The organism is Oceanibaculum nanhaiense (assembly GCF_002148795.1).
Lineage (GTDB): Bacteria > Pseudomonadota > Alphaproteobacteria > Oceanibaculales > Oceanibaculaceae > Oceanibaculum > Oceanibaculum nanhaiense.
On sequence record NZ_MPOB01000006.1, the window covers coordinates 115034 to 229938 of the forward strand.

General features: G+C 65.4%; 102 protein-coding genes, 1 tRNA gene and 1 riboswitch (2 of these 104 running past the window's edge). Of the genes, 58 read left to right on the forward strand and 45 right to left on the reverse strand.

The annotated features are described in order from the left end of the window. On the reverse strand, positions 1–1382 hold the 5' portion of the coding sequence (gatA, locus tag BKM74_RS12015; RefSeq protein WP_086465962.1) for an Asp-tRNA(Asn)/Glu-tRNA(Gln) amidotransferase subunit GatA. 97 nt of this gene lie to the left of the window's left edge; only the first 1382 of its 1479 coding nucleotides appear in the window; the start codon lies at positions 1380–1382; the stop codon falls past the left edge of the window. Continuing rightward, the gene (gene gatC, locus BKM74_RS12020) at positions 1382–1669 is read right to left on the reverse strand and encodes an Asp-tRNA(Asn)/Glu-tRNA(Gln) amidotransferase subunit GatC (RefSeq protein ID WP_086465963.1); all 288 of its coding nucleotides are present in this window, start codon (positions 1667–1669) and stop codon (positions 1382–1384) included. Before gatC ends, gatA begins: the two co-directional genes overlap by 1 nt. An 81-nt stretch (positions 1670–1750) precedes the next feature. On the opposite strand from gatC, the gene ruvX reads away from it, so the two are divergent. From ruvX to BKM74_RS12040, 4 genes are all read left to right on the forward strand, one after another. Then, complete coding sequence (gene ruvX / locus BKM74_RS12025; protein WP_086465964.1) at positions 1751–2263, forward strand: Holliday junction resolvase RuvX; 513 nt, start codon at positions 1751–1753, stop codon at positions 2261–2263. Between the two features lie 10 nt (positions 2264–2273). Further along, positions 2274–3200, forward strand: a complete 927-nt coding sequence (locus BKM74_RS12030) for an AEC family transporter (protein ID WP_086465965.1) — start codon at positions 2274–2276, stop codon at positions 3198–3200. Between the two features lie 70 nt (positions 3201–3270). Beyond that, positions 3271–4509, forward strand: coding sequence for a CaiB/BaiF CoA transferase family protein (locus BKM74_RS12035; protein WP_086465966.1), 1239 nt, complete (start codon positions 3271–3273; stop codon positions 4507–4509). Positions 4510–4533: 24 nt separating this feature from the next. Then, entirely contained in the window at positions 4534–4920 is a 387-nt protein-coding gene (locus tag BKM74_RS12040) for a RidA family protein (protein WP_086465967.1), read from the forward strand. 1 nt (position 4921) lies between these two features. Here the strand turns inward: BKM74_RS12040 and BKM74_RS12045 are convergent, their stop codons facing one another. Beyond that, positions 4922–5542: a DUF6445 family protein gene (locus BKM74_RS12045; protein WP_086465968.1), complete on the reverse strand. Its 621-nt coding sequence runs from the start codon at positions 5540–5542 to the stop codon at positions 4922–4924. A gap of 150 nt (positions 5543–5692) precedes the next feature. On the opposite strand from BKM74_RS12045, the gene BKM74_RS12050 reads away from it, so the two are divergent. From BKM74_RS12050 to plsY, 3 genes are read left to right on the forward strand one after another with little or no spacing between them, the layout of a single operon-like run. Next, complete coding sequence (locus BKM74_RS12050) at positions 5693–6706, forward strand: aspartate carbamoyltransferase catalytic subunit (RefSeq protein ID WP_086465969.1); 1014 nt, start codon at positions 5693–5695, stop codon at positions 6704–6706. Then, positions 6703–7986, forward strand: coding sequence for a dihydroorotase (gene pyrC, locus BKM74_RS12055; protein ID WP_086465970.1), 1284 nt, complete (start codon positions 6703–6705; stop codon positions 7984–7986). Before BKM74_RS12050 ends, pyrC begins: the two co-directional genes overlap by 4 nt. 22 nt (positions 7987–8008) lie before the next feature. Next, the gene (gene plsY / locus BKM74_RS12060; protein ID WP_217895478.1) at positions 8009–8617 is read left to right on the forward strand and encodes a glycerol-3-phosphate 1-O-acyltransferase PlsY; all 609 of its coding nucleotides are present in this window, start codon (positions 8009–8011) and stop codon (positions 8615–8617) included. Positions 8618–8690: 73 nt separating this feature from the next. Here the strand turns inward: plsY and BKM74_RS12065 are convergent, their stop codons facing one another. Next, complete coding sequence (locus tag BKM74_RS12065; RefSeq protein WP_086465972.1) at positions 8691–8933, reverse strand: hypothetical protein; 243 nt, start codon at positions 8931–8933, stop codon at positions 8691–8693. Positions 8934–9127: 194 nt separating this feature from the next. On the opposite strand from BKM74_RS12065, the gene BKM74_RS12070 reads away from it, so the two are divergent. After that, positions 9128–10801, forward strand: a complete 1674-nt coding sequence (locus BKM74_RS12070) for a putative bifunctional diguanylate cyclase/phosphodiesterase (protein WP_176342511.1) — start codon at positions 9128–9130, stop codon at positions 10799–10801. 6 nt (positions 10802–10807) lie between these two features. On the opposite strand, the gene BKM74_RS12075 is transcribed toward BKM74_RS12070, so the two are convergent. From BKM74_RS12075 to BKM74_RS12100, 6 genes are all read right to left on the reverse strand, one after another. Next, the gene (locus BKM74_RS12075) at positions 10808–12154 is read right to left on the reverse strand and encodes a flagellar hook protein FlgE (protein ID WP_086465974.1); all 1347 of its coding nucleotides are present in this window, start codon (positions 12152–12154) and stop codon (positions 10808–10810) included. 82 nt (positions 12155–12236) lie between these two features. Then, positions 12237–12917, reverse strand: a complete 681-nt coding sequence (locus BKM74_RS12080; RefSeq protein WP_086465975.1) for a flagellar hook assembly protein FlgD — start codon at positions 12915–12917, stop codon at positions 12237–12239. Between the two features lie 12 nt (positions 12918–12929). Beyond that, the gene (locus tag BKM74_RS12085; protein ID WP_086465976.1) at positions 12930–14843 is read right to left on the reverse strand and encodes a flagellar hook-length control protein FliK; all 1914 of its coding nucleotides are present in this window, start codon (positions 14841–14843) and stop codon (positions 12930–12932) included. A 183-nt stretch (positions 14844–15026) separates the two neighbouring features. After that, positions 15027–16382: a pentapeptide repeat-containing protein gene (locus tag BKM74_RS12090; protein WP_086465977.1), complete on the reverse strand. Its 1356-nt coding sequence runs from the start codon at positions 16380–16382 to the stop codon at positions 15027–15029. Between the two features lie 105 nt (positions 16383–16487). After that, a complete protein-coding gene (locus tag BKM74_RS12095) occupies positions 16488–18014 on the reverse strand; it encodes a protein kinase domain-containing protein (RefSeq protein WP_086465978.1) in 1527 nt (508 codons plus the stop codon). Further along, on the reverse strand, positions 18014–18745 hold the full coding sequence (locus BKM74_RS12100; RefSeq protein ID WP_140056077.1) for a vWA domain-containing protein: 732 nt from the start codon (positions 18743–18745) through the stop codon (positions 18014–18016). Before BKM74_RS12100 ends, BKM74_RS12095 begins: the two co-directional genes overlap by 1 nt. 140 nt (positions 18746–18885) lie before the next feature. On the opposite strand from BKM74_RS12100, the gene dprA reads away from it, so the two are divergent. From dprA to rnr, 3 genes are all read left to right on the forward strand, one after another. After that, positions 18886–20025, forward strand: coding sequence for a DNA-processing protein DprA (gene dprA / locus BKM74_RS12105; RefSeq protein ID WP_086465980.1), 1140 nt, complete (start codon positions 18886–18888; stop codon positions 20023–20025). A 61-nt stretch (positions 20026–20086) separates the two neighbouring features. Then, the gene (topA, locus tag BKM74_RS12110) at positions 20087–22795 is read left to right on the forward strand and encodes a type I DNA topoisomerase (RefSeq protein ID WP_086465981.1); all 2709 of its coding nucleotides are present in this window, start codon (positions 20087–20089) and stop codon (positions 22793–22795) included. Then, on the forward strand, positions 22796–25078 hold the full coding sequence (rnr, locus tag BKM74_RS12115; protein WP_086465982.1) for a ribonuclease R: 2283 nt from the start codon (positions 22796–22798) through the stop codon (positions 25076–25078). Positions 25079–25093: 15 nt separating this feature from the next. On the opposite strand, the gene BKM74_RS12120 is transcribed toward rnr, so the two are convergent. After that, positions 25094–25957 carry a universal stress protein gene (locus BKM74_RS12120; protein WP_086465983.1) on the reverse strand — a complete coding sequence of 288 codons (864 nt, stop codon included), beginning with the start codon at positions 25955–25957 and terminating at the stop codon, positions 25094–25096. A 234-nt stretch (positions 25958–26191) separates the two neighbouring features. On the opposite strand from BKM74_RS12120, the gene BKM74_RS12125 reads away from it, so the two are divergent. Both BKM74_RS12125 and BKM74_RS12130 read left to right on the forward strand, forming a co-directional pair. Further along, on the forward strand, positions 26192–26542 hold the full coding sequence (locus tag BKM74_RS12125) for a RidA family protein (protein ID WP_086465984.1): 351 nt from the start codon (positions 26192–26194) through the stop codon (positions 26540–26542). A 100-nt stretch (positions 26543–26642) separates the two neighbouring features. Continuing rightward, positions 26643–26718, forward strand: a tRNA-Ala gene (locus tag BKM74_RS12130). 18 nt (positions 26719–26736) lie between these two features. On the opposite strand, the gene BKM74_RS12135 is transcribed toward BKM74_RS12130, so the two are convergent. Continuing rightward, entirely contained in the window at positions 26737–27315 is a 579-nt protein-coding gene (locus tag BKM74_RS12135; protein ID WP_086465985.1) for a bactofilin family protein, read from the reverse strand. 439 nt (positions 27316–27754) lie between these two features. Here BKM74_RS12135 and BKM74_RS12140 point away from each other — a divergent pair, with 439 nt between their 5' ends. After that, positions 27755–30520 (forward strand): PAS domain S-box protein, encoded by a 2766-nt coding sequence (locus BKM74_RS12140; RefSeq protein ID WP_176342512.1) that lies wholly within the window; start codon positions 27755–27757, stop codon positions 30518–30520. A 2-nt stretch (positions 30521–30522) separates the two neighbouring features. Here the strand turns inward: BKM74_RS12140 and BKM74_RS12145 are convergent, their stop codons facing one another. The 3 genes from BKM74_RS12145 to BKM74_RS12155 form a co-directional block, all read right to left on the reverse strand. Next, complete coding sequence (locus BKM74_RS12145; protein ID WP_086465987.1) at positions 30523–31449, reverse strand: transglutaminase family protein; 927 nt, start codon at positions 31447–31449, stop codon at positions 30523–30525. A gap of 255 nt (positions 31450–31704) precedes the next feature. After that, positions 31705–34392, reverse strand: coding sequence for an aconitate hydratase AcnA (gene acnA, locus BKM74_RS12150; RefSeq protein ID WP_086465988.1), 2688 nt, complete (start codon positions 34390–34392; stop codon positions 31705–31707). Positions 34393–34652: 260 nt separating this feature from the next. After that, positions 34653–34823, reverse strand: a complete 171-nt coding sequence (locus BKM74_RS12155) for a YdcH family protein (RefSeq protein WP_086465989.1) — start codon at positions 34821–34823, stop codon at positions 34653–34655. 148 nt (positions 34824–34971) lie between these two features. On the opposite strand from BKM74_RS12155, the gene BKM74_RS12160 reads away from it, so the two are divergent. After that, a complete protein-coding gene (locus BKM74_RS12160; RefSeq protein WP_086465990.1) occupies positions 34972–35577 on the forward strand; it encodes a UbiX family flavin prenyltransferase in 606 nt (201 codons plus the stop codon). Positions 35578–35668: 91 nt separating this feature from the next. On the opposite strand, the gene rpmG is transcribed toward BKM74_RS12160, so the two are convergent. From rpmG to BKM74_RS12175, 3 genes are all read right to left on the reverse strand, one after another. Next, positions 35669–35836 carry a 50S ribosomal protein L33 gene (rpmG, locus tag BKM74_RS12165; protein ID WP_008945703.1) on the reverse strand — a complete coding sequence of 56 codons (168 nt, stop codon included), beginning with the start codon at positions 35834–35836 and terminating at the stop codon, positions 35669–35671. Between the two features lie 93 nt (positions 35837–35929). Continuing rightward, positions 35930–37435 (reverse strand): S41 family peptidase, encoded by a 1506-nt coding sequence (locus BKM74_RS12170; protein ID WP_176342513.1) that lies wholly within the window; start codon positions 37433–37435, stop codon positions 35930–35932. 343 nt (positions 37436–37778) lie between these two features. Further along, entirely contained in the window at positions 37779–38393 is a 615-nt protein-coding gene (locus tag BKM74_RS12175) for a regulatory protein RecX (protein WP_322096663.1), read from the reverse strand. 116 nt (positions 38394–38509) lie between these two features. Between BKM74_RS12175 and BKM74_RS12180 the strand changes: the two genes are divergently transcribed. The 5 genes from BKM74_RS12180 (at position 38510) to BKM74_RS12200 (ending at position 43294) form a co-directional block, all read left to right on the forward strand. After that, the gene (locus tag BKM74_RS12180; RefSeq protein ID WP_086465992.1) at positions 38510–39334 is read left to right on the forward strand and encodes an ABC transporter permease; all 825 of its coding nucleotides are present in this window, start codon (positions 38510–38512) and stop codon (positions 39332–39334) included. A 121-nt stretch (positions 39335–39455) separates the two neighbouring features. Then, positions 39456–40628, forward strand: a complete 1173-nt coding sequence (locus BKM74_RS12185; protein WP_086465993.1) for an aspartate aminotransferase family protein — start codon at positions 39456–39458, stop codon at positions 40626–40628. A 10-nt stretch (positions 40629–40638) separates the two neighbouring features. After that, a complete protein-coding gene (argF, locus tag BKM74_RS12190; protein ID WP_086465994.1) occupies positions 40639–41565 on the forward strand; it encodes an ornithine carbamoyltransferase in 927 nt (308 codons plus the stop codon). Then, positions 41565–42566, forward strand: coding sequence for an Hsp33 family molecular chaperone HslO (gene hslO / locus BKM74_RS12195; protein ID WP_176342514.1), 1002 nt, complete (start codon positions 41565–41567; stop codon positions 42564–42566). Before argF ends, hslO begins: the two co-directional genes overlap by 1 nt. Before the next feature lie 116 nt (positions 42567–42682). After that, positions 42683–43294: a hypothetical protein gene (locus tag BKM74_RS12200; RefSeq protein WP_086465995.1), complete on the forward strand. Its 612-nt coding sequence runs from the start codon at positions 42683–42685 to the stop codon at positions 43292–43294. Here BKM74_RS12200 and BKM74_RS12205 read toward each other — a convergent pair. From BKM74_RS12205 to BKM74_RS12220, 4 genes are all read right to left on the reverse strand, one after another. Then, positions 43291–43581 (reverse strand): type II toxin-antitoxin system RelE/ParE family toxin, encoded by a 291-nt coding sequence (locus BKM74_RS12205; RefSeq protein WP_086465996.1) that lies wholly within the window; start codon positions 43579–43581, stop codon positions 43291–43293. The genes BKM74_RS12200 and BKM74_RS12205 overlap by 4 nt on opposite strands. A gap of 28 nt (positions 43582–43609) precedes the next feature. Beyond that, positions 43610–43849 carry a type II toxin-antitoxin system ParD family antitoxin gene (locus tag BKM74_RS12210; protein WP_086465997.1) on the reverse strand — a complete coding sequence of 80 codons (240 nt, stop codon included), beginning with the start codon at positions 43847–43849 and terminating at the stop codon, positions 43610–43612. A 64-nt stretch (positions 43850–43913) separates the two neighbouring features. Continuing rightward, positions 43914–45032, reverse strand: a complete 1119-nt coding sequence (gene ald, locus BKM74_RS12215; protein ID WP_086465998.1) for an alanine dehydrogenase — start codon at positions 45030–45032, stop codon at positions 43914–43916. Positions 45033–45141: 109 nt separating this feature from the next. Beyond that, positions 45142–47550, reverse strand: coding sequence for a transketolase (locus BKM74_RS12220; protein WP_086466174.1), 2409 nt, complete (start codon positions 47548–47550; stop codon positions 45142–45144). 564 nt (positions 47551–48114) lie between these two features. Here BKM74_RS12220 and fliF point away from each other — a divergent pair. From fliF to BKM74_RS18545, 10 genes are all read left to right on the forward strand, one after another. Continuing rightward, the gene (gene fliF / locus BKM74_RS12225; RefSeq protein ID WP_176342515.1) at positions 48115–49809 is read left to right on the forward strand and encodes a flagellar basal-body MS-ring/collar protein FliF; all 1695 of its coding nucleotides are present in this window, start codon (positions 48115–48117) and stop codon (positions 49807–49809) included. A gap of 95 nt (positions 49810–49904) precedes the next feature. Then, the gene (gene fliG, locus BKM74_RS12230) at positions 49905–50921 is read left to right on the forward strand and encodes a flagellar motor switch protein FliG (protein ID WP_086465999.1); all 1017 of its coding nucleotides are present in this window, start codon (positions 49905–49907) and stop codon (positions 50919–50921) included. Between the two features lie 24 nt (positions 50922–50945). After that, positions 50946–51872 carry a FliH/SctL family protein gene (locus BKM74_RS12235; protein ID WP_086466000.1) on the forward strand — a complete coding sequence of 309 codons (927 nt, stop codon included), beginning with the start codon at positions 50946–50948 and terminating at the stop codon, positions 51870–51872. Positions 51873–51874: 2 nt separating this feature from the next. Further along, the gene (fliN, locus tag BKM74_RS12240) at positions 51875–52225 is read left to right on the forward strand and encodes a flagellar motor switch protein FliN (protein ID WP_086466001.1); all 351 of its coding nucleotides are present in this window, start codon (positions 51875–51877) and stop codon (positions 52223–52225) included. 28 nt (positions 52226–52253) lie between these two features. Next, positions 52254–53138, forward strand: coding sequence for a motility protein A (locus tag BKM74_RS12245; protein WP_086466002.1), 885 nt, complete (start codon positions 52254–52256; stop codon positions 53136–53138). 44 nt (positions 53139–53182) lie between these two features. Beyond that, positions 53183–54571 carry a sigma-54-dependent transcriptional regulator FlbD gene (gene flbD, locus BKM74_RS12250; protein WP_086466003.1) on the forward strand — a complete coding sequence of 463 codons (1389 nt, stop codon included), beginning with the start codon at positions 53183–53185 and terminating at the stop codon, positions 54569–54571. 32 nt (positions 54572–54603) lie between these two features. Then, positions 54604–56733, forward strand: a complete 2130-nt coding sequence (gene flhA, locus BKM74_RS12255) for a flagellar biosynthesis protein FlhA (protein ID WP_086466004.1) — start codon at positions 54604–54606, stop codon at positions 56731–56733. Between the two features lie 88 nt (positions 56734–56821). Then, positions 56822–57805, forward strand: a complete 984-nt coding sequence (locus BKM74_RS12260) for a flagellar biosynthesis protein FlhF (RefSeq protein ID WP_086466005.1) — start codon at positions 56822–56824, stop codon at positions 57803–57805. Beyond that, positions 57802–58608, forward strand: coding sequence for a MinD/ParA family protein (locus BKM74_RS12265; RefSeq protein ID WP_245825922.1), 807 nt, complete (start codon positions 57802–57804; stop codon positions 58606–58608). The genes BKM74_RS12260 and BKM74_RS12265 overlap by 4 nt, the downstream gene beginning before the upstream one ends. After that, on the forward strand, positions 58605–60860 hold the full coding sequence (locus BKM74_RS18545) for a hypothetical protein (protein WP_140056078.1): 2256 nt from the start codon (positions 58605–58607) through the stop codon (positions 60858–60860). Before BKM74_RS12265 ends, BKM74_RS18545 begins: the two co-directional genes overlap by 4 nt. Before the next feature lie 7 nt (positions 60861–60867). Here BKM74_RS18545 and BKM74_RS12275 read toward each other — a convergent pair whose 3' ends face one another. The 3 genes from BKM74_RS12275 to BKM74_RS18550 form a co-directional block, all read right to left on the reverse strand. Then, positions 60868–62103: an MFS transporter gene (locus tag BKM74_RS12275; RefSeq protein ID WP_086466007.1), complete on the reverse strand. Its 1236-nt coding sequence runs from the start codon at positions 62101–62103 to the stop codon at positions 60868–60870. 210 nt (positions 62104–62313) lie between these two features. Then, positions 62314–62670, reverse strand: coding sequence for a hypothetical protein (locus BKM74_RS12280; RefSeq protein WP_140056079.1), 357 nt, complete (start codon positions 62668–62670; stop codon positions 62314–62316). A gap of 35 nt (positions 62671–62705) precedes the next feature. Then, the gene (locus BKM74_RS18550) at positions 62706–63638 is read right to left on the reverse strand and encodes a DMT family transporter (protein WP_176342516.1); all 933 of its coding nucleotides are present in this window, start codon (positions 63636–63638) and stop codon (positions 62706–62708) included. A gap of 132 nt (positions 63639–63770) precedes the next feature. Between BKM74_RS18550 and BKM74_RS12295 the strand changes: the two genes are divergently transcribed. After that, complete coding sequence (locus BKM74_RS12295; protein ID WP_086466010.1) at positions 63771–65642, forward strand: ABCB family ABC transporter ATP-binding protein/permease; 1872 nt, start codon at positions 63771–63773, stop codon at positions 65640–65642. On the opposite strand, the gene BKM74_RS12300 is transcribed toward BKM74_RS12295, so the two are convergent. Further along, complete coding sequence (locus BKM74_RS12300) at positions 65639–66064, reverse strand: flagellar export protein FliJ (RefSeq protein WP_086466011.1); 426 nt, start codon at positions 66062–66064, stop codon at positions 65639–65641. The two genes, BKM74_RS12295 and BKM74_RS12300, sit on opposite strands and share 4 nt — an antisense overlap. An 8-nt stretch (positions 66065–66072) precedes the next feature. Continuing rightward, positions 66073–67401 carry a flagellar protein export ATPase FliI gene (fliI, locus tag BKM74_RS12305; protein WP_086466012.1) on the reverse strand — a complete coding sequence of 443 codons (1329 nt, stop codon included), beginning with the start codon at positions 67399–67401 and terminating at the stop codon, positions 66073–66075. Between the two features lie 156 nt (positions 67402–67557). Here fliI and ctrA point away from each other — a divergent pair, with 156 nt between their 5' ends. Beyond that, entirely contained in the window at positions 67558–68310 is a 753-nt protein-coding gene (gene ctrA, locus BKM74_RS12310) for a response regulator transcription factor CtrA (RefSeq protein WP_086466013.1), read from the forward strand. 82 nt (positions 68311–68392) lie between these two features. Here the strand turns inward: ctrA and BKM74_RS12315 are convergent, their stop codons facing one another. The 6 genes from BKM74_RS12315 to BKM74_RS12340 all read right to left on the reverse strand — a co-directional run bounded on the left by BKM74_RS12315 (position 68393) and on the right by BKM74_RS12340 (position 74954). Next, positions 68393–69274, reverse strand: a complete 882-nt coding sequence (locus BKM74_RS12315; RefSeq protein WP_086466014.1) for a CheR family methyltransferase — start codon at positions 69272–69274, stop codon at positions 68393–68395. After that, a complete protein-coding gene (locus BKM74_RS12320; RefSeq protein ID WP_245825923.1) occupies positions 69271–70425 on the reverse strand; it encodes a protein-glutamate methylesterase/protein-glutamine glutaminase in 1155 nt (384 codons plus the stop codon). Before BKM74_RS12320 ends, BKM74_RS12315 begins: the two co-directional genes overlap by 4 nt. Continuing rightward, complete coding sequence (locus BKM74_RS12325; protein ID WP_086466015.1) at positions 70425–70790, reverse strand: response regulator; 366 nt, start codon at positions 70788–70790, stop codon at positions 70425–70427. The genes BKM74_RS12320 and BKM74_RS12325 overlap by 1 nt, the downstream gene beginning before the upstream one ends. Before the next feature lie 94 nt (positions 70791–70884). Then, a complete protein-coding gene (locus tag BKM74_RS12330; protein WP_086466016.1) occupies positions 70885–71376 on the reverse strand; it encodes a chemotaxis protein CheW in 492 nt (163 codons plus the stop codon). Between the two features lie 8 nt (positions 71377–71384). After that, positions 71385–74120, reverse strand: coding sequence for a hybrid sensor histidine kinase/response regulator (locus tag BKM74_RS12335; RefSeq protein ID WP_086466017.1), 2736 nt, complete (start codon positions 74118–74120; stop codon positions 71385–71387). 192 nt (positions 74121–74312) lie between these two features. After that, on the reverse strand, positions 74313–74954 hold the full coding sequence (locus BKM74_RS12340) for a histidine phosphotransferase family protein (RefSeq protein WP_086466018.1): 642 nt from the start codon (positions 74952–74954) through the stop codon (positions 74313–74315). 68 nt (positions 74955–75022) lie between these two features. Between BKM74_RS12340 and BKM74_RS12345 the strand changes: the two genes are divergently transcribed. The 3 genes from BKM74_RS12345 (at position 75023) to fdhF (ending at position 79840) form a co-directional block, all read left to right on the forward strand. Next, positions 75023–75232, forward strand: coding sequence for a DUF3553 domain-containing protein (locus BKM74_RS12345; RefSeq protein WP_086466019.1), 210 nt, complete (start codon positions 75023–75025; stop codon positions 75230–75232). Positions 75233–75380: 148 nt separating this feature from the next. Continuing rightward, positions 75381–77075, forward strand: coding sequence for an NAD(P)H-dependent oxidoreductase subunit E (locus BKM74_RS12350; RefSeq protein WP_086466178.1), 1695 nt, complete (start codon positions 75381–75383; stop codon positions 77073–77075). Next, on the forward strand, positions 77072–79840 hold the full coding sequence (gene fdhF / locus BKM74_RS12355) for a formate dehydrogenase subunit alpha (RefSeq protein ID WP_086466020.1): 2769 nt from the start codon (positions 77072–77074) through the stop codon (positions 79838–79840). The genes BKM74_RS12350 and fdhF overlap by 4 nt, the downstream gene beginning before the upstream one ends. A gap of 3 nt (positions 79841–79843) precedes the next feature. Here fdhF and BKM74_RS12360 read toward each other — a convergent pair whose 3' ends face one another. Beyond that, complete coding sequence (locus tag BKM74_RS12360) at positions 79844–80338, reverse strand: Lrp/AsnC family transcriptional regulator (RefSeq protein WP_086466021.1); 495 nt, start codon at positions 80336–80338, stop codon at positions 79844–79846. Positions 80339–80542: 204 nt separating this feature from the next. Between BKM74_RS12360 and BKM74_RS12365 the strand changes: the two genes are divergently transcribed. The 4 genes from BKM74_RS12365 (at position 80543) to BKM74_RS12380 (ending at position 84686) form a co-directional block, all read left to right on the forward strand. Then, positions 80543–81520, forward strand: coding sequence for a mitochondrial fission ELM1 family protein (locus BKM74_RS12365; protein WP_086466022.1), 978 nt, complete (start codon positions 80543–80545; stop codon positions 81518–81520). A 63-nt stretch (positions 81521–81583) separates the two neighbouring features. After that, the gene (locus BKM74_RS12370; protein ID WP_086466023.1) at positions 81584–82210 is read left to right on the forward strand and encodes a 2OG-Fe(II) oxygenase; all 627 of its coding nucleotides are present in this window, start codon (positions 81584–81586) and stop codon (positions 82208–82210) included. A gap of 47 nt (positions 82211–82257) precedes the next feature. Beyond that, positions 82258–84171: a hypothetical protein gene (locus BKM74_RS12375; RefSeq protein WP_086466024.1), complete on the forward strand. Its 1914-nt coding sequence runs from the start codon at positions 82258–82260 to the stop codon at positions 84169–84171. Between the two features lie 14 nt (positions 84172–84185). After that, entirely contained in the window at positions 84186–84686 is a 501-nt protein-coding gene (locus BKM74_RS12380) for a GNAT family N-acetyltransferase (RefSeq protein WP_086466025.1), read from the forward strand. 74 nt (positions 84687–84760) lie between these two features. On the opposite strand, the gene rpsU is transcribed toward BKM74_RS12380, so the two are convergent. Continuing rightward, a complete protein-coding gene (gene rpsU / locus BKM74_RS12385) occupies positions 84761–84964 on the reverse strand; it encodes a 30S ribosomal protein S21 (protein WP_008945746.1) in 204 nt (67 codons plus the stop codon). A gap of 171 nt (positions 84965–85135) precedes the next feature. Here rpsU and def point away from each other — a divergent pair, with 171 nt between their 5' ends. Both def and BKM74_RS12395 read left to right on the forward strand, forming a co-directional pair. Next, positions 85136–85696 carry a peptide deformylase gene (def, locus tag BKM74_RS12390; RefSeq protein ID WP_086466026.1) on the forward strand — a complete coding sequence of 187 codons (561 nt, stop codon included), beginning with the start codon at positions 85136–85138 and terminating at the stop codon, positions 85694–85696. Positions 85697–85725: 29 nt separating this feature from the next. Further along, complete coding sequence (locus BKM74_RS12395; RefSeq protein ID WP_086466179.1) at positions 85726–86391, forward strand: COQ9 family protein; 666 nt, start codon at positions 85726–85728, stop codon at positions 86389–86391. A gap of 10 nt (positions 86392–86401) precedes the next feature. Here BKM74_RS12395 and BKM74_RS12400 read toward each other — a convergent pair whose 3' ends face one another. From BKM74_RS12400 to BKM74_RS12410, 3 genes are read right to left on the reverse strand one after another with little or no spacing between them, the layout of a single operon-like run. Then, a complete protein-coding gene (locus BKM74_RS12400) occupies positions 86402–87796 on the reverse strand; it encodes a CoA transferase (protein ID WP_086466027.1) in 1395 nt (464 codons plus the stop codon). A 4-nt stretch (positions 87797–87800) separates the two neighbouring features. Next, positions 87801–88100, reverse strand: coding sequence for a cupin domain-containing protein (locus BKM74_RS12405; protein ID WP_086466028.1), 300 nt, complete (start codon positions 88098–88100; stop codon positions 87801–87803). A gap of 49 nt (positions 88101–88149) precedes the next feature. Continuing rightward, a complete protein-coding gene (locus tag BKM74_RS12410; RefSeq protein ID WP_086466029.1) occupies positions 88150–88722 on the reverse strand; it encodes a TMEM165/GDT1 family protein in 573 nt (190 codons plus the stop codon). 91 nt (positions 88723–88813) lie between these two features. Next, positions 88814–88985, reverse strand: a riboswitch (yybP-ykoY riboswitch). A 157-nt stretch (positions 88986–89142) separates the two neighbouring features. Between BKM74_RS12410 and BKM74_RS12415 the strand changes: the two genes are divergently transcribed. Further along, positions 89143–89739 (forward strand): hypothetical protein, encoded by a 597-nt coding sequence (locus BKM74_RS12415; RefSeq protein ID WP_086466030.1) that lies wholly within the window; start codon positions 89143–89145, stop codon positions 89737–89739. On the opposite strand, the gene BKM74_RS18755 is transcribed toward BKM74_RS12415, so the two are convergent. The 3 genes from BKM74_RS18755 to BKM74_RS12425 all read right to left on the reverse strand — a co-directional run bounded on the left by BKM74_RS18755 (position 89736) and on the right by BKM74_RS12425 (position 91156). Then, complete coding sequence (locus BKM74_RS18755) at positions 89736–90053, reverse strand: hypothetical protein (protein WP_176342517.1); 318 nt, start codon at positions 90051–90053, stop codon at positions 89736–89738. The two genes, BKM74_RS12415 and BKM74_RS18755, sit on opposite strands and share 4 nt — an antisense overlap. A 183-nt stretch (positions 90054–90236) precedes the next feature. Then, positions 90237–90776 carry an SRPBCC family protein gene (locus BKM74_RS12420; protein WP_086466031.1) on the reverse strand — a complete coding sequence of 180 codons (540 nt, stop codon included), beginning with the start codon at positions 90774–90776 and terminating at the stop codon, positions 90237–90239. Then, positions 90773–91156 (reverse strand): ArsR/SmtB family transcription factor, encoded by a 384-nt coding sequence (locus BKM74_RS12425; RefSeq protein ID WP_086466032.1) that lies wholly within the window; start codon positions 91154–91156, stop codon positions 90773–90775. Before BKM74_RS12425 ends, BKM74_RS12420 begins: the two co-directional genes overlap by 4 nt. A gap of 115 nt (positions 91157–91271) precedes the next feature. Between BKM74_RS12425 and BKM74_RS12430 the strand changes: the two genes are divergently transcribed. The 8 genes from BKM74_RS12430 to cysS all read left to right on the forward strand — a co-directional run bounded on the left by BKM74_RS12430 (position 91272) and on the right by cysS (position 101025). Beyond that, positions 91272–91619: a DUF3088 domain-containing protein gene (locus BKM74_RS12430; protein WP_086466180.1), complete on the forward strand. Its 348-nt coding sequence runs from the start codon at positions 91272–91274 to the stop codon at positions 91617–91619. A 204-nt stretch (positions 91620–91823) separates the two neighbouring features. Beyond that, a complete protein-coding gene (locus BKM74_RS12435; protein WP_086466181.1) occupies positions 91824–93203 on the forward strand; it encodes a class II 3-deoxy-7-phosphoheptulonate synthase in 1380 nt (459 codons plus the stop codon). A 106-nt stretch (positions 93204–93309) separates the two neighbouring features. Next, entirely contained in the window at positions 93310–94497 is a 1188-nt protein-coding gene (locus tag BKM74_RS12440) for a nicotinate phosphoribosyltransferase (RefSeq protein WP_086466033.1), read from the forward strand. After that, positions 94494–95192 (forward strand): YkgJ family cysteine cluster protein, encoded by a 699-nt coding sequence (locus tag BKM74_RS12445; RefSeq protein WP_086466034.1) that lies wholly within the window; start codon positions 94494–94496, stop codon positions 95190–95192. The genes BKM74_RS12440 and BKM74_RS12445 overlap by 4 nt, the downstream gene beginning before the upstream one ends. A gap of 144 nt (positions 95193–95336) precedes the next feature. Then, positions 95337–96524, forward strand: coding sequence for a CaiB/BaiF CoA transferase family protein (locus BKM74_RS12450; RefSeq protein WP_245825924.1), 1188 nt, complete (start codon positions 95337–95339; stop codon positions 96522–96524). A 46-nt stretch (positions 96525–96570) separates the two neighbouring features. Continuing rightward, positions 96571–98253: an NAD+ synthase gene (locus BKM74_RS12455; RefSeq protein WP_086466036.1), complete on the forward strand. Its 1683-nt coding sequence runs from the start codon at positions 96571–96573 to the stop codon at positions 98251–98253. Positions 98254–98263: 10 nt separating this feature from the next. Beyond that, positions 98264–99586, forward strand: a complete 1323-nt coding sequence (gene gltX / locus BKM74_RS12460; protein WP_086466037.1) for a glutamate--tRNA ligase — start codon at positions 98264–98266, stop codon at positions 99584–99586. A 47-nt stretch (positions 99587–99633) separates the two neighbouring features. Beyond that, positions 99634–101025: a cysteine--tRNA ligase gene (gene cysS / locus BKM74_RS12465; protein ID WP_086466038.1), complete on the forward strand. Its 1392-nt coding sequence runs from the start codon at positions 99634–99636 to the stop codon at positions 101023–101025. On the opposite strand, the gene BKM74_RS12470 is transcribed toward cysS, so the two are convergent. The 4 genes from BKM74_RS12470 to BKM74_RS12485 form a co-directional block, all read right to left on the reverse strand. After that, the gene (locus BKM74_RS12470) at positions 101022–102284 is read right to left on the reverse strand and encodes a glycosyltransferase family 4 protein (protein ID WP_086466039.1); all 1263 of its coding nucleotides are present in this window, start codon (positions 102282–102284) and stop codon (positions 101022–101024) included. The two genes, cysS and BKM74_RS12470, sit on opposite strands and share 4 nt — an antisense overlap. Further along, positions 102281–103993: a glycosyltransferase gene (locus BKM74_RS12475; protein ID WP_086466040.1), complete on the reverse strand. Its 1713-nt coding sequence runs from the start codon at positions 103991–103993 to the stop codon at positions 102281–102283. The genes BKM74_RS12470 and BKM74_RS12475 overlap by 4 nt, the downstream gene beginning before the upstream one ends. Positions 103994–104068: 75 nt before the next feature. Beyond that, a complete protein-coding gene (locus tag BKM74_RS12480; RefSeq protein ID WP_086466041.1) occupies positions 104069–105019 on the reverse strand; it encodes a hypothetical protein in 951 nt (316 codons plus the stop codon). 125 nt (positions 105020–105144) lie between these two features. Beyond that, entirely contained in the window at positions 105145–106068 is a 924-nt protein-coding gene (locus BKM74_RS12485) for a DMT family transporter (RefSeq protein ID WP_086466042.1), read from the reverse strand. A 178-nt stretch (positions 106069–106246) separates the two neighbouring features. Between BKM74_RS12485 and BKM74_RS12490 the strand changes: the two genes are divergently transcribed. The 8 genes from BKM74_RS12490 to BKM74_RS12525 form a co-directional block, all read left to right on the forward strand. Further along, positions 106247–107434 (forward strand): Bcr/CflA family multidrug efflux MFS transporter, encoded by a 1188-nt coding sequence (locus BKM74_RS12490; protein WP_086466043.1) that lies wholly within the window; start codon positions 106247–106249, stop codon positions 107432–107434. A 41-nt stretch (positions 107435–107475) separates the two neighbouring features. Beyond that, complete coding sequence (locus BKM74_RS12495) at positions 107476–107757, forward strand: type II toxin-antitoxin system RelE/ParE family toxin (RefSeq protein ID WP_086466044.1); 282 nt, start codon at positions 107476–107478, stop codon at positions 107755–107757. A 9-nt stretch (positions 107758–107766) separates the two neighbouring features. After that, positions 107767–108084, forward strand: a complete 318-nt coding sequence (locus BKM74_RS12500; protein ID WP_086466045.1) for a HigA family addiction module antitoxin — start codon at positions 107767–107769, stop codon at positions 108082–108084. A 134-nt stretch (positions 108085–108218) separates the two neighbouring features. Next, on the forward strand, positions 108219–108935 hold the full coding sequence (locus tag BKM74_RS12505) for a ribonuclease activity regulator RraA (RefSeq protein ID WP_176342518.1): 717 nt from the start codon (positions 108219–108221) through the stop codon (positions 108933–108935). 37 nt (positions 108936–108972) lie between these two features. Beyond that, complete coding sequence (locus tag BKM74_RS12510; protein ID WP_086466046.1) at positions 108973–110517, forward strand: UxaA family hydrolase; 1545 nt, start codon at positions 108973–108975, stop codon at positions 110515–110517. Positions 110518–110539: 22 nt separating this feature from the next. Next, on the forward strand, positions 110540–113428 hold the full coding sequence (locus BKM74_RS12515; RefSeq protein ID WP_086466047.1) for a molybdopterin oxidoreductase family protein: 2889 nt from the start codon (positions 110540–110542) through the stop codon (positions 113426–113428). 1 nt (position 113429) lies between these two features. Continuing rightward, entirely contained in the window at positions 113430–114176 is a 747-nt protein-coding gene (locus BKM74_RS12520) for a 4Fe-4S dicluster domain-containing protein (RefSeq protein ID WP_086466048.1), read from the forward strand. Positions 114177–114214: 38 nt separating this feature from the next. Then, a protein-coding gene (locus tag BKM74_RS12525; RefSeq protein ID WP_086466049.1) for a dimethyl sulfoxide reductase anchor subunit family protein crosses the window boundary here: on the forward strand, positions 114215–114905 show its 5' portion. Its footprint extends 257 nt past the window's final position; only the first 691 of its 948 coding nucleotides appear in the window; its start codon is at positions 114215–114217; the stop codon falls past the right edge of the window.

A 114905-nucleotide genomic window follows, 5' to 3' on the forward strand; every position in this document is an offset into this window, starting at 1 on the left:
CCCAGCACCTGCAACCCCAGCGGCAACCCGTCGGCGGAAACGCCCGAGGGCACGGAAAGGCCCGGAATACCGGCCAGATTCGCCGGCACGGTGAAGACGTCCTGCATATACATGGCGACCGGATCGTCCATCTTCTCGCCGATGGCGAAGGCCGCGGACGGCGAGGTCGGGGTCAGGATGACGTCGCACTGCTCATAGGCCTTGCGGAAATCCTCGGCGATCAGCGTGCGGATCTTCTGCGCCTTCAGGTAATAGGCGTCATAATAGCCCGCCGACAGCACATAGGTGCCGATCAGCACGCGGCGCTTCACTTCCGCCCCGAAGCCGGCGGCACGGCTGTTCTCGTACAGCCCGTCCAGCGTGTCGCCCTCGACGCGCAGCCCGTAGCGCACACCGTCATAGCGCGCCAGGTTGGACGATGCCTCCGCCGGCGCGATGATGTAGTAGGTCGGCAGCGCATGCTTGGTGTGCGGCAGGCTGACCTCGACCGGCACCATGCCGGCCGCCTTCAGCCAGTCGATGCCCTGCTGCCACTGCTGCTCGATCTCGGCCGGCATGCCCTCGACGCGGTATTCCTTCGGGATACCGACGCGCAGCCCCTTCACCGAGCCTTCCAGCGCGGCGCGGTAATCCGGCACGGCGATATCGACCGAGGTGGAATCCTTCGGATCGAACCCGGCCATAACGCCCAGCATGATCGCCGCGTCGGTGACGCTGCGGGTCATCGGCCCGGCCTGATCCAGCGAGGAGGCGAAGGCGACGATGCCCCAGCGCGAGCAGCGGCCATAGGTCGGCTTCATGCCGACGATGCCGGTGAAGGAGGCCGGCTGGCGGATCGAGCCGCCGGTATCCGTCCCGGTCGCGGCGATGGCGGCATGGGCGGAAACCGCCGCCGCCGACCCGCCCGAGGAACCGCCCGGCACCAGCGGCCGGTTGTCGCCCGGCTTGCGCCAGGGGCTTTCCACATTGCCGAAATGACTGGTGATGTTGGCCGAGCCCATGGCGAATTCGTCCAGGTTCAGCTTGCCCAGCATGACCGCGCCGGCATCCCACAGTTTCTGGGTGACGGTCGATTCATAGGTCGGCGTGAAGCCTTCCAGGATGTGGCTGCCCGCCGTGGTCTGCACGCCCTTGGTGCAGTACAGATCCTTGATGCCCAGCGGCAGCCCGTCCATCGCGCCGGCAGTGCCCTTGGCACGCCGCGCATCGGACGCCTTGGCCATGTCGAGCGCCTGCTCCGGCGTCTCCACGATATAGGCATTCAGATGCCGGGCCTGCTCCACCGCAGCCACATAGGCGCCGGTCAGCTCGGTGCTGGAAAATTCCTTCTTGGCGAGGCCATCCAGGGCCGCCGCCATCGTCAGTCCGGTAAGAGACGCCATTATTCGACCACCTTCGGCACCACGTAATAGCCATGCGCCGCTTCCGGCGCGTTCGCCAGCACATCCTCCTGGATGTTGCCGTCCGTCACCACGTCCTCACGCTCGGGCAGCAGCCGTTCGACGACGCTGCTCATCGGCTCGACGCCGTCGGTATTCACGGCCTGCAATTGCTCGATCCAGTCCAGAATGCCGGACAGCTCGTTGGTATAGAGGTCCAGCTCTTCTTCGTTGAGTTTAATGCGCGCCAGGCGGGCGACATTCGCGACGGTGGCCTTGTCCATCGACATGCTGTAAATCTTCCTCGCGGAAACGGCGGAAAGCCGCAGGATTCAGGGTTTAATGAAACGCGGCGGAAAGTAGCACCGGGCATGACGCACCGCAACCCCGACACCCACGCCAGCCCCCCCGATACGGAAACGCCGGGCGCGGCCATCGCACGGCTGATCGCCGGGCTGAAACCGCGCCAGCGGCTGCTGGGGCTGGATGTCGGCTCCACCACCATCGGCCTGGCGATTTCCGACTTCAGCCAGGCCATCGCCACACCGCTGGAAACCATCGCCCGCACCAAGCTCACCAAGGATATCGAGGCGCTGCGCAAGATCGTCAAGGAACGCGAGGTCGGCGCGCTGGTGATCGGCCTGCCGGTCAGCATGGACGGCACCGAGGGGACGCGCTGTCAATCGACCCGGCAGTTCGCCCGCAATATCGAGCCGCTGGGCCTGCCTTGCGGCTTCTGGGACGAACGGCTGTCCACCGCCGCCGTGACGCGGCTGATGATCGATGCCGACATGACCCGCAAGCGACGCAGCGAGCTGGTGGACAAGATGGCCGCCGCCTACATCCTGCAAGGGGCACTGGACGCGGCGCGGCTGGCGCGTTAAGCCGTCATCCATGTCTGCCGTCCTGCCGGCCCTTGGCCCCATCTTCCTGATTATCCTGCTCGGCGCGCTGCTGAAGCGCGGGCTGATGCCGCATCTCGGCCTCGCCAACGGCTTCTGGGACGCGGCGGAGCGGCTGACTTATTTCGTGCTGTTTCCGGCGATGCTGCTGACCCGCACCGCGACCGCCAGCATCGGCGAGCTGCAGGTGGTGCCGATGGCGGCGGCGCTGACCGCGCCGATCCTGCTGATGATCGGCGGGCTGCTGGTGGTCCGCGAGCGCATCCCGATCGACACGCCGGGCTTCACCTCCGTCCTGCAGGGCACGATCCGCCCGAACATCTATGTCGCACTGGCCGCCGCCGGCGGGCTGTACGGTGCTGCCGGCAACACGCTGGTCGCCATCGCCATCGGCGTTGTCGTGCCGTTCGTGAACGTGCTGTGCGTGGTGCTGCTGACCCGGCTGATCGGCATCGCCGATCCGGGCTGGCGGACACTGGCGAAGGCCCTGGCCAGCAACCCGATCATCCTGTCGGTCTGCGCCGGGCTGGCGCTGAACGCGCTGGGTCTGGGGCTGCCGCCGGTGATCGGCCCGACGCTGGATATCATCGGCCGCGCCGCCCTGCCGCTTGGCCTGCTGTGCGTCGGGGCCGGCCTGCATTTCGGTGCGCTGAAGGCTGGCCGCACCGGCATCGTGCTGGCCTCGGTGCTGAAGCTGCTGGGCCTGCCGCTGCTGGCGTCGCTGGCCTGCCTCTCCTTCGGGGTCGAGGGGGTGACGGCGCAGGTGACGATCCTGTTCAGCGCGGCGCCGGCGGCGGCCTCCTCCTACATCCTCGCCCGCCAGCTCGGCGGCGACCACCAGCTGATGGCCGGCATCCTGACCGTGCAGGTGATCGCCGCCGCCGCAACCCTGCCCCTCATCGTCACGACGCTGCTGTAGGCTTGACGCCCCCGGCGGCTTCGGCCACCGTCGCGGACCTGTAATTGATCCGAACATCCGGCGGCATTTCATGAGCAATCCCACTCCCGGCCCGATCCCTGGTCCTTTGGCCGGCATTCGCGTCTTCGACCTGACCCGTATCCTGGCCGGTCCCAGCGCCATGCAGCTGCTGGGCGACCTCGGCGCGGACATCATCAAGATCGAGCGGCCGGGCCAGGGTGACGACACCCGCAAATGGGGCCCGCCCTACATCAAGGATGCCGAGGGCAACGACACGACGGAGAGTGCCTATTACCTGTGCGCCAACCGCAACAAGCGCTCGGTCACGCTGGATATCTCCCAGCCCGAGGGGCAGGCGCTGGCGAAAAAGCTGATCGCCCAGTGCGACGTGCTGGTGGAGAATTACAAGACCGGCGGCCTCGCCAAATACGGCCTCGACTATGCCAGCCTGAAACAGGAATTCCCGCGCCTGGTCTATTGCTCGGTCACCGGCTTCGGCCAGACCGGCCCCTATGCGGAGCGCGCCGGCTATGATTTCGTGGCGCAAGGGCTGGGCGGCATCATGTCGATCACCGGCGAGGTCGAGGGCGAGCCGGTGAAGGTCGGCGTCGGCATCGCCGATCTGATGTGCGGCATGCACTCCGCCGTCGCCATCCTGGCCGCGCTGCGCCACCGCGACGCCACCGGCGAGGGTCAGCATATCGACGCCTGCCTGCTCGACACCCAGGTCTCCTGGCTGGTGAATGAGGCGACCAATTATCTGGTCTCCGGCCAGGTGCCGGTGCGGCGCGGCAACGCGCATCCGAACATCGTGCCCTACCAGGTGTTCAAGGCGGCCGACGGCTACATCATCCTGGCCTGCGGCAATGACGGGCAGTATCAGCGCTTCTGCGACTTCGCCAATGTCGGGCATCTGGCGACCGACCCGCGTTTCCTGACCAACCCGGACCGCATCCGTAACCGCGAGGAGCTGATCCCGCTGATCCAGGCGGTGACGGTCACCCACCCCCTGGCCTATTGGGTGGACGGGCTGGAGCGCTGTAACGTGCCATGCAGCCCGGTGAACCGCATCGACCAGGTGTTCGAGGACCCGCAGGTGAAGGCGCGCGACCTGACCGTGCAGATGGACCATCCGCTGTCGCCCGATCCGGTGACCATGCTGGCCTATCCGCTGAAGCTGTCGGGCACGCCGGCGACCTACCGGCTGCCGCCGCCACTGCTGGGCCAGCATACCGACGACATTCTGACCGGGATGCTGGAGATGACGCCGGAGGACATTGCCGCCCTGCGCGACAAGGGCGTGGTGTAACCGACAGAGCTAGGGAGACAAGTCATGCTGGTGAAGCACAATCCGAAGAGCGTTCCGGCACCGGTCGGCAATTATGTGCAGATGGTGGAGGTGCGCGACCGTCCGCGCTGGCTGCATATTTCCGGCCAGGTCGGCATGACGCCGGACGGCACCCTGCTGGAAGGCTTCGAGGCACAGTGCGAGCAGGCGCTGAAGAACCTCGTCGCCTGCCTGGAGGCCGCCGGCATGAGCCTGGACGATCTGGTGAAAGTCACCATCCTGATGACACGGCAGGAAGATGTGCCGGTCTATCGCACCGTGCGCAAGCGCGTGCTGGGCGACGCCGAGATCGCCTCCACCCTGATGATCGTGGCCGGCCTCGTCAGTCCCGATTTCCTGATCGAGATCGAGGGCATCGCCGCCGGGGTGTGACCTAACGCGCGGGCGGCGCCTGGAAGAACAGCAGCTGGATCAGCCGGCCATTCTCCGGCGTGGTGCCGAACTCGATGCCGCTGGTGTGCCACAGGAAGGGCCGGAACAGGACGCAGCGGTTGAAGCGCATCGGCAGCGTCAGGATTTTTTCCCATTTCGACAGATCTTTGCCGTCCCGTTCAATGATCGTGTCCACCACGGTCTGGGGCGTTGGCATGCCATAGAGGCGCTGTGCCTCCTCGTCTCTGACCGGCGCGCGCTCGGTGCCGAATTCCTTGTGCCGGTAGAATTCCGTCCCGCCCTGGCAATGGTCCGGCAGGGAGAGATAGACGATGCCGGCCCACACGCAGTTCGGATCGACATGAATTTCCGCCGGGCGGGGGTCGCCGGCCAGCGCGATACGGCAGCGGCCATGCGCCATGCGGCGGTTGCCGACGACCGGCTCGTGCAGGATCTGGCTGAACATCCGGTCGGTTTCCGGCGGCAGCATCGATTCCCGGGAGTTCTTGCCGGGGTAGAACACGCCCGCCTCCGGCTTCGGGTAGGTCATGGAAAGCGCCTGCTCGCGGACCACCAGCGGGTTGGTGTAGAAATCGTCGATGATGATGGTGTTCAGCAGCATGGTGGTACCTGATGCATAACCCTCGGAATCGGGCTGATACAACAGAACGGTTACCGTTTTACGAGGGTTGCGGGCGCCGTGATTTTTTCCCGCTGCGGCATTGAAAGCGCCGCTTGCGGCGGGCCTGTGCTCTGCCTATAGTCCCGGCTCATGACCGCCGACACAGACGCCCCCGCCGAGCCCTGCGCCTTCTACCGCTATCGCCATTTGCTCGGAATCGAAGGGCTCCATCCGCCGGAGATCGCGGGCCTCCTCGATCTCGCCGATTCCTATGTCGAGCAGAGCCGCCGGCCGGAAAAGAAATCCGCCATCCTGCGCGGCCGTACGCTGATCAATCTGTTCTTCGAGAATTCGACGCGCACCCGCACCAGCTTCGAGCTGGCCGGCAAGCGGCTGGGCGGCGACGTCATCAACATGTCGGTCGCCTCCTCCTCGGTGAAGAAGGGCGAGACGCTGATCGACACGGCGATGACGCTGAACGCCATGCATTGCGACGTGCTGGTCATCCGGCACGGCGAATCCGGCGCGGTGAAGCTGCTGTCGGAGAAGGTGAACTGCGCCGTCATCAATGCCGGCGACGGCAGCCATGAGCACCCGACCCAGGCGCTGCTCGACGCGCTGACCATCCGCCGCCGCAAGGGCCGGATCGACGGGCTGCAGGTGGCGATCTGCGGCGATGTCGCGCACAGCCGCGTGGCGCGATCCAACATCTATCTGCTGACCACGATGGGCGCGCGGGTCCGCGTCATCGCGCCGCCGACGCTGCTGCCCAATTCCATCGACCGGCTGGGTGTCGAGGTGTTCCATGACATGCGCGAGGGGCTGGCCGGCTGCGACATCGTGATGATGCTGCGCCTGCAGACCGAGCGGATGAAGAGCGCCTATGTCCCCTCTCAGCGCGAATATTTCCACTTCTTCGGGCTGGATTACGAGAAGCTGGCGCTGGCCAAGCCGGACGCGCTGATCATGCATCCGGGGCCAATGAACCGCGGTGTGGAGATCGACACCGACGTGGCCGACGATATCGACCGCTCGCTGATCCACCAGCAGGTGGAGATGGGCGTGGCGGTGCGCATGGCCTGTCTGGACGTGCTGGCGCAGAACCACGCCGCCTTCCTGGACGCGAAACCGAACGACCCGAAAGCCGGAACGGGCCTGAAATGAGCAAGCGCATCCTGTTCAAGCACGCCCGGCTGCTCGACCCGGCCAGCCGGATGGACCGGCCCGGCGACCTGCTGGTCGAGGGCGAGGCCATCGCGGGCTTCGGCACGCTGGAGGACGCCACCGCCGACCAGGTGATCGAGTGCGGCGGCAAGGCGCTGATGCCGGGACTGGTCGATATGCGGGTGCAGATCCGCGAGCCCGGCGAGGAGCATAAGGAAAATCTGGTCAGTGCCGCGCACGCCGCGGCCGCCGGCGGCATCACCAGCCTGGCCACCCTGCCGAACACCCAGCCGGTGATCGACGACCAGTCGCTGGTCGAGTTCATCGCCCGCGAGGCGCGCAAGATCGGGCTGGTGAAAATCTTCCCCTACGCCGCCGCCACGCGCGGGCTGCAGGGCAAGGAACTGACCGAAATGGGGCTGCTGGCCGGCGTTGGCGCGGTCGGCTTCACCGACGGGGTGAAGGCGATCGCGAACGCGCAGGTCATGCGCCTGGCGCTGTCCTATGCCCGTACCTTCGATCAGCTGATCGTCCAGCATGCGGAAGAACCCAGCCTCGCCAATGAGGCCGGCATGAATGAATGCGAGTGGGCAACGCGGCTGGGCCTGCCCGGCATTCCGGCCGCCGCCGAGGTCATCATGGTGGAGCGCGATCTGCGCCTGCTGGAACTGAGCGGCAGCCGGCTGCATTTCGCCCATGTTTCGACCGCCGAGTCGATCGATGCGATCCGCAAGGCCAAGGCACGCGGCCTGCGCGTCACCTGCGATACCGCCCCACCCTATTTCACGCTGAACGAGACCGCCGTCGGCGACTACCGCACTTTCGCCAAGCTGTCGCCGCCCCTGCGCGGCGAGGCTGACCGGCTGGCGGTGCTGAACGGCATCGCCGATGGCACCATCGATGCCATTGCCAGCGACCACAGCCCGCATGACCAGGATTCCAAGCGCCTGCCCTTCGCCCAGGCGGAATCCGGCGCGGTCGGGCTGGAGACGCTGCTGGCGCTGACGCTCGCCCCGGTGCACCAGAACAAGCTGGACTTGTTGACCGCGCTGGCGGCGCTGACCTGCGGACCTGCCAATATCCTCGGGCTGAAGCTGGGGCAGCTGAAGGAAGGCTGGCCGGCCGATCTGGCGCTGGTCGATATCGACCGGCCCTGGCGCATCGAGGCCAGCAAGTTCAAGTCGAAATCGAAGAACAGCCCGTTCGACACGCTGCCGGTGCAGGGCCGCGCCCTGCGCACAATGGTGAACGGCAAGACGATCTTCGAGCTGGATTCCTGAGAGGGACGCCATGCCGGACCCGATGGGCGATCTCACCTACACCTGGCCGTTCTATGCGGCGGCGCTGTTCGGCTATCTGCTGGGCTCGATCCCGTTCGGGCTGGTGCTGACGAAGCTTGCCGGGCTGGGTGACATCCGCAAGGTCGGTTCCGGCAATATCGGCGCCACCAACGTGCTGCGCACCGGCAGCAAGAAGCTGGCCGCCGTGACCCTGCTGCTGGATGGGGCGAAGGGCGCCGTGGCATTGCTGATCGCCGGTCTGTGGGGCCCGGACATGGCGGTGCTTGCCGCCGCCGGCGCAATGCTGGGGCACTGCTTCCCGGTCTGGCTGAAATTCAATGGCGGCAAGGGCGTGGCAACGGCGCTGGGCATCCTGATCGCCATCGCCTGGCCGGTCGGGCTGCTGGCCTGCGCCACCTGGCTGGCGGTGGCGGCGCTGTTCCGCTACTCCTCGCTGGCCGCGCTGGCCGCGCTGGCGCTGGCGCCGGTCTATGCCTGGTATCTGGCCGATCCGCAGCGCATGCAGCTGGCGCTGTTCATCGCCTTCCTGGTCTGGCTGCGCCACAAGACCAACATCGTCCGCCTGTTGCGCGGCCAGGAAAGCCGGATCAGCTTCAGCAAGAAGAGCTGACCCCCACTTAGCCGCCTTCACGTAACGGCAATTGTCGTTTCAGTCGTTCATTCCGTTTCGATTCCGAAATATCTTAGGCGCCCTGATGCATCATCAGGATGACGGCCAGCACCGCAAGCCCGCCGGCCAGCGCATAGCCGATCAACGGACGGTCGCGAAAATAGGCGCTTTTCAACACGCTGAAACGCAGCAGCACCAGCAGCGCCGCAATCGCCAAAAGCGCGGCGCTATGCCAGTCGGGGCGAAAATCGAACAGGGACACGGCGGGGGCAGGGTCGTTTAAGGTCCCGGCATCCAAGCGCAGCGGCGCCAGCAATGCAACCGCCCCGGCAATGCAACCGCCCTTGCACTGCAACCGCCGATCCCGAAAAATGAGAGCGCTTGCTGGTTGCGCCCTGCTGGAGGACTATATCTGTGATTGCAGTAGTATAGTTTTTCCAACTGCGGGTACGGCTCATGGTGGACACACTGTCGGCACGGACTACGGAGAGAAGAACGTCAGGAGCGCCGGTGGAAAGGCTGAACAACAGTTCCCTGCTCTCCGCGACCGCCATCGTGCTTCTGCTGGCGATGGCGACTCTGGCTGTCTATCTGACGGGCGGCACCCAAAACGCAGCCCCCCATCTTTATTATATCCCGATCATTTCTGCCGCCTTCCTGATCGGTCCTGGCAGCGGAATCGCAACCGCCCTCGCCGCGAGCCTGCTGTGCGGCCCCTGGATGCCGCTCGATGTCGAGTCCGGCACCGCCCAGATTCTCGTCAACTGGATCGCCCGCAGCGGCAGCTTCCTGCTTATCGGCATCGTGGCCGCCCTGTTCCGCCGTAACCTTGACGGGCGAATCGACAAGTTCCGCGACTTCGCGCTGCACAATCCGGTAACCGGCCTGCCGAACCGTGCCGCCCTGGAGGACAGGCTGGCACCGCGCCTCGACAAGCCCCCCGACGATGGCAGGATGATTGCCCTCGTGAAAATACGCATCACCCGGTTCGAGGAAGTCGTCTCCACCCTCGGCTACGAGCAGGGCGAAAAGCTGATGAGGCTGCTTGGCGACCGGCTGCGGGAAAGTCAGACGGAAGACGAGCCGGTGCACAACATCAATCACGGCCGCTTCGCGGTCATCGCCGAGATCGGCACCCCGGAAGAAGCCGTGAAGATCGCCCGCCGTATGCTCGACAGCGTACACAAGCCAATCTTGCTGGACGGTATCCCTGTCACCGTCGGCGCGCATGCCGGCATTGCCCTCCATCCGGAACATGGCGGCACAGCGTCGCAATTGCTGCGCGCTGTCTCGCAGGCCACCGAAATGGCCGTCGAGCGCAATGCCGATTGCGTCATCTTCGATCCGGAGGCGGGCGAACAATACCGGCAAAAGCTGCTATTGCTGTCCGACATACGCGCCGCCCCGCGTACCGGCCAGCTCATGCTGCACTACCAGCCGCAAACCCGGCTTGGCGACGGACACTGCATCGGCGTGGAAGCGCTGTTGCGCTGGTGCCATCCGACACGCGGCATGATCCCGCCCAACCAGTTCATTCCACTGGCGGAAGCCACGGGGCTGATCTCGCCGCTGACCCTGTGGGTGGCCCGCACCGCCATCCGGCAGCTGAAACTCTGGGGAGAAGCGGGTATCGACCTCTCCATCGCCATCAACCTGTCCGCCCGCGACCTCGACAGCAAGACCATCCTGCGCGAGATCGAGGGGCTGCTGGACAGCCACAAGGTGCCCCCCGGCAAGCTGACGCTGGAGGTAACGGAAAGCGCCATCATGCAGTCCTATAAGACCGCCGTGCCCTTGCTTGAGCATATGGCGGAGATCGGCTGCACCATCGCCATCGACGATTTCGGCACCGGTTACTCCTCCCTCGCCTCGCTGCGCCATTTGCCGGCGACGGTCCTGAAGCTGGATGGCAGCTTCTGCATCGATTTGTCCGCCGATGTCCGGCAGCGGCAGATCGTGCGCTCCACCATCGGCATGGCGCACGAGCTGGGGCTGAAGGTTCTGGCGGAAGGCATCGAGACCGCAGAATCGCTGGCGGAGATGCGCGCCCTTGGCTGCGATGAGGGCCAGGGCTATCTGATCTCCCGGCCGATACCGGAATCCGAGTTCCGCAGCTGGCTGAGCGCAAACGGGAAAACCCCCGGCCAGGCGGCCGGGGGTTCCCGAGAAGCAGAGCGTTCCTAGAGGCGGTTACCGCTTCATGCGGATCGCCTCGTCCAGCATTTCGTCGCCGGTGGTGACGATGCGGGTCGCGGCCGAGTAGGCACGCTGGGCGACGATCAGATCGGCGAACTCCTCCGCCGTGTCGGCGGTGGAGCTTTCCAGCGTTTCCGGCCGCAGGGCGCCATGCGCGCCCACGCCCGGCCGGTTCAGCACGACATCGCCGGAGTTCGAGGTGATGGTGAAGGCGTTGCCGTTGTCGCGGTCCAGACGTGCCTGCGCCGGGAAGGTTGCGGTCGGAATCTGGTAGATCGCACGGGTCTGGCCGTTGGCGAACACGCCGGTCACCAGGCCGTTCTCGTCGATGATGACCTGATCCAGGCCGGACGGCGCGCTGCCGTCCTGGTTGGCCAGCTTCAGCTCATACCCGCCAGCGAATTGGGTCAGGCCGTTCGCCTGCCCCGGCGTGCCGAAGTTCAGATTCAGCGGCAGGGCGTTCGGCAGCTCCGCACCAGAGACATTCAGGTCAGCCGCAGGGATCGTAAAGTCCAACGTGCCATCGGCATTCGGCGCACCAAATGCCGCACCCACCGCCGTGAAGGCATTGGCCGCAGCCGGGCCAGCCAGACCGCCATTACCGTCGAACTGCACGGTCGCGGTGGCACCGGCGATGGCATTGAACGTGCCTGTGTCGTCAATGATACCGGCCGTCATGTTCCATTCGTTGGCGTTGGCGGTCTTGTCCCACTGGAAAGTCAGGGTCTGCCGGGCGCCCAGCGAATCGAAGATCGACAGGTTGGTCGATTGATGCGGCGTAACTGCGCCATCATCCTGGCCTGCCGGCAGGTTGGCAGTGATCGCCACGTTCTGTGTCGGCTGGCCGACCGAGGAGAAGCCGGCGACGTTCACCGTCTGCAGGCTGGTCAGCTGGTCCTGGCTGTTGGCGTTGACGACACTGCCATCGGAATTCAGCAGCCAGCCCTGCAGATAATAACCGCCGGAATTGACGAGGTTGCCGTCCTTATCCGCGGTAAAATCGCCAGCGCGGGTGAACAGGAAGCTGTCGGAATTGTTCGCAGCGCTCGCCGCCTTGTTCACCACGAAGAAGCCGTTGCCGGTGATCGAGATGTCGGTCTTGCTGTCCGAGGTCTGCAGCAGGCCCTGCTTCTGCGGGTCATAGAACGGCCGCAGCGTCACGCCACCCGGCGAGAAATTGCGCGACACGCTTTTCGAGGTAACGAAGTTCGAGAAACGGCCCTCGACCTCCTTGTAGCCAATCGTGTTCACGTTAGCGATGTTGTCGGAAATGATGCCGAAATTACGGGACTGGGCGCTCAGCGCCGAGATACCCGAATAGAGACCACCAAGAACGCTCATTTGCTTCTGCTCCTTCTCTCAAGGGACGGTTTTCGGCCGTCCATGCTCATGCTCTGCTCGAAAAATTCTTGCTGCGGCCGCCTCAGACGGCCGTTTCCTTGACCGTAAGTACCTTGTCCAGCAGCATGTTCAGGCTCTCGCCAAGCGACAGGACAGGGCCCAGACCATCCGGGTCCTTCGCGATGCCGGTGACCCGGGCGGTCATGCCGATGGCGGCGCTGACTGCCTTGCCGTCGCGATCCAGGGCGCTGACACGCAGGGTATAGACACCGTCTTCCAGCTGGTTGCCGGCATCGTCCGTGCCATCCCAGACCAGATCATGTCGGCCGGCCTTGAACTCGCCTTCCATCGTGCGCACCACATTGCCCTCGGTATCGACGATCCGCAGCGTGTTGCTGATCGCCCCTTCCGGCAGGACGTAGGCCCAGTTCGCCTCGCCTTCCTGCAGGGCGGTCGTGCCGCCTTCCGCGGTGACATACTTGCCGATATAGGACATCGCCGAGGCCTGCTCGCCGATCACCTGGAGCGCGATCAGCGATTCCAGATTCTGGTTCTGCTTGATCTGCTGTTCGACGCCGCTGAACATCACCAGCTGATTGGTGAATTCATGCGTATCCATCGGGTTCAGCGGATCCTGATTCTTCAACTGCGTCGTCAGCAGCGTCAGGAAAGTGTCGAAATTCGCCGCCAGCCCCGCCTGCGAAACCGAACTGTCGCGGGTCGCACTGGTACCGCTCGTGCCGCTCACACCATCTACAGCCATCTCACTCTCCTCCTAGACGCTGACGTCGATAAGGGCATCCAGGCGGCGAACAATGCCGTCCGCCGGAGCCTCGACCATTTCATCGCCCTGGCCGAGGACGCCACCGCGCCCGCCAGAGCCCTTGCCGCCGCCTTCACCGCCCGATTGGCCTTCGCCCCTCAGGTTGAAGCTCAGCGACTGCTGATCCATTTTCATGCCGGCATCCTGCAACGCGCGCTCCAGGTGGTGCGCATCACGCCGCAGCCAATCCAGTGCTTCGGCCTTGTCGGCGGAGATCACCGCCTGCAGGCGCCCGGCCTGATCGACCTCCATGCTCACCTCGACCTTGCCCATCGCTTCCGGGCGCAGGTGGATCGTCACCTTGCGCACATCGTCCTTGGCGGCGTTGTGCAGCTGGATGGCAACCTGATTGCTGACCGGCATGGGCGGGCGCGGCACCGATGGCGCCGATGACTGTGCGGCGGCGGCAGATGCTGCGGCCTGTGCCCCCGGCGCGCTGGAAGCCCCCGGCGTGACGACGCTACCCTCACCCGGACGGGCGGTGCCGGCAGCCATCGGGGCGGCGCCGCGTGCATCGCCCTGTGCCCTGGCCAGCAGGGAGGTGAAGCTGTCATTTGCCGCAGGCTTGGCCGTGCCCGGCTGATCCGCGCCAGCGGCGGCCTGCTGCGGCTGCTTGGCGGCGGCGTTCTGGCCTGCGTTCTGGCCATTGCCGTCGCCGCCGGCATTGGCCTGCGCACCGCCGGATGACGCGGCACCAGCCGAAGCGGCACCCTGGCCGGAAGCGGCGGGCGCGGCGGGTTCAGCCGCACCGCGGGCGCCACGGCCGGCATCGGCCGCCAGGGATTCGAGCCCCGGTTCCTGCGTACTGTCCATCTGGCCGCCCATCTGGCCACCCGTCAGCGCAGAGGCGGACGCCCCAGCGTTGGCAGAAGCGGCGGTGGCGGCGCCATTCTGCGCCAGGGCCGGCACCCCCTGCTCCGAGGGCTGGGATGGCACCGGCGGCGTTCCGGCAGGGCGCGCATCAACTGACTGCCCCTCTGCCGGCTGCGCTTTTGCCTCGCCCTCCACCGTCGTCGGCACGGCTGCATTCTGCACCGTCTTTTCACTTGTCTGCGCCGCTCCATCGCCAGATGCGGCAGCATCCACAATCGCCGGATTGCCGGCATTGGCAGCCGCCTGAGCGGCCTTGGCCGCGGCATTGGACTGCACTGTCTTTCCTGAAGCCGCGCCAGCCTGTGCGTCCGCACCTGCTGCCTTGGTCTTTTTCTGCCCTGCCATATCGGCGGCAACCGGCTGCGCCGCAACGGCCGGCACAGTAGTTTCGGTCGCGGCCTCTGCGGGCGCGTCGCTCACGGCAACAGGGGCGGGTACGGTTTCCGGCAGATCGGGCTGATCGGCGGCCTTTGTTGCATCCGGCGCGCCTGCATCCTGCTGCGGCGCCGGCGCCGCATCCGCGGTGTCGGTGGCAAGCTTGGTGTCAGCCGCACCATCCTTAACGCTCTCGGCCGGAGCGCTCTCGGCCGGATTATCGGCAGTCTCCACTGGGGCCTGAGGTCGTTCCTGGGCCGGGGCTGCCGCCTTACCGGTTGCCGCCTGCTCCGCAGGCTGCGTTTCATTCACAAATTCGGTGGTTCCGGTTTTCGCTTCGGCCCGGTTATCAGCCCGTGTGTCGGCCCGGCTTTCGGCGCGCCTGGCGGCACGCTCATCCCGGCGGTCTGCCGGCGCCGTATCGTCCCCCCGGCCTGCGGACTGCCGGTCAGCCCGACGCTCGCCCTGGCGCTCATCGGCGCGGCGCGTTTCGGCATCCTTCAGGAAATTCCGAAAGGCCTCGCTTCGCCCTGCATCGTCGCGCGCCATCGTATCGCGCCGGTCGAACAGGGAGGAAGCCGTATTGCTGTAAAGCCGGTCGGTCGTCTGCAGGTCCATCGGATCGCACCTCGTGCATGAAAGTCGGGCTTTCAGCAGCAAGGTACGGGCCAGTTCTAAAACTGCCCGTTTTTCAAACCATTAGTTGGAATAAATCGTTGCCGCGACGCAAGCTGGGCCGGTTTCCCCCGGCATTTTCTGCTCGCCTGACGGTGGCGTTGGGCAAATATTGCCGGGCCGTTCTCAGCCGCGCGGCAGGCCGACCACGCCCCGCACATCGGCGCCATTCAGCTTGGCCCCGCGGATATCGGCATTGGTCATGTTGGCATCCAGCAGTACGGCATCGCTGAGATTGGCGCCGCGCAGATTGGCACCGGTCAGGTCGGCGCCTTCCAGATCGGCGGCGAACAGATCGGCACCGGAGAAATCGCAATTATCCAGCCGCGCATTGTTCAGCTTGGACGGCCAGTAGGCGATGGTCGCCCCCTCGATCGGCACCGGCCCCAGACGCGCGCCCGTCAGATTGGCCCCCGACAGGGTGGCGCGGGACAGGTTCACACCACGCAGATCGGCATGCGACAGGTCGGTTTCGCGCAGATCGGCGAAGGACAGGTCGGCCATCATCAGACCGACCTTCATCAGATTGCCCTTCTTCAGCACGACGAAGGTGAACTTCCCGCCGGCGAGATTGAGGTCGCTGATGTTCTCGCCGGTCATGTCGAGCTCCGAGAAATCGGCCCGCTTGCCCTCCGACCCGCCGCTGTCGATCCAGAGCACATGCTCCTCGACCGCATTCTTCAGGCTGACCGAAGCATTTTCCAGCCGGCGCGCCATACGGGCATTATCGGTCTTGGCGACAGAGAGATCGACAGCATCCAGGATCGCGCCCATCAGGTCGGAATCCTTGAGATTGGTGGACAGCAGCGTCGCCTGGCTCAGGATCGCGCCATGCAGGATGGCCCCTTCCAGATTGGCGTGCGACAGGTCGGCGCCCAGCAGGTTACAGCCGGTCATGTTCGCCTTCGACATGTCGGCGCGGATGAATTTGGCGCCCCGCATGACGGCGTCCGTCAGATCGCTCTGCATGATGAAGGCGTTGGACAGCTTCGATCCGCTGAGGTCCGAATTGCGCGCATTGATCGAGCGGGCATCAGACGCGGTGCCGGTATCCTTTTCCATCGGCGTCAACTCGCCCTTGCTGGACTGGAACAGCATCCCGTCCCGCAGATCGGATTCGATCACCCTGGCGCCGATCAGCTTGGCCTTGCGCATCCGGATGCCGCGCAAATCCGACTTCTTGATGTCGGCGCCGGTGAGGTCGGCCTCCGACAGGTCGGCAGCGAACAGCACCGATCCATGCAGCTTCGTGTTCTTCAGCGTGGCGCCGATCAGCTTCGCACCGGTCAGGTCGGCATCGGACAGGTCGGCATCGGTAAAATCCAGATAGGACAGATCGGCCATCTTCAGATTGGCGCGGATGCCGCCCCGCTTGCGCTCCAGGAAATTCCTGTGCCGTTGGAGAATCGGCACCAGCTCGTCCTGCGTATAGCGTTGCCGCGACATGGCGCCATCGCTCTTCAAGTCGCCGGCACTGGACATGATCGGTTCCTGTCAAACCCTCCGCCGAAGCGAAGGCAGCCGTTAGCGGCCTCTGGGGACCGTTCTTGAATGGTTGGTCCGATTTTACCGCGCTTTGGCGGGAAGTCACGCTTTGCCGCTAAAGGCCGTTTCCGCAAGCAGCGACGCGGCAGCCTCGGCACGCCGCGCATAGGGGCGCAGGAACCGGCTGTCAGCCCCGAAAGCATCCGCCGCCAGCCGGTAGGCAGCGACCAGAGCAGGGGCGCTTTCCGGCGTTGGTGGACCGGCGGCGAAGCTTGCCCGCAACTGCCGCAAGCGGTCCAGCCGCCCTTCGGCCTCGGCGACGGCCTGCGCAATGGGCCGCCCATCCGGCAGGATCAGTGCCCCAACCAGCGGATTGGCCAGCGGATTATCGCCAAGATCCGGCATCCGATGCCAGGCCGCGACCAGCGCCTCGGCATCGTCGGGGGTGCGCTCCAGCACGGTCTTCAGCCGCGTGACCGCCGGCAGGGCCGCCGCCATCCGGCCCAGCCTGTCCGCCTCGCCCGCGAATTCGGCGCGCTGCCACAGCAGCGGATGGTGCGTCCATAAAAAGGCCTGGCGCATCAGGTCACCCGCTTCCAGCGCCTTGCGCAGACCAGCGGCCATCAATTCCCCGGCGGCCTCTGAATCGGCAAAGCTGTCGATGCCGAGATCCGCCCGGCGCGCGCACCACGGGCACGGGCCGGATGACGCCGCCCGGAAATGGCCGGGCTCTTTCGCGCACAGCACCAGATCCTCCAGCGCCGTATCCAGCGCCGCCACCCATTCCGACGGGGCCGGCCGCGCCGCCGGCTGGCGGTGCCCATCGACGAAGCAGCGCCGCACCAACCCGCGAAGCGCCGGGTGCAAGGCGTTTGGCGTCACCGCGAACGGCCCGGGCCGTTGCGGGCTGACGGCAAGGCCGGGATAATGCCCGGCCCGCACCAGCCCATCCAGCGCCGGCGGGTCGCCCGGCCCCTGCCAAAGTCCGGCGAAAGGATGGTGCCCCAGCAGCAGCATGTGGATCAGCACGCCCAGCGCAAAGCGGTCATGGCTCTGGTCGCGGTCGATGGCGGCAAGATCCTTGCCGACCAGTTCCGGCGCAACGAACCCCTCCGCCCCCACCGCACAGCGATGCATCTGGCCGGCCAGCGTGAACTGCACCGAATCGGCGTCGATCAGGGTGATCCGGGCCTTCGCATCGACCAGCAGGTTTTCCGGCTTCAAATCGCCGACGGTGATCTCCGCCGCGTGCAGCCGCCCCACCAGATCGGCCAGCCGGCGCGCGGCGACATGCAGGTGATACCAGGTGAAGCCGGGCGCCTGCGCCAGCCGCAGCCGCGCATTGGCCAGCACGGTGAGCGGCTGCGCATCCTCGATCCGGGGCATCAGGAAGCCGATGGTGCGCCCTGCCTCGTCCCGCAGTGCCGAAACCGGCCAGGCCACGCCCGCGACCGAGCGCGCCGGGTGAAGCAGCAGCGCCGCCAGCTTCACCGCACGTTCCGGCACGGGCCGGTGATAGAGCTTCGCCACCAGCCCCGGCCGGTCAGTGGCACACAGCCGCCCCTCCCCGCCTTCGGCCAGCACCGCCCCCAGCGCGACCGGCTGGCCGGTGGCCGAGTCAACCAGCATCAGACAGCCCAGCCCTCGACCGGCGGCAGGTCGATATCGTCAGGATCGACCCGCGCGGTCGAGAGCCGCCGCATTGAGCTGGACAGCCAGCGGAACAGCGCGCCGAAGCGCACGCCCTTCAGCTTCAGCGGCGGCCGGTCGGACGGCGACAATTCGGCCAGCAGCGCGAAATCGGCGCCCTCGACGCCGACCGCGAAGAAGGCTAGCTTCTTCTCCCGCTCGCCGTGGCGGATCGCCGCCGCCGCCTCGCGCCACACCTCGCCATCGGTCGGCGCGCCGTCGCTCAGCGCGAACAGCCAGGGCCGGTGATAGGGCACGCCGGCCTCCCGATAGAGCCGCTTCCGCGCCTCGATCATGTCCAGCGCCACCAGCAGCGCCCCGCCCAGCGGCGTGTCGCCCGCAGCATTCAGCGCCGGCACGGCGAATGCCTCGGTGCGCGCGAAACCCTTGGCGACGCCAATGCCGCCGCCACAGGTGACGATGGCGAGATCGAGCCGCAGCCTTGTCAGCGGATCGGCCGAGATGTCGGACAGGAAGGCGGCGATGCCGGCATTCAGCTCCGCGATCGGGGCGCCATCCATCGAGGCCGAGCAGTCCAGCACCAGCACGACCGGGCAGCGTGTCTCCAGATTATCGGCGAAATCGCGGACATCGCCGACCAGTTCGACGAACTCCGCGTCGATGGCCTTGTCGATCCGCCAGCCGGAGGCAACCACCATATCTTGCGCCATGGAAGGAGAATACCACAACAGCAATGATAAATTGAAGAAGATATGCCATACACCCTCAATGCGCGTATTTATTGGATGTGCAAAACAAACCAACACAACCTTTGCTTGACGCCGCGACGAAGCACCGCTCATGCTGGCGTATGACCCGCAGCGCCCTGCCTCAGCCACCCACCGCCGAGCAAAGGCTGGACTGGCTGCGCCTGATCCGCACCGAGAATGTCGGCCCGGTCACCTTCCGTCAGCTCATCGGCCGGTTCGGCGATCCGACGGCGGCGCTGGCGGCCCTGCCGGAGCTGGCGCGGCAAGGCGGGCGAACCAAGCCGCTGGCCGTCGGCAGCCGGGCGGCGGCGGAGCGCGAGATGGCGGCGCTGCAAAAGCTGGGCGCGCGCCTGCTGACCCTGGCCGACCCGGACTATCCGCAGACGCTGGCGGCGACACCGGACGCCCCGCCGGTGCTGTCCGTACGCGGCCATGTGCATCTGCTGGAACGCCCCGGCATCGCTATCGTCGGGGCACGCAACGCCTCGGCCAATGGCCGCACGCTGGCCGAACGGCTGGCGCGCGATCTGGGCGAGGCCGGTTATCTCGTCGTCTCGGGGCTGGCGCGCGGCATCGACGCGGCGGCGCATCGCGGCGCCCTGCCCCAGGCCACGGCGGCGGTCGTGGCCGGCGGCATCGACGTGATCTACCCGGAGGAGAATGCCGGCCTTTACGAGGAAATCTGGCAACAGGGGCTGCTGGTCGCCGAATCCCCGCCCGGCACGCAGCCGACGGCGCGGCACTTCCCGCGCCGCAACCGCATCATCTCTGGCCTGTCCTATGGTATCGTCGTGGTCGAGGCGGCGGAAAAGTCCGGCTCCCTCATCACCGCGCGCTTCGCCGGCGAACAGGGGCGCGAGGTGATGGCCGTGCCCGGCTCGCCGCTCGACCCGCGCTGCCGGGGGGCGAACCGGCTGATCCGCCAGGGGGCCACGCTGGTGGAGGGCGCCGCCGACGTGATCGAGGCGCTGGCCCCGATGCTGCGCCAGCCGCTGGGCGAACGCGAGCCCGATCTGTTCGACCGGTCGCCAAACGCCAGCACAGGCGATGAGAACCTCACCGACGCCCGCAAACAAGTCCTTGAACTATTAGGGCCTTCCGCCGTCGCTGTTGACGAACTGATCCGCCAGTGCCAATTGTCAGCATCGATCGTCCTGACGATCCTGCTGGAACTTGACCTCGCGGGACGGTTGGAACGCCACCCGGGCAATCAGGTCTCGTTGCGGTTCACGACCGACTGAAAACGGGATTTGAGCCAATGCCGGCCTGACCCGCAAACCAAAGAGGCTACGCGGCCCTGTCATGAATCTTGTCATTGTCGAATCCCCCGCGAAAGCCAAGACGATCAACAAGTATCTCGGCAGCGACTACAAGGTCGTGGCCAGCTTCGGCCATATCCGCGACCTGCCGCCGAAGGATGGGTCGGTCGATCCCGACCAGGATTTCCTGATGATCTGGGAGGTGGATGGGCGCTCCGAGAAGCATGTGAAGGAAATCATGAAGGAGGTGAAGGGCGCCGAGCGCGTGTTCCTCGCCACCGACCCGGATCGCGAAGGCGAGGCGATTTCCTGGCATGTGCGCGAGGTGCTGGAGCAGCGCAAGGCGCTTAAAGGCGTCGAGGTAAAGCGCGTCACCTTCAACGAGATCACCAAGAATGCCGTGCTGGAGGCGATGGCCAACCCGCGCGAACTGAACCGCGAGATGGTGGATGCCTATCTGGCGCGCCGGGCGCTGGATTATCTGGTGGGCTTCACCCTGTCGCCGGTGCTGTGGCGCAAGCTGCCGGGCAGCCGCTCGGCAGGACGCGTGCAGTCGGTGGCGTTGCGGCTGGTCTGCGAGCGCGAAGCCGAGATCGAAGTCTTCCGGGCGCAGGAATACTGGTCGGTGGTCGCCGAGATGACGACGAAGGCCGGCGACAAGTTCAATGCCAGCCTGACCCAGCTGGACGGCAAGAAGCTCGGCAAGATGGATTTGAAGGACCAGGCCGCCGCCGCGCGCGCCGTGGCCGCCATCGAAGCCGGGCAAGGCCGCTATGCCGTCGCCGAGCTGGAGAAGAAGACGGTCAAGCGGCACCCGCAGCCGCCCTTCACCACCTCTACCCTGCAGCAGGAAGCCTCGCGCAAGCTGGGCTTCTCCGCCAGCCGTACCATGCAGGTCGCCCAGCGGCTGTATGAAGGCGTGGATATCGGCGGCGAGACGCAGGGCCTGATTACCTATATGCGGACCGACGGCGTGCAGATCAGCCGCGAGGCGGTGGGCGCCGCGCGCGGGCTGATTGGCCGCGATTATGGCGACAAATACGTCCCCGAGGTGCCGCGCGCCTATTCGACCAAGGCGAAGAACGCCCAGGAAGCGCATGAGGCCGTGCGCCCGACCGATCTGTTCCGCAGGCCTAAGGATGTCGCCCGGACGCTCGAACCCGACCAGCTGAAACTATACGAGCTGATCTGGAAGCGCACCGTCGCCAGCCAGATGGAAAGCGCCCTGCTGGACCAGACGGCAGCCGACATCACGACGCCCGACCGCACGGTCACGCTGCGCGCCACCGGCTCCATCGTCGCCTTCGATGGCTTCCTGACGCTGTACCAGGAAAGCCGTGACGAACCGGCCGAGGATGATGAAAGCCGCCTGCTGCCGCCGATGGCCAAGGGCGACGCGATGGGTCTCGGCACGGTCACGCCGAACCAGCATTTCACCCAGCCGCCGCCGCGCTATTCCGAGGCCAGCCTGGTGAAGAAGCTGGAGGAGCTGGGCATCGGCCGGCCCTCGACCTATGCCAGCATCCTGCAGGTGCTGCAGGACCGGGACTATGTCCGCCTCGACAAGCGGCGTTTCGTGCCGGAGGATCGCGGCCGGATGGTCACCGCCTTCCTGTCGAACTTCTTCGAGCGCTACGTCCAGTACAATTTCACCGCCGAGCTGGAAAACCAGCTCGACGATATCTCCGGCGGGCGGATCGACTACAAGCAGGTGCTGCGCGATTTCTGGAACCATTTCCACAGCGCCATCGATGGCACCAAGGATCTGACCATCACCCAGGTGCTGGATGCGCTGGACGCCGATCTGGGGCCGCATTTCTTCCCCGAGACGGAAGACGGCCGCAACCCGCGCGCCTGCCCGACCTGCGGCACCGGCCGGCTGGGGCTGAAGCTGGGCCGCAATGGCGGCTTCATCGGCTGCTCGAACTATCCCGAATGCCGCTATACGCGACCGCTGGCAGTCCCGACCGATGGCGACGGCGCCGAGGGCGGCCTGCCCGATGGCGGCACGCGGGAACTGGGGCGCGATCCCGGCACCGGCCTGCCGGTCACCGTGCGCAAGGGCCCCTACGGCTATTATATCCAGCTTGGCGAGGCGGTGAGCAAGGAAGAGAAGCCCAAGCGCGTCTCCCTGCCCAAGGGCGTCTCGCCCGGCGATATCGAGCTGGAGCGCGCGCTGGCGCTGCTGTCGCTGCCGCGCGAGATCGGCAGCGATCCGGAATCGGGCGAGCCGGTCACCGCCGGGATTGGCCGTTTCGGTCCTTATGTGAAGCGCGGCGCGACCTATGTGAACATCCCGAAGGATGAGGATGTGCTGAGCATCGGCATGAACCGGGCGATGGATCTGCTGGCCACCAAGAAGGGCAGCGCCGCCAAGGCGGTCGGGGCGCATCCGAAATCCGGCAAGCCGATCACCCTGCACAAGGGCCGCTTCGGCCCCTATGTGCAGCATGACGGCGTCCGCGCCAACCTGAAGAAGGACATGGATGCCGACTCGGTCAGCATCGAGCAGGCAGTCGAATTGTTGGATGCCAAAGGGCCAGCCAAGGGCAAGAAGACGGCTGCCAAAAAGGCACCGGCGAAGAAAGCCGCCGCCAATGGTGAGAAAAAGACGGCTGTAGCCAAGAAACCCGCCGCTAAGAAAGCGGCGGCGAAAAAGGCCCCGGCCAAAAAGCCGGCGGCCAAGAAGGCCGCCCCGAAAAAGACAGCAGCAGCCGACGACGGACAGTCCCCGCCCTGGAAGGCCGACTAGGTGGCGAAGAAACCGCAAGCGCCCTTCCCGACGCGCGAGCAGATCGCCACCTTCATCCGCGAGAGCCCGGTGCCGGTCGGCAAGCGCGAGGTGGCGCGCGCCTTCAACATCACCGGTAATGACCGGATGCAGCTGAAAAAGGTCCTGCGCGAGCTGGAATCGGACGGCACCGTCGATCGCGGCCGCAAGCGCAAGGTGGCGAAGCCGGGCAGCCTGCCGGAAATCGCCGTGGTCGAGGTGACGGAAATTGATTCCGATGGCGAGCCGGTCGGTGTCCCGGCCGTCTGGAAAGAGCCCGGCAAGCCGCCGCGCATCCTGCTGGCGCCGGACCGGCCGGGCAGCCCGTCCGTCACGACCGGGGAACGGGTGCTGGCAAAGCTGCGCCGTGTCGGCCCGAACCTTTACGAAGGCCGTGTCATCCGCAAGCTGGGCGGGCCGGCCAACCGGGTGCTGGGCGTCTATGATCTTTCCGGCGATGGTGGCGTGCTGCGCCCGACCGATCGCAAGCACCGCCAGGAATACCGCATCGAAAAGCACGATGCCGGCGGGGCGAAACCCGGCGATCTGGTGCTGGCGGAAATCCTCCGCGCGCCGCGCCTGGGGCTGCATAGCGCCCGGGTGATCGAGTTGCTGGGCTCGACCGGCAATCCGCGCTCGATCAGCCTGATCGCGATCTACACCAACGACATTCCGACAGAATTCCCGGCCGCCGCGCTGGAACAGGCAGAAAAAGCGAAGCCGGTGGCGCTGGGCAAGCGCAAGGATCTGCGCGGGATTCCCCTGGTCACCATTGACGGGGCCGACGCCCGCGATTTCGACGATGCGGTGTTCGCCGAGCCCGACCCCGACCCGAACAATCCCGGCGGCTGGCACCTGATGGTCGCCATCGCCGACGTGGCGCATTACGTCCGCCCGGGCGACGCGCTGGACAAGAGCGCCCATGAGCGCGGCAATTCGGTCTATTTCCCCGACCGCGTGGTGCCGATGCTGCCGGAGGCGCTGTCGAACGATCTGTGCTCGCTGCGCCCGCATGAGGACCGCGCCTGCATGGCGGTCCATATGTGGGTCGATGCCAAGGGCCGGAAGCTGAAGCATAATTTCGTGCGCGGGCTGATGCGCTCGGCCGCGCGGCTGACCTATGAGCAGGCCCAGGCCGCCATCGATGGCCGGCCGGACGATACCAGCGGGCCACTGGTGGAAACCGTGCTGAAGCCGCTGTTCAGCGCCTACAAGGCACTGGACGAATCACGGCGCGCACGCGGCACGCTGGAGCTGGACCTCGCCGAACGGCAGGTGGTGCTGGGCGAGGATGGCAGGGTGGCGGCGATCCGCCTGCGCGACCGCTTCGACAGCCACAAGCTGATCGAGGAGTTCATGATCCTCGCCAATGTCTGCGCGGCGGAGACCATCGAGAGCCTGCGCCTGCCCTGCATGTACCGCGTGCATGACGAGCCGGACCCGGAGAAGTTGGAGGGGCTGCGCGAGGTGCTGCACGGCATCGAGCTGAACATGGCCAAGGGCCAGAAGATGACGCCGAAGCAGTTCAACGGCATCCTGCGGCAGGTGCGGGGCGGCCCGAACGAGCAGATGGTGAACCAGCTGGTGCTGCGCTCCCAGGCCCAGGCGGTCTATAGCCCGGACAATCTGGGGCATTTCGGCCTCGCCTTGCAGCGCTATGCGCATTTCACCTCGCCGATCCGGCGCTATTCCGACCTGCTGGTGCACCGCGCGCTGATCCGCGGGCTGAAGCTGGGGCTGGGTGCGCTGAGCGACGAGGAAATGCTGCGCTTCAACGAGATCGGCGAGCATATCTCGGTCACCGAGCGCCGCGCCGCCCATGCCGAGCGCGACGCCATCGACCGGTTCGTCACCGCCTTCATGGCCGACCGTGTGGGCGCCAGCTTCGAGGGCCGCATCAATGGCGTCACCCGCTTCGGCCTGTTCGTCACGCTGGACGAGACCGGGGCCGACGGCCTGATTCCGATCCGGACATTGCCGGCGGATTATTACGATCATGACGAGGCGCATCACCGGCTGGTCGGCCGCGCCCGCGGACTGACGCTGACCATGGGCGACCGGGTCGAGATACGGCTGGCGGAGGCCGATCAGGTGACCGGCGGCCTGCTGTTCGAGCTGCTGAGCGGCGGCACCCAGGGTGCGCCCGGCGGGCCGCTGACCGGCAAGAAATCCTTCCGCAAGATGCAGCGCAGCGGCAAACCGCCCGCCGCCCGCGGCAAGGGCGGCCGGCAGGGCGGCAAAAAGGCACCGAAGCGCGGACGGTAGGGAAAACGCCTGCCCTCAATGGGCCATGAAGACCGGCATCTCGGCGTTCGCCAGAATGTGGCTGGTGGCGCCGCCAAAGATCATCTGGCGCACCCGGCTCTGCGTATAGCCGCCCTTCACCAGCAGGTCGGCGTCCAGCGCCATCGCCTCGCGCAGCATCACCTCGCCGGCCGGCTTGTCGGGGTTCAGGATATCCTTGGGTTCGGCGGCAATGCCCTTGCGCGTGAGGTACTGCGCCAGTTCCGCCCCGGTCGGGCCGGGCACCATGGCGCCCTCGACCGACAACACGACGACCTTCTTCGCGGCCCGCAGGAACGCATCGGCGAAGGCGATGGTGCGCGCCGTCTCGGTGCTGCCGTTCCAGGCGATGACGACGGTCTCGCCCAGCGCCTGCGGCGTCTCCGGCGGGGCAATGAGCAGCGGCCGTCCGCTGTCGAACAGGCCGGCCTCCAGCGTGCTCATGCGCGGCGTGCTGGTGTCGCGCGCCGGTCGTCCGACGACGATCAGGTCGAACAGCCGGCCGCGATTGCCTACCACGGCATCGCCGGGTGCCCCCTGCTCGTTCCAGCTCGCGACGACGCTGTCCATCGCGGTCAGCGGCTCCACCAGCGTGACGCCATGATCGCCCATGAAGCTGACGAACTTGTCCTTGCAGCGCTGCGCGCGGGTCGCCTCGTCACGCTCGAAATCCTCGACCAGATGGGCGGTAGCACCGACGAAACCATCCGGCCCCACGGCCACCACCTCCAGCAGGGCGCGGCGCACCGGCATGCCTTCGATGCTGCCGGAAAACCGCTTCGCCGTCAGGAAGGCGCACTGCAGCATGGAGGGGAGCAGCGCGCTGTCCTCGATCGGTACCAGAATATTGCGGAAGGTCATTTTGCCGCTCCTTTTTCGTTTCGGTCCGTTTTCCGCCCGCTCGCCACATGGGTCACGCGAAGCATATCGCCATTCGCCCGTGGCTTCACCGCAGAATTCACCTGACGCATGCTTCTATACTCCCAACGACGGTTGCATGGCGCGCCCGCCTGACGCACCATGCGGCCCCACATCCTATGGCCTGGTGCCTCCGGCGCCGGCCGTCTTTCCATCAGCAAGCAAGGAATACAGGAAATGAGCATCAAGCGTCTCCAGGGCGGCCCGCGGATGAGCCAGGCCGTGATCCACGGCAACACCGTCTATCTCGCCGGCCAGGTCGCCATCGACGCGCCGGGCAAGTCGGTCACCGAGCAGACCAAGAACATTCTGGACCGCATCGACGCGCTGCTGGCCGAAGCCGGCAGCGACAAGACGAAGGTGCTGTCCGCCACCATCTGGCTGACCGACATGCGCTTCTTCAGTGAGATGAACGCGGTTTGGGATGCCTGGGTTGCACAGGGCAACACCCCGGCGCGCGCTTGCGTCGAATCCAACCTCGCCACCCCGGATTTCTGGGTCGAGATCGGTATCGTCGCCGCCGTCTGACGGCAGTGAAGACGGCGGTGCGGCAGTTCTTTGGAATCTGCCGCACCGCCGCGCTTGACAGGGGCGGACGATCTCTCTTATATCGCCGCTTCCAACCGGCGGGGCCGTAGCTCAGTTGGGAGAGCGCTAGAATCGCACTCTAGAGGTCAGGGGTTCGATTCCCCTCGGCTCCACCATTCCTCCCGCCATCGAACTCAGCCGACACCCGCCCTGGCAGCAGGCTGGGAAGATTCTGCTGCCGACTCCGATGGCTTGGACGGTCCGGCTCCCGGATCGGCTGGCTTTGCCGGCCCGGCACCTGGCTTGTTGGTACTGGGCTTGTCGGCGCTGGATTTTTCCTTGTTGTCGAGCGACAGCACGCCGATCTCGCCGGCGATTTCCCCGCCATCCTCGATCTCCACGCGCCCATACCGGACCTTGCCGGTGATTTTTCCCGTGGAGCGCACCAGCAATCTTCCGCGCGCCGTCAGGGTACCCTCGAAACGGCCGGCAATCTCCGCCGTCTCCACCGTCGCCTCGCCGTCGAACAGGCCCGCTTCGGAAACCTGGATCATCCGGCTGTTCATCGAGGCCTCGACCCGGCCCTCGACGACCAGCGTATCGCAGGCCGTGATCTCCCCCTTCAGCTGGATGTTGCGGCCGACGATCAGCCGGCTGCCTTCCTCCTCGCTCTCCGCAGACGTCCCCCCGAACGGCATCGGAATGGCCGGCGGACGGCGGTCCGGAACCGGCATATAGCCGCCTGTCGGGCTGCTGGGCTTTCTGTTTTCCATGGTCGATGCCTTCTGTTGCAGGGAGGATGGGCCTGTAGGGCTCTGGGGCGGGCTGCCAGGCCGGCCCTCTGGCCTTCCATCGGAATCGTTCTTTTCTTCCGTCTTGCGACGGCGTAGCGCATCCAGCATGTCACTTCCCTCTCTCGCATGATGACGTCATGCCCCCGCCCCGGCCGGAAATCCGGAACAATACCGGCCCATATAACGGCACGAGCGGCGCATGACCTGTCCGGGATAGGCCGCTGGCATGGCAGGGATGTGGGGGTGGCACGGCAAGTTTGTGGCCGGCTGCCGCACGGGCGACACAATGCGCGGTACCCCGATCTTATTGGCTAAGTCTTTGTTAAGAAATCTCCTCTATTCTCTCTTTCATGTATGATTCCGGGCAGAGCCTCGGCTCTACTGGCATGTGCCAAAGATTTGGCGAAAGGGTCGTTGTGTGACGGAGTCGGTGTCGATATACCCGCTGACACATCTGGATGAGTTGGCGAGCCAGAACGCACTGCTGCGCAACCAGTTGCAGGCGGTGGAAAACCGGCTGCGCGACTTCCTGGATATCGCCGCGGACTGGATCTACGAGACCGACGCGGCGCATCGCTTCACGATGATCTCCAGCCGCGGGCTGGAGTTGCTGGGCCTGCCGCCGGAGCAGGTCTATGGCCGTTCCGTCTTCGAGGTGCTGAACGCCGCCTTCGACCTGCCGCTCTGGCAGCGCCAGCTGGCAACAGCCAATGCGCACAAGCCGTTCCGGGATTTCAATTTCCTGTATGTCGATCCGCAGGGCGAACGGCATTTCATCCGGGCCAGCGGCAATCCGCGCTTCGACGCCCAGGGCCGGTTCACCGGCTATCGCGGCGTCTGTACCGACGTAACCGACAGCGCACGCTCGCAGGCCGTGTCGGACCGCAATGCCGCGATGCTGCGCGCGACCTTCGACCATATGGCCGAAGGCATCGCCATCGTCGATGGCGACATGCGCGTCACCAGCTTCAACAGGCGGTTCCTGGAACTGCTGGACCTGTCGCCGGACCGATTCGCCATCGGCGACCCGTTCGAGAAGCTTGTTCGCCTGAATGCCGAGCGCGGCGAGCATGGACCCGGCGACATCGAGAAGATCGTGGCCTCACGCGTGGCCAGCGCCATGCAAGTGAAAGCGCGTACCTTCGCCCGACGGCGGCCGAATGGCACGGTTCTGGAAATCAAGGACACGCCCCTGCCCGGCGGCGGCTTCGTGACCATCTACACCGACATCACGGAGCGCTACCGGATTCAGCAGGAGCTGAAGACAAGCGAGGAACGCTTCCAGGATTTCGCCCAGTGCAGCGCCGACTGGTTCTGGGAAACCGACATGACCCAGACCTATACCTATCTGGAATTCCGCCGGCTGACCGGCCCGTTCGTCGAGCGCGACTGGTCCAAGGAAACGCTGCTGGGCCGCAATCGCCACGATCTGCTGGCCTCAATCGATGCCGACCCCGACTTCACCAGGAAGTTGCAGGCCCATATGGACCGCGGGGAGCCGTTCCAGGATCTCGAATATTCCTTCCTGGGGTCGGACGGGGAGCGCTATTGGGTCCAGGCCTCGGGCGTGCCGATCCGTGATGAGTCCGGCACCATCACCGGCTATCGCGGGGTTGGCCGCGACATTACCGGGCGCAAGCGCGACGAGGCCTTGCGCGACGCGAGCGAACACCGCTACCGGGTGATCTCGGAACTCACCTCCGATATGGTCTATTCCTACCGCATCGACCCGGATGGCACCGCCAATCTGGAATGGAACGCGGGATCGCTGGGCGGCGAGACCTTCATCCCGCTGGCCAACAAGGTGCCTGACGTCTGGTGGGGCCATCATGCCCATCCGGAGGATATCGGCATGCTACGCCAGCGCCGGCAGCGCATCATGGAAGGCCATCCGGCCACCGACGAGTTCCGCATCATTGACCCCATGGGGACGGTGCGCTGGCTGCGCGTCTATGCGCGGCCCGATATCGATCCCGACAGCGGCCGCGTGATCCGGCTGATCGGCGGCGCCACCGACATCACCGAGCGCAAGCTGGCCGAACAGGCCCTGCGGCGCAGCGAGGAACGGCACGCGCTGCTGCTCGCCGGCGCGAATGAAGGTGTCTATGAATGGGTTCAGAGCCAGGGCGACGTGCTGTTCGTCTCCTCGCGCTTCCGGGAGGTGGCGGGCATCCTCGGCGACGAGGCCGTGGTGCCCAGGGCGCACTGGCTGGAACGCGTCCATGAGGAAGATCTGCCGCGCTACCGGCATGCCTGGGAGGCACATCTGGCCGGCGTCAATCAGCGCTTTGCCTGCGAATACCGGATTCATGGCGATGATGGCGTCATCCGCTGGGTCTATGACCGCGGCGCCGGGCTGCGCGGCCCGGAGGGGATATACCGGACCGTCGGCGCCCTGACCAACGTCACCGCGCGCAAGATGACCGAGATCCAGCTCTACGAGGCCAAGGACCGCGCCGAGACCGCCAGCCGCGCCAAGTCCGACTTCCTGGCCAATATGAGCCACGAACTGCGCACCCCGCTGAACGCGGTGATCGGTTTCTCGGAAATCCTGCGCGACGAGCTGTTCGGCCCGCTGGGCGATTCTCGCTACCGCGAATACGCGACCGACATCAATGACAGCGGCAACCATCTGCTGCGCATCATCAACGACATCCTCGACCTCTCCAAGGCCGAGGCCGGCAAGATCGACATGATCGACGAGGTGATCGCCTTGTCGGAGCTGTTCGACTCCAGCACGCGCCTGCTGCAGCCGCGGCTGCAAAGCGCCGAGCTGACGCTGGTGCAGTCCCTGCCCGATACCATCCCCGGCCTGCGCGGCGACCGCCAGCGGCTGCGGCAGATATTGCTGAACCTGCTGTCCAATGCGGTCAAATTCACCGGGCCGGGCGGCACGGTCACGCTGTCCGCTGAATTGGAGGCGGGCGGTATTGCCATCAAGGTCGCCGACACCGGCGTTGGCATGAGCCAGAGCGACCTGCAGAAGGCGATGCTGCCCTTCACCCAGATCGACAGCGGCCTGCACCGCAAATATGCCGGCACCGGGCTGGGCCTGCCGCTGACCAAATCGATGGTCGAACTGCATGGCGGCAGCATGGTTCTGGACAGCACGCCCGGAGTGGGCACCATTGTCACCGTCCGGTTCCCGGCGGAACGGACCTTCGCCGCAACCGCCCAGAGCTGATTTTAGAGCATGGCCACCAGCGGCCGCGATGGCTGGCCGCTGCCCTGGCCGGTTTTGCGGGCGGTGACCTTGACCTTCACATCCATTTCGAGGAAGTCGCTGGCGGCGCCGAAAAACGCCCCCTGCAGCGGTACCGCCTGGGACGGATCGCGGGCCACCGCGACACGGATCAGATTGGCGCCGCCGATCAGCCCGTTGGTCGGGTCGAATTCCACCCAGCCGGCGCCAGGCAGATAGACCTGAACCCAGGCATGGGTATCGCCCGCGCCGACCATGGATTCGGAACCGCCATCCATGACCGGGTCGTAGAGGTAGCCGGAGACGAAACGGGCGGCCAGCCCCAGGCTGCGCACGCCTTCCATCATCAGCAGCGCGAAGTCGCGGCAGCTGCCGCTGCCCTTGCGCAGCGTTTCCAGCGGCGGCTGGGTGCCGAGATCGTAGCGCCTTGCGTAGGAGAAGCGCGCATTGATCGCCGAATTCATCGCGATCAGCATGTCGTAGGTATGGGTCTCGCCCTCGCGGTTGAGGAACTGGCGCGCCCATTCCAGAACTTCATGTTCCGGATCCTCGTAATGCCGTTCCAGCGTGCGGCCCAGATCCGCCATCTCTTCCCCGGAATAGGTGAAGGGGAAAATCCGGGCATAGGGCGCCAGCGTCAGGTCGGGATAATCGCCGCCATAATGTTCCAGCGTGATGGTGCTCACAAACTCCAGCCGGTCCGACATCTCCGAGAAGGAGGCGATCGCGATGGAATTGTTGAAAACATCGTGCAGCCAGCGGATTTCGGCCGGTGGCGTGATCTTGATGCCGGTCGAGATCAGCCGGATATCATGGCTGTCGCGCGGGCGGAACATCAGGCGATGCTCGCCGAACCGCACAGGGCGGGCGTAGCGATAAACGGTACTGTGTTCAACAGTCAGGTGTTGCATGCGGGCGTCGCCGATAAAACAGAGGTAAATGCGTCAGCCGCTATTAATTGTAGGGTTAGCCTATTCGGCCTACTACATAAAGGAAAAACGAAGCCTGACGCTTCCAGCACGGCTCTTCCGCGCGGAACAGGGGGATACTAACCCTCTTCACTTTAAAGAAGTGTAAATCCGGCGGCGCCACTACAAGCTAAAAATAAAAACAAAGGGCGCCAGCATGCTGGCGCCCTTCACCCTGTAATGATGCGAGAACGGCGTTCAGGCCGCCTTCACCATGTTGCGCAGCACATAGTGCAGGATGCCGCCATTGCGGAAATACTCGACCTCGTCCGCAGTATCGATGCGGCACAGCGCGGTGATCTGCTTCGTGCGCCCATCGGCATAGCGGATCGTCACCGGCACATCCATGCGCGGGCTGATGCCCGTGCCGATGCCGGAAATGTCGATCACCTCGTCGCCGGTCAGTTCCAGCGTCTTGCGGGTATCGCCATCCTTGAACTGCAGCGGCAGCACGCCCATGCCGACCAGGTTGGAGCGGTGGATACGCTCGAAGCTTTCCGCCAGCACGGCCTTGATGCCGAGCAGGTTGGTGCCCTTCGCCGCCCAGTCGCGCGAGGAACCGGTGCCGTATTCCTTGCCGGCCACGATGACCAGCGGCGTGCCCTCGGCCTGGTACTTCATCGAGGCGTCGTAGATCGACATGATCTCGCCCGACGGCACATATTTGGCGAAGCCGCCCTGGGTGTTGCCGGCCGCCTCGTTCTTCAGGCGGATGTTGGCGAAGGTGCCGCGCATCATCACCTCATGATTGCCGCGCCGTGCGCCGTAGGAGTTGAACTCCGCCGGCGGTACGCCATGCTCCATGAGGTAGCTGCCGCCCGTGCTGTCCTTCTTGATCGACCCCGCCGGCGAGATGTGGTCGGTGGTGATCGAATCGCCCAGCAGCGCCAGCACGCGGGCGCCGGAGACGTTCGAGAAACCGCCTTCGACAGTCTTCGACATGCCCTGGAAATAGGGCGGGTTCTTCACATAGGTGGAACGGTCGTCCCAGCTGTAGGTCAGGCTTTCCGGCGTGTCGATGGCCTGCCACTGCTCCGGCCCCTCGAAGACGTTGGCGTAGCGGCGCTTGAACATCTCGGCGGTCAGCGACTTCTCCATCGCTTCGCGGATTTCCTGGTTCGACGGCCAGATATCCTTCAGATAGACCGGCTTGCCGTCCGAACCAGTGCCCAGCGGCTCGGTCGTCAGGTCCAGCTTCATCGTGCCGGCCAGCGCGTAAGCGACGACCAGCGGCGGCGAGGCCAGGTAGTTCGCCTTCACCTGCGGATGCACGCGGCCTTCGAAATTGCGGTTGCCCGACAGCACGGAGCAGACCAGCAGGTCGCCCTCATCCACCGCATTGGCAATCGGCTCGGGCAACGGACCGGAATTGCCGATACAGGTTGTGCAGCCATAGCCGACAAGGTTGAAGCCGATTTCGTTCAGGGATTTCTGCAGGCCGGCGGCCTCCAGATAATCGGTCACCACCTGGGAACCCGGCGCCAGCGAGGTCTTCACCCACGGCTTCGAGGTCAGGCCCTTCGCGAGTGCCTTCTGCGCGACCAGACCGGCCGCGATCAGCACGGAGGGGTTGGAGGTGTTGGTGCAGCTGGTGATCGCCGCGATCACCACCTTGCCGTCTTCCAGCTTGTAATCGGCGCCCTTGACCGGCACCTGCTTGCCGCTGGCGCCGATCTCGGCCATCGCCTTGGTGAAGGACGCCGCCGCGTCGGACAGCAGCACACGGTCCTGCGGGCGCTTCGGGCCGGCCAGCGAGGGCTGCACCGTATCGAGGTCAAGCTCCATCGCGTCGGTGAAGACCGGATCGGGCGAGGTCTCGTCGTGCCACATGCCCTGGGCCTTGGCATAGGCCTCGACCAGCTTCACGCGCTTGTCGTCACGGCCGGTGAAGGCGAGATAGCGCAGCGTCTCCTTGTCGATCGGGAAGAACCCGCAGGTCGCGCCATATTCCGGCGCCATGTTGGCGATGGTCGCGCGGTCCGCCAGCGACAGATTGCCGAGGCCGGGACCGAAGAATTCCACGAACTTGCCGACCACGCCCTTGGCGCGCAGCATCTGGGTGATGGTGAGCACCAGATCGGTCGCGGTCATGCCCTCGCGCAGCTTGCCGGTCAGCTTGAAGCCGACAACCTCGGGGATCAGCATGGAAACCGGCTGGCCCAGCATCGCTGCCTCGGCCTCGATGCCGCCCACGCCCCAGCCCAGCACGGCCAGGCCGTTCACCATGGTGGTGTGGCTGTCGGTGCCGACCAGCGTGTCCGGATAGGCCACGGTGCGGTTGCCGTCCTTGCCGGTCCACACGACCTGCGCCAGATATTCCAGGTTCACCTGGTGGCAGATTCCGGTGCCCGGCGGCACCACGCGGAAATTGTCGAACGCCTTCTGGCCCCAGCGCAGGAAGGCATAACGCTCGCCATTGCGCTTGAACTCGTGATCGACGTTCTCCTCGAAGGAGGTCATGGTGCCGAAATTATCCACCATCACCGAATGGTCGATGACAAGATCAACCGGCGAGAGCGGGTTGATGGTGCGCGGGTCACCACCCATCGCGGCCACGGCATCGCGCATCGCGGCCAGATCGACCACGGCCGGCACGCCGGTGAAGTCCTGCATCAGCACGCGGGCCGGGCGGTAGGCGATCTCGCGCTTGGACTGCTTGTCCTTCAGCCACTGGCCCATGGCCATCACATCATCGACCGTCACGGTGCGCCCGTCTTCGTAGCGCAGCAGGTTCTCCAGCAGAACCTTCAGCGACATCGGCAAGCGGGAAACGTCGCCAAGCCCGGCCTTCTGGGCCGCTTCGATGCTGTAATATTCGTACTCGTCGCCATCGACCACCAGGGTACGGCGGGTTTTCAGCGTGTCGGTGCCTGTCACGGTCGCGATTCTCCATGGCTGCGGATCGGGGCGGATAGCGGCATAGAATACCGCTTCCGCGATCCTTTGCGTAGCGTCGGGCGAGACATAAACGGACTGTCCGGCAGTGTCCAGCCGAGCGCGATGGGATTACGCGCTACCGGTACTGTTTCTGCGGCTTTCCCGCAAGTCCGTTATGCGGAAAACGCAGATTCATGCATCACATGGCCTTCCCCGAAAGGACTTATCGCCCTTTCGGGAGCAAGGCCAGGCGGCTTGGAGCCAGATACCTAATGATGTGCCAAACGGTTGATTTCGTCCTTGAGCCTCAGCTTTTCCTTTTTCAGCGAGGCGATGGCGCTGTCGTCCGGGAGGGGGCGGCTGGTTTCGGACTGGAGGGTATTGTCGATCTGCTGGTGCTTGACCTTCAGGGCGTCGATCCGGCTATTGGCTGTTGCCATATCCAACCTCCTTGGTTCAGAAGAACTCTACCAATTCGACGTGGGTATGTTACGCCTCTGTTGCAAGCCTCACAATCGTCCCGCCTTCCGCTGTTTCGGGCAGTTTGCCGCACTGGACCGGAAGGATGAAGCGCGCTAGGTCATAGGCATGGAAAAGCAACGCCTTATCGTCGGCCTGTCAGGCGCGTCCGGTGCGCTCTACGGCATCCGGCTGCTGCAGCTGCTGCGTGACCAGCCGGTCGAGACGCATCTGGTGATTTCCAGATCGGCCGAGATCACGCTGGCGCACGAAACCGACTGGAAGCTGCGCGATGTCCAGGCGCTGGCCGATTACTGGCATCCGCAGGCCGATATCGGGGCGGCGATCTCCAGCGGCTCGTTCCGCACGCTGGGCATGGTGGTGGCCCCCTGCTCCGTGAAGACGCTGGCGGAAATCGCCAGTGGCGTCACCTCCGGCCTGCTGACCCGTGCCGCCGATGTGGTGCTGAAGGAACGCCGCCGGCTGGTGCTGATGGTGCGCGAGACACCGCTGACCGCCGTACATCTGCGCAACATGATGACCGTGACCGAGATGGGCGGCATCGTGGCGCCGCCGGTCCCGGCCTTCTACGCAAAGCCGGACAGCATCGGGGCGATGGTCGATCACAGTGTCGGCCGCGTGCTCGACCTGTTCGGGCTGGAAGTCGGCGCGGTCCGCCGCTGGGGCGAGGCACCGCCGGCAGATCAGCCAAGGCGCCACCGCAAGGGCGTGTAGCGCCCCCCAAAAACGACGCCTAAACGAGACCCCCAAACGACAAAGGCCGCCCGAAAGGCGGCCTTTTACCGAAAGCGCGGATGAAACGCGCTTACTTGATCTTCGATTCGCGGAACACGACGTGCTTGCGCACCTTCGGATCGTATTTCTTCAGTTCCAGCTTGCCCGTCATGGTGCGCGGATTCTTCTTAGCAACGTAGAAGAAGCCCGTGTCGGCGCTGCTGACGAGCTTGATGAGCAGAGTGTTCGACTTCGCCATGACGGCAGATCCCATTTCGCTTGGGTTGCGTGAGAGGCCGAGAACATACAGGCCGGAAACTTCCTGTCAAGCCATAAGCGCCGCTGAAGAGCCTCAATCCGTCTTCAGCGCCACCGCCATGACCGACATGTCCCGCATGCGGCCCAGAAGCTCGCCGTCGCGCAGCAGCAGACGGGCGACATCCATGTCGATCATCTCGTTGTGCGCCGGCTTCGACGGGCAGGCCTCACGCAATTCCTGCTGGCGCTTCGAATCCAGCTCCGAGACCACCCGGCGCGCGACCAGCAGATTGGCGGGCCGTACCGCGCCGCGCCGCAAATCGCTGATCACCTGTGCCGGATCGTCGGTGTAGTTCGCCGTGCAGACCGACGGCAGCACGCCATAACCTGACAAGGCATAGCCGGACGGCGCGAACAGCCTGGCCCAGGTCAGCATCATCTCGCCATCATTGGGCAGGCGGACCACGGTCTGCACCGATCCCTTGCCGAAGGAGCGCGACCCCACCAGCACCGCCCGGCCGCTATCCTGCAAGGCGGCGGCCACCACTTCCGAGGCGGAGGCCGAGGCTCCGTTGATCAGCACCACCAGCGGCAGCCCCTGGGCGATATCGTCGCTGCGCGCGTCATAGCGCTGCAGGCTGTGCGGGTGACGGCCCCGCGTCGAGACGATCTGACCGCTGGCGATGAACAGGTCAGCGACCGACACCGCCTGATCCAGCAACCCGCCCGGATTACCGCGCAGATCGAGAATCACGCCGGACAGGCGCGGCCCGATGCTGCGCCAGGCCTCGGTCATCTCCCGGCTCAGGCTCGACGCGGTATCCTGATTGAAACCGTGCAGCTTGATGATGGCGATGTCATCGACCCGTTCCAGGCTGACGGTTGTCGGCACGATGCGCGCACGGCGCAGCGTGACATGCAGCGTGTCGGTACCCGATTCGGTGCCATGTCCGCGCGACCGCGCCAGCCCAAGATCGACCGGGCTGTGGATGCCGCCGCGCAGGTGCCTGACCACATCATGCACATTCATGCCTTCGGTCAGCACACCGTCGATCCTGGTGATGCGGTCTCCCGCACGCAGCCCGGCCCGCTCGGCCGGGGTATCCTTCATCACATTGGCGATGATGATCTGGCTGTCGTCCGGCAGCAGCGAGATGCCGATCCCGCCGAAACCCTCGCGCTGAGCGCGGTTGTCGAGCGCGGTCGAATAGTCGGCATAGCGCGAGAACCGGTCGAGATCCTTCAGGCTGGCCTCGAACACAGTGCGGTAAAGCCGCTCCGGCTCGGCCGTCGCCAGTATGGGAGAGGACGACCGGCCGGCCAGGATGACGGCGGCGGTCAGCATGCCCCAATGCACCGAATCATTCTGCGGCGGCACCGGAAACTCGCCGATCACCGCACGGCCGACGGTGAGTTGCAGCCGATCCGGCAAGGCCGTCACGGCAAAATTCGGATCAAGCTGGCTCAGCCCCTGCATGCCATGCAGGGCCAGGCTGGGAAGATCGACCGGGTCCAGATAATATTCGCTGATATTGTCATAGCCGGCGGTGAAGATTCGCGCGGCATCGCGGGCCAGGAAATCGCGAGGCGGTTCTGCCATATGCGCCGGTCCGGCGCAGGAATTGGTCAGCATAAGCACGGCCGAAATGACCGCCAGCATCTTCGCACGCTTAAAATATCCGACCATCAAACACAGCCTCGTGGGCATTTAACGATCACCGGCAACCATCCCCGATCACAATCTCCGGCCGGCTGCCCCCCGGATCGGGCCGGCCCGGCCACGCCGTTCACCAAGCAAGAAGCAAGCCAGTTCTGGCGGCAAGACACCGACGAAAAGCACCTTCATGCTGCCTTCTAATATTGTTTGCGCAAACCAGTCCGGAAGGCCAGAGGATTCCAGCATTTCCTGAAGAAAACCATTGGCCCGCACAATTGGACAGCGCCTATTCCGCATCGACGAGGGCGATCAGGGCCGCCTCATCCTCCGCCTCTATGACCCGGCGGGCGATGTCGTAGGAAAATCCTGCCCGGGCCAATGCCGCCAGATCGCGGTCGCGATAGTCGGCGCGCGCCGCGGCCAGACGATAGACCCCCAGCCGCCGCCGCCGGGCGAGCGCAATGGCGGCCTGCAGCTCCACATCACCCTCCACGCGCTCCCCGAGATCCTCCAGCGCCGCCTCGACGGTCGTCGCCGCCACCCCCTTCTGCGCCAGGCTCAGCCTGATCTTGCGCACTGACGCGCCACGCCGGTGCAGGCTGGTCGTGCGCGCCTCGGCATAGACCTTGTCGTCCAGCAGCCCGGTCCGCCGGTAGCGGGCGATCAGATCGTCGATCCACCCCGCCGCCGCCTCGCGGTCGATATCCTCATGATGCCGGGCCGCGCGCTCCACCTTGCGCAGCAGCACGCGGCGCAGATTCTCCGCCGAGCTGGCGAAACGCTCCAGATAATGCAGGGCCGCCCGCTCCAGTGATGCCGGATTGGGCTTGCGGGGGATTTTCCGGGGTGGTCTCGTCGGCTGCTTGTTCGGCTTTGGGGCGCTATTATCCATGCTGGCCATGCTGCCATCTTCCGGCTGCCCCGGCCAGAAGGTGATGGCATGGCGGGTTGTCCCGTGCGGCCGAAGGGACTATCTGTGCGCCTCTACCTGTACCGGATCCGCAATCGAGAGCCAGCATGTCCAAGCTTGCCCCCCCTCCTTTGGCCCCGCGCCCTCTGGCTCCCAGGGCCATCGGCCGCGTCAACTGGCTCGGCCTGTGGACGCTTTACCAGAAGGAGGTGCGGCGCTTCCTGAAGGTCTTCGTGCAGACCGTGGCGGCACCGATGGTGACCTCGCTGCTGTTCCTGCTGGTCTTCACCCTGGCGCTGGGCCGGGGCGACATGGTGATCGGTGGCGTCTCCTACTCCGAATTCCTTGCGCCCGGCCTGATCATGATGGCGATCGCGCAGAACGCCTTCGCCAATACCAGCTCCTCCATCGTCGTCGCCAAGGTACAGGGCAACATCGTCGATACGCTGATGCCGCCGCTGGGGCCGGCGGAGCTGACCGCCGGCTTCGCGCTGGGCGGGGTGACGCGCGGACTGGCCGTCGGCTGCTCGACCCTGCTGGCGATGTGGCTGTTCGTGCCGGTGACCTTCGCGCATCCGGAATTCGTGCTGTTCCATGCGCTGTCCGCCGCCCTGCTGCTGTCGCTGCTCGGCATCATCGGCGGCATCTGGGCCGACAAGTTCGACCATATCGCCGCCGTCACCAATTTCGTGATCGTGCCGCTGACCTTCCTGTCCGGCACCTTCTATTCGACCGAGCGGCTGCCCGGCATCTGGTACGAGCTTGCCCATGTGAACCCGTTCTTCTTCATGATCGACGGCTTCCGCTATGGCTTCATCGGCCATGCCGACGCCCCGCCGCTGGCCGGCATCGCGGTCATGACGGGCTGTAACCTCGCGCTGCTGGCGGTGAGCTACACGATGCTGAAAAGCGGCTACAAGCTGAAAACTTGAGGGGCCGCTAATAAAGCAACGCAACGGTAATTGACATCCTCCGGGCAGGCGCGGATACTCGCGCCCTTTCGCGAAATTCCGTCGCGTTGCAACCCTTTTACCGATGGGAAGGGATAAATCGATGCTTCCTGCCGTCATGCCCACATACAACCGGCTTGACCTGAGCTTTACGCATGGCAAGGGGGCGCATCTGTTCGCGACGGATGGCCGACGATATCTCGATTTCGCCGCCGGCATCGCGGTCAACTCGCTGGGCCATTGCCACCCGCATCTGGTGAAGGCGCTGCAGGCGCAGGCCGAGAAGCTGTGGCATGTCTCCAACCTGTACCGCGTGCCGGAGCAGGAGAAGCTTGCCCAGCGGCTGGTCGATTCGACCTTCGCCGACACCGTGTTCTTCGGCAATTCCGGCGCCGAGGCGATGGAGTGCGCAATCAAGGTCGCGCGCAAATACCATTCCGCCAACGGCCAGCCGGAGCGTACGCGCATCATCGCCGTCGAGGGCGCCTTCCACGGCCGTACCCTGACGACGCTGGCCGCCGCCGGCAACAAGAAGTACCTGGATGGTTTCGGCCCGGTCGCCGGCGGCTTCGACCATGTGCCGTTCGGCAACATGAACGAGCTGCGCAACGCGATCACGCCGGAAACCGGCGCCATCATCGTCGAGCCGGTACAGGGCGAGGGCGGCGTCCGCCCGGCAGCGCTGGACTATCTGCGCCAGCTGCGCGCCGTGGCGGACGAATACGGCCTGCTGCTGATCTTCGACGAGGTGCAGTGCGGCGTCGGCCGGACCGGCAAGCTGTTCGCCCATGAATGGGCTGGCGTGGCGCCGGACATCATGGGCGTCGCCAAGGGCATCGGCGGCGGCTTCCCGATGGGCGCCTGCCTCGCCAACGAGAAGGCGGCCAAGGGCATGACATACGGCACGCACGGCTCCACCTTCGGCGGCAATCCGCTGGCGATGGCGGTCGGCAATGCGGTGATGGATGTCGTGAACGACCCGGCTTTCCTGGCCCAGGTGGATCGTGTCGGCCGTGATTTCTGGACCCGGCTGGAAGGGCTGGTGGCCAGCCACCCCACCGTGTTCGCGCAAGTGCGCGGCGCCGGCCTCATGCTGGGGCTGAAATGCGTGATGCCGAACGGCGATGTGCAGACCGCGTTCCGCGAACAGGGGCTGCTGACCGTCGGCGCGGCGGACAATGTGGTGCGCCTGCTGCCGCCGCTGACCATCGGCGATGCCGAGGTGAGCGAGGCGATGGGCATGATGGAAAAGGCCGCCCGCAAGCTGGCGGGCTGAGGATCGTTCGATGAACAAGCTGTTGAAGCACCCCAAGCACTTCCTCGATCTCGACCTGATCGACACCGGCACCCTGCGGCATATCCTGGATAGCGGCCGCACCATGAAGGAAGCCCTGAAGGCCGGCGACGAGGCCGACAAGCCGCTGGCCGGCAAGACGCTGGCGATGATCTTCGAGAAGCCCTCGACCCGGACCCGCGTCTCCTTCGAGGTCGGCATGAAGCAGCTGGGCGGCGATGTCGTGCTGCTGAACACCGCCGATATCCAGTCCTCGCGCGGCGAGACCATGGCCGATACCGCGCGCGTGCTGTCACGCTATGTCGATGCGATCATGATCCGCACCTTCAGCCCGGCGATCCTGCAGGAGCTGGCGGACAACGCCAGCGTGCCGGTCATCAATGGGCTGACCGACCGCAGCCACCCCTGCCAGATCATGGCCGATGTGATGACCTTCGAGGAACATCGCGGCCCGATCAAGGGCAAGGTCGTGGCCTGGAGCGGCGATGGCAACAATGTCGCCGCCTCCTGGATTCATGCGGCGGCGCGCTTCGATTTCGAGCTGCGCATCGCCTGCCCGGAGATGCTGACCCCCGATCCCGGCCTCATCGAGTGGGCGCGCGCCCAGGGGGCGCGGATTGTCGTCACCCATGATGCCGAGGCGGCCGTGGCCGGCGCCGACTGCGTGGTCACCGACACCTGGGTATCGATGGGCGATGCCGATACCGGCAGCCGCCATAACATGCTGCAGCCCTATCAGGTGAATGCGGAATTGATGCGCCACGCCAAGCCGGAGGCGATCTTCATGCATTGCCTGCCGGCCCATCGCGGCGAGGAAGTCTCCGCCGAGGTCATCGACGGGCCGCAATCCGTGGTCTGGGACGAGGCGGAAAACCGGCTGCACGGCCAGAAAGGCATCCTGCGCTGGTGCCTGACGTGATGGCATCCGCCGGTCCCGGCGCGCATGGCGTCACCGAAGACATGCTGCTGCCCTTCCAGATCGAATCTCTGGGCCTGCGCGGGCGCATGGTGCGGCTTGGCGCGGAAGTCGATGCCGTCCTGACCCGCCATGATTACCCCGAACCGGTCGCCCGCATGCTGGGCGAGGCGCTGGCGCTGGCCGCATTGCTGGCCGGCGCGTTGAAATATGACGGGGTCTTCACGCTGCAGATCCAGAGCGACGGGCCGATCAGCCTGCTGGTTGCCGACGTCACCTCGGACGGGCACCTGCGCGGCTATGCCCAGTTCGACGCCAAGCGCTTCGCCGCGGCGGCGGCGGCGCGCGCCCAGACCGGTGCCGGGATCGACCGCTCGGTGCCCGGGTTGCTGGGCGCGGGGTATCTTGCCTTCACCGTCGATCAGGGCGCGCATACCGAACGGTATCAGGGCGTGGTCGAGCTGACCGGCGCCACCCTATCGGATTGCGCGCATACCTATTTCCGGGATTCCGAGCAGATCGAGACCTGCCTGAAAACCGCCTGCGAGCGTGTTGCCCTGCCGGAAGGCGGCAGCATCTGGCGAGCGGCCGGGCTGATGGTGCAGCGCATGCCCGCCGAGGGCGGCGGCGGCAGCCAGGCCGACCGTATATGGCAGTCGCTGACTGAGGACGAGGCGGAGGATGGCTGGCGCCGCGTTGTCATCCTCACCAGCTCCGCCCGGGATGAGGAAATGCTGTCCCCGGCCCTGCCGCCGCCTGAGCTTCTGTTCCGGCTGTTCCACGAGGATGGTGTGCGGGTGTTCGAGCCGAACATCATGACGGATCGCTGCCGCTGCTCGCGGGAGCGGGTCAGCGCCGTGCTGGCTGCCCAGCCGCGCGCGGAACTGGATGATATGAAGGAACCGGACGGCTGCGTGGTCGTTACCTGTCAGTTCTGTAACCGTGCGTACCGGTACGATGATGCCGATCTGGATGCGCTGGCGGAAGAAACGCCGCGGCAATAGGGCGACAATAGGCCGTCTTGCCAGATGGCTGCCACCGCCGCATTCTTGGTCTCCCGCGCTTCGGACATGCCATCGTACCGCAAGCGCGCTTGCCCGTGACGTTCAAGGAAGCCGCCATGTTCCGCCCGACGACCATCCTTTCACGCTGCCTTGCCCTGTTCTCGCTGGCCCTCTTTTCGCTGGTTCTGGCCGCCTGCGCCACGCCGGACCCGGCGCCGCGCTATGCCGATATCACCTTTCAGGGCAAACCGAAGATCGGGCTGGATGTCGGATCCATCGAAGTGGTGAACGAATATCGCGAGCCGCTGTCGCGCCCGCATGTCGAGCATCTGGTACCGGTCAACCCCGGGCGCACGGTGGAACGCTGGGCGAGCGACCGGCTCACGGCATCCGGCAGCCAGTTCAACCGTGCCGTGCTGCGTGTGAAAGAGGCCAGCATCGTCGAGGAAAAGCTGAAAACCACCACCGGCCTGCGGGGCAGCCTTACCAACGAGCAGTCTGAGCGCTACACCGCGACCGTCGAGGCCGTGCTGGAAATCCTCGATAATCGCGGCGCGCGCATCGGCATGGCGGAAGCACGGGTGCAGCGCAGCCGCACCGTGCCGGAGGACATCACGCTGAACGACCGGGAACGCGCCTGGTACGAGCTGACCGAGACCACCCTGCGCGATCTGGACACGACGCTGACCCGCAACGTCGAAACCCATCTCGGCCGCTTCCTGCGCTAGAGATGGGCGGTGATGTCCATCCGCTGATGCAGGATGCGGACAAGCTGCAGGGGATGATCCGCCGGAACTGTGTAGAAGAGCAGGTGTGAACCGACCCGGCATTTCCAGTAGCCGGGCCGGATTGACGATGCGTCGGCGCCGATCAGCGCCCCTTCCGAAAGACGCAGACAGCACTCGGCGATCTGACGCACATAGGCGTCGGCCCGCTCCTCGCCCCATCGTTCGTTGGAATAACGCCAGATATCAGCCAGATCCCGCCGCGCCCTCGGCGTCAGTACATACATCATTCCGGCGTCATCCCGGCGCCATCCCGGCTTATCGGCCCTGACGTTGCTCGGCTAGGAAGGCCTCGACATCCAATGGCTGCGCGAGGCCGCTTTCCTCGCCTTCGATCAAAGCCGCCTGTAATGCCGCAAGATTGGCCTCCCGCTCTTCAAGCAGGCGCAACCCGGCGCGTATGACGTCGCTCGCAGAGCCATAGCGGCCTTCCTTGACCTTTCGATCAACAAAGCCCGCGAAATGCGTGCCGAGCGAAACCGAGGTGTTACGGGACATGGCGCCACCTTTCTGACGGCAGGCAGGATACCAAAAACTGGTACCCCACTCAACCGAGACTGCCCTACAGCGCCAACGCGTCCTCCGCCGGGGTGTAAGGCAGGTTCAGCGCGTCGGCGACGGCCTTGTAGGTGACCCGGCCGGTATGAACGTTCAGGCCGTTGCGGAGATGGATATCGTCGGCCAGCGCCTTGCGATAGCCCTTGTCGGCCAGCGCCAGGGCGAACGGAAGGGTCGCGTTGTTCAGCGCCACGGTGGAGGTGCGCGCAACCGCGCCCGGCATGTTGGTGACGCAGTAATGCACCACCTCGTCCACCACATAGGTCGGTTCGGCATGGCTGGTCGGGCGCGAGGTCTCGAAGCAGCCGCCCTGATCGATCGAGATATCGACCAGCACGGAGCCGCGCTTCATGCGCTTCACCATGTCGGCGGTCACCAGCTTGGGCGCCGCAGCTCCCGGCACCAGTGCGGCGCCGATAACGAGGTCGCTGGACAGTACATGCTGCTCGATGGCGTCGCGCGTCGCGAAGATGGTGTGCAGTTCGGAGCCGAAACGCTCGTCGAGCTGATAGAGCCGGTCGAGGCTCTTGTCGATGACGACGACATGCGCCTCCAGCCCCATCGCCATGCGCGCCGCATTGGTGCCAGCAACGCCGCCGCCCAGCACGGTCACCTTGGCCGCCGGCACGCCCGGCACGCCGCCCAGCAGAATGCCGGCGCCGCCGCGTTCCTTCTCCAGGCAGTGCGCGCCGACCTGGATCGACATGCGCCCGGCGACCTCGCTCATCGGGGAGAGCAGCGGCAACCCGCCGCGCTGGCTGGTCACCGTCTCATAGGCGATGGCGATGCAGCCCGATTCCATCAGCCCCTTGGTCTGTACGGGATCGGGGGCGAGATGCAGATAGGTGAACAGCAGCTGGCCCTCGCGCAGCAGCTTGTATTCCGCCGGCTGAGGCTCCTTCACCTTCACGATCATGTCGGCTTTCGCGAAAATGTCTTTCGCGCTGCCCGCAATGCTGGCACCGGCAGCCTCGTAATCGGCATCGTCGAAGCCGATGCCGTGGCCGGCCATGGTCTCGACCATTACCTGATGCCCATGCTCGACCAGTTCACGGACCGAGGCCGGCACCAGACCGACCCGGTATTCGTGGATTTTCACCTCTTTCGGCACACCGACAAGCATGGCAGGCAACTCCCTTGATCTGACTTATTTGTAAGTTCTGATTGCAACTTACAGGTAGCATTCCGGCGGCAGAAAGCCAAGGAGGGGCAAGTTCAGAGCGGCGGCACGCTCAGTTCAGACGCCCCCCGATACGCCCCAGACACGCCGTCGCGACCGCGTCGATGATCGCGTCGGCATCCAGGCCATGGACGCGGTAGATGTCTGGCAGGTCGGCGGACTGGCCGAATTTGGTGACGCCGAGCGCATGCACCGGCCGGCCGGCTGCCGCACCGATCCAGGACAGGGCGGCCGGGTGGCTGTCATGCGCCGTCACCAGCGCGGCCGCCGGGGCCTGTGCCAGCAGCCGGTCGAGATGGGTCGGCTGCACCGGCTGGCCCTTGCGGCGTGCCTCGGTCTGCTTGTGCCAGTCGCCATAGAGCCGGTCCGGCGAGGTGACGGCCAGCACGCCCAGGCCCGGCATATCCTCGGCCAGAGCGGCATGCGCCTCCATCACTTCCGGCGCCACCGCGCCGCAATAGACCAGCGCCACTTCTGACTCCGCCGAGGGTTCGACCAGCCAGTAGGCACCGGCCACCACCTGATCGGCGAAATCACCGGCAAGCGGGCGCTGCGGCTGGTCCAGCCCACGTGTCGAGAGGCGCAGATAGAGCGAGCCGCCGTCCGGCGCCTGCATATGGCCGAAGCCCCAGCGCATGATCGCCGCCAGCTCGTCGGCATAGGCCGGCTCGAAATAGGTCAGGCCGGGCTGGCCCATGCCGATCAGCGGGGTGGAGATCGACTGATGCGCCCCGCCTTCCGGCGCCAGGGTGATGCCCGACGGGGTGGAGACCAGCATGAAGCGGGCATCCTGATAGCAGGCGTAATTCAGCGCATCGAGGCCGCGCGCGATGAACGGGTCGTACAGCGTACCGACCGGCAGCAGCTTCTCGCCGAACAGCGGCCCAGCGAGGCCAAGGGCGGCCAGCATGATGAACAGATTGTTCTCGGCGATTCCCAGCTCGATATGCTGGCCGGTCAGCGAGCGCGCCCATTTCTGCGCCGAGACCACCTTTTCCGTGCGGAAGATATCGTCGCGCGCCCGGCGGCTGAAAATGCCGCGCTGGTTCACCCAGGCGCCCAGATTGGTCGAGACCGTAACGTCCGGCGAGGTCGAGACGATGCGCCCGGCCAGATCGCTCTGCCCCTTGCCGAGGGCGTTCAGGATATGGCCGAAGGCGGCCTGGGTCGAAATCCGCTCGGCCTTCACGGTGGGGAAATCGTCCGGCACGGCAACTGCTGCACTCTGCTTGATGCGGCTGCCCGGCTGGTTGAAGGGCGCCTTGGCGATAAAGTCGCGCAGCTTGGCGACCGGCAGGTCGCGGTCGTCCAGCGCATCCCACTCCGCGCCATCGGCAATGCCCATCTGGCTCCTGAAGCTTTCCATCTGCTCCACGCTCATCAGCCCGGCATGATTGTCCTTGTGGCCGGCCTGCGGGGTCTGCGCGCCCTTGATGGTGTAGGCGATGAAGCAGTGCGGCGTGTCGTCCTCGGCCTGGGCGAAGCCTTCCAGCACGGCCGCCATGTCGTTGCCGCCCAGATTGGTCATCAGAAGGTGCAGGCCCTCATCATCATAGTCGGCCAACAGCTGCGGAATGCCGTTATGCCCGGCGAGATCCGCCAGGATGTGGCTGCGCCACACGCTGGGGTCACCGTTCTGCCCCTTGAAGACCAGCGCGGAATAGAGGTCGTTCGGGCAATCGTCGAGCCAGTTGCGCAAGGCCTCGCCGCCCGGCTTCTTGAACGCCTCCTCCTGCAGCTTGCCGTACTTGATCATCACGACCTTCCAGCCGACCGCGGCGAAGAAGCCCTTGATCTTCTGGAACAGCTGGTCGTTCACCACGCCGTCTAGGCTCTGCCGGTTATAGTCGATCACCCACCAGGTATTGCGGATGTCGTATTTCCAGCCTTCCAGCAGCGCCTCGTAGATATTGCCCTCATCCAGCTCGGCATCGCCCATCACGGCGATCATCCGGCCCGGCTTCGAAGCCTTCTCCTTTTCCGGGAAATGCTGGCGCACATAATCCTGGGTGATCGAGCCGAACAGCGTCATCGCCACGCCGAGGCCGACCGAACCGGTGGAGAAATCCACCTCATCCTTGTCCTTGGTACGCGACGGATAGGATTGCGCGCCGCCCAGCGCCCGGAAATTCTCCAGCGCGGCGCGGTCCTGCCGCCCCATCAGATACTGGATGGCGTGGAAGATCGGGCTGGCATGCGGCTTCACCGCGACCCGGTCCTCAGGGCGCAGAATGTCGAAATACAGCGCCGTCATCAGCGTCGCCACCGAGGCGGAGGAAGCCTGATGGCCGCCGACCTTCAGCCCGTCGCGCGATGGGCGCACATGGTTGGCATTATGGATCAGCCAGTGCGACAGCCACAGCACGCGGCGCTCCAGCGCCTTCAGATAGGCCAGCCTGTCCGCCGGCGCATCCTTCTTATCGTCGGAAACCAGCGCCAGTTGCGTCGTCTTGCCCGCCATGCCCATCACTCCCAAGCTTTTGCGCAGCCCTAACCTGAGGGTTAACCGAAATATGGCGCAACCCGTCCGTGAAGGCCAGACACTGCATCCGCCATTCTGTTTAGCGGCGCCTTGCCGAATCCGGTCATCGCAAATTCATGCAATAATCCAGAAACACGCCATAAAGGATTGTTCTTTCACTGATTCATCTGATATATCTGTCCTAGGCAAAAGTTGCCTAGTTGCAACAGTGGGGGTAAAATCGGCTCTGGTCGGCCAGCGCGGCGCGTAAATCACTTCATTGTAATTAAAATTTTAGGTAATTTACTGACTACCGGATTTGCAGCCGCCTGGATGTTCGACATCGCGGCCGGATAACGTGGTCAGTTGCGCAGAATTCAGGACGCACAGGCATCCGCGAGAGCCGGAACGCAAGCCGGGGAAGCAAAGCCGAAGAACCGAAAGCCGGGCCGTTCCGGCGATGACAGGGTCATAGACGACCAGAGCCTCATCTAGAGGCAGGGCCCCACCAGGGACAGGGGCCCCACTCAAAGACAGGGCCATAGCGGCGAGGAAGGGCTAACCGTGAACCCGATTCTGCAATTCTTCCGAAATCTTGGTGCCGTGCGCCTCGCCGTCCTCGGCGGCGTTGCGGTCGCCCTCATCGCCTTCCTGTTCTTCCTGACCAGCCGTCTGGCCTCGCCCAGCATGCAGCTGCTCTATTCGGGCCTGGAGCCGGGAGATTCCCGCGAGGTCGTGAATTACCTGTCGCAAAGCGGCGCGCAATTCGAGCTGCGCGGCCAGAACGGCAGCGAAATCTATGTGCCCGGCGACCAGATCAACACCCTGCGCATGTCATTGGCCCAGCAGGGCCTGCCGACCGAAGGCTCGATGGGCTACGAGATCTTCGACAAATCCGACGGTTTCGGCACCACCAATTTCGTTCTCAACATCAACCAGTTGCGCGCGCTCGAAGGCGAGCTGGCACGCACTGTCGGCTCGATCCGCGGCGTGCGCTCGGCGCGCGTCCATCTGGTGATGCCGCGCCGCGAACTGTTCAGCCGCGAACGCATGGAGCCGAGCGCCTCCATCGCGCTGCGCATGCAGGGCGCACAGCGCCTCGACCGCGAGCAGATCAAGGCGATCCAGTATCTGGTCGGCGCCGCGGTGCCGGGCCTGACCCCGACAAAAGTGTCGATCATCGACGACAAGGGCAGCCTGCTGGCGCGCGGCGTCGATGACCCGAACGATCCGAGCCATCTGTCGGCCACTGCCGAGGAGCGGCGCATCGCCTATGAAAGCCGCACGGCGCGGGCGATCGAGATGCTGCTGGAGCGCACTGTCGGCTTCGGCAAGGTGCGCGCCGAAGTGCATGCCGACCTGGATTTCGACCGCATCGTCACCAACAAGGAGGAGTACGACCCGGACGGCCAGGTCGTGCGCTCCACCCAGAATGTGGACGAAACCCGCGAAAGCACGGAAAACGGCGCCAACCAGGCGGTCACGGTGCAGACCAATCTGCCGGAAGCCCAGCAGGGCCAGCCCGGCGGCGGTTCCAGCAGCCGCGATTCGCGCACCGAGGAAACCGTCAATTACGAGATCACCCGCACCGTCCAGAACACCGTGCGGGAGACCGGCAACGTGCGCCGCCTCACCGTGGCGGTGCTGGTCGATGGCAATTATGTGCGCGGCGACGGCGGCGAAGCCGTCTATGAGGAGCGCAACGCCCAGCAGCTCGAGCAGATCGAATCGCTGGTACGCTCGGCGATCGGCTTCGATGCCAACCGCGGCGACCAGATCGAAGTCGTGAACATGCGCTTCGCGCCGCTGGACGATATCGGCATGGGCGCCGATTCCACCCTGTTCGGCCTGTCCAAGAACGACTTCCTGCAGCTGGCCGAGATCATCGTGCTGGCGGTCGTCGGCCTGCTGGTCATCCTGCTGGTCGTCCGCCCGGTGCTGAGCCGCCTGTTCGAATCGCTGCCGGCTGCCGGCGCGATCCTCAGCGGCCCGGCCGGCATGCTGCGTGACCAGTCCGGCGCTGCCGCCGCCCTGACCGGCCCCGGCATGCCCGGCATGGAGATGTCGCCCGAAGGCATGGGGGCGCTGGCCCTGCCGGAAGAGGAAGAGGACGATATGCTCGATACGATGATCGACATCAGCCGTGTCGAGGGCCGTGTGCGCGCCTCCTCGCTGCGCAAGATCGGCGAGATCGTGGAGAAGCATCCGGATGAGGCCGTCTCGATCATCCGCAACTGGATGTATCAGGAGCAGAGTTGATCCCGCCGGGCCAGGGGGCGGCCATTGGGGGCGGCCATCGGGCGGGCAGACCATGAGGCTGCGGCAGGACAAGCCGCGGCCGGGAGAAAAAGACGATGCGTGTGAGAGAAGATTACCGCTCGCTGGGCGGGCCCGAGAAAGCGGCGATCCTGCTGATGAGCCTCGGCGAGGAACATGCCGCGAAAATCTTCGCCCTCATGGAGGACGAGGAGATCAAGGAAGTCTCGCAGGTGATGGCCAATCTCGGCACCGTCAGCTCCAACATCGTGGAGCGGCTGTTCGTCGAGTTCGCCGAGCAGATTTCCTCGACCGGCTCGCTGGTCGGCAGCTTCGATTCGACGGAACGCCTGCTGAACAAGGTCCTCGACCCCGACCGGGTCGGCGACATCATGGAGGAAATTCGCGGCCCGGCCGGCCGCACCATGTGGGACAAGCTCGGCAATGTGAACGAGCTGGTCCTGGCGAACTATCTGAAGAACGAATATCCGCAGACCGTCGCCGTCGTCATGTCGAAAATCAATCCGGCGCACGCCGCCAAGGTGCTGGCGCTGCTGCCGGAAAACTTCGCCATGGAAGTGGTGATGCGCATGCTGCGCATGGAATCGGTGCAGAAGGACATTCTGAACGACGTCGAGCGCGTGCTGCGCACCGAGTTCATGAGCAACCTCGCCCGCTCCAACCGCCGCGATCCGCACGAAATGATGGCGGAAATCTTCAACAGCCTGGACCGCGCCACCGAGACCCGCTTCGTCACCGCGCTGGAAGAGCGCAACCGTGACGCGGCGGAGAAGATCAAGTCGCTGATGTTCACCTTCGAGGATCTGTCCAGGCTCGATCCAGGCGGCGTACAGACCCTGCTGCGCACGGCGGAGAAGGACAAGCTCGGCCTCGCCCTGAAGGGGTCCACCGAGGATCTGCGCGACCTGTTCTTCTCGAACATGTCGGAACGCGCCGCCAAGCTGATGCGCGAGGATATGGCGGGCATGGGCCCGGTGCGCCTGAAAGAGGTCGAGGAGGCACAGACCTACATGGTGCAGCTGGCGAAAGATCTCGCCAACCGCGGCGAACTCGTCATCGCCGAGGGCAGTGGCGACGATCAGTTGATCTATTAAAGGCCTGGAGCCATAGCGCGCAGCATGAAACCTTTCCTGTTCGAACGTGACTTCGACATCGACCCGGCAGAGCTGAAGCGCCGGCGCGAGGCGGAGCGTACGGCCAAGCGCCAGGCGGAACAGGAAGCCGCCGAGGCCGTGGCCGAACCGCCGCCGCCCAGCTATGGCCAGGAGGAGCTGGACCAGGTCGCCGCCGACAGTTTTCAGCGCGGTGTCGAGCAGGGACGCGCCGAGGCGATGACCGGCATCGAACAGCGACTTGCCGATAGCTGGCAGACCGTCGGCGACCGGTTCCGGCAACTGCAGGGGGCGCATCAGGCAGCACTGGAAACCCTGTCTACGGAAGTGACGGAACTGGCCTACACCATGGTGCGCCAGATTTCGCCGACCGTGGCGAAGACCGGCGGCATGCAGGAAATCGAAGCGATGATCGCCGAGGTCTTCGGCTCGCTGCGCGACGAACCGCGCATCATGGTGCGCGTCCATCCGGATCTGGTCGAACAGGTCCGCGCCAGGATGGCGGAGATCGCGGCGGATAACGCCTTCGAAGGCCAGATCACGGTACGCCCGGAACCGGAATTGTCGGAAGGCGACTGCCGGCTGGAATGGTCGGAAGGCGGCGCCGAACGGCTGCAGTCGGATATCTGGCGGCGCATGGCCGGCGCGCTGGAACGCCTGCTGGGGCACCCGCCCCGCGAACGCACGCCGCCTGAGGTGGGGCCTGAAGTGACGGCGAAGGAAATGCCGGAGGAGATGCCGGAAACCTCCGACGACGAGACCAAGGACGACGAGACCAAGGCTGACCTGCCACCCGATTCGATAACCGATTCGGCGGATGAAGATCGGCAGGATGCCGCGTCACCCGTGGCCGCAGCCACACCGCAGGCGGATTCACCCGAAACGCCCGCCCGAAACGCTCACCCCAAGACGCCACATAGCCAGGGAGAATAGACATGGCTGACGATGACGATCTCGAACTGTCCGAGCTGGAAGGCCAGGAACAGCCCTTCGCCGAAGAGGATGGCGGCAGTCAGGACGACGATATCCAGCGCTCCGCCCGCGATCTGGAGGCTGTCTATGATATTCCGGTGCAGGTCTCGGCGGTGCTCGGCAAGGCGACCATGCAGGTCAGCCAGCTGCTGAAGCTTGGCCGTGGCGCGGTGGTCGAGCTGGACCGCAAGGTCGGCGAAGCCATCGACATCTACGTGAACAACCGGCTCGTCGCGCGCGGCGAGGTTGTCATCGTCGATGAACGGCTGGGCGTCACCATGACGGAAATCATCAAGTCCGACCGGTCGAGCTGACCCGCATCTGACGTAAGGATTTTCGTGCATGTCGGATGTATCCAGCAAAGCGGAAGCCACCGCCGCCGGCAGGGCTGCGCCTGCAGGCGGCACCAAGATGGCCACGAACCGGGCCGATCTGGTGCCGCCGGGGTCGCGCATGACCGTCGATTTCGCGACCATACTGGGGCTGATCGGCGGCTTCGGCATGATCTTCGCGGCGATGAGCATCAGCGGCTCCTCCGCCGCCTTCCTCGACATACCGTCGGTGCTGATCGTGGTTGGCGGTACCTTCGCCGTGACGCTGGTGTGCTATTCGCTGCGCGACATGCTGCGGTCGCGCGAAGTGATCGGCAATGTGCTGCTGCGCCCGGCGCGCAACGCGCAATCGGCGGCTGTCTGGATGCTGCACCTGGCCGAGATTGCCCGCGCCAAGGGCGTGCTGGCGCTGGAAAACGGGCTGGCTGACATGCGGCGCGAACCCTTCCTGCACAAGGCGGTGCAGATGGTGGTCGATGGCTCCCCCGCCGAGGAGGTGGAGCGCATCATGCGCCAGGAAATGGCGGCCACCGCGATGCGCCAGACCCAGACCGCCGGCATGCTGCGCAAGGCGGCCGAGGTGGCGCCGGCGATGGGGCTGATCGGCACGCTGGTAGGCCTGGTGCAGATGCTGGGCCGGCTCAGCGATCCGTCCTCCATCGGGCCGGCCATGGCCGTGGCCTTGCTGACCACCTTCTACGGCGCGGTGCTGGCCTACATGGTGTTCGCGCCGCTGGCCTCCAAGCTGGAGCGCAATATGGGCGAGGATCAGATGGTGTCGCAGATCTACCTGATCGGCGCCGCCTCGATTGCCCGGCAGGAGCACCCGCGCCGGATGGAAATGCAGATCAACACCGTGCTGCCGCCCGCGCAGCGCATCGACTTGTTCGACTGAAGGAAGACTCCCAGTAGGCAACCGGGGTCAATGGAGAGTTAGGTATGCGTTTGCTCATTCTCGGCGCCCTCGAAGGGCATCTGACGGCCGCAAGCCAGATCGCGCTTGCGCGTGGGGCAAAGGTCAGCCACGCCGACACGATCGACAAAGGGTTGCAGGCGCTGCGCTCCGGCCAGGGCGCAGACCTGGTGATGATCGATGTCAGGCTGCCGATCGCCCGGTTCATGGAGAGCCTGAAGGCCGAACGCATCACGATCCCCGTGGTCGCCTGCGGCATCAACACCGATGCCGACACCGCGGTACGGGCGATCAAGGCCGGTGCCAAAGAATATGTGCCGCTGCCGCCGGATGCCGACCTGATCGCCGCCGTACTGGAGGCGGTGGCCGAGGAATCCAACGCCGTCATCTTCAAGGATGTGGCGATGGCGCAGGTCATCAAGCTGGCCGATCAGGTCGCCCCCTCCGACGCTTCCATCCTGATCACCGGCGAATCCGGTACCGGCAAGGAAGTCATGGCGCGCTACCTGCACAGCAAGAGCCGCCGCTCGGACCAGAAATTCGTCGCGCTGAACTGCGCCGCCATCCCTGAGAACCTGCTGGAATCCGAACTGTTCGGCCATGAGAAGGGCGCCTTCACCGGCGCCGTTGCGCGCCGCGTCGGCAAGTTCGAGGAAGCCAATGGCGGCACGCTGCTGCTGGATGAAATCAGCGAGATGGACCCGCGCCTGCAGGCCAAGCTGCTGCGCGTCATCCAGGAACGCGAGATCGACCGCGTCGGCGGCTCCACGCCGGTGAAGGTGAATGTCCGGCTGATCGCCACCTCCAACCGCAATCTGGAGGAGGAGGTGAAGAACGGCAATTTCCGCGAAGATCTCTATTTCCGGCTGAATGTCTTCAACCTGGCGCTGCCGCCGCTGCGCAAACGGCCGCAGGATATCCACGTCCTGGCCGAGCATTTCGTGAAGAAATATTCGGAAGCCAACGGCATCGACATCAAACCGCTGTCGGCCAAGGCGATTACGCGGCTGCAGGGCCATCACTGGAAGGGCAATGTGCGCGAACTGGAAAACACCCTGCACCGCGCCGTGCTGCTGGCCAGCGGCGATGAGATCGGGCCGGAAGCCATTCTGCTGACCGGCGAACAGCAGGGCGCACCGGCCGCCGCCGCCCCCTCGATCCAGGCTGGCGCCGATGGTGCCGACGAGGAAACCCGTTCCACGGTGGAAGCGCTCGGGCTTGGCAAGATGGTTGGCCGCACCGTCGCCGACGTGGAACGCGACCTGATCATCGACACGCTGAAGCACTGCCTCGGCAACCGCACCCATGCGGCCAACATCCTGGGCATCTCGATCCGCACCCTGCGCAACAAGCTGCGGCAATATACTGACGAGGGCGTCCCGGTGCCGATGCCCGGAGAAGCGGAAACGGCATGAGGTCGCACCGCCACTGGATGACGGGCTGAGGCATGGCTGACACCTCGCAACAGGGTTCGCCGGGGGATGGGCCTGGCGGCGCTTCCGTACAGGCGCTGCTAGGCCGTTACGGCGGCATCCTGAACCGGCCGGATATCGCGGTCGCCCTCGGCATGATCGGCATCCTGTCGGTGCTGATCCTGCCGATGCCGACCTGGCTGCTCGATATCGCGCTGGCGCTGTCGATCACCTTCTCGGTGCTCATCCTGATGACGGTGATGTTCATTCACCGGCCGCTGGACTTCAACGCCTTCCCCACGGTGCTGCTGATCGCGACCATGCTGCGGCTGGCGCTGAACCTGGCCTCCACGCGCCTGATTCTCGCCGAAGGGCATACCGGGCCAACGGCGGCGGGGGATGTGATCGCGGCCTTCGGCTCCTTCATGATGGGCGGCAATTTCGTCATCGGCGTCATCGTCTTCGCCATCCTGGTGATCGTGAACTTCATCGTCATCACCAAAGGTGCGGGCCGCATCGCGGAAGTTGGCGCACGCTTCAGCCTGGATGCCATGCCTGGCAAGCAGATGGCGATCGACGCCGATCTGTCCTCCGGCCTCATCAACGAGGACGAGGCGCGCACAAGGCGCAAGGAGCTGGAGGAGGAAAGCGGCTTCTTCGGCGCCATGGACGGTGCGTCGAAATTCGTGCGCGGCGACGCCATTGCCGGCCTGCTGATCACCTTCATCAATGTGATCGGCGGCATGATCATTGGCGTCGCGCAGCAGGGCATGAGCTTCAACGCGGCGGCGCAAACCTACACGCTGCTGACCGTCGGCGACGGTCTGGTGAGCCAGATTCCGGCGCTGATCGTCTCCACCGCCGCCGGCATGCTGGTGTCCAAGTCGGGCGCACCGGGCACGGCCGACAAGCAGCTGATGAAACAGCTGGGCGGCTATCCGACCGCGCTCGGCCTGTCCGCCTTCCTGATGCTGGTGCTGGGCGTGCTGCCCGGCCTGCCCTTCCTGCCTTTCGCGCTGCTGGCGGCGATCACCGGCGGCGCCGCCTTCTTCATCACGCGGCAGAAGAAGTCCGAGACGCTGCGCAAGGCCGCCGCGGTCGCCACCGAAACGGCGGAAATGCCGGTCGCCGAGGAGCCGATCTCGACGGCACTGCATATCGACCTGATCCGCCTTGAGCTGGGCTATGGCCTGCTGCCGCTGATCAACAGCACCGACGGCCAGCGGCTGACCGAGCAGATCAAGGCGCTGCGCCGGCAGCTGGCCAGCGAGATGGGCTTCATCATGCCGTCCGTGCGCATCCAGGATAATCTGCAACTGCCGCCCAACACCTACATGCTCCGGGTGAAGGAGATCGAATCGGGGCGCGGCGACATCCGCCCCAACATGCTGCTGGTGATGGACCCGCGCGGCCAGAAGATCGACCTGCCCGGCGAGAACACCCGCGAACCGACCTTCGGTCTGCCGGCCATGTGGATCAACCCGAGCCACCGCGAGGAAGCGATGTTCCGCGGTTATACCGTGGTCGATCCGCCCACCGTCATCACCACGCACCTGACCGAGATCGTGCGCGACAACATGGCCGATCTCCTGTCCTACACCGAGACCCAGAAGCTGCTGGACGAGCTGTCAGGCCAGCACCAGAAGCTGATCGGCGACATCGTGCCCACGCATATCTCGGTCGGCGGGCTGCAGCGCCTGCTGCAGAATCTGCTGTCCGAGCGGATTTCGATCCGCGACCTGCCGACGATCCTGGAAGGCGTGTCGGAGGCCAGCACCTACACGCGCAACATCACCATGATTACCGAGCATGTCCGCTCCCGCCTCGCCCGGCAGATCAGCGAGCAGTATGTGAACGAGGAAGGCCACATCCCCATCGTGACCCTGTCGCCGGACTGGGAGCAGGCCTTCGCGGAATCGATTGTCGGCCAGGGTGACGACAAGCAGCTTTCCATGCCGCCCAGCCAGTTGCAGCAGTTTATCGGCGCGATCCGGCAGACCTTCGAGCAGCTGGCAGCATTGGGCGAGGCGCCGGTACTGTTGACCAGCCCGGCCATTCGGCCTTATGTGCGGTCGATAATCGAACGGTTCCGGCCTGCGACCGTGATATTGTCGCAGAGCGAAATTCATCCCAAGGCCAAGATCAAGACCCTGGGTCAGATATGAGTTTGGCGCGATCGGACGCAGGAGAGCGTTATCTTGGATAGCGTAACCAGGGGCAGGCAACCGACGCACCGGAGGGCCAGGACGAAGCATGCGCCTTAAGACTTTCAAGGCTCCCTCAATGGCCGAGGCGATGCGGATCATCCGCGACGAACTCGGCGAGGACGCCATCATCGTCTCCACCCAGAAGGGCGAAGAAGGCGGCGTGCGCGTCACTGCCGCCCTCGACATCGTGGAAGATCTGGACCCGCTGGGCGACGACCATCACCACAGCCCGATCACGGCTGACCTTGGCGATCTTCTCTCGGAGGCCATGGAGCAGCATAGCGTGCCGGGCCGCCTCGCCGACCGGCTGCTGCGCGCCGCCACCAGCCTCAACACCGACGATCCGGCGCTGGCGCTGGCCGGTGCGCTGGACAGCCAGTTCCGCTTCGCCCCACTGCCGGAAAGCGATTTCCGCCGCCCCTTCATGCTGATCGGCCCGCCGGGGGCGGGCAAGACCCTGACGGTGGCCAAGCTGGCGACCCGCTCCGTGATGGCGCGCCGGGCGGTACGGGTTATCACCACCGACACTGTAAAGGCCGGCGGCGTGGAGCAACTTTCCGCGCTTACCTCCGTTCTTAAACTGAAGCTGGAGACGGCCAACAACCCGGGCGACCTGAAACGGTTCTGCGCGGAACGCGGCAAATGTCTGCAGATCATCGACAGTGCCGGCATCAATCCGTTCGACCCGGCCGAGCTGAAGGAGTTGAAAACGCTGATCGACGCGGCCGAGGCCGACCCCATCCTGGTGCTGCCCGGCGGCGGCGATGTGCATGAGGCGGCAGAAATTGCCGAGATGTTCAAGACGCTGGGTGCCAGCCGGCTGATCGCCACGCGGCTCGATCTCGCGCGGCGTCTCGGCTTCATGCTGGTGGCCGCGGAAATCGGCCAGTTGAGCTTTTCCCATGTCAGCACTTCGCCACGCGTGGCCGAAGGGCTGGCGCCGCTCAACCCGGTTTCTCTGGCACGTTTGTTGCTTTCTCAGGAAAGGGGGATCAGCACCCCGGCATTTGGTGACAGGGTCTTCGCATGAGCAACGCCATACCTCCCGCTTCCTCCGACCCGATTCGCCTGCCCCGCGCCTTGGGCAAGACGCGCAACATCATCGCCATCGCTTCCGGCAAGGGCGGCGTCGGCAAGACCTGGCTGTCAGTCACCCTGAGCCATGCGCTGGCACTCAGCGGCGAAAGCGTACTGCTGTTCGACGGTGATCTCGGACTTGCCAACATCGATGTCCAGCTTGGGCTGATGGCAAAACGCGACCTGGGTGCCTTCATCGAAGGAAAGGCGACGCTGGGCCAGACTGTCATGCAGCACCCGGATGCCTCCTTCTCGGTGATCGCCGGCCGCTCCGGCTCGGGCAGCCTTGCCGCCCTGCCGGTGCCACGCCTCACCCATCTGGGCGAGGAACTGCAGCAGCTTGCGCTTGGCTATGACCGGGTGGTGCTGGATCTGGGTGCGGGCATCGACCGCACGGTACGCACGCTGGCCAGCTGGGCCGGCACGACCCTGGTGGTCACGACCGCCGACCCGACAGCGCTGACCGACGCCTATGCCTTCATCAAGCTGACCCTGCAGGGTGACCCCGGCGCCGACATCCGGATCATCGTGAACATGGTGGATTCGGTGAGCGAGGGGCAGCGCACCTACCAGACGCTGCTGAAGGCCTGTCAGAGTTTCCTGAAGGCATCGCCGCCGCTGGCCGGTATCATCCGGCGCGACCGCAAGGTCGCCGACGCCATCCGCAACCAGACCTCGATCTTGCTCCGCTCGCCGAACAGCGACGCCGCGCGCGATGTGGAAAACCTGCTGGAAAGCCTACTGGAGCCGCAATGAGCCTCGTTCCGCCGACATCGCCCGTCGGGGTCGCCGGTACGGCGCCGGCGGCGACCGTCGGCACGCTGGTCAATGCTCCGGAATCGCTGAAGGCGGTGGATCCGGGCACCATCGTTAAGGGCACGGTGGAAGGGCGGGACCGGCAGGGCAACATGATCGTGCGCACCGACCATGGCGTCGTCGCGCTCCGCACGGCAGCCAATTTCCGTCCCGGTACGGCCGTCACCATGGAAGTGCGCGTCGTCGGCGACAGCCAGCATGTGGTGGTGCTGTCCGCCGACCGCCGCCCAGTGGCTGCCCAGCAACCTGGCCAGCAACCTCTGCCGCAGCAGCCAGCACAACAGCCCGCCCAGCAGCCTTCCCAGCAACCGGCGCAACAAAACGCACAGCAGCCAGCGCAGCCAGGCACACAGCCCGCGCCGGCGCAAGGCGCGGGACAGGCCACTGGCGGCGCGCCGGCCCCATCGGCACCAGCCCAGCCGGCCCCCACCCAGCCGGCGGTCTCCGTCGCCTCCTCGCCGGTCATCGCCGCCAGCACCCAGCCGCCACAGCCCTTGCAGGCCGGCCAGTCCGTGCAGGCCTTGCTGTTGCAGACGCTCGCCGGACAAGCCCAGGCAAATGCGGGAAACGCCGCAACTGCCGCCGCACAGACGGGCGCAACGCAGGTGGGCGCAACGCAGGCGGGCGCAACGCAGGCGGCCCAGATGCCAGGACAAGCCACACCAGCGCAGGCATCTTCGCCACAAACGCCACCTCCCCCAGGCACAACAGCTCAAGGCAGCGCACCCCAAGCCACTGCCGCGACAAGCAGCCCGGCAACCGCATCCCCTGGCACCGCTGCCCCGAACAACACGGTCCCCACGACCGGCGGACCGGCACCCGCGCCAGCGGCAAATACGCCAGTGTCGCCCCAGACGGCGCCCCAGACAACGCCCCAGACGGCGGGGCCGCAAGCAAGCCCTCCCCAAACTGGCGCATCGCAAACTGGCGCACCGCAAACCGGAACAACCCAGGCGGCAGGCCCGGCCACGCCGGCACCGTCCACCGCAGCTCCAGCGGGTACCGGCCCAGCAGCAGCGCCGACACAAGCTGGCCTGCCTGGGCAGCTCCTGCCGGGGCAGGCCTCTGGGCAACCGGCGCTGCCGCCCTCGCTGCCACCTTCACTGACCGCGCCCGCCGCAAGCGCCAGCATGGCCGCCTTGCCGGCAGGTGCCCCGACGACCCAGATTCTGCAGGCATTGCCCGCCGGCAGCACTCTCGCCGTAACGGTGAACAGCGTCCTGCCACCCGCACCGGGACAGGCCACGGCGCCAACGCCCGGTCTGCAGCCCTTGCCCGGCGGCGGCGCCACGCTCACCGCCACCGTTGTCGGCAGCACGGCCACCGGTCAGCCCTTGCTGCAAACCAGCTTCGGCCTTGTCACCATTCCGGGCGCGCAGGGCCTGCCAACCGGCACCGGTGTCACGCTGGGGCTGTCACCGACCGCGCTGGGCGGTGCGGAGGCGGCCGCACGCGCGGCCCTCGGCCTGTCTTCAGGGGGAGCCGCCGGAACCACGGCAGCAGCCGGACAGCCGGGCGGGCTTGGCCGCAGCTGGCCGGCCCTCACCGAAGCCTTTGTGCAGCTGTCGCAGACCAATCCCGCGCTGGCGCAAACCCTGCTGCAAACCGCCATTCCGCAGCCCGGTCCGCAGATGGCCGGCGCGCTGCTGTTCTTCATGGCGGCGCTGCGCGGCGGCGACGTTCGGGGCTGGATGGGCGATCAGGCGGCCCGTGCGCTGGGCGGGCGCGATGGCCGCAACCCGCTGCTGTCGCGCCTCGGCGACGATATGGGCCAGATGACGCGCACCGGCACCGATGCCGCCGGCAACGAATGGCGCGCTTTCTACATCCCGCTGTTCGACGGGCGCGATCTGCAACAGATCCGGCTGTTCATGCGCGATCCGACGGAGGAAGGCGAAGGCGGCAAGGATGGCGCGTCAGGTCACCGTTTCCTGATCGACCTCGACCTCAGCAAGCTGGGCGCGCTGCAGCTCGACGGGCTGGCCCGCACGGAAAGGCTGGACCTGATCGTGCGCACCCACCGCGCCCTGCCGCGCGACATCAAGGCGGAGATCGTCCGCCTGTTCGAGGAAACCGCCGAGCGGGTCGGCCTGAAAGGCCAGGTCAGCTTTCAGGCGACGCCGCACTTCCCGCCCCTGCCCTTCGTCGAGCACAACGAGATCATCGAGATCCACGGCGAGATCGAAGCCTGATAATGCCTCAGGCCTTGGCGGGCGACAGCCGCGCCAGCGGACGCTCGTCAATCGGCCAGTGCACGATGCCGGCGAAGATGCCGAGCGCGATCGAGCAGTACCAGACCACATTGTAGGATCCGGTGGTGTCGTACAGATAGCCGCCGCCCCAGACGCCGAGGAAGCTGCCGATCTGATGGCTGAAGAACACGATGCCGGTCAGCATCGACATGTATTTCGGCCCGAACACCTGCGCCACGATGCCCGATGTCAGCGGCACCGTGGACAGCCACAGCAGCCCCATCGCAGCAGCGAACATCAGCACCGTCATCTCGGTCATCGGGAAGGAGATGAACAGCACGATGATCGCCGAGCGCAGCACATAGAGCGTGCTCAGCAGGTACTTCTTGCTGTATTTGCCGCCCAGCACGCCAGCGCTGTAGGAACCGATGATGTTGAACAGCCCGACCAGCCCCAGCGCCCAGGCGCCGATGCGCGGATCCAGCCCACGGTCGATGACGAAGGACGGCAGATGCGCGGCGATGAAGGCAACATGGAAGCCGCAGACGAAGAAGCCCGCGGTCAGCAGCAGGAAGCCCTTGTGTCGGCTGGCCTCGCGCAGCGCCTCGCCCAGGCTCTGCGTGCTTGCCGGCCCGCCCAGGCCGCGCTCGCCAACGCCCCGGAAGGCCGCCGCCAGCGGCAGCATGGCCAGCGACGTGAAGCCCAGGATCAGCACCGCGGTCTGCCAGCCATAGGCCGACAGGAAGGACTGGCCCAGCGGCACCATGGCGAACTGGCCGAAGGAGCCCGCCGCCGTGACGATGCCCAGCGCCCAGGAGCGCTTCTCCGGCGCCACCACCTTGCCGACGGCGGCCAGCACGATGGAAAAGCCGGTGCCCGACAGGCCGAAGCCGATCAGAATACCGGTCGAGAGATGGAACAGCAGCGGCGTGGTGGAAACCGACATGATGAACACGCCGGCGGCATAGAGCATGGCGCCGCCCAGAATGACCCGCATCGGACCGTACCGGTCGGCCAGCGCGCCGGCGAAAGGCTGCCCCACGCCCCACAGCAAATTCTGCAGCGCGATCGACAGGGCGAACACCTCGCGGCCCCAGCCCAGCTCTCCGGAGATCGGCACCATGAACAGGCCGAAGGCGGAGCGCACGCCGAAGGACAGCGCCACGATCAGGCTGCCGCACAGCAGGATGACGAACAGCGGCAATTGCCAGCCCCGCCCTGTCACAATTGTCTTCTCCGACATTGCCGGCTCCCGTCGCCAAATAAACCCAGATCGATACTATCGTTCCCGCACCCCGGCACCAGCAGCCAGCCGGCATAGCCGGAATGTGCCCACGACTGTCGTGGTGACAATCCAGACGGTTCGGAACGCGAGCGACTATGCAGTGAAAGCGCCCGGCAAAACAGCACCGGGCGCGACATTATCTATTTCGAAATCGGCGGGTAATCGCCTTCAATAGGCGTCGCAGCGCATCGTCCGGCCATCGCGCTCGACATAGAGCATCACCAGGGCGGCATGCTTCACCGTGCCATTGCAATAGCGCAGGCCGGCGGTCACGTCGGAGACGATGGACATGGCCAGCCGCTTGCCCTTCGCCCGCGCGATGCTGTCGGCGTCGAGCGTGCGCTCGGTGCACAACTCATAGCCCGGCATGATTCGGGCCTCCCAGGCATAGGCCCCGGCGAGCGAGGCGCGCACCGGCTCGGCCAGCTGGTTGCGGATGCACACCGCCTCCGCCGCCCCGCCGAAAGACAGGCCTGCTAACAACACTGCCCCGCCCAGAAGCAGCCGAATCGGCATGGTTTTCACGCGGTTATTCCCCAAAGCCCGTTTATGATTTAATTCTACTCCGTCCGGGGCTTCTGCCGCAAGCGGCCCAGCCTGGTTTCACGGTGCAGGATATAGAGGCCGCTGGCGATCACGATGGCCGATCCGACGAAGACCCAGCGGTCCGGTACTTCGCCGAACAGCCAGTAGCCCAGCATCCCGGCCCACAGGATGCCGGAATATTCCAGCGGCGCGATCAGCGAGGCCGGTGCCTTGCGGAAAGCCTGGGTCAGCAGATATTGCGCCGTACCGCCGATGATCCCCATGCCGACGATCAGCACCCAGTCGAAACCTGCGGGCTGCACCCAGCCGGACAGCAGGAAGGGTGCCGTCGCCAGCGTTCCGGCCAGGGTCATGTAGGTCATCAGCGCGATATTGGTCTCCGTTCGGGTCAGCAATCTGACCTGCAGCATGGCCAGTGCCAGGAACAGGCTGGCGGTCAGCGGCAGGAAGGCGACCGGCTGGAACAGTTCGGTGCCGGGCCGCAGGATGACCAGCACGCCGACAAAGCCGACCACCACCGCCGACCAGCGGCGCGGCCCCACGCGCTCACCCAGCAGCGGCATCGACAAGGCGGTGATGAACAGCGGCGCGGAAAACGCGATGGCCACCACCTCGGCCAGCGGCATCAGCGCGAAGGCGTTGAAGAACAGGATCATCGAGGTCAGGCCCAGCACGGCACGCACCAGATGGCCTTTCCAGTTGCGCGTGCGCAAGGCCGCCAACCGGTCCCTGCGGGCGGCAAGCATCAGCCCGATGGGGATGAAGGCGAAGAAATTGCGGAAGAACACGATATGCATGACCGGATATGTCACGGCCAGCCATTTGATCGTCGCATCCATCACCGAAAAGGCGAGGATCGCCGCCAACATGAACAGCGCCCCCGCCGCGACGGTGCGGTCTTCGGTCTCGGCGGCGGACAAGACGGGGGAGGGTTTGTCGTCGGTCATGGCGCCTTGATGCCACGTCCCGCATGGCAGGGAAAGGCCGCCTCGCGCATGGAAGAGGCGCAGAGCAGAAAACACTATCCAAATCCGCCCCGAAGCCCCAATTAGGGGGAAACCCATCGAACGGATATCCAGATGACACAGGCCCATGGCGCGGCGACCAATACCGCGCGCAGCGGTTCCGACCTGAAGGCGGACGCCAAGGCGATCCGCGCGCTTGCCCCCTATCTCTGGCCGAAAGACGAGCCGGGCATGCGGGGGCGCGTCATCGTCGCCATCATCTTCCTGGTGATCGCCAAGATCGCCACCGTCTATATTCCCTATGTCTACAAGCTGGCGGTCGATGCTCTGACCAACCCCGAGCTTGCCGCCATCGTGGTGCCGGTCGGCCTGCTGGTGCTGTACGGCGTGGTGCGCGTCGCCTCCTCCGGCTTCAACGAGTTGCGCGACTTCGTGTTCGCCCGGGTGGCGCAGCGCGCGATCCGCAATGTCGCGCTGAAAACCTTCCAGCATCTGCACGATCTGGCCCTGCGCTTCCATCTCGACCGGCAGACCGGCGGGCTGTCACGCGTCATCGAGCGCGGCACCAAGGGCATCGAGTTCCTGCTGAACTTCATGCTGTTCAACATCGTGCCGACGATCCTGGAAATCCTGCTGGTCTGCGGCATCCTGTGGGTGCTGTACGATTTCTGGTTCTCGCTGGTCACCTTCGCGACCATCGCCGGCTATATCGCCTTCACCCTGTCGATCACCGAATGGCGCATCAAGTTCCGCCGTGCCATGAACGAGACCGACCAGGAGGCCAACACCAAGGCCATCGACAGCCTGCTCAACTACGAGACAGTGAAGTATTTCGGCAACGAGGCGCACGAGGCGAGGCGCTTCGACGATGCGCTCAGGCGCTATGAATATGCGGCGGTGAAGAGCCGCACCACCCTGTCGCTGCTGAATGTCGGCCAGGGCGCCATCATCGCCATCGGGCTGGTCGCCGTCATGGTGATGGCCGGCCATGGCGTGCAGAACGGCAGCATGACGGTAGGCGATTTCGTGCTGGTGAATGGCTATCTGATCCAGCTCTACATGCCGCTGAACTTCCTGGGCTTCGTCTATCGCGAGATGAAGCAGTCGCTGATCGACATGGAAGCGATGTTCCGCCTGCTGGGCGTCGAGCGTGAGGTCGAGGACCGCCCGGAATCGGTTGATCTCGTCACCGCCAACGCCACCGTGGAATTCCGCGATGTCAGCTTCGGCTATCGCCCGGACCGGCCGATCCTGAAAGATGTCGGCTTCAAGGTGCCGGCGGGCAAGACCGTCGCCATCGTCGGGCCCAGCGGGGCCGGCAAATCGACCATCTCGCGCCTGCTGTTCCGCTTCTACGACGTGGATGGCGGCTCGATCCGCATCGACGGGCAGGATATCCGCGAACTGACCCAAGCCTCCCTGCGCGCCGCCATCGGCATCGTCCCGCAGGACACGGTGCTGTTCAACGACACGATCTACTACAACATCGCCTATGGCCGGCCCGCTGCCACCCCGGCGGAGGTCGAGGAGGCGGCGCGCCTCGCCCAGGTGCATGATTTCGTGCTGACCCTGCCGGATGGCTACAGCACGCGCGTGGGTGAGCGCGGGCTGAAACTGTCGGGCGGCGAAAAGCAGCGCGTGGCAATTGCCCGTACCATCCTGAAGCGGCCGGCGATCCTGCTGTTCGACGAGGCGACCAGTGCGCTCGACACCCATACCGAGCGGGAAATCCAGGGCGCGCTGCGCGAGGTCTCGAAGGGCCGCACCACGCTGGTCATCGCGCACCGGCTGTCCACCGTGGTCGATGCCGACGAGATCATCGTGCTGCAAGCCGGCAAGATCGTGGAGCGCGGCGCGCATCGCGACCTGATCGACCGGGATGGCATCTATGCCGCGATGTGGCGGCGCCAGCAGGAAGGCTTCGACCTCGAGCGCGGCCTGCCGGCCGGGCTGGAGGACATAGCAGCGGCGCCGAAGCTGGACTAGTTGCCTTCGCCGCTGTTGCGGCGGTGCATGGCGAGGCCCATCTCATCCAGCAGATTCTGCTCGATGCGGTTGGCTTCTTCCTGCTCGCGGCGTTCGCGGTTGGCCTTGGTGATCTCGTATTTCTTCAGTTCGGCGAAGGCTTCGGCCACCGCATCGCGGGCCTCGCCGGCCGCTTTTTCGAGCACCACGATGCCGGCGTCGATGGCTTCGCGGCGGCGCTTCGCCGCCTGCAGATAGGCGCCATAGGTATAGACCCCCTCCCCGCCTTCGGCGGCATGGCGCTTTTCCGCCACCAGCTCCTCATCCAGCGCGGTGCGCTGCGCCTTCGCATTGGCCAGCCGCCGCTCCGCCTCGGCCAGCGCGCGGCGCTTGTCGTCAAGCTGATGATTGTGCAGGCGGATCAGCGTGGAGAGTGCCTTCATGGCCTAGCTCATTCCACCGCTTCCAGGATCGTGGCCAGCCGGTCATAGCCTTCAGACAGGCCGGCGCGCTCGTACGGATCCTGGCGCAGGAAGGCCTCCAGCGGCTCATGATAGCGGATCGCCTCGTCCACCGCCGGGTCGGTGCCCTGCCGGTAGGCGCCAAGCCGGATCATCTCAGCCATGTCCTCATAGGTGGACATCAGCCGGCGCGCCTGGCCCAGCAGCTTGTTCTCCTCCGGCGAGTTGCAGTTCGGCAGCGCGCGGGAGACGCTGCGCAGGATGTTGATCGCGGGATAACGGCCGCGCTCGGCGATCTGGCGTTCCAGCACGATATGCCCGTCCAGGATGCCGCGCACCGCGTCGGCGATGGGTTCGTTATGGTCGTCGCCTTCCACCAGCACGGTGAACAGGCCGGTGATGCTGCCCTGGTTCACACCCGGACCGGCGCGCTCCAGCAGCCGCGGCAGTTCGGAGAAGACGGTCGGCGTATAGCCCTTGGAGGCCGGCGGCTCCCCGGTCGAGAGGCCGATCTCGCGCTGCGCCATGGCGAAACGGGTGATCGAATCGATCATGCACAGCACATCCCTGTCGGTGTCGCGGAAATATTCCGCGATGGACAGGGTGATCTGCGCCGCCTGCCGGCGCATCAGCGGCGATTCGTCGGATGTTGCCACCACCACGACCGACCGCGCCAGCCCTTCAACGCCGAGCTGTTCGTGCAGGAATTCACCGACCTCGCGGCCGCGCTCGCCGACCAGCCCGATGACATTCACATCGGCCTGGGTGAAGCGCGCCATCATCGACATCAGGATCGACTTGCCGACGCCGGAGCCGGCGAAGATGCCCATGCGCTGGCCACGGCAGGTGGACAGGAAGGTGTTGATCGCCCGCACGCCGAGATCCATCTTCTCGCCAATCGGCTGGCGGGCATGCGGCGATGGCGGCTTGTTACGCAAGGGGATGGGATGCTTGCCCTGAGGCAGCGGCCCCTTGCCGTCCACCGGTTCGCCCAGCGCATTCACGACACGGCCCAGCCAGCCCTCATGCGGATAGACCATGGGTTCGGCATTCTCCATCTCGGCCTTGCAGCCGATGCCGATGCCATCCAGTGTGCCGAACGGCATGAGGAGCGCGCGCTCGGCCCGGAAACCGACCACCTCGCACGGCACGCGCTGGCCCTGCCGGGTGACCAGCCGGCAGCGGTCGCCAATGGACAGCGAGCGGTGCGCGCCCGCGACCTCGACCATCATGCCCAGCACCGCCGAGACGCTGCCATACAGCGTATAGGGCGGAACCCGTTCCAGCTCTTCGCGCAATTGCCGCAGCGGCGATTCCATCGGCGTGCCTGCTTTCGTCATGCTCGACCCACCTATTGTAGCGCACCGCCAGCCCCTGGCGAATTCGTTAATTCGTTAACGTTCCCTTTAATTTTTCATGTTAACCTTTGTACATCGCCGCGGAGAAAACCGGGGTGACGGGAGAAGGAGATTGCCATGCGCGTACTGTTGGTCGAGGACGATCAGGTCGTAGCCCGCAGCGTCGAGATGATGCTGCAATCGGCGAGTTTCATCGTGGACGTAACCGACCTCGGTGAGGACGGGCTGGAGATCGGCAAGCTTTACGACTACGACATCATTATTCTCGACCTCATGCTGCCCGACATGGACGGTTATGAGGTTCTGCGCCGGCTGCGCCAGGCGAAGGTCGAAACCCCGATCCTGATTCTCTCGGGCCTGAGCGAGATGGACCACAAGATCAAGGGCCTCGGCTTCGGCGCCGACGATTACATCACCAAGCCGTTCGACAAGCGCGAACTGGTCGCCCGCATCAATGCCATCGTGCGCCGCTCCAAGGGCCATGCCCATTCGGTCATGAAGACCGGGCGCATGGTCGTCGATCTGGATTCCCGCACCGTCGAGGTGGAGGGCAAGCCCGTCCATCTGACCACCAAGGAATATGGCATCCTGGAACTGCTGTCGCTGCGCAAAGGCACGACGCTGACCAAGGAAATGTTCCTCAATCACCTCTATGGCGGCATGGACGAGCCGGAGCTGAAGATCATCGACGTGTTCGTCTGCAAGCTGCGCAAGAAGCTGTCCGTCGCGCTGGGCGGCGACAATTACATCGATACGGTATGGGGCCGCGGCTATGTGCTGCGCGACCCGGAAACCCCGCCAGAGGCCGCCGACGCCGCAACCGCGGGCAAGACCCGGAAAGCGAAGGCCGGCGCCAACGCACCGGCATAAAGCCAGATCATCAGAAAATAAAAAAGGCGGCCTTTCTGGCCGCCTTTTTCTTGCCTGTCGGCTCTCGTGCCTATCAGAAGCGTCAGCGTCCGCCGGCAGCGCTGTTGATCGGCGGTGTCGTGGGGGCGGCCGCCGTCTTCGCTGCCGTCACGGCTGCCGTCAGGCCGTACAGCCCACGCTCGCCGGGAATCGGCTGGAACTTGTCGGAAATGCCCAGCACCGTCTCCGCACCGCCCAGATAGAGCACGCCGTCCGGGGCCATGCGCTTGGCGATCGCCTCCAGCACCTTGCCCTTGGTCGGCTGGTCGAAATAGATCAGCACGTTGCGGCAGAACACCACGTCAAACTGACCCAGCGGTGACAGGTCGTGCAGCAGGTTATAGACGCGGAACTGGATGTTCTCGCGCAAGGACGGATCGGCCCGCCACTTGTCGCCTTCCTGCTTGAAATACTTCACCAGCATGGTGATCGGCAGGCCGCGCTGCACCTCGAACTGGGAATAGACGCCTTCCTTGGCCCGGTCGATCATGTTCTGGGCCAGATCGGTTGCCAGCATCTCGATTTTCCAGGCGCCGAAGGTCGCCTTCTCCTCGCGCAGCATCATGGCGATGGAATATGGCTCCTGTCCGCTGGAACAGGCCGCGCTCCAGATCCGGATGCGCTTTGTCGATTGCCGCGTCGCCATCAGCTTCGGCAACACTAGGCGCTTCAGCTGGTCGAACGGTTTCATATCGCGGAAGAACAGCGATTCGTTGGTGGTCATCGCCTCGACGACCGCCGGCACGATGCGGCTGTCCTTCTTCTGGCGGATCGCCTGGGTCAGTTCCTCCAGCGACTTCATCCCGTACTGGCGGGCAACCGGCATCAGCCGGCTTTCCAGCAGATACACCTTGTCCGTCGTCAGGACGAGGCCGGACTGATCCTTCAGCAGCGTGGCGAGCAGCGAGAAATCGTCGGGCTTCATGCTGCGCTCCTCAGAGCACGCTCATAAAGATACGAGCTCATGCGGTCCAGCGGCAGCACGGCACTGCACAATCCGGCCGTGGCAACGGCGCCGGGCATGCCCCAGACGACACTGCTCTCCTCGTCCTGCGCGGCGACGACGCCGCCGGCCTGCACGGCAATCTCCGCGCCGGCCTGTCCATCCTTGCCCATGCCGGTGAGAATCATCACCAGCAGGCGGCTGCCATAGGCCTTGGCCAGGCTGCGCAGCATCGGATCGGCCGACGGGCGGCAGAAATTCTCCGGCGGGTTCTGGTTCAGCCGGATGATCTTCCGGCCACCTTCCACCTCGACGACCATGTGGTAATTGCCCGGCGCCAGATAGATGCGGTTCGGGGCCACCGTCTCGCCATCCTTGCCCTCGCGGCAATCCCAGCCGCTGGCGCGCGACAGATGCTCGGCCAGGATCGGCGTGAAGGTCGCCGGCATGTGCTGGGTGATGAAGATCGGCTGTGGCAGATCCTTGCGCAGATTGCCCAGCACCTTCATCAGGGCCTGCGGGCCACCAGTGGAGGAGCCGATGGCAATCGCCTCCGGCTGCTGGCGATTGGTTTCGGTGCGCAGCACGATCCGGGCGGCTGGCTTCGCCACGGGCGCGGCGGCGGGACGCCGGTCCGCGCTGAAGCGCGCCGGCTGGGCAACCATCGATGCCTTGCCGCCGCTAAGCTTGCGGCGCGCGGCGCCCAGCACCTTGATCTTCTGCACCAGCTCGCGCTTGAAATCCTCGGCGGAGACCAGCGCCCCGGTGGTGCTGGGCTTCGGGATATAGTCCTTTGCGCCGGACTGCATGGCGCGCAGGCTGATATCCGCGTTCTTCAGCGTCAGTGTCGAGGACATGATGATCTGAAGATTCGGATTGATCTTCAGCAGCTTGGGCAGCGCCGTCAGACCATCCATACGCGGCATTTCGATATCCAGCACCGCGACCTCGATATCGTTGCGCTCAAGCGCTCGCAACGCCATCTCGCCATCGCCGACAGAGGCGACGATCTCAATGTCCGGGTCGAGTGAGATAACCTTTGTGTAAAGCCCGCGAATCACTGCCGAATCATCGACCAGCATGATGCGATAGGGGTTGGAGCCCGTGCCCCTGCCTGCGGAACCGGCGGGCATCAGATCAGCCCCACTTGCTCGAACTTCGACTGGATGATCTCGCCGTCGAAGGGCTTCATAATGTATTCGTTGGCGCCGGCCATCAGCGCCTCCTGGATGCGCGACATCTCGTTCTCGGTCGTGCAGAAAACGACGACCGGCTTGTCGCCGCCTTCCATCGCGCGCAGGGCGCGCAGGAATTCGATCCCGTTCATCACCGGCATGTTCCAGTCTAGCAATATCGCGTCCGGCATCTTCTGCTTGCACGCCTCCACGGCCTGCTGGCCGTCTGCCGCTTCGGATGTCGCGAAGGAGAGCTGCTCCAGAATTTTCCGGGCAACCATGCGAACCACGCGGGAATCATCGACTATCAGACAAGATTTCATGGGACCGCTTCTATTGCCGTGACTTGGCGTCTTGATTGCGGAAGCGAAGGGGGTCCGCCCTGGCGGTTACCCCTTCTATCGTCAGACCCGGGCCTCAGGCAGCCTGGGCACGCGAGAAATCGAGCAAGCGATCGATATCGATCAGCACCAGAAGCTTTTTATCGAGACGGGAAATACCGCTCGACACTTCTCGCCAGCGCGGCTCCAGCGTCGGCGGATTATGCTCGAACGCCTGGTTGGAGAGGTTCAGCACCTCACCCACCTGATCCACCATCAAGCTATACAGCTCACCCTGGCTTTCAACCACGATGCTCATCCCCTTGCTCTCCGCCAGCGGCGGCAGGCCAAGGCGGCGGCGCAAATCGACCGCAGTCACGATGCGGCCGCGCAGGTTCAGCGAACCGGCGATCTCCGGCGGGGCCAGCGGGATACGGGTGATCCGCTGCGGGCCCAGAACATCATGCACGAGCAGAACCGGGAAGCCGAACATCTGATCGGCGACGAACACGGTGACATACTGCCGGGTCAGTTCCGCCGCCGGGTCGAAGACCTCAGTGGATTGACGGGTTACAAGATCGTTTGCCATCTTCTACCTCACATGATCCCGATGGTCTGCGACAGGGTTTGCAGCAGAGCGTCACGGTCGTCTTTCGCGACATAATCGTTGAAACCGGCCTCACGACCGCGGTCGAGGTCGCGCGGGCTGGTGTGCGAAGACAGCGCCACCATCGGCACGTCCTCCCAGCGGCTTCCCCGCACCGCCTTGGCGAAATCGAAGCCGTTCATGCCGGGCATCTCGATATCGCTGACGATGACGTCGAAGTCGCGGCCTTCCTCGCAATAAGACAAGGCAACATTGGCGTTCTCCGCAGCCGTGACCTCATAGCCCGCCACGGTCAGCAGCGGCGTCAGCAGGTTGCGGAAGAACGGGCTGTCATCGACCAGCAGCACGCGCTTGCCGGTCATATCCTTCATGTCCTCCGGCGCCGTCGCATCGGCGTCGAACCAGTCGGCGAAGGCCTGCGACAGGTAGTGGCCGGCATCGATGATCTCGGTCGCCTTGCCGCCGATGATGGCACTGCCCATCAGGCCGCGCCGGTCCGTCTTCATGTTGATTTCGATGCGGTCCTCGATGATATCGACGATCTCGTCCACCATCAGGCCCATCGACCGCTCCTTCTCGGCGAACACCAGCACCGGCTGGGTGCCTTCGGTCTTCACCTGATAGCCGTCGAAGATCGGCACCAGCGGCATCAGACGGCCGCGGTACTGCACCACCGGACGGCCATCCGACCATTCGACCTTGGAGCAGTCGATCTCCTCCAGGCGCGCCACCAGGGCCAGCGGCACCGCCTTCGGGCTGTCATCGCCGGCGCGGAACACCAGCAGCGAGGTCCGCGACCGCGAGGCGCTGGAGTCGATGGCCAGGGTCTCGCTGCGCTTTTCGTCCAGCGTCACGCCGATCTCGCCGGTCGCCGCGGCGATGCCGTTGGGATCGAGGATCATGATGACGCTGCCATCGCCCAGGATGGTGTTGCCCGAGAACAGCGAAATCGAGCGCAGGATCGGCGCCACCGGCTTCACCACGATTTCCTCGGTATCGAACACGCGATCGACGATGATGCCGAAGGTGTAGGTGCCGACCTGGGTAACGACGATGAAGCTGTCGCGCTCGCCGTCGGTCTCCACGGAGTCCATGTCGAGCATCTTCGCCAGCGAGACCAGCGGCAGCAGGCGGTCGCGCAGGCGCAGCACCGGCACATTGTTCAGCATCTCGATCTGATGCTCGGAATTGTTCGACGCCCGCACCAGCTCGACCACACTGATCTGCGGAATTGCGAAACGCTCGCCCCGGCATTCGACGACCAGCGCCGAGACGATGGCCAGCGTCAGCGGGATCTTGATCATGAAGGTCGAGCCCTTGCCTTCCTGGCTGTTGAGCTCGATGGTGCCGCCGATCTTCTCGATGTTGGTGCGCACCACATCCATGCCGACGCCGCGCCCGGAGACCGAAGTCACCTGCGCCGCCGTCGAGAAGCCGGCCTTGAAGATGAACTGCTGAATCTGCTGCATGGTCATGCCTTCGAGCTCGGCCTCGGTGGCCAGCCCGTTCTGCAGCACCTTCTGCTTGATCTTCTCGATGTTCAGGCCGCGCCCATCATCGTTGATCTTGATGATGATATGGCCGCCTTCGTGATAGGCGTTCAGCGTGATGACGCCGGTATCCGGCTTGCCGGCCGCCACACGGTCGACAATCGATTCGATGCCGTGATCGGCGGAGTTGCGCACCATGTGGGTGAGCGGATCCTTGATCAGCTCCAGCACCTGACGGTCAAGTTCGGTATCGGCGCCCAGCATGCGCAGATCGATCTTCTTGCCCAGTTCGTGCGACAGGTCACGCACGATGCGCGGCAGCTTCGCCCAGGCATTGCCGATCGGCTGCATGCGGGTCTTCATGACGCCGTCCTGCAGTTCCGATGTCACCTGCGAGAGCCGCTGCAACGGCACGGTGAATTCCGAATCCTTGTAGCGCCGCATGATCTGCAGCAGCTGATTGCGGGTCAGCACCAGCTCGCTGACCATCGTCATCAGGTTTTCCAGCAGTTCGACCGAGACGCGGATATTCTGGTTGGCGACCGAGGAGTCCTTGCTCTCATCGGCGTTCCGCGCGACCTCTGTCGCAGGCTTCTTGGCAGCCGGAACGGCGGCCGGCTTGCTCGGCACGGCGGCAACCACCGGCTCATCTTCCTGCTCGGGCTGCGACGTGGCCATGTCTTCCGGCCCGGGCGTCGCCATGAAAACCGCTTCCAGCTCGTCCAGCGATACTTCACCCGGCCGCGTGCCGATTTCAGCATCGCCGCCGCCCATCGCCACGACCTCTTCCTCAGCGGCCATCACAGGCTCTTCGGCGGCGGTGGCGGTCTCGGCAACGGATTCGATGGTGATGCTGGTCTCGCCCGCCGCCATTGCGTTGAGGGCCGCGATCAGATCATTGTCCTCGCCTTCCGGCTCGGCCTCGGTCTGCTCCAGCGTCTGGATGATCATCTTGATACGGTCGAGCGAGGCCAGGATCAGCGTCACCGCCTGCGGCGTCACTTCCAGCTCGCCATCGCGGAACCGGCCCAGCACGTTCTCCGATGCATGGGCGACGGCTTCAAGCCGCGGCAGCCCCAGGAACCCGCAGGTGCCCTTGATGGTGTGAACGATGCGGAAAATATTGCTGAGCAGTTCCGGATCGTTCGGGTTCTGCTCCAGGCGCACCAGCTCAACATCCAGCGTTCCTAGATTTTCGACCGTCTCCGTCAGGAATTCGTTGAGCAGATCATCCATGCTAGACCGTCCTTAAATCATGTAGCCGCGAGAGCGCCGTCAGCGACGATTTCGCCACGACCATATTAACCAATGACCCCCATACTGAAACAGGACCTTTAAAACTTAGTAAACGAGGGAAAAGATTTTTCGTAAAATCGTACGCAATCGACATTTCGCGCTTTATTGCCGATTCTTGCCGACCGCGCCGGCCTATACAGACAAGGTTATGGCGCCGGCTTCCCTGACAATGTGCACCCGATTTCCGCGCCGGGCCGCGAGCATGCCGGCGAGATAGGCCGGCGCTGCCCGGGCGTCAAGTTCAGCCGGCGCGCCTGAATCGGCCATGCCCGCCTCCAGCGCCCCTTCCGTGGCTGCCTCCAGCTTCGCACCTTCACCTTGCGCAAGGGCACGGAACGCCGCCGGGTCACCCACCGCTCCCCCCATCGGGCCGCCCTCGATGCGCAACAGCCCGCCACGCGGCAGGGATTCGGCGGCTATAATGCCAAGCAGGAGCAGCAGACGGGCGCCACCCGGTTCCGGCGGCAGGCGGTCGAGGCTCCAGTCGAGCCTCACCTTGCCCTCCTGCAGATAGCCGTCGAGCAGGCGGCGGCACTCATCGACGGGGAAATTGTCGCGTTCGCCGGCGCTGCCGAAGGCGACACGGAACAGGCTGAGCTTTGCCGAGAGCTGACGCGCGCTGCGACCGACCAGCGACATCGCCTCGTCAGCCATATCATCCTCGCCGAACTCCTCGACCAGCTCGATGCCATTGACGATGGCGCCGGCCGGGCTGATCAGGTCGTGGCACAGGCGGGAGATCAAAAGATCCATGACCCGCAACTCGATCTGCATTCGCGTCTCCTTTTGCTCTATCCTGCCCGCCTTGAGCGCAATAAACGAGACGAGGCTCAGAAACCGGCATGAATTCCAACCGATATCCCCCCTCACCCCATCGCGGCGTGAACACCCTGGTTCCGGGCGCCCTGGTGCGCCACCCGACAGAAACGGACTGGGGCACAGGGCAGGTTCAATCCGTGATCGGCAACCGCATCACCGTCAATTTCGAGCATGTGGGTAAACAATTGATAAATGGCGACGTGATCGCTTTGGTTCCGCTGGACGAAGCGTGACGGATCGCGCTAGGCCTAGGCTGTAAACGGGTCAGACAACACATAAGACCTGAGAATCATGAGGGAGAAAGCCATGCCGCAGGACGGAGAGAAGCCGTCAGGCGAAGCCGCAGCCATTGCCCCCGTATCCCATCGGCCGGGCCGCCAATTGGGGAAACTTGCAGGCCGCGACGGCGAGGCGGGCCAGCGCCGGGCGCGCGCCTTCGCCAAAGGGCGGCAGGTCGATCCGAAGGCGCTGGCGGAACTCGACTGGCTGCTGGAAGACCGTCCGAAAAGCCGCGACCAGCTGATCGAGCATCTGCACGTCATCCAGGATCATTACGGCCATCTCTCAGCCCGGCATCTGGCGGCGCTCGCCCATCTGATGCGCCTGCCGATGGCGGAAGTGTACGAAGTCGCCACCTTCTACGCCCATTTCGACGTGGTGAAGGAAGGCGAGGAGGCGCCCGGCCTGACGATCCGCATCTGCGACAGCCTGAGCTGCCAGATGAACGGCGCCGAGGCGATCATCGCCGATCTGCAGGCCAACCCGCCCGCCGGCCGCCGCGTCCTGCGCGCACCCTGCATGGGCGCCTGCGACAAGGGCCCCGTCGTCGCCTATGGACGCACCCAGCTGACCGGCTGCACAGCGGAGATGCTGCGTGCCGGCGGCCCCTTCCCGCTGCCGGAGACTGTGCCCTATGACGAGCTGGACGCCTATATCGAGGGCGGCGGCTACGCGCTGCTGCACGATCTGCGCGAGGACCGGCTGACCGCCGATTCCATCATCGAACAGCTGGGTGCCGCCGGACTGCGCGGGCTCGGCGGCGCCGGCTTCCCGACCGACCGGAAATGGGCGATGGTTCGCGCCCAGCCCGGCCCGAAATATCTGGCTATCAACGCCGATGAGGGCGAGCCCGGCACCTTCAAGGACCGCTTCTATATGGAGCGCGATCCGCACCGGCTGTTCGAGGGCATGCTGATCGCGGCGACGGTCACCGGCTGCGACGACATCTATCTCTATCTGCGCGACGAATATCCGCATCTGCGCGCCACCCTCGCCACTGAACTGCACCATCTGCGCGAATCCGGCATCGCCGGTGATATCCGGATTCATCTGCGGCGCGGTGCCGGGGCGTATATCTGCGGCGAGGAATCGGCGATGATCGAATCGATCGAGGGCAAGCGCGGCCTGCCCCGCCACCGCCCGCCCTATGTTGCGGAGAAGGGCCTGTTCGGCCGGCCGACGCTGGTGAACAATGTCGAGACGCTGTTCTGGGTGCGCGACATCCTGCAGGATGGGCCGGACTGGTTCGCCGGGCTGGGCCGGCGTGGCCACAAGGGCATCCGCGCCTTCTCCGTCTCTGGCCGTGTGAAGGAACCAGGCGTGAAGCTGGCGCCGGCCGGCATCACCACGCGCGAGCTGATTGAGGAATATTGCGGCGGCATGGCGGACGGCCACAGATTCAAGGCCTATCTGCCAGGCGGCGCCTCGGGCGGCATATTGCCGGCCAGCCTCGCCGACATCCCGCTCGATTTCGGCACCCTGGCCGAGCATGACAGCTTCGTCGGCAGCCACGCCGTCATCATCCTGTCCGACCGCGACAACACCGCCGATGCCGCCCTGAACCTGATGCGCTTCTTCGCCCATGAGAGCTGCGGCCAGTGCACGCCCTGCCGGCTGGGCACCGAAAAGGCGGCGACCCTGATGGCGGAACCGGAATGGGACGAGGCGCTGCTGGGCGAGCTGGCGCAGGCGATGCGCGACGCCTCGATCTGCGGGCTGGGTCAGGCGGCCCCCAACCCGATGACCAGCGTACTGAAATTCTTCCCCGAAGATATTGCGGCACGGAGGGAGCCATGACGGACGCCATCCGCTTCACCCTGGACGGGCGCGCGGTCGAGGCTGCGCCTGGCGAGACCTTGTGGCAGGCCGCACAGCGTCTGGGCATCGAGATACCGCATCTCTGTCATAAGCCAGCCCCCGGCTACCGGCCCGACGGCAATTGCCGCGCCTGCATGGTGGAGATCGAGGGCGAGCGCACGCTGGCTGCCTCCTGCATCCGCGCACCCGCGCCGGACATGAAGGTGAAGACCGCCTCCGAGCGCGCCAAAGCGTCGCGCCGCACCATCTTCGAGCTGCTGCTGGCCGACCAGCCGGCGCGAGAACAGGCGCATGATCCGGCCAGCGGCTTCTGGCACTGGGCCGAGGCGATGGATATCGCCGACAGCCGCTTCCCGAAGCGCGCCGCGCGCCCGAATCCTGATTCCAGCCACCCCGCCATCGCCGTGAACATGGATGCCTGCATCCAGTGCAACCTGTGCGTTCGCGCCTGCCGCGAGGTACAGGTGAATGACGTGATCGGCATGGCCGGGCGCGGCCACCATGCCGAGATCGTGTTCGATTTCGGCGACCCGATGGGGGACAGCACCTGCGTGGCCTGCGGCGAATGCGTGCAGGCCTGCCCGACCGGCGCGCTGATGCCGGCAAGCCTGCTGAAGAAGGACGGCCTGCCTGCCAAGCAGCCGGAGCGCGAAGTGGACAGCCTATGCCCCTATTGCGGCGTCGGCTGCCAGCTAACCTTCCAAATATCGGATAACCGAATCCTTGCAGTGAAGGGCCGCGACGGGCCAGCCAACCACAACCGGCTGTGCGTGAAGGGGCGCTACGGCTTCGACTATGTGCATTCGCCGGAACGGCTGACCAGGCCGCTGATCCGCCGCGAGGATGCGCCGAAGCAGCGCGCGCTGGAGGTCGATCCCGCCAACCCGCTGACCCATTTCCGCGAGGCAAGCTGGGAGGAGGCGCTGGAAGTCGCAGCATCCGGCCTCGCCCGCATCCGCAACACGAACGGGCCGAACGCGCTGGCCGGCTTCGGCTCGGCCAAGGGCTCGAACGAGGAGGCCTACCTGTTCCAGAAGCTGGTGCGCACCGGCTTCGGCACCAACAATATCGATCACTGCACAAGGCTGTGCCACGCCTCCTCGGTCGCGGCGCTGATGGAGGGTATCGGCTCCGGCGCGGTGACCGCGCCCTTCTATGAGTGCGCAAATTCCGACGTCATCATCGTCATCGGCGCCACGCCGACGGTGAACCATCCGGTCGCCGCCACCTTCATCAAGAACGCCGTGAAGCGCGGCGCGAAGCTGGTGGTCATCGACCCGCGTGGCCAGGGGCTGACGCGCCACGCCCATCTGCATCTGCAATTCCGGGGCGGCACCGATGTCGCGCTGCTGAACGGCATGATCCACACCATCATCGCGGAAGGGCTGACCGACCCCGCCTACATCGAGCGCTTCACCGAGGGCTTCGAGGAGCTGAAGGCCCGCACCGCCGCCTTCAGCCCGGAGAAGATGGAAGGTGTCTGCGGCATTCCCGCCGAGCGTATCCGCGAGGTCGCACGGCTCTATGCCACGGCGAAGGCGGCGATGATCTTCTGGGGCATGGGCATCTCGCAACACACCCACGGCACCGACAATGCGCGCTGCCTGATCGCGCTGGCGCTGCTGACCGGCCAGATCGGCCGGCCCGGCACCGGGCTGCACCCGTTGCGCGGCCAGAACAATGTGCAGGGGGCGTCGGATGCCGGGCTGATCCCGATGTTCCTGCCGGATTACCAGCCGGTCGAGGACGCGGCAGTGCGCGATGCCTTCGAGGCAGAATGGGCGGCCGCCATCGCCCCCAACAAGGGCCTGACCGTGGTCGAGATCATGAATGCCGCCCATCGCGGCGAGATACGCGGCATGTACATCATGGGTGAGAACCCGGCCATGTCGGACCCGGACCAGACCCATGTGCGCGAGGCTTTGGCAAAGCTGGATCATCTGGTGGTGCAGGAAATCTTCCTGACCGAGACCGCCGCCTTCGCCGATATCATCCTGCCGGCCACCGCCTTCCCGGAGAAGGATGGCAGTTTCACCAACACCAACCGGCAGGTGCAAATCGGCCGCAAGGCCATCGATGCGCCGGGCGAGGCGCGGCAGGACTGGTGGATCATCCAGGAACTCGCCAACCGGCTGGGCCTCGGCTGGAATTATGGCCACCCGCGCGACGCCTATGAGGAGACGCGCGGCCTGATGCCCTCGATCCGGGGCATCGGCTGGGACCGGCTGGAACGCGAGGGCTCCGTCACCTACCCGTGCGACAGTGCGGACGATCCGGGGCAGGAGGTGATCTTCGGCGACGGTTTCCCGACGGCAAGCGGCAAGGCGCGCTTTGTTGCCGCCGACATCGTGCCGCCAGACGAGATACCGGACACGGAATATCCGTTCATCCTGACCACCGGGCGAGTGCTGGAACACTGGCATACCGGGGCGATGACGCGCCGCGCCACCGTGCTGGACGCCATCGAGCCGGAACCCTTCTGCCATCTGTCGCCCGCCGACCTGGTGACGGCCGGCATCGAACCGGGAGACACGATCCGCGTGCGCACACGGCGCGGCGCCATCGCGCTGAAGGCGCGCGCCGACCGCGACGTGCCCAGCGGCACGATCTTCATTCCGTTCTGCTATGCCGAGGCGGCGGTCAATTTCCTGACCAACCCGGCGCTCGATCCCGATGGCAAGATACCGGAGCTGAAATTCTGCGCCGCCCGTGTCGAACGCACCAACCTGGAAGCGGCGGAGTAGCCCCTACTCCTCGACCGCGTCCACGTCGATCGGCACGCCGGGCGCGTATTTCGTGGTCTGCAGCACCTGCATGGTCTTCACGTGGTTCACGTTGGGGGCGGCGGTCAGCCGCTCGTCCACGAAGGTCTTGTAGGCGTCCCAGTTCTCCGCCACGACCTTCAGCAGGAAATCCGCCTCGCCGGCCAGCATGTGGCACTCGCGCACCTCGGCCCAGCCATTGACGGTATCCTCGAAGATGCGCAGATCGGCCTTGGCCTGGCTGGACAGGCCGATCAGCGCGAACACCGTCAGCTCGTAGCCCAGCAGCTCGGGCGCGATATCGGCGTGGTAGCCGCGGATGAAGCCCGCCTCCTCCAGCGCGCGCACGCGGCGCAGGCAGGGCGGTGCAGAGATGCCGGCGCGGCGCGCCAGATCCACATTGGTCATCCGGCCCTGCTGCTGCAGATCGTCGAGGATGCGCCGGTCGATACGGTCGAGTTTCACGCGCCGGGTCGGCATAAGGCTTCCTTGAAGAGTGACGGGGTTTGATTTCGGGCATCCATACTGGCCCAAATTTGCGCAACTATATAACAACAAGCCGCAAGTCGTGCAATTATGTTGCGCAATTTTTTTACCCGCCCCGCTTCCGCTGGCGGCTTGCCGGAAGCAGCCCGGCATGTCAGTTTGCCGCCCCTTTACAGCGCTTTCGGGATTCACGCCGCAATGAACACATCCGCACTGACCTGCTGGGTGGTGACCGACGGCAAGGTCGGCATGGAGATTCAGGCCATCGGTCTTGCCGAGGCGCTGGGCATCGAGCCGGTGGTGAAGCGCATCGCCCCTGCCCTGCCCTGGCGCTGGCTGCCGCCATCGCCGCTGTGGGCCTCGCTCTCCGCCGCCGGGCCGGACGGCGACCGTCTGGACCCGCCCTTCCCCGATATCCTGATCGCCAGCGGCCGGCAGTCGGCCGGCCCCGCCATTGCCATGCGCAAGGCGAGCGGCGGCAGGACCTTTACCGTGCAGATCCAGGACCCGAAGGTCGATCCCCGGCATTTCGACCTGATGATCGTGCCGGAACATGACACGGTGCGCGGCGAGAATGTGTTCACCACCTTCGGCTCGCTGAACCGCGTCACCCGCGCCCGCCTGGATGCGGAGGCAGCAAAGTTCGCGCCGCAGCTGGCCCATCTGCCGCGCCCGCTGGTCACCGTCTCGGTCGGCGGCAGCAACGACCGCTACCGGCTGGACAGGGCCGCCATCGACGATCTCAGCGACAGGCTGCTGGCCCTGGTGCGGGAGCGCGGTGTCGGGCTTGCCGTCACGCCCTCGCGGCGCACCGGTGCGGAAAACGAACGCCGGCTGCGCGACCGGCTGGCCGGCGCGCCGGCTGTGGTCTGGGACGGTACGGGCGAGAACCCCTATTTCGGCTATCTGGGCCTCGCCGACCATCTGGTCGTCACCTGCGATTCGGTGAACATGGTCTCGGAAGCCTGCGCCACCGGCAAGCCGGTGCATGTCGTCATGCTGGAAGGCAGCGGCAGCGCCAAGTTCGGGCGGTTCCACGACGCGATGCGCGAAGCCGGCTATACAAGGCCCTTCACCGGCGCGCTGGAGGACTGGACCTACACGCCGCTGGACGAGACCGCCCGCGCCGCCGCCGAGGTGACGCGGAGGCTGGCGCTGCGACACCGTGAATCATGACGGTGCGTTGTAATTGACGGCGGCGGGCCGTACATATTCGATCAGGCAAATGGATGGCCCGCTATGAGCATGATCGACCTCGACTCCTTTCGCGCGAAGACGCTGGAAAGCGACCCCTTCCCCTATCTGGTGCTGGATAATTTCGTGCAGCCCGAACTGGCCGCCGAGATCGGGCGCGACTTCCCCGACATCGGCAAGGGCGGCAGCTTCGATTTGTCCACCGTCAGCCCCGGCCCGGCCATGCAGGCACTGATCGACGAACTGCAAGGCGATGCCGTGCGCGATGCCTTCGCCGCGAAGTTTGGAATCGACCTGACCGACCGGCCCACCACCTTCACCCTGCGCGGCATGAGCCGGGAGAAGGATGGCCGCATCCACACCGACAGCAAGACCAAGCTGATCACCGTGCTGATCTACCTGAACGCCGACTGGCAGGATGGCGCCGAGGGCGGCAAGCTGCGCATGCTGCGCTCCCCCTCCGACCTGGAGGATTACGTCGCCGAGGTCTCGCCCGGCTTCGGCACCATGGTCGCCTTCAAATGCGTGGAGAATGCCTGGCACGGCCACAAGCCCTTCGTCGGCCAGCGCCGCTCCATCCAGCTGAACTGGGTGGTCAGCGAGGAAGCCGTGGCCGCCAGCCGCAGCCGGCACCGGATTTCCGCCTTCTTCAAGAAGCTGTTGCCGGCCTGACCGGCGCCGCTTTCTCCCGATAACAAGAAACCGAAAAGCGACGCGACATGGCGCTGAAGATCGAGACCTTCAACAATCTGACCGGCGGGCATGCCTTCTTCAAGGCGATCGGCCATCCGCTCTCGCTGGCGCCGATCACGGCGCTGCTGAAGAAGCTGGGCAAGGCCGGGCCGGTCGCAATCTATGATCCGCTGGGCTTCCTGCAACCCTTCGCGGAAATCCACGGCCTTGGCGCGCTGAGCCTCGCCGGCCTCTATGTCCAGAATATCGACAAGGTGGGCGAGAGCCTGCTCGGCCAGCCGGCGCAGCCGGTGACGGCGCTGCGCGACAGCGGCGCGAAAGCGGTGTTCGTCGCCGCCTACGATGCGGCCCGGCTGATCGACCATATCCGCCATCTGGTGCCCGCAGGGGCGCAAATCGTCTCGCTGGACGATGCCCGCCTGCCCGAGGCGATGCTGACCAACCGGCGCACTTATCTCGATCCGCTGAACTTCGCCACCAACATCGCGCTGTTCCGCGACGAAGGCGGCCATCATACCCGCGTGGTAACGGCGAATTACTGGGCCGGCTATGGCGCCACGGGCGTGTCGCTCTGGTGCTGCCTGTTCGATGCCGAGGGCAACCGTCTGGCCGACTGGCGCGAGAGCCTGCCGGACGCCGCCGCCAGCGTGGTGCTGGACAGCCGGCAAATCCGCGCGCGGCTCGGCCTCGGCGATTTCTGCGGCAGTCTGTTCCTGCACGCTATCGGCGTGCGTGGCCATGATGTGGTGAAATACGCGCTGGACACCTATGGCGACGAACCCTCGGTGCTGTCCTGTACCCATGACGCCAATGCCTGGCCCGCCGATTTCTATGCCGGCCTGCCGGCCCCGGCGGAGGGCGAAAAAGTGCTGCTGTGGCTGCAGAACGCCCATCCCAGCCCGATCCCGGCCGGCGGCATCGGCCTGAACCTGATGGGTAGCCCGGAGATCGCCTGGCTCGACCGGGAAATCCCCGGCTTCGGCAGTCATGCGCTGGAAGTGGCCGAGCTGCTGCCCGATGCGCGCTGGCCGCAACAGATCGAGATCCAGGCCGGCAAATATATCGTCCGCCCGCGCTATGAGGTGGTGCAGGCGAATGGCCGCCGCCGCATCGCCCATGCCAATGTGGAGCGCGTCGATCTGAAGCCCGATCCGCGCCTGCCGGAGATTTCCAACCTGATGGGCAAGGGCTTCGTGCTGCCGGCCCCGGTGCTGCCGACAGACCGCTTCGAATCGGTGCTGCTGCCGACGCCGATGGCGACGACCCAGGACACGCTGCCGGTCTCGGTCGCCATCTATGACGAGACGGGCCGCGAGGTGGCGCAGCAGCGCCTCGGCACGCTGAAGCGCAGCGACAGCGTGGCGGTCGAGTTGAAAGAGATGATCGACGGCCAACTGAAGGGCGGCTATGGCCATGTCGAGCTGCTGTACGATTTCGCCGATGGCGGCGCCGGCGATGGCTGGCTGCACGGTCTGTTCCGCTATCGCGATAAGCTGACCGGCCATGCCGCCGATTCCAGCTTCGGCGCGCACATCTTCAACACGGTGCTGACCTATAAAAACGAGCCGCAGAGCTATGCCGGCCGCGCGCCCGGCCTTTCGACCCGGCTGTTCCTGCGCCTCGGTTCCGAACCGCTGGACACCATCTGCCATCTGATCTACCCGGCCTCCACACCATGGCACGGCACGTCACAGACGGACTTGGTGCTGACATCCGCCGCGGGTGCGGAGATCGCGACAAAGCGGGTGGAGATCGCCTGTTCCGGCAGCTTCTTCTTCCGCTATTCCGAGGTGTTCGACGAGGCCACGCGGGCGAAGGCCGGCGACGGCGCCTATATCCTGATCCGCGACGTGACCTGCAGGCTGTTCGGTTTCCACGGTTTGATCCGCGAGGCGGGCCCGGACGGCGCCTTCAGCCTTGACCACATGTTCGGCTTCTAGCCCCCTGCCGGACGATGACGGACATCCGCCTGCGTCTGGCCGGTGCTGAGGATATCCCGGCCATCGCCGGGCTGATCCGCGACATCGACCTGTATTACCGCTCGCCGGATGCGCAGACCGTCGAAGCGACGGAAGCCGGGCTGCGCCAGCATGATTTCGGCGGCTCGGCCAAATTCGAGATTCTGCTGGCGGAGATCGATGAGGGTCAGGGCTGGCAGGCCGCCGGCATCGCCACGCTGGCGACGCTCTATTCCACCAACGCCTCGCGGCCGGCCTTCTTCATCAAGGATCTGTTCGTGCGGGACGCCTGGCGCGGCCATGGGCTGGGCCGCAAGCTGATGCGCCGGATCGCGGCGCTGGCGCTGGAACGCGATTACGCCCGCATCGACTGGACGGCCGAGACGGGCAGTCCGGATACGCTGCGCTTCTACGATTCCATCGGCGCGCAGCGGCGGGAGGAGAAAATCTTCTTCCGCCTGAATGGCGAGAACCTCCGCACGCTGGCGGAGGAATAACCCCTTACGCCAACACAAAAAGCCGCCTCACCGAGGCGGCTTCATCATGTCCCGTGCAAGGGAAGAAGGGCTGTTTAGAAGCCCTCGCGCTCCAGGCGCTTGCGCAGCAGCTTACGATGCCGGCGCACAGCTTCCGCCTTTTCGCGGGCGCGCTTCTCGGACGGCTTTTCGTAATTACGGCGCAGCTTCATCTCCCGGAAGACACCTTCACGCTGCATCTTCTTCTTGAGGGCGCGGAGGGCCTGGTCGACATTGTTGTCACGGACGACTACTTGCACGGCAGATACTGCTCCTAAGGTCTAATTCGTTCAGGACGGATCAGGGCGCGCCATACGGCCCGACCGGCTTCCACCCATCGAGAGGCGCGCTTGATAGCATAAGCCTTCACGCTTGTGAAGGGGGGGCGAGTCGGCTTTACCGCCACCGCCCCGCACCCCATATTGCTGTTTATGAGCATAAAACAGATCCTGCGCATGGGCCACCCCGTACTGGCCCGCATCGCCGACCCGGTCCAGGACCCGGCCAGCCCCGCCATCGCGGCGCTGGTTCAGGATCTGAAGGACAGCCTTGCCGCCGTGGGCGGAACCGGCCTTGCAGCACCCCAGATCGGCGTGCCGCTGCGCGTTGTCATCTTCGCCGTGCCGCCGCACCGGACGACGGGCGAGCCGGACGACCTGCCGCAGGAACTGATCGAGCTGATCAACCCGGAGATCGAGCCGCTGGGGCCGGAGATCGCACTGGGCTGGGAAGGCTGCCTGTCGATCCCCGGCATGCGCGGCGAGGTGCCGCGCCCCACGCGTATCCGCTATCGCGGCCAGCGTCTCGATGGCACCATGGTCGAGCGTGAGGTTGGCGGCTTCCATGCCCGCGTCGTACAGCATGAATGCGACCATCTGGACGGGGTGCTCTATCCCCTGCGCATGACCGATATGAGAAGCTTCGGCTTCACCGACGAACTGATCGCCGCCGGCACGGCGGCCCCGATATCACAACCGGCAAAGGTGTCCTGATGGCCAGAACCGCAAAAAAGAAGATGGACATGGACGATCTGCCCGCCCTGCGCGACGCGCTGCTGGAGGCAACGCTGCCGCACATCGCCTTCGATGGCTGGAGTGTGGCGGCGCTGCGCCATGGCGCCGCCGATATCGACCTGCCGCCCGATGCGGTCGAACGCGCCTTCCCCGGCGGGGCGGCGGACGCCGTTGCGCATTTCATCGCGCATGCCGACCGCCAGATGCTGGAGGCGCTGGACAGGCTGGACCTGCCGTCGATGAAGGTGCGCGAGCGTATCGCCACCGCGATCCGCGTGCGGCTGGAACAGGCCGCCGACCATAAGGAAGCGGTGCGCAAGGCGCTGGCCTTCACCGCCCTGCCGCAGCATGCCGGCCTGGCGCTGAAATCGCTCTACCGCACGGTGGACGCGATCTGGTACGCGGCGGGCGACACCGCGACGGACTATAATTTCTACACCAAGCGCGCCCTGCTGGCCGGGGTCTATTCCTCGACGCTGCTGTACTGGCTGGAGGATAAGTCGGAGGGTCACGAGGCGAGCTGGAACTTCCTCGACCGCCGCATCGCCAATGTCATGAGCATCCCGAAGCTGACCGGCAAGCTGCGTGGTGTGGCCAGCAAGCTGCCCAACCCCTTCCTGCTGTTCAAGGGGCCGAAGGGCGGGCGGCGCGGCCCGTTCCGGCCTGCCGCCTAACTGACCCCGCCTAATCCGGCCAGACAGCCTCGTGGCTGCCGAGCGGCATTGAGGGCCGGTCCCAGCGCGGCGGCGTTTCCGATAATAGTCCGGCATGGCGCACGGCGGTCAGCTGCCCGAAGCCCGATGGGCTCTCTTCCAGCAGGTCGGCGACATCATCTTGTGACGGATCGGCTGCCGAGAAACCGCCCTCAATGCGGCCCAGCCCGCGCAGCCAGTGCCCGGTCTGCGCCAGCGACACCCGGACATGCCAGCTGCCCCCCTCGCTCATCTGCCGGGCCAGCGCGGCCATCGCGCCATAGGCCATCAGATAGCCCGACGCATGGTCGAGCGCCTGCGCCGGCAGCGGCTTCGGCCCGTCGATGCCGGCGGCCTCGGCTTCCGCCACATTCAGGCCGGACGCGGTCTGCACCAGCGAATCGAAACCGCGCCGTCCGGCCCAAGGCCCCTCATGCCCATAGGCCGACAGCGTGACATAGATGATCCCGGGACGGATCGCCGCAGCCTGCTCCGGCCCGAAGCCGAGCGACCCAATGCCGCCAGGGCGATAGCCCTGGATCAGCACATTGGCGCCGCGCAACAGCGCCTCGAACCGCGCCTTGTCCGCCGCCGCCCGCAGATCGAGCTGCGCCGACAGCTTGCCGCGCCCGGTATCGATCACCAGCGGTTCGACCGAGGGCAGATGCGGCGCCGTTACCAGCAGCACATCGGCGCCATGCGCCGCCAGCGTGCGCCCGCCGACCGGCCCGGCAATGATCCGCGTGAGGTCCAGCACCCGCACGCCGGAGAGCGGCCTGTCTCCTGATGGCAGCATCAGCGGCGGAGCCTCGCCGATCTTCTCCAGGCTCATCAGCGGCAGCGCGGCAACCGCCTGCCCCTGCGGGTGCGCGTCCCATTCCGCGAAGCTGCGCATGGCGGTGACGACCAGCTTCGCCGCAGCGGCCTTCTGCTCGAAATCCTCCGCCCTCCAGCCCTTCAGCGCCTCGGCCACGGCCTCGCGCTCGCCGGCACAGCCGAGGATCGCCAGCACGCCCTCGTGGTGATGCGGGAAATTGGTGTGCAGCCGCACCCAGCGCCCGTCGCCGCAGCGATAAGTACCGGCAATGCTGTCCCACAGCTCCGGTGCCGGGCCGCCATCGACGCGCAGATAGCGTTCGCTGCGGAACTCTGCGGCGGCATGGCGCATATCGACGCTGACCGACTGTTCCCGGCCGCTGCGCAGCCGGTCCAGCGCCGCCGCCGCCAGTGCAGAGGCGGCGATGCTGGCCTGTGCCGCCGTGCCGACCGCGAAGGAGGATGGCAGGGCCGGCTCCGCCCCGGTCAGGGTGACGCGCGACAGTGCCGCCTCCGGCTGGCCCAGCAGCCGCCACAGGTCGGAAAGCGCGGCAGCGGGACCCCTCGCCATCACATCACCGCGGCGTTTTGAACTCGATCTCGACGAAGACGATCTCGCGGTCGGTCAGGTTGATCACGTCATGCTCGACGCCGGCATCGCGATAATAGGAATTCCCCAGCTTTATCGGGCTTTCGGTGCGGCTGCCGTCGGGATGCTGCAGCGTCAGCACGCCGTCCGTCGTCGGCACCACGACATAATCGTAGCCATGTTTGTGCCAGCCGGTCGCATGGCCCGGCGGAAAGCGCCATTCGGTGACGCAGACACGGTCATTGTCGGCCTGCTGGGTGGCGATGGCGGCAGGGTAATCGGCCATGACGGGAAGCTCCAAAGCTGTAAGGAAGAGTGAGTGCTTTAAGAGCCTGTCACGTCAGCCCGTCGAAGCCAAGCAGGACAGTGATGCCGATCACCGCGAAAATCGCGGCGGCCGCCCCATGCACCAGCTTCAGCGGCACATGGCGGGCCGCGGCCTCGCCCAGCAGCACGGCCGGGGTATTGGCGATCATCATGCCCGCCGTGGTGCCGGCAATGACGGCGAGCAGCGACTCGAACCGCGCCGCCAGCACAATGGTGGCGATCTGCGTCTTGTCGCCCATCTCGGCCAGGAACATGCAGACCAGCGCCGCCAGGAAGGCGCCATGCCCCCGGAAGCGCGGCACCTCCTCCTCATCCAGCCTGTCAGGGATCAGCATCCAGGCGGCCACGGCGAGGAAGGACAGGCCCACCACCCAGCGCAGCCAGTCGTCGCCGATCAGCCCGGCCGCCACCGTGCCGATGAATCCTGCCAGCGCGTGATTGGCCACGGTCGCCACGAAAATCCCCAGCAGGATCGGCACTGGCTGGCGATAGCGGGCGGCCAGCAACAAGGCCAGCAGCTGCGTCTTGTCGCCAATTTCGGCGAGGGCGACCACACCGGTCGAAACGAGAAAGGCTTCCATGAAATCGCATCGGGTCGGACGGCGGACACACTTCGACATCGTCAGCCCGCCGTCCCGACCCGGGTTCGCGGCTGTCGATGCCAAAGGTCTCGCCAAACCGGGTGCGGGGGACCGGATGACCGGCTCCGCTGGCTGTTCGCGCCATGTCATCGCCCGTGAAGGCCCCGTAGAGGCCCATATAGGCAATGCCAAGTCTGTTGACGCGACCTCCCCTCAACCGCGTTACCGCGAAAGGGGGACGGCTACTCCCCAATGACGGGGCGGACGGTAAAGAGGGGCGCGGAGCCTGTCAAGCGTGGGGAATTAAAGTTGGGACCGTGCGAGTCAAGCACAGAAGGCCGCAACCGAGCCGAAAGTGTGAGTCTTTAGAATCACTTAGAGACACTTGACTAAGCAACTGATTCTATTATACTTTTATGCATGGACACGACATACAATCTCAATGGGGGCTATAAGCCCACACTCAAGCGGTTCGCTGATCTTGGTGGCCCGGATTTCTTTCCAACACCACGCTGGGCGACATACGCGTTAATTGATAATGAGAAATTCAAAGGCGACATTTGGGAATGCGCATGTGGCGATGGCGCCATGTCATCTGTCTTGGAAGATACGGGGAATCCTGTAATCAGCACCGATCTTTACGATAGAGGTTATGGCGAGTGTGGAGTTGACTTCTTGTCGCCAAAACGGCGTGCAGCAAACATCATTACCAATCCGCCATACAACGCTGCCGAAGGATTCGTGCGTTCAGGTCTAGCCGTAGCGGGACAGAAATTTGCCCTTCTATTGCGCTTAGCTTTTCTTGAAGGGGCAAACCGCCAACGCACCATCTTTTCAGAATCGCCACCTTCCCGAGTTTGGGTGTTCAGTGAACGGATCACCTTTTATCCAGCGGGCGCGGAACGTAAAGGAAGCGGAACCACAGCTTACGCATGGTTTGTTTGGGACAAAAATGCCCCTAATGGCACCGAACTTCGTTGGTTCGCGCCGGGTTATAAGGCACGATATTCTGATTAACTGCGTGACTTAAGATAGCGCCTTCCTTCGTCTGTAATGCGATAGCCAGATTTAGGAACGTGCTCCAGATAACCTTCACAAATATAGTTTCCTTGTGTCTGGTAATGTGATTTTATATTTCGGATCAGTTGCTCCCATATTTCTTCATTGGGTCGCGTGATCGATCTCTGCCTATCTTCATCAGATAGATTTATGTAATTTGGAACATCACGTTTCATGCGTGGAAACGTAGCAACCCCATTTGGCTGACTTGCAGCGATTTGAAGAACTGCAAATGCTATTTCGTTTTCTGTAGCCCGGACACCTCTTGGCATAACCCCCTCCCCATTTATAGTTGAAATGGTATGAGGATATTCGCTTAACAGCGAGTCGTTTTTTGCAAATTTGGGCTAAGCAGCGTACAGAATTCAATCTTCCTTAACGTTCCAGGCAAGGCGCCGCCCCTGGACCCCCGGGTCAAGCCCGGGGGTGACAGTAGGTTTGTATTCAGCTCCAAGTTACGCCGGCAGGCGCTGGTCGTACTCCGCCCGCAGGCTGACCCAGTGGTCCCAGTGCGGGGCCGGTGTCGTGCCGGCCAGGCGCGCGGCCAGGATGTCCAGATGCGCATGCCAGCCGGAGGACACGTTCAGCAGGATATCCCGGCTGGGCACGCGGCGGTGGATGATGGTCAGCAGCACCTCAGCCCCCTGCTGCTCCAGCGTGAAGGCGACCTCGCCGGTCTGCTTCTCGCCCCAGCTGATAACCAGCCGGCGCGGTGCGTCGAAGTCGAGGATGGTGCAGGTCATGCGGTGCTCCTCGGGCATATGCGCCGGACGCTGGCCGGGCGGGTCCGTCAGCTCGTCATTGCGCCAGACGAACTCGAAGCTGCTGCCGGGCTTGCCGTCCATGGCACCCGCCGCCAGCCACTGGCGACGCAGCTCGCCATCCGTCAGATAGGCCCAGACAAGCTCGATGGGGCCGGGCAGCAGGCGCTGGATCTTCAGCGTGGCGGGTTCGATCAGGCTGCCATAGGCATCCAGACTCATGGTGTCGCTCATTTTTCGTCTCCTTCCGGGGTCTCGGTCTTCGGGGGTTGGGGGGATTTGCCGGCATCCTCCTGGCGCAACAGGCGCTCGAGGATGTCCAGCCGCTCGGTCCAGAAGCGCTGGTAGAAGCCCAGCCAGTCATGCGCGCTGGCCAGCGGTCCGGGTTCGAGGCGGCAGAGATGGGTCCGGCCGCGCACCTCGCGGCGGATCAGCCCGGCCCTCTCGAGGGTCTTGATGTGCTTGGAGGCCGCCGCCAGCGAGATCGCGAAGGGGTCGGCCAGCTGACTCACCGTGCGCTCGCCATCGGCCAGGGCCTGCAGCATCTGCCGCCGCGTGGGATCGCCGAGGGCGTGGAACACATTGTCCAGCTGTATGTTTTCATGTTCAACCATGTGGTTAAATATAACCGGCCGATTTCAATAGTCAACCACTTTGTTGAATGTTAAAGAACTCCCGCATCGGGCCGCACGGTGCTGGCCGGATTTTCTTGAGCAATCGGGGATGATGATGAGCCGCGACACACTGTTCCTGCTGCGCCCGGACTTCACGGACCCGGCCTATCCTGGCCAGCGCTTCTATTGCTGGCATTGCGCGCTGATGGAGGGCGTGCTGGCGTCCTTCCCGGAGCTTGCCAATCGCCTTGATGTCGTGCGGATCGCCTGGCCACGGCCACGGCAGCCGGTCATCAACCTGGCCGACGAAGAGAACCAGTCCGTGCCGCTGCTCGTGCTGGCGGAGGGAGCGTCATCGGCGCACCAGACCGGCACGCATGAAGGCAGGGCGCTCGTCGCCGGCAAGGACGCTATCCTCGCCGCCCTGTCGGAACGGCACGGCTTCCCCGACCCGCATCCCTGAGACCTGAGGCCCTTCAAGCCCCCTGGGGGCATGGCTCCCCTGCGCCCGTCCGGCAGCCATGCGCGCCGTTTTTCTGGCATGCCCCGCTTGACGCTGCTAAACAGGACAACCCACTTGTGGATAAATGCCGGTTAGCGGCACAGTAATACGGAATTGGGATACGAAATAGGAACCGGGACAGGTTCCGCTGCGGGAGTGAAGAAGATGGCCGAGAAATGGTCGCCTGAGAATTGGCGCACGAAGCCGGTGAAGCACCTGCCGTCCTATCCGGACGCAGAGGCGCTGACGGCTGCCGAAGAACAGCTCTCGGTCTATCCGCCGCTGGTTTTTGCCGGCGAGGCCCGCAAGCTGAAAAAGGCGCTGGCCAAGGTGTCGGAAGGCAAGGCTTTCCTGCTGCAGGGCGGCGATTGCGCCGAAAGCTTCAAGGAATTCCACCCGAACAACATCCGCGACACCTTCAAGGTGCTGCTGCAGATGGCAGTGGTACTGACCTTCGGCGGTGCCGTGCCGGTGGTGAAGGTCGGCCGCCTGGCCGGCCAGTTCGCCAAGCCGCGCTCGTCGCCCACCGAGGAGATCGGCGGCGTGACGATGCCAAGCTATCTCGGCGACATCATCAACGGCATGGAATTCGAGGAAGCGGCCCGGCAACCCGACCCGCAGCGCATGCTGCGCGCCTATAACCAGTCGGCGGCGACGCTGAACCTGCTGCGCGCCTTCAGCCAGGGCGGGTTCGCCGACCTGCATTCTGTGCATCGCTGGAATCTGGGCTTCGTGGAGCGCAGCCCGCAGGGCGAGCGCTATGCCGAGATCGCCGACCGCATCGACGAATGCCTGGCCTTCATGAATGCCTGCGGCATCACCGGCGACAGCGTGCCGCAGATGCGCGAGACCGAGTTCTACACCTCGCACGAGGCGCTGCTGCTGCCCTATGAACAGGCGCTGACGCGCGTCGATTCGACCACGGGCGACTGGTATGATTGTTCCGCCCATATGGTGTGGATCGGCGACCGGACGCGCCAGCCGGATGGCGGGCATGTCGAGTTCTGCCGCGGCATCAAGAACCCGATCGGCCTGAAATGTGGGCCCAGCCTGCCGGTGGACGATCTGCTGCGGCTGATCGATATCCTGAACCCGACGAACGAGCCGGGTCGGCTGACGCTGATCGCCCGCATGGGCCACGACAAGGTGGAAAAGCATCTGCCGCCGCTGATCCGCGCGGTCGAGCGCGAGGGCCGCAAGGTGGTCTGGTCGTCCGACCCGATGCATGGCAACACGATCAAATCCTCGACCGGCTACAAGACCCGGCCGGTGGACCAGATCCTGACCGAGGTGCGGCGCTTCTTCGATGTGCACCAGGCCGAAGGCACCCATGCCGGCGGCGTGCATTTCGAGATGACCGGCCAGGACGTCACCGAATGTATCGGCGGCGCCCAGGCGATCACTGAGGAAGCCCTGCAGGATCGCTATCACACCCATTGCGATCCGCGTCTCAACGCCTCGCAGGCACTGGAGCTTGCCTTCCTGCTGGCGGCCGAGCTGAAGGAATCACGCACCATCGACCGGCGCGTCCAGGCAGCCCAGTAATCTTCCACCTCCCCCTTCCCGGCCCGCTTTACGAATCCGCGCCGGGAAGGGAGCCGTGGACTAACGGAAGGACCGGACCGCCGCAAGGCGGGCGGCTGCAACGGCGATGACTCCCGACATCAACGACATCCCGAAGCTGACGGACAAATACTTCCTGAAGAGCAAGGAGGTCGTCCGCCGCTTTGGCGACGCCCGGGTCACCTATGGCGTGTTCATGCGGCGGCCTGTCACCTTCGCACCGCGGCTGGCCGTCGAGTGGCTGCAAGGCGTGGCCAGGGCGCGCGGCACGGAATTCGACATAGCGCTGAACTTCAAGGAAGGGTCCTGGGTCGGCGCCGGCGATCCGATGATGTACATCACCGGCCCGCTCTCCCATCTGGTCGATCTGGAGACGATCTTCCTGCAGAAGATCGGGTCGGCCTGTGTCGCCGCCTATAACGCCTATACCATCTGTTCCGACCTGCCGGACGTCGCCTTCCTGGCGATGGATGCGCGCCACTGCGCCGGGCAGGAGATGATGGAGCTGATGGCCTATGGTGCCTCGGTCGGCTCCGAGAAGGCGAAGAAGAAGGTCGGCGCCGTCGGCTTCATCGGCTGCGCCACCGACGCGACCGCGCATTTCTTCGGCACCGAGAAGGGCCTCGGCACCATGCCGCACGCGCTGATCGGCTATGCCGGCTCCACCCTGCGCGCGGCGGAGATTCTGCACGAGACCTACCCGGACGAGCCGATGACCGTGCTGGTCGATTATTTCGGCCAGGAGATCACGGACGCGCTGGCCGTGTGTCGCCGCTTCCCCGACCTCGCGGCGGCCGGGCTGTTGTCGGTCCGCATGGACACCCATGGCGGCCGCCATGTCGAGGGTCTGGACATGGCGCAGAGCTATGCCGTGCTCGACCGCAACTGCCCGGAGGCGATCCGTGGCTACCGCAGCGATAAGGAACTGCGCTACCTGATCGGTACCGGCATATCCGCCGCCGGCATCTGGCACATGCGCGAGCAGCTCGACCAGGCTGGCTTCCCGAAGGTGAAGATCGTCGCCTCCAGCGGCTTTTCCCCGGAAAAATGCCGGATGATGGCGGTTTCGCGCGCACCGGTCGATGTGATCGGCACCGGCTCCTACCTCCCGGAGAAGTGGAGCGAGACCTACGCCACCGCCGACATCATCGCCTATGACGGCAAGCCGATGGTGAAGCTGGGCCGCGAATTCCTGATGCAGCGCTGGGAAGAAATGCAACAGAATCCCGGATCGCCCCCCGGATCGTCCCTGGGCCTGGTATCGGGGGATAGATGAGCCTTGTTCCGCTGAAGGATATTCTGGGGGAACTGTCGGAGGCCATGCAGGAGAATTGCAGCCAGCTGCCGCAGAACCGGACCCCCGCCATGGTCTATACCCTGGCCAAGGGTGCTGCCGATATCCATGACGGGGCCGTGAACAGCCTGAGGCCCTCGCTGCCCCCAACCAAGGAGATCGCCTGCGCCGCCGGCTGCAGCCATTGCTGTCACTTGCCGGTGGTAACGGAGGCGATCACCGTCTTGCGGCTGGCGCATTACATCCGCACCAATTTCTCGCCGGAGGCGATCGAGGCGCTGCGCACCCGGATTGCCGCCCGGCAGGCGCAGTTGCTGCCGCTGGACAGCGCGTCGCGGCGGCATTTCCGGCAGGCCTGCCCGCTGCTGGAAAACGGCCAATGTAGCGCCTATGAGGCCCGGCCGCTGATCTGCCGCAGCTTTAATTCCTTCGATGAATCGGCCTGTCGCACGGAGATCCTCGAAAAGGCCAATGATTTCTATATGGAAGGCTATCCGCTTCCGTTCGAGATTGGCAGCGCGCTGACAAGGGGCATGGTCAGCGGTCTTTCGAGCGCCGGCTATCGCGACGCCCAGCTCGATCTGGCTGCCGCCCTCGGCGTGGCGCTGGATCGTGCCGACGCGGCCGAGGCCTGGCTGGCCGGCGAGGATATCTTCGCCAACTCACTGGTCGCTTGATCGGTTTCAGGCTGGCCGATAGGGTTCGTCCAACGATAATCATAAAACGCCCGGAAACGCGGAATTTCCATGCCTGACACGCCCCCTCACGCTGCCGATCTGGCCCCAGATATGGCCCCTGACCTGCCCCCCTCCGATTTACCGATGTCCGGCATTCGCGTGCTCGACTGTGCGACCTTCATCGCCGCCCCCTACACCGCCGCCATACTGGGCGAGTTCGGCGCCGAGGTGATCAAGGTGGAGCAGCCCGGCGAGGGCGATCCGTTCCGCAAGTTCGGCACGCCGGCGGCGCGCGACACGCTGGCCTGGCTGTCGGAGGCACGGAACAAGAAGAGCGTCACGCTGAACCTGCGCGACCCGAAGGGTGCCGACCTGTTCCGCCAGCTGATCGCGCAGTCTGATGTGCTGTGCGAGAATTTCCGCCCCGGCACGCTGGAAAAATGGGGCCTCGGCTGGGAAGAGCTGAAGCGGATCAACCCGCGCCTCGTCATGCTGCGGGTCTCCGGCTACGGGCAGGATGGCCCCTACCGCGACCGGCCTGGCTTCGCGCGTATCGCGCACGCCTTCGGCGGCCTGACCTATCTGGCAGGGCTGCCGGGTGAGTTGCCGGTGACGCCGGGCTCTACCTCGCTTGCCGATTATATGAGCGGGCTTTATGGCGCCATCGGCGTGCTGCTGGCGCTGCGCCAGCGCGACAAGGCCGGAAACGGTCAGGGGCAATATATCGACGTGGCGCTCTACGAATCAGTGTTCCGCGCGCTGGACGAGCTGGCACCCGCCTTCTTCAAGATCGGCAAGCTGCGCGAGCCTGAGGGCACCGGTACGACCAACGCCTGCCCGCACGGCCATTTCCGTTGCGGCGATGGCAAGTTCGTGGCGGTTGCCTGCACCTCCGACAAGATGTTCGAGCGGCTGGCCCAGGTGATGGGCCGCCCCGAACTGGCGGCCGAGGACATGTTCCGGACGACCCGCCAGCGCCTCGCCCGGCACAAGGAGGTCGATGGCATCGTCGCCGCCTGGATGCATTCCATGAGCCGCGACGCGGTGATGGCGGCCTGCATCAAGGGCGAGGTGCCGTGCGGCCCGATCAACTCCATCGCCGATATCGCCGAAGACCCGCATTTCCAGGCGCGCGGCAATTTGCTGCACATGATGGACGCGCTGGTCGGTGAGGTGGTGATCCCCAGCGTGCTGCCGCGCCTGTCGGACACGCCGGGCAGGGTCACCAATCTGGGGCCGTCGCTGGGGGCAGACAATGACGCCATCTATGGCGATCTGCTCGGCCTGAGCGCGGAGGACCGCGCCGCCTTGAAGGACGCGAAGGTGATTTGAGCTACCGGCAATTGACACCACCGGTTTCGGGGCCATTCTACCACCCATGACAGACACGCTCGCCCTTGCGCTCGCGCAACTGAACCCCACCGTCGGCGATATCGACGGCAATCTCGCCATGCTGCGCCGGGCACGGGCGGAGGCGGCCGCCAAAGGCGCTGACCTGCTGCTGACCAGCGAGCTGTTCCTGTCCGGCTATCCGCCTGACGATCTGGTGCTGAAGCGGATGTTCGTCGCCGCCTGCATGGAGGCGGTGGAGCATTTCGCCAAGGAGACCGCCGATGGCGGCCCAGCGGTGCTGCTCGGCACGCCCTGGCGCGTGACCGGCCCGGAAGGCGAAAAGCTGCACAATGCCATTGCCCTGCTGGATGGCGGCAAGGTGCAGACGCTGCGCTTCAAATACGACCTGCCGAACTATGGCGTGTTCGACGAAAAGCGCGTGTTCCAGCCGGGACCGCTGCCGGGGCCGGTGAATTTCCGCGGCATCCGCCTCGGCGTGCCGATCTGCGAGGATATATGGACGCCGGAAGTCGTCGAGTGCCTGGAGGAATCCGGCGCTGAAATCCTGCTGGTGCCGAACGGCTCCCCCTTCGAGGGCGCCAAGCTGGATACCCGCCTCAACATCGCCACCGCGCGCGTCGTCGAATCCGGCCTGCCGCTGGTCTATCTGAACCAGCTGGGCGGCCAGGACGAGCTGGTGTTCGATGGCGGCTCCTTCGCGCTCAACGCCGACCGCTCGCTGGCCCTGCAGATGCCGGCCTGGAAGGAAGGAATCACTGTCACCCGCTGGACCCGCGAGGGGGATGGCTGGGTCTGCGCGCCGGGCGAGATGACAGCGCCTTCCACCGATCATGAGACGATCTATCAGGCCCTCGTGCTGGGCGTGCGCGACTATGTGCTGAAGAACCGCTTCCCCGGCGTCGTCATCGGCATGTCGGGCGGCGTCGATTCGGCGCTGACCGCGGCCATTGCCGTCGATGCGCTGGGCGCCGACAAGGTGTGGACGGTGATGATGCCCTCGCCCTACACCAGCGACGAAAGCCTGGAGGATGCGGCGGAGGCCTCGCGCCTGCTGGGCGCCCGGCTGGACAGCATCGCGATCGGTCCGGCCATGCAGGCCTTCGATGCCATGCTGCACCCGGTGTTCGACGGGCTGCCCACCGATACGACCGAGGAAAATCTGCAATCCCGCGCGCGCGGCATCACGCTGATGGCGATCTCCAACAAGTTCGGCCATATGGTGCTGACCACCGGCAACAAGTCGGAGATGTCGGTCGGCTATGCCACGCTCTATGGCGATATGTGCGGCGGCTACAACGCGCTGAAGGATGTGTACAAGACCGCCGTGTTCGAGCTGTGCCGCTGGCGCAATCAGGCGGACATAGCCGGCCTGCCGCTGGGCCTGCTGGGACCGTCCGGTACCGTGGTGCCCGAACGTATAATCACCAAGCCGCCCTCCGCCGAGCTGAAGCCTGACCAGAAGGACGAGGACAGCCTGCCGCCCTACCCGGTGCTGGACGCAATCCTGGGCAATCTGATCGAGGACGAGATGCCGGTGTCGGAGATCGTGGCGAACGGCAAGGACCGTGACCTCGTCATGCGCATCTGGCGCATGCTGGACCGCGCGGAATACAAGCGCCGCCAGGCCCCGCCGGGCGTGAAGATCACCCGCCGCTCCTTCGGACGGGAACGCCGCTATCCGATCACCAACGCCTTCCAGGGCACGTAAGGCCCGTATTATGACCCTGGTCCGCTTCGCGCCCAGCCCGACCGGCCGGCTGCATCTGGGCAATGCCTTCATCGCGCTGGTGAATTCCCTGTTCGCCCGCAAGAGCGGCGGTCGCTTCCTGCTGCGTCTCGACGATACCGATCAGGAGCGTTCCACATCGGAATTCGCGGCTGCCATCGAGGCCGATCTCGCCTGGCTCGGCATTCGCTGGGACGATTTCGCCCGCCAGTCCGAGCGGCTGGAGCGCTACGACGCGGCCATCGAACGGCTTAAGAAAAGCGGCCGGCTCTATGCCTGCTACGAGACGCCGGAAGAGCTGGCGCTGAAGCGCAAGGCGCAGCTGACCGCCGGCAAGCCGCCGGTCTATGACCGCGCCGCCCTGGCGCTGAGCGACGCCGAGAAATCGGCGCTGGAGGCACAGGGCATTGCCCCGCACTGGCGTTTTAAACTACAGGGCGACGACCCCGCCTGGACCGACCTCGTGCAGGGCGACAGCCATATCCAGATCGCCAGCATGAGCGACCCGGTGCTGATCCGCGCCGATGGCGTCCCGCTCTACACCCTGGCCTCGGTGGTCGATGATGGCGAGATGGGTGTGACCCACATCATCCGCGGCGCCGATCACATCTCCAACACCGGCGTGCAGCTGCAGCTGTTCGCGGCGCTGGGTTTCCCGCCGCCCGGTTTCGCGCATCTGCCGCTGATTTCTGACGCCGAGGGGCAGGGCCTCTCCAAGCGGATCGGCAGCCTGTCGCTTGAGAGCCTGCGCGACAGCGGACTGGAACCGCTGGCCATCGCCTCGCTGCTGCTGCGGCTGGGGCAGGGTGAACCGCCGGAGATCTGCGCCGATTGGCAGGCGCTGGTGGAGGCCTTCGACATCGCCAAATTCGGCCATGCCACGCCGCGCCTGTCGGAAGACGATCTCACGGCAATGAACGCCAGGCTGCTGCACACCCTGCCCTACGAGGCAGTGGCCGACCGCCTGCCCGAGGGCGCCGACGCGGCGCTGTGGGAGGCGGTGAAGGGCAATATCCAGCGCCTGTCCGAGATCCCGGACTGGCAGCGCATCGTCGCCGGCCAACCAGACTCGCAGCCGACGGCGGATATGGAACTGCTGGACGCGGCCGCCGGCCTGCTGCCGCCGGAACCTTGGGACGCCGCCACCTGGAAGGGCTGGACCAAATCCGTGCAGGAGGCCACAGGCCGCAAGGGCAAGGCGCTGTTCCTGCCGCTGCGCCTGGCGCTCACCGGTCGCGAGCATGGACCGGAGCTTGCCAATCTGCTACCGCTGATCGGGCGCAAGCGCGTGCTGGAACGGCTCTGTCGACGCTGATCCGCGCCGTTCCGCCCATCCCTGCCCGATCACCGAAGAGACTTGCCGTGCCGCTTTACCTGCACAATACGCTGACCCGCCAGAAGGAAGAGTTCCAGCCGCTCGATCCGGGCAATGTGCGGATGTATGTCTGCGGCCCCACGGTCTATGACTATGCCCATATCGGCAATGCCCGCCCGGCGGTGGTGTTCGACGTGCTGTACCGCGTGCTGAAGGCGCTGTATCCGACGGTCACCTACGTCCGCAACTTCACCGATGTGGACGACAAGATCAACGCCAAGGCCAAGGCGACGGGCGAGGAAATCGGCACCATCACCGCGCGCACGACCGAGGCCTATCTCGAAGATATGGGCGCGCTCGGAGTGCTGGAGCCTGACGTGCAGCCGCGCGCCACCCAGCATATCGCCGAGATGATCGCGATGATCGAGACGCTGATCGAAAAGGGCCATGCCTATGCGGCGGACGGCCATGTGCTGTTCAGCGTACCCTCCATGCCGGATTACGGCCAGCTGTCGCGGCGCAACCGCGACGAGCTGATCGCCGGTGCGCGCGTCGAGGTCGCCCCCTACAAGAAGGATGCGGCGGATTTTATCCTGTGGAAGCCGTCGGAGCCGGACATCCCCGGCTGGGACAGCCCGTGGGGCCGCGGCCGGCCCGGCTGGCACATCGAATGCTCGGCGATGAGCGCCAAATATCTCGGCGAAACCTTCGACATTCATGGCGGCGGGCTCGATCTGATCTTCCCGCACCACGAGAACGAGATTGCGCAGTCGCGCTGCGCCAGCGGCACCGCCTTCTTCGCCCGCTACTGGGTGCATAACGGCTATCTCACCGTCGAAGACGAGAAGATGTCGAAATCCATCGGCAATATCGTCACCGTGCGCGAGCTACGCGGCGACGTGCCGGGGGAGGCGATCCGCTATGCCCTGCTGGCCGGGCATTACCGCCAGCCGCTGAACTGGAGCAGCGCGCATCTGCGCGAGGCCAAGACCGCGCTCGACCGGCTCTATACCGCCGTGCGGCGGGGCCTGAGCGTCGATGAGGATATCGCGCCGGCTGATGACGTGCCGTTCGAGGTGCTGGCGGCGCTGGAGGACGATCTGAACACGCCGCTCGCCTTCGCCCATCTGCACGAGCTGGCGACCACCGCGAACAAGGCCAAGACCGACTCCCAGATCGTCGCCGCGACCGAAAAGCTGCTCGCCGCCGGCAGGCTGCTGGGCTTGCTGGGTGAAGACCCGGAAAGCTGGTTCCGCTGGCAGCCCGAAGGCGAGCAGGCCGGCCTGTCCGATGCGGAAATCGACGCGCTGATCGAGGCCCGCCGCGATGCCCGTCATGCCAAGGATTTCGCCGAGGCCGACCGCATCCGCGCCCTGCTTACCGAGGCTGGCATCGTGCTGGAAGACGGCCCCCAGGGCACCAGCTGGAAACGGGGTTAGGTGGCTTTTCCCTCTCCCGCCAGGGGAGAGGGTGAAATAAGGCCATAAAGCCGCAGTAAGGGCGCAAGGCCATGCCGCTCCGGGTCGGGGCGCATTGCCGCGCGGCAGTGCTGCCACAAATCCTGCTCCGCCAGGCAGCGTGTCAGCGTTGCCGCCAGCGCGTCCGCGTCACCTTCCGGCGCCAGCAGGCCGAGCGACTGCCGGCGCACCGCCTCCGCCATGCCGCCGATATCCGACGCGATGACCGGGCGGCCGGCGGCGAGCGCTTCCTGCAGCACCAGCGGATCGTTCTCCCACCAGACCGAGGGTGCCACGATCCAGTCCACGCCGCGCATAAGTTCCGCCGCTTCCTCCGGCGCGTAGGCACCGTGCAGCGTCACCGCCTCGCCCAACTCATCCAGCAACGGCGCGATCGCGGCGCGATACCTCTCCGGCATATGCTGGTCGTCGCCATGAACCGCGAGGCTGAAACCATGTCCTGCGCGCTTCAGCATTTGGCAGGCGCGAAGCAGCACCGCCAGCCCCTTGTGCGGCAGCAGATTGCCGAAATAGCCGAGCCGGTCGCGGCGGCGCTGTTCTGATGCCACCGCTGGCATCAGATCGGGCGCCCCATCAGGCGCGATATTCGGCAGATGATAGAGCTTGTCATGCGGCAGACCCCACTCGGCATGACGCTGCAACGCGAACAGGCTGGGGGCAATGAACCTATCCACCAGATCGAGATGCGCTGTGAGGAACAGATAGCGGCGCTGGAAATCTGCCGCCGACAGGCCGGGGCAGCAGGCGGCGCAGGCCATCGTCTGAGCCGTCTCGCATAACGCGCCCTCCCCGGTCACCATCAACCCGTCGCGGTGGCAGGGCAGGTGAAAATCATGCAGCGACAGCAGAATGCGAACATCCGGCAGGGTGCGGCGGATCACCGCCAGCAGCTCCGCCCCCAGATCGTAGAGATGGTGCAGATGCACCGCCTGCGGGTTCAGCAGGGTGAGATAGCGGGCGAATTCGGCCAGGAAATGCAGGCGGTCGCGCTGCGACAGCAGGAAACGGTCGAACGCACCGCCCGCCAGCAGCGTGTCCCGCCCATCCCGGCTGCGCCGCAGGATGGTGCCGGGATGCGGTATCTGGCGGGTGGCGGCGGCCAGATGCGCCTCCACTCTTCCATCCGCGTTCAGCGCGCGGACCAGCCGCAGCGCCTGAATCTCCGTACCACCCGGATGCACCTCCGGGTGATTATGGACCAGATGCAGAACGCGGATCACGCGGGCACGGGAAGCGGAGTCTCGGCGAAGGCGGGATCGGCCATCAGCGCGGCGATGGCTTTGCCCCAGCGCCGGTCCTGCAGCCAGCCATTATAGAGCGAGGCGACCCCGCCTCGATGGCCCGGATGCAACGCCATCGAGGCCCTCTCCTGATGCACCAGCGCGATATCGGCACAATAGTAATTGCGCCGCCCCAGCGCCCGGCAGGCCAGCGCCAGCGTGGAATCCTCGAAATCGCCCAGCACATACTCTTGATGAAAGCCGCCCGCCTGCCGGAACAGATCGGCTTCGATCATCAGGCAGGCACCGGTGACGCCCGGCACCTCCCGGTTGATAAGCGCTGGCGGATGATCGCCGGGAAACCCTTTCCAGTAATGCCGGTTCACCCACCAGGGCTGTTCGCCGCGTGCGAAGAACAGGCCGGCATGCTGCAACCCACCATCGGCGAACAGCAGACGCGGCCCGGTCACGCCCGCTTCCGGCTGCGCTGCATGGAACGCTGCCAGCCGCGACAGCCAGCCGGGCGTCTCCGGCACCACATCGGCATTCAGGAACAGCAGCAGCGGCGCCGATGCCAGCCCGGCGCCTAGGGTGCAGGCCGGGCCATAGCCGTAATTCTCCGCGCACACCGCAAGGCGGCAGGCCAAACCGTAGGTCTGGTGCAGCCCCTCCAGCCGGTCACGCACTGCTATCGCATCTTCAGGCCGGTCCAGCACATAGATCAGCTCGGCCTCGCGCATGCCGGGATCGAAGCCGAAGCGCACCGCCTGAATATCGAGGAAATCGTAAACGCCATAGAGGGGCACGATGACGCTGACCGCAGACGATACCGGCGCCATGCCGAAACGATGAGTCTCCGCGATCTGCTTGCCCGCCAGCAGATCGCCATTCAGCACGGAGAGCGCCGGATGCACGCATCCTTCCAGCAAGGCCGGCGTTGCCGCCCCGGCGGGCAGGCTGGCCAGCAGCGCGTCCCGCCCCTGCGGCCGCGACAGCCGGTGCACGGGCGACACCAGCTCCTCCGTCAGGCCGCCCGGCAAGACGATCTCCAGCCGCACCTGCAGGCAATGGCGGGGGTCGCGGTCCAGCGGCACAAAGGCCGCGAAGTTCGGCGGCAGCGGATGGGAAGGCAGGCCGTCCGGCGCGAAATGCCGGCGCACCGGATCGTCCGCCAGCGGCAGAAAGTACGGCATGACGCGCTGGCGTTCGCCATAGGGGCTGATGAGGGTCATGCTCTGCACCGCACCTTGCGGGTCCCACAGCCAGCCGCGCAGAAACAGGCCGGCATCGCCGCAGGGTACCGCCAGCGTCAGCCCGGCCCCGAAATCATAGGCGCGGTCGGCGCGTTGCCGGGCCGGCAAAGCCTCCAGTCGTTGCAGCCAGGCGAAAGACGGGCCGAATGCCGGCTCGCTTTTCGGGCCCCCCACCTGCCCCAGCGCCGCGCGCAGGGCGAAGCGGACAGCCAGCGGATAATCCGCCACGCGCCGCAGATAGGCATCCAGATCGGGAGTGGTTTCGGGGGCGGTTTCGGACGGGCCGGGCTGCGCATCCCGCAAAAACCGGCCATGGCGGATCAGTCCATCGCGCTGGCGGCCAAGCGCCACCGTTCCCTCCGGCAGACTATCCGAGGCGCCTTCGACATAGCGAACGCCCGCTTCCAGAAGACAGGCGAACAGCAGCCCTTCCCTTTGCGCCGGCAATACCTGCATGACAGCCCCGAACAACCCACAGCGTTGCTCTCAGCTTTTCATACAATTGAAGGGAGAGAAACAGCTGGTCTGGCGTCAGCGCATGACGCTGGCGGTCCATTTCACGCTCGGGGCGTAACGCGGGCTGAGAAAATGATAGGTCGTGCGGATCAGCCGTACCGCATTCTCGTCGGCGGTAATGGGGGTTTCCCGCCAGAGATCGAAAATCTCGTCCCATTCCATAGAATACCCGCGCAGCAGGTCGCGCTTCTCGCGGATGTAGTTGACACTGTTCTCATAGTTCAGGACCAGGCTGCGCACCTCGGACGTGTGGTCATCCATATCGGTGAGCAGGTTCTTGATATCCTTGTCGGGCGTCGAGAACAGCACCTTCACGCGGGCGATCTCGTCCTTCACCACTCGGCTGTTCTTGAACAGCTTCACCAGCTTTTCAAGTTTTTCCAGAATTGTATTGAGCGCCAGGAAATGCTCGCGCAGCGACTCGATATAGGAGAGTTCCCGCACCAGTGCCTCGATGCGCTGGCTGACCCGGTCGGCCGGCGAAAGCATGGCATCGCCCCCTCCGCCAATTTCGCCGCCCAGGCGCGCGATGGCCTTGTCGAGCTTTTCCTTGGTCTTGGGATCGTCCGCCAGCTGCTCCAGCAAATCCTCATCGACCAGCACCTGCTCGTCGCCGGAAATCCAGGAGGCAAGCTGCACATCGATGCGCATACGCGCGCGCTTGTAGTGGCGCGGCTCGATGCTCCAGGAGGCAGATCCGTCAATGACCTCGTTGGGAATGGAATCACCCGGATGCACTTCGCGGACATGCTTCAGCGCCTGGCCGACCAGATCGATCAGCGGCGCGTCGGGATGATCGCCCTCGATCCGGAATTCCGTCCTGAGTGCATTGATCGGCAGCACGACCTTCAGATCGTCGGATGGCAGATTATAGACCGGCTCTCCCGACTGCGGATCGCGGCGGAAAAAGCCGCCCTCGATCTTGAAGAGACGATGCTGAAACTGGAACTGGGTCGCTTTTTCCATCGCCGTTGCTGACTCGATTACTGTGCAGAAGCGGTAACCATAAGCCAAGAAAGTTAACGATCTTTAAATTCCAAGAAAAATCCGCCGTGCCCGAGCCTCCCGGCGGCGCGTCGATGGCGTGGCATTCAGGCCACCCGTACGATCCCGACAAGCCCAATCAGCACCAGGGCGAGGCCGATCATCTCCCGCCGTGACAGGCTCTCGCGGAACACACGCTGCGAAACGATCAGGCTGAACAACAATTCTGTCAGCCCCAGCGTGCGCACATTGGCGACCGGCTCCAGCGCCATCGCGGTGAACCAGCCGATGGAGGCCAGCGCCCCCATCATCCCGGCCAGCAGCGACAGCCGCCAGGCCTTCAGCACGGCCAGCACCACCGGCGCGTTGCGTGCCAGCAGCCAGCCGCCCAGCAGCACTGTCTGGATGCTCTGCGCCCAGACCAGCGCGGTCGCTGCCCCCATCACCGGAGAGGCCGGCTCCAGCGCCAGCGCCGCGCCGCGATATCCCACCGCCGACAGCGCGAACATCGTGCCCGCCGCCATGCCCAGCAGGGCCGGGCGCGAGCCGAGGCCGGCGATCAGCGAGGAGAGCGACACCTTGCCGGCCGGCAGCGACACCAGCATGACGCCGGCCGTCGCCACCAGAATGGCAATGACCGCCGGCAGGCTGACCGGATCGCCGATCAGCACCGCGCCAAACACTGCGACCTGCAGGATTTCCGTCTTGGAATAGGCCACGCCCAGCGCGAAATTGCGCTCCGCCATCGCCCGCAGCAGCAGCGCCGTGGCGGCGATCTGCGCGATGGCGCCTTCCGTCACCCAGAACAGGAAACTGCCGTTCGCGCCGGGCACCGCCTCGCCTGAAGCCCCCCAGACCAGCAGCAGCCAGACAATGGCGAAGGGCAGGCCATAGAGGAAACGCACCAGCGTTGCCCCCAGCGTGCCGAGCCCGGCGACCAGATGGCGCTGCGTGGCATTGCGGATGGTCTGGGCAAACGCCGCCCACAGGGTGATCGGTATCCAGATCCAGGCAAGGTCAGCGATGGCCATGATGCGTCTCGGCAGGGGACAGTGCCTGAACTCTACTGCAGGACAGAAGGGAAAGACCTGCATTCTCCGCAGCCCTCCTCCCGCAGTTCTCCTCCCGCATCCGTCCTGTTCGACGCGGCGGACCGGATCGTGTAGAGCAATGCACTCAAGCCCCCGTTCCGCAACCGCCGGTTCATCGATGCCCTCGACCCTTCGCCTGGCGCTGATCCTCGGCGCGCTGATCGCCTTCGCGCCGATGTCGATCGACATGTACCTGCCCGCCTTCCCGGCGCTGCAGCAGGATTTCGCCACGACAGCCGGCAATGTGCAGATGACCCTGTCGCTTTTCCTGCTGGGGCTGGCGGTGGGGCAGCTTCTCTATGGCCCGCTGGCTGACCGCTACGGCCGCAAGCCGCCGCTCTATGCCGGGCTTGCCGTCTATGTGCTGGCCTCAGGCGGCGCGGCGCTGGCCGGCAGCATCGACAGCCTGATCCTGCTGCGCCTCGCGCAGGCGCTGGGCGGCTGCGCCGGCATGGTGATATCCCGCGCCATGGTGCGCGACCTGTTCGACGAGCGTGGGTCGGCAAGGATCTACGCCCGGCTCATGCTGGTGATGGGGCTAGCGCCGATCCTGGCGCCGCTGGTCGGCGGGCAGATATTGCTGATCGCCGACTGGCGCACGATCTTCTGGGTGCTGGCCGGCTTCGGCATGCTGTGCCTGCTGGCGGTCATCTTCTTCCTGCCGGAAAGCCTGCCGGCCGAGAAACGCCGCCGCGACGGGCTGGGCCAGGTGTTCCGAACCTATGGCGGGCTGATGGCCAACGGCCACTACCTCGCCTATGCGATGACCGGCGGCTGCGTGCAGGCGGCGATGTTCGCCTACATCACCGGCTCCCCCTTTGTGTTCATCGAACTCTATGACGTGCCGCCGGAACAGTACGGCCTGCTGTTCGGGCTGAACGCCATCGGCCTGATCGCCGCCGCGCAGTTGAACCACCGGCTGCTCGCCCGCTATGAGGGGCGCATGATCCTGAACGCCGTCCTGCCGCTTGCCGCCCTGGCCGGGGTCGCGCTGGCGCTGATCGCGGCGACCGGCATCGGCGGGCTGATCGGGCTGCTGATCCCGCTGTTCTTCTGCGTCGCCAGCCAGGGCATTGTCGGCCCCAATGCGCTGGCCGCGGCGATGGCCCCGCAAGGCAGGAACGCCGGCAGCGCCGCCGCGCTGATCGGCGTGCTGCAATTCGGCACCGGCGGCATTGCCGGCGCGCTGGTCGGATTGCTGAATGACGGCACCGCCCGGCCGATGGCCTTCATCATCTGCGCGCTGATGCTGGCCGCGCTGGCCCTGCGCCTGTTCGTGCTGCCGAGGATGGAAGCGAGGGCATAAAGTACGCGTGACGTAACGCGTATCATTCGTTATAGTACCATGTGATCAAAAGCTTCGCCGACAAGGAAACGCGGGACTTCTTCGCCGGAAAGCGCATTCGCCGTTTTGCCGGCATTGAACGCCAGGCCGCCCGGCGGTTGCAAATCCTCGCATCGGCCGACTCCATCGAGGATTTGATGCTGCTGCCGTCCAACCGTTTCGAAGCCTTGGGCGGCAATCGGAAAGGGCAATACAGCATCCGTGTGAACGATCGCTGGCGGTTTTGCTTCCGCTTTCGAGATGGCGAAGCGCAGGATGTGGAACTGGTGGATTATCACCGATAGAGGATTGCCATGAGCGAAGAGCGTTTCGAGCCGACCGGCAACGGCCTGCCGCCGATCCACCCCGGCGAGATATTGGCCGGAGAGATGGAAGCGCTCGGCCTGTCGGCGCGCGCCCTCGGCGAAGCGCTGGCCGTGCCGCCGAACCGCATCACAACCATCCTAAAGGGCGAACGGTCGATCTCGGCGGACACGGCACTCCGGCTCGCACGGTTTTTCGGCACCTCCGCGAAGTTCTGGCTGAATCTGCAGCAGGAATATGATCTGAAACGGACCGAGCAGGAAACCGGCGAGGCGATCCGCAAAACCGTGCGGCCGCACGCTGCCTGAATGCCACCCGCAAATTGACCCTCAGCAAATTGACAGGGCGGGCGGGGAATGCCTTACTGCCTGTTATCGATCATAACAACTGACGACGCCTGTCCCCAGACGGGTGACGTCCAGAAAATTCCACGGAGCGACCCATGGCGTTGAAGCCCGAAACCCGGGAAAAGCTGAAGAGTGTCAGCACGGCGACGATCTGCACGGCGCTGTACAAACGCGGCTTCCGCAACCAGTTCATCCAGGATGTGCACCCGCTGAACCCGGAAGCCGGGCCGATGGTCGGCGAGGCCTTCACCCTGCGTTACATGCCGGCGCGCGAGGATCTGAACCCGCTGACTGCCTTCCAGGATCGCGGCCATCCGCAGCGCAAGGCGGTGGAGGAATGCCCACCAGATGCGGTGTTCGTGATCGACAGCCGCAAGGATGCGCGCGCCGCCTCGGCCGGCTCCATCCTGGTCAGCCGCCTGATGAAGCGCGGCGTCGCCGGCGTGGTGACCGATGGCGGCTTCCGCGACGCGCCGGAGATCGCCCGGTTGGCCATCCCCGCCTATCACAACCGTCCCTCGGCGCCGACCAACCTGACGCTGCACCAGGCCATCGACATCAATGTGCCGATCGGTTGCGGCGACGTGCCGGTATGGCCGGGCGACGCGGTGGTCGGCGATGGCGACGGCGTGGTGGTGATTCCCGCCCATCTGGCCGATGAGATCGCCGCCGAGGCGGTGGAAATGACCGCCTTCGAGGATTTCGTCACCGAGGAGGTGATGAAGGGCCGCTCCATTCTTGGTCTCTATCCGGCGACCGAGGAGCAGACCCGCATCGACTTCGCCGCCTGGCGCAAGGCGACCGGCCGCTAATACCCGCCAGCCAGCCCCGCTTTCCGAGAGGCCAGCCATGAACGCCTTCGCCAAGACCCTGACCGGTCCGGTCATCCGCCTGCACCCGGACGACAATGTCGTCGTCGCCCGCATCCCGGTCGCCGCCGGCACCGCGATTCCGGGCGAGGGCATCGTCTCCCGCGACGAGGTGAAGCCGGGCTACAAGATCGCGTCGCGCGCCATCGCCAAGGGCGAGCCGGTGCAGAAATACAGCACCACCATCGGCTTCGCGGCGGAGGACATCCCGGCCGGCGCCATGGTGCACAGCCACAATATCGAGTTCCGTGAATTCGACCGCGACTATGCCTATGCCCGCGACTACAAGCCGGTCGAACTGCTGCCGGAGGCGGAGCGCGCGACCTTCCAGGGCATCGTGCGGCCGGACGGGCGGGTGGCGACCCGCAACTATATCGGCATCATCTCCACGGTGAACTGCTCCGCCACCGTGGTGCATGGCGTCGCGGATTACTTCACGCCGGAACGGCTGGCCGACTATCCCAATGTCGATGGCGTGGTCGCGCTGGCGCATCAGCTCGGCTGCGGCATGGAACTGTCGGGCGAGCCGATGAACCTGCTGCGCCGGACCATGGCCGGCTATATCCGACATCCCAACCTGTCCGCCGCCGTGGTGGTGGGCTTGGGCTGCGAGCGCAACCAGATCGCCGGGCTGATGCTGGAGCAGGGGCTGGAGGTTTCCGACAACCTCAAGACCTTCACCATGCAGGAGACCGGCGGTACGCGCAAAAGCATCGAGGCCGGCATTGAAGCGGTGAAGGCGATGCTGCCGGAGGCCAACAAGGTCACAAGGCAGACCGTTTCCGCCAGCCATCTGACCGTGGGGCTGCAATGCGGCGGCTCCGACGGCTTCTCCTCGATTACCGCCAACCCGGCGCTGGGTGCGGCGATGGATATACTGGTCCGGCATGGCGGCACGGCGATCTTGTCCGAGACGCCGGAAATCTATGGCGTCGAGCACACGCTGACGCGCCGCGCCATCAGCCGCGAGGTCGGCGAGAAGCTGATCGAGCGCATCCGCTGGTGGAAGGATGATTACAACAAGGGCCGCGATACGCAGATCAATGGCGTGGTCAGCCCCGGCAATCAGGCCGGTGGCCTCGCCAACATCTTCGAGAAGTCGCTGGGCTCCTCCATGAAGGGCGGCACCGGGCCGCTGATGGAGGTCTATAAGTACGCCGAGCCGGTGACGGCCAAGGGCTTCGTGTTCATGGACACGCCGGGCTACGACCCGGTATCGGCCACCGGGCAGGTCGCCGGCGGCGCCAATCTGATCGCCTTCACCACCGGGCGCGGCTCGATGTTCGGCGCGAAGCCGGTGCCGTCGGTGAAGCTGGCGACCAACACGCCGATGTTTACCCGCCTGGAAGAGGACATGGACATCAATTGCGGCCTGATCATGGATGGCGAAGTCTCGATGCAGGAGATGGGCGAGCGTATCTTCCAGCTGCTGCTCGACACCGCGTCGGGCAAGCAGAGCAAGAGCGAGGAGCTGGGTGTCGGGCGCTATGAATTCGTGCCCTGGCAGATCGGCGTGATGGCGTGACCCGGAAAGCATTCACTGAAGCATGACACAGCACCGCAAGCCTGACCTGCTGGAACGCCTGGCCGGCCCCGCCGAGCAGGTCGAGACCTCGCCAAAGGTCGCCGACGAGACCAAGTTCACGACCTGCTACATGTGCGCCTGCCGCTGCGGCATCAAGGTGCATCTGAAGGACGGCAAGGTCCGCTATATCGAGGGCAATAAGAACCACCCGGTGAACAAGGGCGTGCTGTGCGCCAAGGGTTCCGCAGGCATCATGACGCAATACTCCCCGGCCCGACTGCAGAAGCCGCTGCTGCGCGTGGGCGAGCGCGGCGCCGGCGAGTTCAAGGAGATCGAGTGGGAGGAGGCGCTGTCGCTGGCCACCGATTGGCTGGGCGGCATCCGCCAGACCGACCCGAAGAAGCTGGCCTTCTTCACCGGGCGCGACCAGAGCCAATCCTTCACCGGCTGGTGGGCGGCGCAGTTCGGCACCCCCAACTTCGCCGCGCATGGCGGCTTCTGCTCGGTGAACATGGCGGCCGCCGGCCTTTATTCCATCGGCGGCAGCTTCTGGGAATTCGGCGAGCCGGACTGGGAGCATGCCGAATATTTCCTGATGTTCGGCGTGGCCGAGGATCACGATTCCAACCCGATCAAGACCGGCCTGACCAAGCTGAAGGAACGCGGCGCCAAATATGTCGCGGTGAACCCGGTGCGCACCGGCTATGCCGCGATTGCCGATGAATGGGTCGGCATCCGCCCCGGCACCGACGGGCTGTTCGTCTTCGCGCTGATCCACGAATTGCTGCGCACCAACCGCATCGATATCGACTTCCTGGTGCGCTACACCAACGCGCCCTGGCTGGTGGTGCGCAATCCGGGCGGCGCCGATGACGGGCTGTTCGCGCGCGACGCCGACGGCAAGCCGCTGGCCTGGGATGCGAAAGCAAAAGCGCCGGTCGCGGCGCCATCCGCCGATTTCGCACCGTCGCTGGTCGGCGAGGTGACGCTGCCCGACGGCCGCAAGGCAGTGCCGGTGTTCGAATTGCTGGCCGGGCGCTATCTCGACACCCAGTACGCCCCCGACGCGGTTGCCGAGACCTGCGGCGTCGCCGCCGACGACATCCGCCGTATCGCTGCCGAGATCGCCCATACCGCCTTCGAGAAAGAGGTGGTGATCGACCAGCCCTGGACCGACTGGGCCGGCCGCCGGCACGAGAAGATGATCGGCCGCCCGGTCGCCATGCATGCGATGCGCGGCATCTCCGCCCATTCCAACGGCTTCCATACCTGCCGGGCGATCCATCTGCTGCAGATGCTGCTGGGTGCCATCGATACGCCGGGCGCCTGGCGCTACAAGGCGCCGTTCCCGCGCCCGATGCCGCCGGGACCGAAGCCGGCCGGCAAGGACGTAAAGCCGAACACGCCGCTGCCGGGCATGCCGCTGGGCTTCACCCAGGGGCCGGAAGACCTGCTGGTCGAGGCCGACGGCACGCCGAAGCGCATCGACAAGGCCTATTCCTGGGAAGCGCCGATGTCCGCTCACGGGCTGATGCACATGGCGATCCACAATGCCTGGGCGGGCGATCCCTACCCCATCGACACGCTGTTCATGTTCATGGCCAACATGTCGTGGAATTCGACCATGAACACCGGCGGCACCATCGAGAAGCTGACCGCCAAGAACCCAGATGGCGGCTACAAGATTCCGCGCATCATCTATTCCGACGCCTATTATTCGGAGATGGTGCCCTATGCCGATTTGATCCTGCCGGACACCACCTATCTGGAACGCTGGGACTGCATCTCCCTGCTCGACCGGCCGATCGGCAGCGCACACGGGCCCGCCGACGCGATTCGCCAACCGGTCATCCAGCCGGACCGCGATGTGCGCCCGTTCCAGGATGTGCTGATCGAGCTGGGCGCACGGCTGGGCCTGCCCGGCCTGGTGAAGGAAGATGGCAGCCCGCGCTATCCCGGCGGCTATCCCGACTACATCGTCAATCACGAACGCAAGCCCGGTGTCGGCCCGCTGGCCGGCTGGCGCGGCGAGGATGGCGAGACGCCCGGCAAGGGGGCATCCAACCCGAAGCAGCTAGAACGCTATATCGAGAATGGCTGCTTCTGGAAGCATGAGCTGGAACCCGACCAGCTCTATTTCAAGCACGCCAACAAGGGCTATCTGGAGGCGGCGGTGAAGCTGGGGCTGATCGACTCGGCCGAGCAGATCGTGTTGCAGCTCTACAGCGAGCCGATGCAGAAATTCCGCCTCGCCGCCCAAGGCCATGGCGCGGTGCAGCCGCCGGAGCGCGACCGCGCGCGCGTACAGCAATATTTCGACCCGCTGCCGATCTGGTACGTGCCGTTCGAGGAAGAAGCCGTCGATCCCGACGATTACCCACTGCATGCGCTGACCCAGCGGCCGATGCCGATGTACCATTCCTGGGGCTCGCAGAATGCCTGGCTGCGCCAGATCTACACCCGCAACCGGCTCTATATCAGCCGCGAGCTGGCGGCGGATGAGGGGCTGGAGGACGAGGACTGGGTCTGGGTCACCAGCCATCATGGCAAGCTGAAATGCCAGATCCAGACCATGGAGGGCGTGAACCGCGACACGGTGTGGACCTGGAACGCCATCGGCAAGCGCGCCGGCGCCTGGAACCTCGCCCCCGACGCGCCGGAGGCAACCAAGGGTTTCCTGCTGAACCACGCGATCAGCGAATTGCTGCCGGACCGTGGCGGCTACCGCTATTCCAATTCCGACCCGGTGACCGGCCAGGCGGCCTGGTACGATCTGCGGGTGCGCATCGACAAGATCAAATCGAGCGAGGCGCAGCGCAGCGAGCCCGTCTTCCCGACCCTTACCCCGCCCGACCTGCCCCCGCGCCCCGCCGTGCTTCGCTACGGCGCGCCCAACAGCCGGAAACGCTGAGATGACCGCCCTGCCTCCCTCACAGCCAGGCCAGAAGAAGCTTGGCCTCGTCATCGACCTGGATGTCTGCGTCGGCTGCCATGCCTGCGCGGTCAACTGCAAGGAATGGAACACCAGCGGCCATTCGGCGCCGCTGACCGACCTCGCCCCCTATGGCGCGAAGCCGGACGGTGTATGGTTCAACCGCATCCACAGCTTCGAGGCTGGCGAGGGACCGGATAGCCGCACCGTGAACTTCCCGCGTTCCTGCCTGCATTGCGAGGAACCGCTCTGCGTCACCGTCTGCCCGACCGGCGCCAGCTACAAGCGCGCCGAGGACGGCATCGTGCTGGTGAACCCGGACACCTGCATCGGCTGCAAGCTGTGCTCCTGGGCCTGCGCCTATGGCGCCCGCGAGTTCGACAGCGACGAAGGAATCATGAAGAAATGCACGCTGTGCGTGGACAAGATCTATAACGAGAACCTGCCGGAAGAAGACCGGGTGCCGGCCTGCGTGTCCACCTGCCCGTCGCATGCGCGGCATTTCGGCGATCTCGGCGATCCCGAGTCCGAGGTCTCGCTGCTGGTCGCCGCGCGCGGCGGCTATGATCTGATGCCGGAGCTGGGCTACAAGCCGACCAACAAGTACCTGCCGCCGCGTCCGCGCCAGAAGCAGCTTTCGGGCTGTTCTTCCATGCCCGCCGCCGATGCCGACGCGACGCCCGCCAAGGGCCTGCTGCGCTGGGTTGACCAGCTGCTGTCGCGCTGATCCCGCTGCCCGGAATTGCCCCCAAGAATGACCGCACGATGAACCCCGCCTTTTCCGTCATCTTCTTCACCACCGCTTCCGGCGCCGGCTACGGCCTGATCGCGCTGTTCGGGATTGGCGCCATGCTCGGCCTGCTGCCGGACGACCGCTGGTTCGGCGGCGTCAGCCTGGGCGTGGCGCTGGCTTTGGTCTCCGCCGGCCTGCTGTCCTCCACCTTCCATCTCGGCCGCCCGGAGCGCGCCTGGCGCGCCTTCTCGCAATGGCGCACCTCCTGGCTGTCGCGCGAGGGCGTGCTGTCGGTGCTGGCCTTCGTGCCGGCCGGGTTGCTGTGGCTGGTCTGGATGTTCTGCGGGCCGGGCCTGTGGACAATGATCCTCGGCCCGATCGCCACGCTGCTGGCGCTGGCGACGGTCTGGGCGACGGCGATGATCTACGCCTCGCTGAAGCCGATCCATCAATGGCACAACAAGTGGGTGCTGCCGAACTATCTGGCGCTGGCGCTGTTCACCGGCGGCGTTCTGCTCTACGGGCTGCTGCATCTGTGGGGCCCCGCCCTGCCGCTGGCCGGCGAGGCGGCACTGGTGGCCGGTCTGATCGCGCTGACGCTGAAGCGGCTGTACTGGAACTTCATCGACCGCACGGCGGCCGCCAGCACGCCCGAAACGGCCACCGGCCTCGGCCATCTCGGCAAGGTCCGGCTGTTTGAGGCGCCGCATACCGAGAGCAACT

Excerpts from the sequence above, each read along its gene's own strand:
- BKM74_RS12420 (WP_086466031.1), bottom strand. The coding sequence starts at position 90,776 with ATGAGCGACACCATGAGTCTGGATGCCTATGGCAGCCTGATCGAACCC.
- BKM74_RS12445 (WP_086466034.1), top strand. The coding sequence starts at position 94,494 with ATGAGCCTTGTTCCGCTGAAGGATATTCTGGGGGAACTGTCGGAGGCC.
- BKM74_RS12450 (WP_245825924.1), top strand. The coding sequence starts at position 95,337 with ATGTCCGGCATTCGCGTGCTCGACTGTGCGACCTTCATCGCCGCCCCC.
- ruvX (WP_086465964.1), top strand. The coding sequence starts at position 1,751 with ATGACGCACCGCAACCCCGACACCCACGCCAGCCCCCCCGATACGGAA.
- BKM74_RS12365 (WP_086466022.1), top strand. The coding sequence starts at position 80,543 with ATGAACACATCCGCACTGACCTGCTGGGTGGTGACCGACGGCAAGGTC.
- dprA (WP_086465980.1), top strand. The coding sequence starts at position 18,886 with ATGACCCGCAGCGCCCTGCCTCAGCCACCCACCGCCGAGCAAAGGCTG.
- gatC (WP_086465963.1), bottom strand. The coding sequence starts at position 1,669 with ATGTCGATGGACAAGGCCACCGTCGCGAATGTCGCCCGCCTGGCGCGC.
- BKM74_RS12295 (WP_086466010.1), top strand. The coding sequence starts at position 63,771 with ATGACACAGGCCCATGGCGCGGCGACCAATACCGCGCGCAGCGGTTCC.
- BKM74_RS12520 (WP_086466048.1), top strand. The coding sequence starts at position 113,430 with ATGACCGCCCTGCCTCCCTCACAGCCAGGCCAGAAGAAGCTTGGCCTC.
- BKM74_RS12145 (WP_086465987.1), bottom strand. The coding sequence starts at position 31,449 with ATGCAACACCTGACTGTTGAACACAGTACCGTTTATCGCTACGCCCGC.
- argF (WP_086465994.1), top strand. The coding sequence starts at position 40,639 with ATGAACAAGCTGTTGAAGCACCCCAAGCACTTCCTCGATCTCGACCTG.
- rpmG (WP_008945703.1), bottom strand. The coding sequence starts at position 35,836 with ATGGCGAAGTCGAACACTCTGCTCATCAAGCTCGTCAGCAGCGCCGAC.
- topA (WP_086465981.1), top strand. The coding sequence starts at position 20,087 with ATGAATCTTGTCATTGTCGAATCCCCCGCGAAAGCCAAGACGATCAAC.
- fliI (WP_086466012.1), bottom strand. The coding sequence starts at position 67,401 with ATGGAATCGCCGCTGCGGCAATTGCGCGAAGAGCTGGAACGGGTTCCG.
- BKM74_RS12410 (WP_086466029.1), bottom strand. The coding sequence starts at position 88,722 with ATGGAAGCCTTTCTCGTTTCGACCGGTGTGGTCGCCCTCGCCGAAATT.
- BKM74_RS12430 (WP_086466180.1), top strand. The coding sequence starts at position 91,272 with ATGAGCCGCGACACACTGTTCCTGCTGCGCCCGGACTTCACGGACCCG.
- BKM74_RS12220 (WP_086466174.1), bottom strand. The coding sequence starts at position 47,550 with ATGGCGGGCAAGACGACGCAACTGGCGCTGGTTTCCGACGATAAGAAG.
- BKM74_RS12075 (WP_086465974.1), bottom strand. The coding sequence starts at position 12,154 with ATGAGCGTTCTTGGTGGTCTCTATTCGGGTATCTCGGCGCTGAGCGCC.
- def (WP_086466026.1), top strand. The coding sequence starts at position 85,136 with ATGAGCATAAAACAGATCCTGCGCATGGGCCACCCCGTACTGGCCCGC.
- BKM74_RS12340 (WP_086466018.1), bottom strand. The coding sequence starts at position 74,954 with ATGCAGATCGAGTTGCGGGTCATGGATCTTTTGATCTCCCGCCTGTGC.
- flbD (WP_086466003.1), top strand. The coding sequence starts at position 53,183 with ATGCGTTTGCTCATTCTCGGCGCCCTCGAAGGGCATCTGACGGCCGCA.
- BKM74_RS12265 (WP_245825922.1), top strand. The coding sequence starts at position 57,802 with ATGAGCAACGCCATACCTCCCGCTTCCTCCGACCCGATTCGCCTGCCC.
- hslO (WP_176342514.1), top strand. The coding sequence starts at position 41,565 with ATGGCATCCGCCGGTCCCGGCGCGCATGGCGTCACCGAAGACATGCTG.
- BKM74_RS12345 (WP_086466019.1), top strand. The coding sequence starts at position 75,023 with ATGAATTCCAACCGATATCCCCCCTCACCCCATCGCGGCGTGAACACC.
- BKM74_RS12300 (WP_086466011.1), bottom strand. The coding sequence starts at position 66,064 with ATGAAGGCACTCTCCACGCTGATCCGCCTGCACAATCATCAGCTTGAC.
- BKM74_RS12440 (WP_086466033.1), top strand. The coding sequence starts at position 93,310 with ATGACTCCCGACATCAACGACATCCCGAAGCTGACGGACAAATACTTC.
- BKM74_RS18755 (WP_176342517.1), bottom strand. The coding sequence starts at position 90,053 with ATGCCAAGAGGTGTCCGGGCTACAGAAAACGAAATAGCATTTGCAGTT.
- BKM74_RS12135 (WP_086465985.1), bottom strand. The coding sequence starts at position 27,315 with ATGGAAAACAGAAAGCCCAGCAGCCCGACAGGCGGCTATATGCCGGTT.
- BKM74_RS12435 (WP_086466181.1), top strand. The coding sequence starts at position 91,824 with ATGGCCGAGAAATGGTCGCCTGAGAATTGGCGCACGAAGCCGGTGAAG.
- BKM74_RS12235 (WP_086466000.1), top strand. The coding sequence starts at position 50,946 with ATGAAACCTTTCCTGTTCGAACGTGACTTCGACATCGACCCGGCAGAG.
- BKM74_RS12170 (WP_176342513.1), bottom strand. The coding sequence starts at position 37,435 with ATGGCAGAACCGCCTCGCGATTTCCTGGCCCGCGATGCCGCGCGAATC.
- BKM74_RS12510 (WP_086466046.1), top strand. The coding sequence starts at position 108,973 with ATGAACGCCTTCGCCAAGACCCTGACCGGTCCGGTCATCCGCCTGCAC.
- BKM74_RS12040 (WP_086465967.1), top strand. The coding sequence starts at position 4,534 with ATGCTGGTGAAGCACAATCCGAAGAGCGTTCCGGCACCGGTCGGCAAT.
- BKM74_RS12405 (WP_086466028.1), bottom strand. The coding sequence starts at position 88,100 with ATGGCCGATTACCCTGCCGCCATCGCCACCCAGCAGGCCGACAATGAC.
- BKM74_RS12380 (WP_086466025.1), top strand. The coding sequence starts at position 84,186 with ATGACGGACATCCGCCTGCGTCTGGCCGGTGCTGAGGATATCCCGGCC.
- BKM74_RS12500 (WP_086466045.1), top strand. The coding sequence starts at position 107,767 with ATGAGCGAAGAGCGTTTCGAGCCGACCGGCAACGGCCTGCCGCCGATC.
- BKM74_RS12480 (WP_086466041.1), bottom strand. The coding sequence starts at position 105,019 with ATGGAAAAAGCGACCCAGTTCCAGTTTCAGCATCGTCTCTTCAAGATC.
- BKM74_RS12330 (WP_086466016.1), bottom strand. The coding sequence starts at position 71,376 with ATGGCAAACGATCTTGTAACCCGTCAATCCACTGAGGTCTTCGACCCG.
- BKM74_RS12155 (WP_086465989.1), bottom strand. The coding sequence starts at position 34,823 with ATGGCAACAGCCAATAGCCGGATCGACGCCCTGAAGGTCAAGCACCAG.
- gltX (WP_086466037.1), top strand. The coding sequence starts at position 98,264 with ATGACCCTGGTCCGCTTCGCGCCCAGCCCGACCGGCCGGCTGCATCTG.
- BKM74_RS12030 (WP_086465965.1), top strand. The coding sequence starts at position 2,274 with ATGTCTGCCGTCCTGCCGGCCCTTGGCCCCATCTTCCTGATTATCCTG.
- BKM74_RS12375 (WP_086466024.1), top strand. The coding sequence starts at position 82,258 with ATGGCGCTGAAGATCGAGACCTTCAACAATCTGACCGGCGGGCATGCC.
- BKM74_RS12185 (WP_086465993.1), top strand. The coding sequence starts at position 39,456 with ATGCTTCCTGCCGTCATGCCCACATACAACCGGCTTGACCTGAGCTTT.
- fdhF (WP_086466020.1), top strand. The coding sequence starts at position 77,072 with ATGACGGACGCCATCCGCTTCACCCTGGACGGGCGCGCGGTCGAGGCT.
- BKM74_RS12120 (WP_086465983.1), bottom strand. The coding sequence starts at position 25,957 with ATGACCTTCCGCAATATTCTGGTACCGATCGAGGACAGCGCGCTGCTC.
- BKM74_RS12515 (WP_086466047.1), top strand. The coding sequence starts at position 110,540 with ATGACACAGCACCGCAAGCCTGACCTGCTGGAACGCCTGGCCGGCCCC.
- BKM74_RS12050 (WP_086465969.1), top strand. The coding sequence starts at position 5,693 with ATGACCGCCGACACAGACGCCCCCGCCGAGCCCTGCGCCTTCTACCGC.
- BKM74_RS12485 (WP_086466042.1), bottom strand. The coding sequence starts at position 106,068 with ATGGCCATCGCTGACCTTGCCTGGATCTGGATACCGATCACCCTGTGG.
- flhA (WP_086466004.1), top strand. The coding sequence starts at position 54,604 with ATGGCTGACACCTCGCAACAGGGTTCGCCGGGGGATGGGCCTGGCGGC.
- fliN (WP_086466001.1), top strand. The coding sequence starts at position 51,875 with ATGGCTGACGATGACGATCTCGAACTGTCCGAGCTGGAAGGCCAGGAA.
- BKM74_RS12505 (WP_176342518.1), top strand. The coding sequence starts at position 108,219 with ATGGCGTTGAAGCCCGAAACCCGGGAAAAGCTGAAGAGTGTCAGCACG.
- BKM74_RS12320 (WP_245825923.1), bottom strand. The coding sequence starts at position 70,425 with ATGCCCGCCGGTTCCGCAGGCAGGGGCACGGGCTCCAACCCCTATCGC.
- BKM74_RS12335 (WP_086466017.1), bottom strand. The coding sequence starts at position 74,120 with ATGGATGATCTGCTCAACGAATTCCTGACGGAGACGGTCGAAAATCTA.
- BKM74_RS12085 (WP_086465976.1), bottom strand. The coding sequence starts at position 14,843 with ATGGACCTGCAGACGACCGACCGGCTTTACAGCAATACGGCTTCCTCC.
- BKM74_RS12325 (WP_086466015.1), bottom strand. The coding sequence starts at position 70,790 with ATGAAATCTTGTCTGATAGTCGATGATTCCCGCGTGGTTCGCATGGTT.
- fliG (WP_086465999.1), top strand. The coding sequence starts at position 49,905 with ATGCGTGTGAGAGAAGATTACCGCTCGCTGGGCGGGCCCGAGAAAGCG.
- BKM74_RS12125 (WP_086465984.1), top strand. The coding sequence starts at position 26,192 with ATGAGCATCAAGCGTCTCCAGGGCGGCCCGCGGATGAGCCAGGCCGTG.
- BKM74_RS18550 (WP_176342516.1), bottom strand. The coding sequence starts at position 63,638 with ATGACCGACGACAAACCCTCCCCCGTCTTGTCCGCCGCCGAGACCGAA.
- BKM74_RS12425 (WP_086466032.1), bottom strand. The coding sequence starts at position 91,156 with ATGGTTGAACATGAAAACATACAGCTGGACAATGTGTTCCACGCCCTC.
- BKM74_RS12045 (WP_086465968.1), bottom strand. The coding sequence starts at position 5,542 with ATGCTGCTGAACACCATCATCATCGACGATTTCTACACCAACCCGCTG.
- BKM74_RS12035 (WP_086465966.1), top strand. The coding sequence starts at position 3,271 with ATGAGCAATCCCACTCCCGGCCCGATCCCTGGTCCTTTGGCCGGCATT.
- BKM74_RS12360 (WP_086466021.1), bottom strand. The coding sequence starts at position 80,338 with ATGCCGACCCGGCGCGTGAAACTCGACCGTATCGACCGGCGCATCCTC.
- BKM74_RS12475 (WP_086466040.1), bottom strand. The coding sequence starts at position 103,993 with ATGCAGGTATTGCCGGCGCAAAGGGAAGGGCTGCTGTTCGCCTGTCTT.
- BKM74_RS12315 (WP_086466014.1), bottom strand. The coding sequence starts at position 69,274 with ATGAAGCCCGACGATTTCTCGCTGCTCGCCACGCTGCTGAAGGATCAG.
- ald (WP_086465998.1), bottom strand. The coding sequence starts at position 45,032 with ATGCTTGTCGGTGTGCCGAAAGAGGTGAAAATCCACGAATACCGGGTC.
- plsY (WP_217895478.1), top strand. The coding sequence starts at position 8,009 with ATGGGCGATCTCACCTACACCTGGCCGTTCTATGCGGCGGCGCTGTTC.
- BKM74_RS12090 (WP_086465977.1), bottom strand. The coding sequence starts at position 16,382 with ATGTCCAGTGCCGGCGACTTGAAGAGCGATGGCGCCATGTCGCGGCAA.
- pyrC (WP_086465970.1), top strand. The coding sequence starts at position 6,703 with ATGAGCAAGCGCATCCTGTTCAAGCACGCCCGGCTGCTCGACCCGGCC.
- BKM74_RS12455 (WP_086466036.1), top strand. The coding sequence starts at position 96,571 with ATGACAGACACGCTCGCCCTTGCGCTCGCGCAACTGAACCCCACCGTC.
- BKM74_RS12100 (WP_140056077.1), bottom strand. The coding sequence starts at position 18,745 with ATGGCGCAAGATATGGTGGTTGCCTCCGGCTGGCGGATCGACAAGGCC.
- BKM74_RS12370 (WP_086466023.1), top strand. The coding sequence starts at position 81,584 with ATGAGCATGATCGACCTCGACTCCTTTCGCGCGAAGACGCTGGAAAGC.
- BKM74_RS12415 (WP_086466030.1), top strand. The coding sequence starts at position 89,143 with ATGGACACGACATACAATCTCAATGGGGGCTATAAGCCCACACTCAAG.
- BKM74_RS12200 (WP_086465995.1), top strand. The coding sequence starts at position 42,683 with ATGTTCCGCCCGACGACCATCCTTTCACGCTGCCTTGCCCTGTTCTCG.
- ctrA (WP_086466013.1), top strand. The coding sequence starts at position 67,558 with ATGCGCGTACTGTTGGTCGAGGACGATCAGGTCGTAGCCCGCAGCGTC.
- BKM74_RS12395 (WP_086466179.1), top strand. The coding sequence starts at position 85,726 with ATGGACGATCTGCCCGCCCTGCGCGACGCGCTGCTGGAGGCAACGCTG.
- BKM74_RS12400 (WP_086466027.1), bottom strand. The coding sequence starts at position 87,796 with ATGGCGAGGGGTCCCGCTGCCGCGCTTTCCGACCTGTGGCGGCTGCTG.
- BKM74_RS12095 (WP_086465978.1), bottom strand. The coding sequence starts at position 18,014 with ATGCTGGTTGACTCGGCCACCGGCCAGCCGGTCGCGCTGGGGGCGGTG.
- BKM74_RS12175 (WP_322096663.1), bottom strand. The coding sequence starts at position 38,393 with ATGGCCAGCATGGATAATAGCGCCCCAAAGCCGAACAAGCAGCCGACG.
- BKM74_RS12205 (WP_086465996.1), bottom strand. The coding sequence starts at position 43,581 with ATGATGTATGTACTGACGCCGAGGGCGCGGCGGGATCTGGCTGATATC.
- BKM74_RS12275 (WP_086466007.1), bottom strand. The coding sequence starts at position 62,103 with ATGTCGGAGAAGACAATTGTGACAGGGCGGGGCTGGCAATTGCCGCTG.
- BKM74_RS12160 (WP_086465990.1), top strand. The coding sequence starts at position 34,972 with ATGGAAAAGCAACGCCTTATCGTCGGCCTGTCAGGCGCGTCCGGTGCG.
- BKM74_RS12210 (WP_086465997.1), bottom strand. The coding sequence starts at position 43,849 with ATGTCCCGTAACACCTCGGTTTCGCTCGGCACGCATTTCGCGGGCTTT.
- BKM74_RS12245 (WP_086466002.1), top strand. The coding sequence starts at position 52,254 with ATGTCGGATGTATCCAGCAAAGCGGAAGCCACCGCCGCCGGCAGGGCT.
- BKM74_RS12260 (WP_086466005.1), top strand. The coding sequence starts at position 56,822 with ATGCGCCTTAAGACTTTCAAGGCTCCCTCAATGGCCGAGGCGATGCGG.
- BKM74_RS12080 (WP_086465975.1), bottom strand. The coding sequence starts at position 12,917 with ATGGCTGTAGATGGTGTGAGCGGCACGAGCGGTACCAGTGCGACCCGC.
- BKM74_RS12490 (WP_086466043.1), top strand. The coding sequence starts at position 106,247 with ATGCCCTCGACCCTTCGCCTGGCGCTGATCCTCGGCGCGCTGATCGCC.
- BKM74_RS18545 (WP_140056078.1), top strand. The coding sequence starts at position 58,605 with ATGAGCCTCGTTCCGCCGACATCGCCCGTCGGGGTCGCCGGTACGGCG.
- BKM74_RS12180 (WP_086465992.1), top strand. The coding sequence starts at position 38,510 with ATGTCCAAGCTTGCCCCCCCTCCTTTGGCCCCGCGCCCTCTGGCTCCC.